The 115,343-nt window shown below is 39.1% G+C and carries 104 protein-coding genes and 1 tRNA gene (2 of these 105 cut by a window edge); 34 read left to right on the forward strand and 71 right to left on the reverse strand.

Annotated elements, in window-relative coordinates:
- The 5 genes from gspE to EHQ52_RS00290 all read right to left on the reverse strand — a co-directional run.
- Nucleotides 1-127, reverse strand: the 5' end (the start) of a protein-coding gene (gspE, locus tag EHQ52_RS00270) for a type II secretion system ATPase GspE (RefSeq protein WP_135613286.1). It extends 1,547 nt beyond the left edge of the window; the window shows 127 of its 1,674 coding nt (coding positions 1-127); its start codon is at nucleotides 125-127; its stop codon lies off the left edge, out of view.
- A 4-nt stretch (nucleotides 128-131) separates the two neighbouring features.
- Nucleotides 132-1,922, reverse strand: coding sequence for a type II secretion system secretin GspD (gspD, locus tag EHQ52_RS00275; protein WP_135613287.1), 1,791 nt, complete (start codon nucleotides 1,920-1,922; stop codon nucleotides 132-134).
- Between the two features lie 7 nt (nucleotides 1,923-1,929).
- Entirely contained in the window at nucleotides 1,930-2,823 is an 894-nt protein-coding gene (locus EHQ52_RS00280; protein ID WP_135613289.1) for a general secretion pathway protein GspC, read from the reverse strand.
- An 86-nt stretch (nucleotides 2,824-2,909) separates the two neighbouring features.
- Nucleotides 2,910-3,923 (reverse strand): M23 family metallopeptidase, encoded by a 1,014-nt coding sequence (locus EHQ52_RS00285; RefSeq protein WP_425269369.1) that lies wholly within the window; start codon nucleotides 3,921-3,923, stop codon nucleotides 2,910-2,912.
- Nucleotides 3,892-4,257 carry a type II secretion system-associated lipoprotein gene (locus EHQ52_RS00290; protein WP_208653426.1) on the reverse strand — a complete coding sequence of 122 codons (366 nt, stop codon included), beginning with the start codon at nucleotides 4,255-4,257 and terminating at the stop codon, nucleotides 3,892-3,894. The genes EHQ52_RS00285 and EHQ52_RS00290 overlap by 32 nt, the downstream gene beginning before the upstream one ends.
- Nucleotides 4,258-4,348: 91 nt before the next feature.
- Here EHQ52_RS00290 and EHQ52_RS00295 point away from each other — a divergent pair, with 91 nt between their 5' ends.
- Nucleotides 4,349-5,884, forward strand: coding sequence for a YifB family Mg chelatase-like AAA ATPase (locus EHQ52_RS00295; RefSeq protein WP_135613291.1), 1,536 nt, complete (start codon nucleotides 4,349-4,351; stop codon nucleotides 5,882-5,884).
- 30 nt (nucleotides 5,885-5,914) lie between these two features.
- On the opposite strand, the gene EHQ52_RS00300 is transcribed toward EHQ52_RS00295, so the two are convergent.
- The 28 genes from EHQ52_RS00300 to rfaE1 all read right to left on the reverse strand — a co-directional run bounded on the left by EHQ52_RS00300 (nucleotide 5,915) and on the right by rfaE1 (nucleotide 29,727).
- A complete protein-coding gene (locus tag EHQ52_RS00300; RefSeq protein ID WP_008590301.1) occupies nucleotides 5,915-6,112 on the reverse strand; it encodes a hypothetical protein in 198 nt (65 codons plus the stop codon).
- Between the two features lie 94 nt (nucleotides 6,113-6,206).
- Complete coding sequence (locus tag EHQ52_RS00305) at nucleotides 6,207-6,566, reverse strand: YraN family protein (RefSeq protein WP_135613292.1); 360 nt, start codon at nucleotides 6,564-6,566, stop codon at nucleotides 6,207-6,209.
- A 72-nt stretch (nucleotides 6,567-6,638) separates the two neighbouring features.
- Nucleotides 6,639-7,823, reverse strand: a complete 1,185-nt coding sequence (locus EHQ52_RS00310) for an HD-GYP domain-containing protein (RefSeq protein ID WP_135613293.1) — start codon at nucleotides 7,821-7,823, stop codon at nucleotides 6,639-6,641.
- Nucleotides 7,820-8,098, reverse strand: a complete 279-nt coding sequence (locus EHQ52_RS00315) for an EscU/YscU/HrcU family type III secretion system export apparatus switch protein (protein WP_208653427.1) — start codon at nucleotides 8,096-8,098, stop codon at nucleotides 7,820-7,822. Before EHQ52_RS00315 ends, EHQ52_RS00310 begins: the two co-directional genes overlap by 4 nt.
- Nucleotides 8,086-8,892 (reverse strand): hypothetical protein, encoded by an 807-nt coding sequence (locus EHQ52_RS00320; RefSeq protein ID WP_135613294.1) that lies wholly within the window; start codon nucleotides 8,890-8,892, stop codon nucleotides 8,086-8,088. Before EHQ52_RS00320 ends, EHQ52_RS00315 begins: the two co-directional genes overlap by 13 nt.
- On the reverse strand, nucleotides 8,861-9,553 hold the full coding sequence (locus EHQ52_RS00325) for a ribonuclease HII (protein ID WP_135613295.1): 693 nt from the start codon (nucleotides 9,551-9,553) through the stop codon (nucleotides 8,861-8,863). The genes EHQ52_RS00320 and EHQ52_RS00325 overlap by 32 nt, the downstream gene beginning before the upstream one ends.
- Nucleotides 9,554-9,638: 85 nt before the next feature.
- Nucleotides 9,639-10,073, reverse strand: coding sequence for a 50S ribosomal protein L19 (gene rplS, locus EHQ52_RS00330; protein ID WP_135613296.1), 435 nt, complete (start codon nucleotides 10,071-10,073; stop codon nucleotides 9,639-9,641).
- A complete protein-coding gene (gene trmD, locus EHQ52_RS00335) occupies nucleotides 10,070-10,738 on the reverse strand; it encodes a tRNA (guanosine(37)-N1)-methyltransferase TrmD (RefSeq protein WP_135613298.1) in 669 nt (222 codons plus the stop codon). The genes rplS and trmD overlap by 4 nt, the downstream gene beginning before the upstream one ends.
- Nucleotides 10,728-11,246 (reverse strand): ribosome maturation factor RimM, encoded by a 519-nt coding sequence (gene rimM, locus EHQ52_RS00340; RefSeq protein ID WP_135613300.1) that lies wholly within the window; start codon nucleotides 11,244-11,246, stop codon nucleotides 10,728-10,730. The genes trmD and rimM overlap by 11 nt, the downstream gene beginning before the upstream one ends.
- Nucleotides 11,239-11,469, reverse strand: a complete 231-nt coding sequence (locus EHQ52_RS00345) for a KH domain-containing protein (RefSeq protein ID WP_086448707.1) — start codon at nucleotides 11,467-11,469, stop codon at nucleotides 11,239-11,241. Before EHQ52_RS00345 ends, rimM begins: the two co-directional genes overlap by 8 nt.
- Entirely contained in the window at nucleotides 11,469-11,735 is a 267-nt protein-coding gene (gene rpsP / locus EHQ52_RS00350) for a 30S ribosomal protein S16 (protein WP_135613302.1), read from the reverse strand. Before rpsP ends, EHQ52_RS00345 begins: the two co-directional genes overlap by 1 nt.
- A gap of 101 nt (nucleotides 11,736-11,836) precedes the next feature.
- On the reverse strand, nucleotides 11,837-12,481 hold the full coding sequence (gene rpe / locus EHQ52_RS00355; protein ID WP_135613304.1) for a ribulose-phosphate 3-epimerase: 645 nt from the start codon (nucleotides 12,479-12,481) through the stop codon (nucleotides 11,837-11,839).
- Nucleotides 12,478-13,482, reverse strand: coding sequence for a PASTA domain-containing protein (locus EHQ52_RS00360; protein ID WP_135613306.1), 1,005 nt, complete (start codon nucleotides 13,480-13,482; stop codon nucleotides 12,478-12,480). The genes rpe and EHQ52_RS00360 overlap by 4 nt, the downstream gene beginning before the upstream one ends.
- Nucleotides 13,479-14,423: a methionyl-tRNA formyltransferase gene (fmt, locus tag EHQ52_RS00365; protein ID WP_135613308.1), complete on the reverse strand. Its 945-nt coding sequence runs from the start codon at nucleotides 14,421-14,423 to the stop codon at nucleotides 13,479-13,481. Before fmt ends, EHQ52_RS00360 begins: the two co-directional genes overlap by 4 nt.
- A complete protein-coding gene (gene priA / locus EHQ52_RS00370; protein ID WP_135613310.1) occupies nucleotides 14,423-16,366 on the reverse strand; it encodes a replication restart helicase PriA in 1,944 nt (647 codons plus the stop codon). The genes fmt and priA overlap by 1 nt, the downstream gene beginning before the upstream one ends.
- Nucleotides 16,363-17,202 (reverse strand): hypothetical protein, encoded by an 840-nt coding sequence (locus EHQ52_RS00375; protein WP_135613311.1) that lies wholly within the window; start codon nucleotides 17,200-17,202, stop codon nucleotides 16,363-16,365. Before EHQ52_RS00375 ends, priA begins: the two co-directional genes overlap by 4 nt.
- A complete protein-coding gene (locus EHQ52_RS00380; RefSeq protein ID WP_135613313.1) occupies nucleotides 17,195-18,538 on the reverse strand; it encodes a sigma-54-dependent transcriptional regulator in 1,344 nt (447 codons plus the stop codon). Before EHQ52_RS00380 ends, EHQ52_RS00375 begins: the two co-directional genes overlap by 8 nt.
- Complete coding sequence (locus EHQ52_RS00385; protein WP_208653445.1) at nucleotides 18,539-20,317, reverse strand: LIC_11548 family sensor histidine kinase; 1,779 nt, start codon at nucleotides 20,315-20,317, stop codon at nucleotides 18,539-18,541.
- A 17-nt stretch (nucleotides 20,318-20,334) separates the two neighbouring features.
- Complete coding sequence (locus tag EHQ52_RS00390; protein WP_208653428.1) at nucleotides 20,335-20,601, reverse strand: HPr family phosphocarrier protein; 267 nt, start codon at nucleotides 20,599-20,601, stop codon at nucleotides 20,335-20,337.
- Nucleotides 20,576-21,538 (reverse strand): HPr(Ser) kinase/phosphatase, encoded by a 963-nt coding sequence (gene hprK, locus EHQ52_RS00395; RefSeq protein ID WP_135613316.1) that lies wholly within the window; start codon nucleotides 21,536-21,538, stop codon nucleotides 20,576-20,578. The genes EHQ52_RS00390 and hprK overlap by 26 nt, the downstream gene beginning before the upstream one ends.
- Before the next feature lie 3 nt (nucleotides 21,539-21,541).
- Nucleotides 21,542-22,978 carry an RNA polymerase factor sigma-54 gene (gene rpoN / locus EHQ52_RS00400; RefSeq protein ID WP_135613317.1) on the reverse strand — a complete coding sequence of 479 codons (1,437 nt, stop codon included), beginning with the start codon at nucleotides 22,976-22,978 and terminating at the stop codon, nucleotides 21,542-21,544.
- Entirely contained in the window at nucleotides 22,975-23,700 is a 726-nt protein-coding gene (gene lptB, locus EHQ52_RS00405; protein WP_100710200.1) for an LPS export ABC transporter ATP-binding protein, read from the reverse strand. Before lptB ends, rpoN begins: the two co-directional genes overlap by 4 nt.
- 9 nt (nucleotides 23,701-23,709) lie before the next feature.
- On the reverse strand, nucleotides 23,710-25,041 hold the full coding sequence (locus EHQ52_RS00410) for an LptA/OstA family protein (RefSeq protein ID WP_135613318.1): 1,332 nt from the start codon (nucleotides 25,039-25,041) through the stop codon (nucleotides 23,710-23,712).
- Nucleotides 25,038-25,634, reverse strand: a complete 597-nt coding sequence (gene lptC / locus EHQ52_RS00415) for an LPS export ABC transporter periplasmic protein LptC (RefSeq protein WP_425269371.1) — start codon at nucleotides 25,632-25,634, stop codon at nucleotides 25,038-25,040. The genes EHQ52_RS00410 and lptC overlap by 4 nt, the downstream gene beginning before the upstream one ends.
- A gap of 42 nt (nucleotides 25,635-25,676) precedes the next feature.
- The gene (gene kdsA, locus EHQ52_RS00420) at nucleotides 25,677-26,528 is read right to left on the reverse strand and encodes a 3-deoxy-8-phosphooctulonate synthase (RefSeq protein WP_135613320.1); all 852 of its coding nucleotides are present in this window, start codon (nucleotides 26,526-26,528) and stop codon (nucleotides 25,677-25,679) included.
- Entirely contained in the window at nucleotides 26,528-28,144 is a 1,617-nt protein-coding gene (locus tag EHQ52_RS00425) for a CTP synthase (RefSeq protein WP_135613321.1), read from the reverse strand. Before EHQ52_RS00425 ends, kdsA begins: the two co-directional genes overlap by 1 nt.
- Nucleotides 28,145-28,225: 81 nt before the next feature.
- Nucleotides 28,226-28,720, reverse strand: a complete 495-nt coding sequence (gene rfaE2 / locus EHQ52_RS00430; RefSeq protein WP_135613322.1) for a D-glycero-beta-D-manno-heptose 1-phosphate adenylyltransferase — start codon at nucleotides 28,718-28,720, stop codon at nucleotides 28,226-28,228.
- Nucleotides 28,717-29,727 carry a D-glycero-beta-D-manno-heptose-7-phosphate kinase gene (gene rfaE1, locus EHQ52_RS00435; RefSeq protein ID WP_167492147.1) on the reverse strand — a complete coding sequence of 337 codons (1,011 nt, stop codon included), beginning with the start codon at nucleotides 29,725-29,727 and terminating at the stop codon, nucleotides 28,717-28,719. Before rfaE1 ends, rfaE2 begins: the two co-directional genes overlap by 4 nt.
- A 62-nt stretch (nucleotides 29,728-29,789) precedes the next feature.
- On the opposite strand from rfaE1, the gene EHQ52_RS00440 reads away from it, so the two are divergent.
- Nucleotides 29,790-30,404: an LON peptidase substrate-binding domain-containing protein gene (locus EHQ52_RS00440; protein WP_135613323.1), complete on the forward strand. Its 615-nt coding sequence runs from the start codon at nucleotides 29,790-29,792 to the stop codon at nucleotides 30,402-30,404.
- A gap of 161 nt (nucleotides 30,405-30,565) precedes the next feature.
- On the opposite strand, the gene EHQ52_RS00445 is transcribed toward EHQ52_RS00440, so the two are convergent.
- Genes EHQ52_RS00445 through EHQ52_RS00455 form a run of 3 tightly spaced genes read right to left on the reverse strand, consistent with a single transcriptional unit; the run spans nucleotide 30,566 to nucleotide 33,638 of the window.
- Complete coding sequence (locus EHQ52_RS00445) at nucleotides 30,566-31,819, reverse strand: C40 family peptidase (RefSeq protein ID WP_135613324.1); 1,254 nt, start codon at nucleotides 31,817-31,819, stop codon at nucleotides 30,566-30,568.
- Nucleotides 31,816-33,108 carry a peptide MFS transporter gene (locus EHQ52_RS00450; RefSeq protein WP_135613325.1) on the reverse strand — a complete coding sequence of 431 codons (1,293 nt, stop codon included), beginning with the start codon at nucleotides 33,106-33,108 and terminating at the stop codon, nucleotides 31,816-31,818. Before EHQ52_RS00450 ends, EHQ52_RS00445 begins: the two co-directional genes overlap by 4 nt.
- Nucleotides 33,081-33,638 (reverse strand): cob(I)yrinic acid a,c-diamide adenosyltransferase, encoded by a 558-nt coding sequence (locus EHQ52_RS00455; protein WP_135613326.1) that lies wholly within the window; start codon nucleotides 33,636-33,638, stop codon nucleotides 33,081-33,083. Before EHQ52_RS00455 ends, EHQ52_RS00450 begins: the two co-directional genes overlap by 28 nt.
- A 310-nt stretch (nucleotides 33,639-33,948) precedes the next feature.
- Here EHQ52_RS00455 and EHQ52_RS00460 point away from each other — a divergent pair, with 310 nt between their 5' ends.
- Nucleotides 33,949-34,800: a flagellin N-terminal helical domain-containing protein gene (locus EHQ52_RS00460; RefSeq protein WP_135613327.1), complete on the forward strand. Its 852-nt coding sequence runs from the start codon at nucleotides 33,949-33,951 to the stop codon at nucleotides 34,798-34,800.
- A gap of 78 nt (nucleotides 34,801-34,878) precedes the next feature.
- Here EHQ52_RS00460 and EHQ52_RS00465 read toward each other — a convergent pair whose 3' ends face one another.
- The 8 genes from EHQ52_RS00465 to EHQ52_RS00500 all read right to left on the reverse strand — a co-directional run bounded on the left by EHQ52_RS00465 (nucleotide 34,879) and on the right by EHQ52_RS00500 (nucleotide 43,456).
- Nucleotides 34,879-35,187, reverse strand: a complete 309-nt coding sequence (locus tag EHQ52_RS00465; RefSeq protein WP_135613328.1) for a hypothetical protein — start codon at nucleotides 35,185-35,187, stop codon at nucleotides 34,879-34,881.
- Nucleotides 35,188-35,304: 117 nt separating this feature from the next.
- Complete coding sequence (bufA2, locus tag EHQ52_RS00470; RefSeq protein ID WP_135613329.1) at nucleotides 35,305-35,568, reverse strand: BufA2 family periplasmic bufferin-type metallophore; 264 nt, start codon at nucleotides 35,566-35,568, stop codon at nucleotides 35,305-35,307.
- A 15-nt stretch (nucleotides 35,569-35,583) separates the two neighbouring features.
- Nucleotides 35,584-38,871, reverse strand: coding sequence for an efflux RND transporter permease subunit (locus EHQ52_RS00475; protein ID WP_135613330.1), 3,288 nt, complete (start codon nucleotides 38,869-38,871; stop codon nucleotides 35,584-35,586).
- A gap of 11 nt (nucleotides 38,872-38,882) precedes the next feature.
- Nucleotides 38,883-39,950 carry a heavy metal-binding domain-containing protein gene (locus tag EHQ52_RS00480; protein WP_135613331.1) on the reverse strand — a complete coding sequence of 356 codons (1,068 nt, stop codon included), beginning with the start codon at nucleotides 39,948-39,950 and terminating at the stop codon, nucleotides 38,883-38,885.
- Entirely contained in the window at nucleotides 39,937-40,386 is a 450-nt protein-coding gene (locus EHQ52_RS00485) for an LIC13259/LIC11441 family protein (RefSeq protein ID WP_135613332.1), read from the reverse strand. The genes EHQ52_RS00480 and EHQ52_RS00485 overlap by 14 nt, the downstream gene beginning before the upstream one ends.
- 10 nt (nucleotides 40,387-40,396) lie before the next feature.
- Nucleotides 40,397-41,767: a TolC family protein gene (locus tag EHQ52_RS00490; protein WP_135613333.1), complete on the reverse strand. Its 1,371-nt coding sequence runs from the start codon at nucleotides 41,765-41,767 to the stop codon at nucleotides 40,397-40,399.
- Between the two features lie 35 nt (nucleotides 41,768-41,802).
- Nucleotides 41,803-42,222 carry a hypothetical protein gene (locus EHQ52_RS00495; protein ID WP_135613334.1) on the reverse strand — a complete coding sequence of 140 codons (420 nt, stop codon included), beginning with the start codon at nucleotides 42,220-42,222 and terminating at the stop codon, nucleotides 41,803-41,805.
- Nucleotides 42,223-42,370: 148 nt separating this feature from the next.
- Entirely contained in the window at nucleotides 42,371-43,456 is a 1,086-nt protein-coding gene (locus EHQ52_RS00500) for a PHP domain-containing protein (protein ID WP_135613335.1), read from the reverse strand.
- 174 nt (nucleotides 43,457-43,630) lie between these two features.
- On the opposite strand from EHQ52_RS00500, the gene EHQ52_RS00505 reads away from it, so the two are divergent.
- Entirely contained in the window at nucleotides 43,631-44,662 is a 1,032-nt protein-coding gene (locus EHQ52_RS00505) for a glycosyltransferase family 2 protein (protein WP_208653429.1), read from the forward strand.
- 191 nt (nucleotides 44,663-44,853) lie between these two features.
- Here EHQ52_RS00505 and EHQ52_RS00510 read toward each other — a convergent pair whose 3' ends face one another.
- A complete protein-coding gene (locus tag EHQ52_RS00510; RefSeq protein ID WP_135613337.1) occupies nucleotides 44,854-46,485 on the reverse strand; it encodes an ArnT family glycosyltransferase in 1,632 nt (543 codons plus the stop codon).
- 395 nt (nucleotides 46,486-46,880) lie between these two features.
- On the reverse strand, nucleotides 46,881-47,729 hold the full coding sequence (locus EHQ52_RS00515; RefSeq protein WP_010515586.1) for a flagellin N-terminal helical domain-containing protein: 849 nt from the start codon (nucleotides 47,727-47,729) through the stop codon (nucleotides 46,881-46,883).
- Between the two features lie 329 nt (nucleotides 47,730-48,058).
- On the opposite strand from EHQ52_RS00515, the gene ispH reads away from it, so the two are divergent.
- From ispH to EHQ52_RS00565, 10 genes are all read left to right on the forward strand, one after another.
- A complete protein-coding gene (gene ispH, locus EHQ52_RS00520) occupies nucleotides 48,059-48,997 on the forward strand; it encodes a 4-hydroxy-3-methylbut-2-enyl diphosphate reductase (protein WP_135613338.1) in 939 nt (312 codons plus the stop codon).
- Between the two features lie 131 nt (nucleotides 48,998-49,128).
- Nucleotides 49,129-51,207, forward strand: coding sequence for a PAS domain-containing sensor histidine kinase (locus EHQ52_RS00525; RefSeq protein WP_135613339.1), 2,079 nt, complete (start codon nucleotides 49,129-49,131; stop codon nucleotides 51,205-51,207).
- A complete protein-coding gene (locus tag EHQ52_RS00530) occupies nucleotides 51,200-52,471 on the forward strand; it encodes an ATP-binding response regulator (protein ID WP_135613340.1) in 1,272 nt (423 codons plus the stop codon). The genes EHQ52_RS00525 and EHQ52_RS00530 overlap by 8 nt, the downstream gene beginning before the upstream one ends.
- Before the next feature lie 19 nt (nucleotides 52,472-52,490).
- Nucleotides 52,491-52,853, forward strand: coding sequence for a response regulator (locus EHQ52_RS00535; RefSeq protein WP_135613341.1), 363 nt, complete (start codon nucleotides 52,491-52,493; stop codon nucleotides 52,851-52,853).
- 11 nt (nucleotides 52,854-52,864) lie between these two features.
- On the forward strand, nucleotides 52,865-53,248 hold the full coding sequence (locus EHQ52_RS00540; RefSeq protein WP_135613342.1) for an STAS domain-containing protein: 384 nt from the start codon (nucleotides 52,865-52,867) through the stop codon (nucleotides 53,246-53,248).
- Nucleotides 53,248-55,359, forward strand: coding sequence for a chemotaxis protein CheA (locus EHQ52_RS00545; protein ID WP_135613343.1), 2,112 nt, complete (start codon nucleotides 53,248-53,250; stop codon nucleotides 55,357-55,359). The genes EHQ52_RS00540 and EHQ52_RS00545 overlap by 1 nt, the downstream gene beginning before the upstream one ends.
- Nucleotides 55,360-55,704: 345 nt before the next feature.
- Nucleotides 55,705-58,290: a methyl-accepting chemotaxis protein gene (locus tag EHQ52_RS00550; protein ID WP_425269372.1), complete on the forward strand. Its 2,586-nt coding sequence runs from the start codon at nucleotides 55,705-55,707 to the stop codon at nucleotides 58,288-58,290.
- A gap of 9 nt (nucleotides 58,291-58,299) precedes the next feature.
- The gene (locus EHQ52_RS00555) at nucleotides 58,300-58,809 is read left to right on the forward strand and encodes a chemotaxis protein CheW (protein ID WP_135613344.1); all 510 of its coding nucleotides are present in this window, start codon (nucleotides 58,300-58,302) and stop codon (nucleotides 58,807-58,809) included.
- A complete protein-coding gene (locus EHQ52_RS00560; RefSeq protein WP_208653430.1) occupies nucleotides 58,806-59,303 on the forward strand; it encodes a chemotaxis protein CheD in 498 nt (165 codons plus the stop codon). The genes EHQ52_RS00555 and EHQ52_RS00560 overlap by 4 nt, the downstream gene beginning before the upstream one ends.
- A 6-nt stretch (nucleotides 59,304-59,309) precedes the next feature.
- Nucleotides 59,310-60,338 carry a protein-glutamate methylesterase/protein-glutamine glutaminase gene (locus tag EHQ52_RS00565; RefSeq protein ID WP_135613346.1) on the forward strand — a complete coding sequence of 343 codons (1,029 nt, stop codon included), beginning with the start codon at nucleotides 59,310-59,312 and terminating at the stop codon, nucleotides 60,336-60,338.
- 30 nt (nucleotides 60,339-60,368) lie between these two features.
- Here the strand turns inward: EHQ52_RS00565 and EHQ52_RS00570 are convergent, their stop codons facing one another.
- From EHQ52_RS00570 to EHQ52_RS00590, 5 genes are all read right to left on the reverse strand, one after another.
- The gene (locus tag EHQ52_RS00570; protein ID WP_135613347.1) at nucleotides 60,369-63,110 is read right to left on the reverse strand and encodes an ATP-binding protein; all 2,742 of its coding nucleotides are present in this window, start codon (nucleotides 63,108-63,110) and stop codon (nucleotides 60,369-60,371) included.
- Between the two features lie 6 nt (nucleotides 63,111-63,116).
- On the reverse strand, nucleotides 63,117-64,769 hold the full coding sequence (locus tag EHQ52_RS00575) for an acyl-CoA carboxylase subunit beta (protein ID WP_135613348.1): 1,653 nt from the start codon (nucleotides 64,767-64,769) through the stop codon (nucleotides 63,117-63,119).
- Between the two features lie 66 nt (nucleotides 64,770-64,835).
- A complete protein-coding gene (locus EHQ52_RS00580) occupies nucleotides 64,836-65,165 on the reverse strand; it encodes an STAS domain-containing protein (protein ID WP_008596558.1) in 330 nt (109 codons plus the stop codon).
- A 14-nt stretch (nucleotides 65,166-65,179) separates the two neighbouring features.
- Entirely contained in the window at nucleotides 65,180-67,861 is a 2,682-nt protein-coding gene (locus tag EHQ52_RS00585) for a SpoIIE family protein phosphatase (protein WP_425269373.1), read from the reverse strand.
- A gap of 97 nt (nucleotides 67,862-67,958) precedes the next feature.
- A complete protein-coding gene (locus tag EHQ52_RS00590; RefSeq protein WP_135613350.1) occupies nucleotides 67,959-68,264 on the reverse strand; it encodes a hypothetical protein in 306 nt (101 codons plus the stop codon).
- A 62-nt stretch (nucleotides 68,265-68,326) separates the two neighbouring features.
- On the opposite strand from EHQ52_RS00590, the gene EHQ52_RS00595 reads away from it, so the two are divergent.
- The 4 genes from EHQ52_RS00595 to EHQ52_RS00610 all read left to right on the forward strand — a co-directional run bounded on the left by EHQ52_RS00595 (nucleotide 68,327) and on the right by EHQ52_RS00610 (nucleotide 73,069).
- A tRNA-Ala gene (locus tag EHQ52_RS00595) sits at nucleotides 68,327-68,399 on the forward strand.
- A 109-nt stretch (nucleotides 68,400-68,508) separates the two neighbouring features.
- Nucleotides 68,509-69,141 (forward strand): hypothetical protein, encoded by a 633-nt coding sequence (locus tag EHQ52_RS00600; protein WP_244244759.1) that lies wholly within the window; start codon nucleotides 68,509-68,511, stop codon nucleotides 69,139-69,141.
- A gap of 3 nt (nucleotides 69,142-69,144) precedes the next feature.
- Nucleotides 69,145-69,675: a peptide deformylase gene (gene def, locus EHQ52_RS00605; RefSeq protein WP_135613352.1), complete on the forward strand. Its 531-nt coding sequence runs from the start codon at nucleotides 69,145-69,147 to the stop codon at nucleotides 69,673-69,675.
- A gap of 37 nt (nucleotides 69,676-69,712) precedes the next feature.
- Nucleotides 69,713-73,069 carry an efflux RND transporter permease subunit gene (locus tag EHQ52_RS00610; RefSeq protein ID WP_135613353.1) on the forward strand — a complete coding sequence of 1,119 codons (3,357 nt, stop codon included), beginning with the start codon at nucleotides 69,713-69,715 and terminating at the stop codon, nucleotides 73,067-73,069.
- A 24-nt stretch (nucleotides 73,070-73,093) separates the two neighbouring features.
- Here EHQ52_RS00610 and EHQ52_RS00615 read toward each other — a convergent pair whose 3' ends face one another.
- The gene (locus tag EHQ52_RS00615; protein WP_135613354.1) at nucleotides 73,094-74,293 is read right to left on the reverse strand and encodes a polysaccharide deacetylase family protein; all 1,200 of its coding nucleotides are present in this window, start codon (nucleotides 74,291-74,293) and stop codon (nucleotides 73,094-73,096) included.
- Nucleotides 74,294-74,306: 13 nt separating this feature from the next.
- Nucleotides 74,307-75,524: a tyrosine--tRNA ligase gene (tyrS, locus tag EHQ52_RS00620; RefSeq protein ID WP_135613355.1), complete on the reverse strand. Its 1,218-nt coding sequence runs from the start codon at nucleotides 75,522-75,524 to the stop codon at nucleotides 74,307-74,309.
- Nucleotides 75,525-75,586: 62 nt separating this feature from the next.
- On the opposite strand from tyrS, the gene EHQ52_RS00625 reads away from it, so the two are divergent.
- Nucleotides 75,587-77,203, forward strand: coding sequence for a glycerol-3-phosphate dehydrogenase/oxidase (locus tag EHQ52_RS00625; RefSeq protein WP_135613356.1), 1,617 nt, complete (start codon nucleotides 75,587-75,589; stop codon nucleotides 77,201-77,203).
- A 101-nt stretch (nucleotides 77,204-77,304) separates the two neighbouring features.
- On the opposite strand, the gene rpoD is transcribed toward EHQ52_RS00625, so the two are convergent.
- The 7 genes from rpoD to EHQ52_RS00660 form a co-directional block, all read right to left on the reverse strand.
- Nucleotides 77,305-79,071 (reverse strand): RNA polymerase sigma factor RpoD, encoded by a 1,767-nt coding sequence (rpoD, locus tag EHQ52_RS00630; RefSeq protein ID WP_086448759.1) that lies wholly within the window; start codon nucleotides 79,069-79,071, stop codon nucleotides 77,305-77,307.
- A 15-nt stretch (nucleotides 79,072-79,086) separates the two neighbouring features.
- Entirely contained in the window at nucleotides 79,087-80,877 is a 1,791-nt protein-coding gene (gene dnaG, locus EHQ52_RS00635; RefSeq protein WP_135613357.1) for a DNA primase, read from the reverse strand.
- Nucleotides 80,878-80,887: 10 nt separating this feature from the next.
- Entirely contained in the window at nucleotides 80,888-81,337 is a 450-nt protein-coding gene (locus EHQ52_RS00640) for a GatB/YqeY domain-containing protein (RefSeq protein ID WP_135613358.1), read from the reverse strand.
- Nucleotides 81,338-81,376: 39 nt separating this feature from the next.
- Nucleotides 81,377-81,586 (reverse strand): 30S ribosomal protein S21, encoded by a 210-nt coding sequence (rpsU, locus tag EHQ52_RS00645; protein ID WP_008591132.1) that lies wholly within the window; start codon nucleotides 81,584-81,586, stop codon nucleotides 81,377-81,379.
- A gap of 201 nt (nucleotides 81,587-81,787) precedes the next feature.
- Nucleotides 81,788-82,252, reverse strand: coding sequence for a hypothetical protein (locus EHQ52_RS00650; protein ID WP_135613359.1), 465 nt, complete (start codon nucleotides 82,250-82,252; stop codon nucleotides 81,788-81,790).
- A gap of 67 nt (nucleotides 82,253-82,319) precedes the next feature.
- Nucleotides 82,320-82,535 (reverse strand): hypothetical protein, encoded by a 216-nt coding sequence (locus tag EHQ52_RS00655; RefSeq protein WP_135613360.1) that lies wholly within the window; start codon nucleotides 82,533-82,535, stop codon nucleotides 82,320-82,322.
- A 232-nt stretch (nucleotides 82,536-82,767) separates the two neighbouring features.
- On the reverse strand, nucleotides 82,768-83,190 hold the full coding sequence (locus tag EHQ52_RS00660) for a hypothetical protein (RefSeq protein ID WP_135613361.1): 423 nt from the start codon (nucleotides 83,188-83,190) through the stop codon (nucleotides 82,768-82,770).
- Between the two features lie 183 nt (nucleotides 83,191-83,373).
- On the opposite strand from EHQ52_RS00660, the gene fbp reads away from it, so the two are divergent.
- Together fbp and EHQ52_RS00670 are read left to right on the forward strand one after the other, a co-directional pair.
- Nucleotides 83,374-84,393, forward strand: a complete 1,020-nt coding sequence (fbp, locus tag EHQ52_RS00665) for a class 1 fructose-bisphosphatase (protein ID WP_135613362.1) — start codon at nucleotides 83,374-83,376, stop codon at nucleotides 84,391-84,393.
- Between the two features lie 320 nt (nucleotides 84,394-84,713).
- The gene (locus EHQ52_RS00670) at nucleotides 84,714-86,366 is read left to right on the forward strand and encodes a thiol-activated cytolysin family protein (protein WP_135613363.1); all 1,653 of its coding nucleotides are present in this window, start codon (nucleotides 84,714-84,716) and stop codon (nucleotides 86,364-86,366) included.
- A gap of 55 nt (nucleotides 86,367-86,421) precedes the next feature.
- On the opposite strand, the gene galE is transcribed toward EHQ52_RS00670, so the two are convergent.
- Nucleotides 86,422-87,393, reverse strand: a complete 972-nt coding sequence (gene galE / locus EHQ52_RS00675) for a UDP-glucose 4-epimerase GalE (protein ID WP_135613364.1) — start codon at nucleotides 87,391-87,393, stop codon at nucleotides 86,422-86,424.
- A gap of 57 nt (nucleotides 87,394-87,450) precedes the next feature.
- Entirely contained in the window at nucleotides 87,451-88,011 is a 561-nt protein-coding gene (locus EHQ52_RS00680) for an ion transporter (protein WP_135613365.1), read from the reverse strand.
- A gap of 129 nt (nucleotides 88,012-88,140) precedes the next feature.
- Here EHQ52_RS00680 and EHQ52_RS00685 point away from each other — a divergent pair, with 129 nt between their 5' ends.
- The 4 genes from EHQ52_RS00685 to EHQ52_RS00700 all read left to right on the forward strand — a co-directional run bounded on the left by EHQ52_RS00685 (nucleotide 88,141) and on the right by EHQ52_RS00700 (nucleotide 92,063).
- Nucleotides 88,141-88,350, forward strand: a complete 210-nt coding sequence (locus tag EHQ52_RS00685; RefSeq protein WP_135613366.1) for a YgaP family membrane protein — start codon at nucleotides 88,141-88,143, stop codon at nucleotides 88,348-88,350.
- A 3-nt stretch (nucleotides 88,351-88,353) separates the two neighbouring features.
- Nucleotides 88,354-90,852 (forward strand): cation-translocating P-type ATPase, encoded by a 2,499-nt coding sequence (locus EHQ52_RS00690; RefSeq protein WP_135613367.1) that lies wholly within the window; start codon nucleotides 88,354-88,356, stop codon nucleotides 90,850-90,852.
- 42 nt (nucleotides 90,853-90,894) lie between these two features.
- A complete protein-coding gene (locus EHQ52_RS00695) occupies nucleotides 90,895-91,680 on the forward strand; it encodes a helix-turn-helix domain-containing protein (protein WP_135613368.1) in 786 nt (261 codons plus the stop codon).
- A 68-nt stretch (nucleotides 91,681-91,748) separates the two neighbouring features.
- The gene (locus tag EHQ52_RS00700) at nucleotides 91,749-92,063 is read left to right on the forward strand and encodes an antibiotic biosynthesis monooxygenase (protein ID WP_135613369.1); all 315 of its coding nucleotides are present in this window, start codon (nucleotides 91,749-91,751) and stop codon (nucleotides 92,061-92,063) included.
- 46 nt (nucleotides 92,064-92,109) lie between these two features.
- Here the strand turns inward: EHQ52_RS00700 and EHQ52_RS00705 are convergent, their stop codons facing one another.
- The 4 genes from EHQ52_RS00705 to mgtE all read right to left on the reverse strand — a co-directional run bounded on the left by EHQ52_RS00705 (nucleotide 92,110) and on the right by mgtE (nucleotide 96,228).
- Nucleotides 92,110-93,066, reverse strand: a complete 957-nt coding sequence (locus EHQ52_RS00705) for a c-type cytochrome (protein WP_135613370.1) — start codon at nucleotides 93,064-93,066, stop codon at nucleotides 92,110-92,112.
- Between the two features lie 39 nt (nucleotides 93,067-93,105).
- Nucleotides 93,106-94,083, reverse strand: a complete 978-nt coding sequence (locus EHQ52_RS00710) for an NAD(P)-dependent alcohol dehydrogenase (RefSeq protein ID WP_135613371.1) — start codon at nucleotides 94,081-94,083, stop codon at nucleotides 93,106-93,108.
- 64 nt (nucleotides 94,084-94,147) lie between these two features.
- Nucleotides 94,148-94,789: an LA_2219 family laminin/E-cadherin/plasminogen-binding protein gene (locus tag EHQ52_RS00715; protein WP_135613372.1), complete on the reverse strand. Its 642-nt coding sequence runs from the start codon at nucleotides 94,787-94,789 to the stop codon at nucleotides 94,148-94,150.
- A gap of 44 nt (nucleotides 94,790-94,833) precedes the next feature.
- Nucleotides 94,834-96,228, reverse strand: a complete 1,395-nt coding sequence (gene mgtE / locus EHQ52_RS00720; RefSeq protein ID WP_135613373.1) for a magnesium transporter — start codon at nucleotides 96,226-96,228, stop codon at nucleotides 94,834-94,836.
- Nucleotides 96,229-96,365: 137 nt separating this feature from the next.
- On the opposite strand from mgtE, the gene EHQ52_RS00725 reads away from it, so the two are divergent.
- Together EHQ52_RS00725 and EHQ52_RS00730 are read left to right on the forward strand one after the other, a co-directional pair.
- Nucleotides 96,366-97,397: an OmpA/MotB family protein gene (locus EHQ52_RS00725; protein WP_135613374.1), complete on the forward strand. Its 1,032-nt coding sequence runs from the start codon at nucleotides 96,366-96,368 to the stop codon at nucleotides 97,395-97,397.
- Between the two features lie 14 nt (nucleotides 97,398-97,411).
- Complete coding sequence (locus tag EHQ52_RS00730; RefSeq protein ID WP_135613375.1) at nucleotides 97,412-98,428, forward strand: cation diffusion facilitator family transporter; 1,017 nt, start codon at nucleotides 97,412-97,414, stop codon at nucleotides 98,426-98,428.
- On the opposite strand, the gene EHQ52_RS00735 is transcribed toward EHQ52_RS00730, so the two are convergent.
- Both EHQ52_RS00735 and uvrA read right to left on the reverse strand, forming a co-directional pair.
- Nucleotides 98,425-99,483, reverse strand: coding sequence for an acyl-CoA dehydrogenase family protein (locus tag EHQ52_RS00735; RefSeq protein WP_135613376.1), 1,059 nt, complete (start codon nucleotides 99,481-99,483; stop codon nucleotides 98,425-98,427). The two genes, EHQ52_RS00730 and EHQ52_RS00735, sit on opposite strands and share 4 nt — an antisense overlap.
- 11 nt (nucleotides 99,484-99,494) lie before the next feature.
- Nucleotides 99,495-102,329 (reverse strand): excinuclease ABC subunit UvrA, encoded by a 2,835-nt coding sequence (gene uvrA, locus EHQ52_RS00740; protein WP_135613377.1) that lies wholly within the window; start codon nucleotides 102,327-102,329, stop codon nucleotides 99,495-99,497.
- Nucleotides 102,330-102,457: 128 nt separating this feature from the next.
- Here uvrA and EHQ52_RS00745 point away from each other — a divergent pair, with 128 nt between their 5' ends.
- On the forward strand, nucleotides 102,458-104,170 hold the full coding sequence (locus EHQ52_RS00745) for a S49 family peptidase (protein WP_135613378.1): 1,713 nt from the start codon (nucleotides 102,458-102,460) through the stop codon (nucleotides 104,168-104,170).
- A 94-nt stretch (nucleotides 104,171-104,264) separates the two neighbouring features.
- Here EHQ52_RS00745 and EHQ52_RS00750 read toward each other — a convergent pair whose 3' ends face one another.
- On the reverse strand, nucleotides 104,265-105,197 hold the full coding sequence (locus tag EHQ52_RS00750; protein ID WP_135613379.1) for an L-threonylcarbamoyladenylate synthase: 933 nt from the start codon (nucleotides 105,195-105,197) through the stop codon (nucleotides 104,265-104,267).
- Nucleotides 105,184-106,770, reverse strand: coding sequence for a glycosyl hydrolase family 18 protein (locus EHQ52_RS00755; RefSeq protein ID WP_135613380.1), 1,587 nt, complete (start codon nucleotides 106,768-106,770; stop codon nucleotides 105,184-105,186). Before EHQ52_RS00755 ends, EHQ52_RS00750 begins: the two co-directional genes overlap by 14 nt.
- A 151-nt stretch (nucleotides 106,771-106,921) precedes the next feature.
- Between EHQ52_RS00755 and EHQ52_RS00760 the strand changes: the two genes are divergently transcribed.
- Complete coding sequence (locus EHQ52_RS00760) at nucleotides 106,922-107,635, forward strand: queuosine precursor transporter (protein ID WP_135613381.1); 714 nt, start codon at nucleotides 106,922-106,924, stop codon at nucleotides 107,633-107,635.
- 140 nt (nucleotides 107,636-107,775) lie between these two features.
- On the opposite strand, the gene EHQ52_RS00765 is transcribed toward EHQ52_RS00760, so the two are convergent.
- A complete protein-coding gene (locus tag EHQ52_RS00765; RefSeq protein ID WP_135613382.1) occupies nucleotides 107,776-108,117 on the reverse strand; it encodes a hypothetical protein in 342 nt (113 codons plus the stop codon).
- Nucleotides 108,118-108,216: 99 nt separating this feature from the next.
- Between EHQ52_RS00765 and EHQ52_RS00770 the strand changes: the two genes are divergently transcribed.
- From EHQ52_RS00770 to EHQ52_RS00790, 5 genes are all read left to right on the forward strand, one after another.
- Nucleotides 108,217-109,734 (forward strand): 2-isopropylmalate synthase, encoded by a 1,518-nt coding sequence (locus EHQ52_RS00770; RefSeq protein WP_135613383.1) that lies wholly within the window; start codon nucleotides 108,217-108,219, stop codon nucleotides 109,732-109,734.
- A 133-nt stretch (nucleotides 109,735-109,867) separates the two neighbouring features.
- On the forward strand, nucleotides 109,868-111,892 hold the full coding sequence (locus EHQ52_RS00775; protein ID WP_135613384.1) for an oxidoreductase: 2,025 nt from the start codon (nucleotides 109,868-109,870) through the stop codon (nucleotides 111,890-111,892).
- Between the two features lie 51 nt (nucleotides 111,893-111,943).
- Nucleotides 111,944-114,352, forward strand: a complete 2,409-nt coding sequence (locus EHQ52_RS00780; RefSeq protein ID WP_135613385.1) for a SpoIIE family protein phosphatase — start codon at nucleotides 111,944-111,946, stop codon at nucleotides 114,350-114,352.
- 130 nt (nucleotides 114,353-114,482) lie between these two features.
- Entirely contained in the window at nucleotides 114,483-114,818 is a 336-nt protein-coding gene (locus EHQ52_RS00785) for an LIC14007 family protein (RefSeq protein WP_100710131.1), read from the forward strand.
- 115 nt (nucleotides 114,819-114,933) lie between these two features.
- A protein-coding gene (locus EHQ52_RS00790) for an FKBP-type peptidyl-prolyl cis-trans isomerase (protein ID WP_100723911.1) crosses the window boundary here: on the forward strand, nucleotides 114,934-115,343 show its 5' portion. Its footprint extends 61 nt past the window's final position; the window shows 410 of its 471 coding nt (coding positions 1-410); the start codon lies at nucleotides 114,934-114,936; its stop codon lies off the right edge, out of view.

Consider the following 115,343-nt stretch of genomic DNA (forward strand, 5'->3'; position numbering starts at 1 on the left):
CGATCCCTTTTTTCTGAAGAATATGTCCTAGGGGTAAATGATTCTTTTTTTGTAGTTTGAGAGAGTCTTCTAGATCCTTGGAGGATATGACCCCGTCTTCTACGAGAATATCACCTAGAGTTTTCACTGTATTATTCTCCGCGTTCCTTGATGGTGGCTTCCTTGTTAAGGACCCTTTCCCTTTCGATTTCGTATCTTTCTTGCTGTAACTTCTTCTTAACAGTCATCTTATCAGCAAGTTCACGATTATCCAAGATATGTGGAGTGATAAATACCATCAAATTGGTCTTTTTTAACTGCTCAGTAGTTCTACGGAAGATCCAACCCAGATAAGGAATATCTCCGAGTAGAGGAATCTTGATCAGACGTTTTTGTTTATCGTTGGAGATCAAACCCCCGATCACAATCGTTTGTCTATTATCAATAGTGATAGTAGTTTTCACTTCCCTTCTGTTGAAGGTCGGGTTTCCTCCCGCAAGTGCGATGGAGGCAATGTTTTTGATCTCTTGTAAAAGATCTAAAGTGATCCGGTTATTCTTATTCACGTGAGGAGTGAATTTTAATTTAATACCAGTCGGACGATACTCATAGTTATCCACTGTTACTGCGTTAGCGCCACCAAGACCAGCGTTACGGCTTTGGGTCCTAACTGGAACGTCCTGTCCTACGTTGATCTCTGCTTCCTGGTTATCCAAGGTGAGAACTTGTGGAGCAGATAATACGTTGAAGTTCTCATTTCCTTGGTTTGCACTCAAGATCCCTAAGATCTGTTGAGCACCAGCTTGAACGAATCCAAGAGAGAATCCAGATAAAGTATTCAAGTTCGGATTGATCCTACCGCTTGAGTTGATGATATTTCCTTCTTTTGCAAGTCCTGAGTTGAACTGGCTATAAGGACCTTGGCCTTGGAATCTCCAATCAATACCAAAATCATTTGTATCAGTAGAAGAAAGTTCCACGATCAATACTTCTAACAAAACTTGCTTTCTTGCAGAATCTAAAACTCTGATGATCTTACGGATCTCATTCCATTCTGCTTCAGTTGCAGTTACGATCACAGAGTTGGATTCTTTATGTGCAACTGCCTTGATCTTTTCTACTTTAGGAGCAGGAGGAGGCGGTGCACCAGGTTGCCCACTTGGAATAGGCTGGTCTCCAACAACTGGATTATCCAATTTGATGAGAGTAGCCGCGATCTTCTCCGCTTCATTAAATTCTAAAGTATAAATATGAACATCACCCGCAGAAGATACTGCTCCAGGTGTGGATTCATCCGGTCTTACATCTAATTCATTTACTAAAGTGAGAAGTTTATTAATGTCTGCAGTAGAACCAGAAAGTACGATTGTATTCGTGTTTCTATAAACGATAATATCTGTATTTGGAGAAGTTAATCTTTTTAAGATAGGCTCTAATTCTTCCGGTTTTACGTTTTCTACCGGAATGATCTGTGTGATAATACGATTATCTAAAGCTTCCGTTTCAGGGATAGGTTCCTTACCTACTCTCACATAAGGAGATCTAGCAAGTGCATCCTTTAGTTTAACGATAGTGATCAGATCTACTTCTTCTACGATCGCGAATCCCATGGATTCCAAAACAGCCTTCATGAATGGAAATGCGTTTTTGATCGGAATCTCTTTTTGGGAGATGATTGTGATCTTCTTACCTTTTAAACTTTCATCCAAAAGAATATTTTTCTTTAGGATCGCGCTCATCCCTTTTAGAAAATCATTAAGTTCTGTATCTCTCCAGTTAGCATAAAAGGTTTTTTCCTTTGTATCTTCTGCAGTTGGGGTCGTACTTCTTTTACTTCCCTTTTTGAAAGCCTGGGAGAGTAACCCTTCGTTCACCGAAAGAAGAAGTAAAAACGCAAATGTTGCGTTTCTCAAATATCTGGATCGTAAATCTGTTTTGCGCATTTAATCTCTAATTCCGGATGATGAATTCATAGGACAGTACCTTGCCCATTCTCTCTATGTCTACGGATACTTTATCGGCCGTTTTCAAGGAATTCCATATTTCCATCATTTTCACCGTATCGTTTAAGGGCATTCCGTTTACCCGTCGCACCACGTCTCCGGTCCTAGCTCCCAAAGAGTAAAAAATATGATCGCTGCCAATACTGTATATTTTGTAACCGGCGATCGTATTATTTTCCAAATAAGGACCGAATTTTCCCTTATAAAGTTCAGCTACGTTCGCTAATTTCCTATTCACGTCCTGTCTGGACAGAATTTTACGAACTGTATCTGCTGCAGGTGGTCCACTAGGAGAATCGGCCTGGGCTCCTAATTTAGCCCTGGCTTCTCCTGGTGTTTGGCCTATCTCCACTTTGAGAGATTGGCCCCCTTTTTCTAAAACAACATGGTTGAGAAGAATGGACTTTACCTTGTATCCGCCGACAGCTTCTCCCATTGCGAATTCTTCCGCGTTTTGTTTCCCTTTTTCTAAAATAGTAACTCTGGCAAAACTCCAGTGACCGCTTAAGGTTCCGGTGACTCTCATTTCTTCACCTTCTCCAGTATCTGGAGGAGCTCCAGGAGTTCCGTCTACACCTGCAGGAGTTTCCCCAGGAGGAGGAGCTAAACTTCCTCTAAATAAAGAACCGGTCACCATCTCCTTGGACATTTCGATCGTGATAGGATTTTCTGAAACAGGTCTTCTGGGTGCTGAAGTGGAGGAACCTGTTTGCACATTCGGGGTCAGAAAAAGTAGAAGTATCCCTCTACAAAGATATGCCAGAGAGAAGGAAAAAAATATCACGACAGGGATCAGAACATAGAATGTATGTTTTCTGAATTCGATAAAAATTGCGTTCATTGCGCCCTTCGGATATTCTCAAGGAATCATTCTAAAAAAGCCGGACCTTAAACTATGGCCTCGGCTTTTTGAAAGATGATCGGTTATTAAAGTTTTGCTACTTTGCCTGGGTCCAGGTTAGTAACAATTTTTAAGGTCTTCCTAAGCGCCACCTCAGGGTTTATCCTTTTTCCGTTATAGAACACCTCGAAATGGAGATGGGAACCTGTGGCGGAGCCTGTACGACCTACGGCACCTATGACCGTGCCAGCTTTCACTTTCGTTCCCTCTTCCACTGTAATTTTAGCGCAATGCGCATACATGGTTCTATAACCGTTTGGATGATCTACGATGACTGAGTTTCCATAACCGCCATTCACTCCGGCAAAACTTACAACACCATCTGCGGAAGCGAGTATTGGTGCTCCTTGAGGGCCAGCCATATCAATACCTGTATGGTAACCACCTCCACCCGTGTGGAATGGATCTTTTCTTTTACCGTATCTGGAAGAAAATCTAGCACCTAAAACTGGAGTGATGAATACTCTTTTGTATTCTATCTTTTGGCGAGAAGCATTCCCTACTTTTACAGGAACACTTAAGCTTTGTCCTACTTTTAGAACTGAACCTTTATTTAAACCATTTGCTTCTGAAATTTTAGCAGCAGTGGTCTTCAAGGATTTAGCGATCCTGAATAAAGTGTCCTTAGGTTTTACGATATAGGATTTTATAATGAAGCCGCTTTGGCTAACGATCTTTGAGGAAACAATTGGATTGATGCTAATAAAAGAAGGAAGTTCCAGATTGGATTTATCCTTATGATAGCTTAGAGAAGAATATTTATCTTCTTCCCACTCTTCCGGGGATTGGGAGAATAATTGTTTGATTTTACGTTCTTCTTTATCTGTGAAGAAAGAAGAATCTTTATTCGCGTAATCGCTGATCGCGTTTTCGTAATTTTTAAGAGGATCGGCCGATAAAGCCGAAGCCACCATGGCGGTTATAATGGGAAGGCAAAGAATCGTCCGTTTCACATATTTAATATCGGCCGCATCAGGATGCCTTCTTGAACCTATGGGGGAACGACGGCTACTTTTTCTTTTTATATTCCGTGAGCTCATTTGCAACGATCTTATCCAAATCCTCTATACTGATGGTCTTTTTCTCTATATCTTCGTTCACCTGATAGGCGATCAGCCTGCCGATAGCATGTTCCCTTTTCTGGTCCGCAGGGAAACATTTTACTTTAATCAGGGAAGGAGTCGATTCGACATAGATTCGGACCAACATTCCCTTCTTATAAGTTTCGGTCATGGAGACTTTTGTGTCTTTTTTAAGGCTGTATATCTTATCTTGGTAGTGTTCGTTGATCTCGAATAACTTCTCTTTTTTAATCAGTCTGGCCCCGCACTGTATGGTAAATAGAGCCAATAAAAAAGCGAGGAATCGCACCATTTCATGCATAACTTACTGAAGGTCCGGATGTGATAAACTAGTTTTTAGAAAAAAAGCGAGAGGCCTGAATTTTTCCGCACCTGTCCTGGTTATGGAGACATTCAAACTGACCAAATTTCTGGGGGCGTCCCTGGAGGGAATACTTCCCTTTCCTGTATCCGTCGAGATCAATATTAAAAGAGGGATCCCAAGATTCCAAATCACAGGACTTCCTAGCACTTCTATCAGGGAATCAGCAGATAGGATCAGGATTGCGATTGAAAACAGTGGATTTGAATATTCTCTGCAGAATATTTTGGTCCATCTTGCTCCTGCTGGCAGAAAAAAAGAAGGGACATACTTAGATCTTCCAATTGCCGCAGGGATTTTATACTTAACGGAACAATTACCTCCTTCTCGAAAATTAGAACGATTTCTTTTCTTAGGGGAATTGGGATTGGATGGTTCCGTAAAACCACTAAAGGGAATTCTTCCTATACTTTCCGGACTTGATAGCACGAACTTTACTGCTGCTGTTGTCCCTTTTGAAAATCGAAAGGAAGCTTCCATACTCGGAAAATTTCCGATCTATGTAATCTCTCACCTAAAAGATTTAGTCTCTTTAGCCAAAGGAGAATTGAGCCCTGAGCCAAAAGGTGAGATAAAGATCAGATCAGAAGTTCTTCCTTTGAAATCTGAGTTTCATAAAAGCCAATTGCCTGCAATACGAGCAGTTCAAATCGCAAGTGCAGGATCTCATCATTGTTTATTATCAGGTCCTCCTGGAGCAGGAAAAACAATGCTTTCTAAATTGGCTTACGGATTTCTTCCAAAGATCCAAGAGAAAGAAGGAATAGAATTATTAGGAATTCGTTCGTTACAGGAGATACTTTCAGACACATATGTAGAAAGACCTTTTAGAAGTCCCCACCATACCTTATCCGACATTTCACTCGTTGGGGGTTCAAGCAGCCTAAAAATGGGAGAAGTTTCCTTGGCCGGAAATGGAATATTATTCTTAGATGAACTTGCAGAATTTCATTCTAGAAATTTACAAGCATTAAGAGAACCAATGGAAGAAGGTAAAATCACACTTTCCAGGATCAAAGGTTCTATCACCTACCCTGCTTCTTTTTTGTTTATAGGAGCTACCAATCCCTGTCCTTGCGGATATTACCAAACCTTAATAAGAGAATGTAACTGCAGCATTGCAAGCATTCGAAATTACCAATCTCCTTTTAACGGGCCTTTCTTAGATAGGATCGAAATATTCTATCATATGGGTTTTTCGAGAAATACGGATGGAGAAAAAATTTCTATAAATCTAAAATCCATCCAAGATTCTATCCAATCCGCAGCAGATATGCAGTATCGAAGATTATTTAAAGAAACAGGAAAACTATACAACGGAAGATTAAGAGGAGAAGAAGTAGAAAGAATGATCCCTCTTTCTAAGGAATGTGAAACATATTTTTGGAAGGCTGCTAATGATCAAAAGTTCAGCATTCGTAAGGTGGCTCATTTTAGAAAGGTAGCGAGAACGATTGCAGATTTGGAAGGTTTGGAGGATGTGCTTTTGAGAAATTTGGAGGAGGCCCTTGTTTTCCTGAATTCCGGATGGTCTCCGGAAAACAGGGCCGTAACCTAATTTGTTCTTTCGACGGTTTTATTTTTGTGGTTACTTTGACAGGAAATGCGAGAGTTCCATAGCGATCTTATCGATTGCGAAATCAATGTAGTTTTCGTCCTCGATCTTCTTCTTATAGTCCTCGAATTTCCGCTTCTTGATTGGAACTCCTCGTTTTCTCAGAATCACTGGGTCTGGCCCGAACGGATCGGACCCGGCCAAGTTGCCGAGAATTTGGATGCTTTTCATAGTTACTTCCTTGTAACGATTTAAGGTCCTCATCCTTGAGAACCCGCAGACAATTCGAAAATCGACTCGTTTTTCAAATCGCTTAACGATTGTTTTAGAATAGATTAAGATAATATTTCAGTTCCCTTTTTTCAGTTATTAAAGCCAGGGAGAAGGAGACAAAATGATCTCTAAAGGAAACGTTTCTGCTCAAATAATACTGAGCTGCCGTCTTCATCCTGCGGATCTTGACTTTCGTGAATATTTCTAAGGGGTGAAGCGGAGAAGTTTTGGCCCAGTACTTCACTTCCGTAAAATAAAGGACGTTTTCTTTCTCACTGATTATGTCGATTTCTCCCTTTTGGATCCGGAAGTTTCTTTCTAAGATCTTATGACCTTGCTCACAAAGAAGCTCTACCGCAATATTTTCTCCTTCTTTTCCTTTTAGAATATTTCGTTTAGATCCAGGTCTCATATAGAAGACCTGTTTCGAAAAAGAAGAATGGGGAGAATATTTCGGACTTAAATTAAGAAATCCGAAAAAATTTTAAGAGTTTACAGTAGCTTCTTGTAGATCGAGAGCCTTGACGATGAATAAATGATTTTCTTTTACCAGATCCACTAGTACCAAGTTTCTCACAAAAGTCCCATATTCGTCTTTTATAATACGAATAGAAGGTCTTAAAGGTTTATCCGCATTTGCAGCGAGAACGATCCCCACTCTTTTATCTGAAAGTTCCACACAAGAACCTACAGGATACAAGGAAACTTGGTTTAAGAAAGTTCTTACTATCTTTAGGTCGAACTTACCCACATCCATACTGATCATGGATTTGATTGCTTCGTGAGGAAGAACTCTTTGTCTATGAGGTCTGTTTGTAATTAATGCAGAAAAATTATCTGCGATTGCGTAAATACGAGCATTCTCTTCGATTGCAGTTGCTGCGATCTTCTGAGGATAACCCTTTCCATCAAAACGTTCATGGTGTTGTAAAGCTACAACCGCCAAACTATTCTTAATTTTGACTCTTTGGGTCAAAACCTGATAGCCTATGATCGTGTGCTTTAGGATAGATTTGTATTCTTCGTCGGTGAGTTGGTCCGTTTTTTCGGAAATGGTTGCAGGAACCTTTGTCATCCCCACATCTGCAACTAAACAGGAGATCGCAAGATCTACCATTTTAGGACGCGAGAAGTCCAAAAGTTTTCCAATGATCAAAGCATAGAATGTAGAAGTAGTGATCTGATTATATAGATAATACCCTGGGTTATTCATTCCAAGGATCAGATAAGAAAGATTATTGTGAGTTCTTACAAAGTCAGAGAGCGCCTCTCCTTGCTCTCTCACCGGGCCAAAATCAAATATCTTATCATCCGCAACTTTTCTATAAACGTCTTGTACGAGTGCGAAAGTATTTTTGTATAGATTGGAAAATTGTACCTTAATACGGTTCAGGTTATCGTAGATCCCCTTCAGAGGAAGTAGGTCCTCATCCACGATTGTAGAGATGATAAAATCCTCTAATTGAGTTTCCAATCTTTCAGGATCCACATCTATAACTAAGATATCTCCGTGGGTTAATACCTCGGTGATACCGAATCTTTTCAAACGTTCCAGATCCGAATCAGTGATTGGAGTATTGGAAGTGATGAACAGATTTTCTTTGTCCAGATATACGGGCTTTGTAAATCTCATACCCGGCTTCAATTCGGACACGTTCAATTTTTTCATTTTTCAAATTCCCTTGTTGCTTCCGCTTTTTGGCTGAGTACGAAAGCAAAAACACCCGCAACCGCTCTGTATAAATTTTCCGGAATTTCTTGTCCTACCGGTATCGGAGAAAGTGCCTCGGCCAAAGGAGCATCCTCCACTATAGGAACTCCGTGTCTCTTAGCCACACCCTTGATCTTTTCACCTAATAGACCTTCTCCCTTAGCTAGGATTTTGGGGCCTTTATTCTCGTCCGGTGTAAACTTTAGGGCGATTCCGAATTTCACGCAGTCCATTCCCTTCTCTGTAAAGAGGGCTTATATTGTATCCTGAGTTCCTGGAATCTAACTCCCGATTCTTCCAAGAACTGCATAAATTTTTTACGATTCCGACCTATATGCAAGTACAATTTAGAACTAGTATAAATAGCAGTTAGAATCAGGTCCGATGCATCTTCTTTTTTCCAGTGGAATCTGTACAGACTCGGACCGTCCTCTTTGGTCTCCATAAAAAGCACAAATATACGACCCGGATCGGTTCCACCCAAATACCCTTCTGCATTTCCACCTTCCCATTCCCACTCGAAATAGGGAGTCTCCGATTTCCATTCGAAATGAGGAAAATAGCTTTTGAGGAAGGCCAAAATACTATCTTCGGAAATGGGGCCTTCTTCTTTATGTAGTACCTTCTCTAAAACTCCTGTGAGTCCTTTTTCCAGGGGAGAAAATATTTTGGATTCGTCCTCTTCTAACGTTAGTTTTCTTTCCTGAATTTTCCATTCAGAGTTATTACCGTTTAAAGTTCGGGATAAAAGCAATTGTTCTCCGGTGAGAAGACTTGTTTTAGTTTCGGCTTCTAATGTTTCTCCTTTCCAGAGAAGTATTGCCTTTCCGTCTTTTGTACCTTCTTTCACCCAGACCCTGAAAAAAGGAGCCTCTTTGGATTCACCATCAAATAATTCAGGATTTTGGAGTTTGGTAGAAGATCCGACTAAGAATGAAATTTGATGAGATTCAGGGACTCTATCCGTTTTTCGGACCTGAGGATTTTGGTTTTTATCAATCGGATTGGGAGGAGGGATCGGAAGCATGGAATTTTTTAGTAAAAGATCTTCTGTGGATTCTTGCTAGTCCCAGATTCCGGATTGCTTCTTCATGTCCCGCGCTTCCGTATCCTTTATGCCCTTCGAATCCATAACCAGGAAACTTAGGAGCAATCGCTTTCATAAAACGATCTCGTTTTACTTTTGCGATAATGGATGCGGCCGCGATACTTGCGATCCTGGAATCCCCTTTTTTATAATAGTAAGACTGGCGTTTTACCTCTTCCGATTCCTTGTATTTGGAAAAATTATAGTTTCCGTCTATTAAGAGCAGAAGTTTTCTTCCGTTACTTTCTATCGGAGCTTGGGAGGCCTTTCTATAACATTTCAGTATACCTTCTAATACTGCTCTGTTGATCCCGTAACGATCTATATAGGTATGGGATAAGAATGCGTGGGCGACTCTGTGGGCAGTTTCCTGTATTTCTTGAAACAAAGATTCACGTTTTGATTCAGATAGTTTTTTGGAATCGTTCAGCCCTTTTAAGATCTGACCCGCATAGATCCTTTCTAAAACTTCTGGTGTGAAGGAAACAAATCCTACAGATAAAGGACCTGCATAAGGACCTCTTCCTGCTTCGTCTATCCCGCAAGGAAGATGATCAGGAAAAAATTTTAATTCTTCCGGTTCAAAATTTGCAAGAGGCATTTGATTTTAAGGGAGAAGGTAAAAGGAGAAGTTAAGAAGGAAGGAATGAAAGTTGCGGCAGATCCGCCGCAACTAAAGAAGGTTCTTATTCTGCGGCAGTAGTTTCCGCAGTCGCAGCAGAAGCTTTTGCTTCTTCTGCAGTTTGGCGTTTTCTATCTTCTGCTACTAAGATTTTTCCGCCTTTCAACTCGCGAATACGAGCAGATTTTCCGGAACGTTCTCTTAAGAAGAATAGTTTAGAACGACGAACCTTACCTTTACGGACTAGTTCAATTTTAGCAATACGAGGAGAATATAGCGGGAATACTCTCTCAACACCTACATCGTAAGAGATCCTACGAACAGTAAAAGATTTTCCGTTTCCGCCGTTAGAGATGGAGATCACAACTCCTTCGTAAACCTGGACCCTTTCCTTACCGGACTCTTGGATTTTATAATGGACCTTTACAGTATCCCCAACATTGAAGTTTAGGGTACGATTTGCTTCTGTAGGAAGTCCGCCTTTTAAAAGTTCTTTCATAAATTCCTCGTAATATCAGGGTCGACTTTCTTTCGATTGGCGTTGCGCCAAGATTCGATCGCCGCGTGGTTTCCGCCCAAGAGAGTTTCAGGAACCTTCCAGCCATTGTACTCGGAAGGTTTCGTATATTGTGGATATTCTAAAACATCCCGTTCGTTATGAGATTCTTCTTCCAGGCTCTCTCGGTCGCCTAAAAAGCCGGGCAAAAGCCTGGACACAGCATCCGTAATACAGAGGCTAGCCAAATCTCCGGCTGAAATTACATAATTTCCAAGGGACAGTTCTATGTCAACAAGATGCTCTGTTACCCTGTGATCCACTCCTTCATAATATCCTGATATAAGAGTGATTGGTTTTTCGAGCTTGGAAAGTTTCTCCGCAACGTTCTGATCGAATGGAATTCCGGATGGAGTTGTAAGAATTACAAGTCCTCTATCTTCTCCCAGTGACTTTAATGCTAGGTCTATAGGCTCTACTTTTAAAAGCATTCCAGGACCTCCACCATAAGGTGTATCGTCTACCTTTAGATGTTTATTATTGGAGAAGTCTCTAAGATGTATTATATTAACGGAGAACACTCCCTTTTGGATGGCCTTCTCCTGTAGTCCTTCTGAAAAGTAAGCCTCTACTTTTGTGGGGAATAAGGTAATAAAATTAAATTTCATTCCAATCCTCAGGACTTATTAAAACGATCTTACCTTCTTCTAAGAGTACTTTTCCTACATGTTTTTTCACATATGGAACTAAAACCTCAGAATCTTCTGTTTGAAAGACTAGAATAGAATGTGCAGGATTTTCTAAAATGTCTACCAATTCCCAACCAAGTTCTTTCCCATCTTCAGAGATAGCTTTTAAGCCTTTTAACTCGAATAGATAATATTCTTCGTTTTTGGATTTTGGAAAATGAGAACGATCGATATACAGTTTGCCACCAGTTAAGGAAGAAGCTTCTTCCGGAGAATTAATACCTTCTAACTGTAAAAGTATCTTTCCCGACTGTATCGAGGATTTAAGGATTTTAATGGGAACAGGTTGTCTAGAAGGAAATTCTAATACGGCCTGGAGGGGAAATTTAAGTTCCGGGACAGAACTATCCTCTGCAACCAATCGGATAAAACCCTTCAGTCCGAAGGGCTTTCCTAAATGTCCAGTTAGGATTCGAGTCTCAGTCAATAATTTCTAAGGAGAAATTTCTTCCGGCTTTGATGGAGGCTGCGGTTAAGATCGCTCTTAAGGACTTGGCGATCCTACCATTTTTGCCGATCACTTTCCCCACATCCTTCGGGGAAACCCGGAGTTCTAGGACGGTTTGTTCGTCGCCCTCGATTTCACGTACTGAAATCTCCTCCGGATGATCTACTAGAGAAGTAACGATATAGCGGATAAGCTCTTCCATTACTTCTTCAGAGATTGTTTGTATTCCGCCCAGATGCCCTCATGTTTAATGAGGTTCAGAACGGTTCCGGTAGGTTGAGCACCTTTAGTGAGCCAGCCTAAAATTTTCTCTTTATCCAGAACGGTTCCACTTTTCACTTCTGCTGGGTGATAGTGTCCAAGGATATCGATAAATTTACCGTCTCTAGGGGAACGGCTATCTGCAGCCACTACCCGGTAGTGAGGGTTGTTTTTGGCTCCGGTTCTTTGTAGTCTGATCTTAACCAAAGTAAAATTCCTTCGAATAAATAAGGATGGCTCACCGTATGGTTCGCCCTAATACGCCATAATTTCCCGGAAAGCGGGGCTGTCAATATTTAATAAAAGACTTACTTTGTTAGGCCTTTTAAACGAATACCATTCTCGCTCGGGTCTCCGGATTTGAATAAACCGGCACCCACCACGCAGATATCCACGCCAGCTTGAGAGAGTTCTTTGATATTTGTATCATTGACTCCTCCATCTACTTCCAGTTCGATCGGGTAATTAGAAATGAGTGACTTGACCTTTCTGATCTTATCCATTCCACCATCTACGAATTTCTGTCCGTAAAATCCTGGTTCCACAGTCATTATGAGTACTAGATCAATATAAGGTAGAAGAGTTTCTAATGCAGAAACCGGAGTACCCGGATTGAGAGAAACTCCCACTTTCGGTCCATTCTTCTTTATTTCCTGAGCTAAACGAATTGGGAAACGAGTAGTCTCCGCATGAAAAGTAATACAATAAGGATTCAGCTCATAGTATTTCGGAACATGATTCTCTGGTTTTTCCACCATTAGGTGAACGTCCAGTGGGATCTGGGTCATTGCTTTGATCTCTTTATTGACCGCTTCTCCGAAGCTGATCTGAGGCACAAAGTTTCCGTCCATCACATCCATATGGACTAGGTCGATTCCTTCTTTTTTAAAATTAGGAACTGTATTTGCAAGTGCTGTAAGTTGGGTGGCTAAAATAGAAGCGGAGATTTTCAAAATTCGTTCTCGTAGTCTTTGGATTTTACTTTCGAACCTTGATCGTCCAAAAGAACCAGCGTCACGTCTCCTGTTCTATAAAAGACTGTCTGGATTTTTTCTCCTTCTTGGTAAGAAGTAGGAGCACTGATTTCGGTTTGTTTGGTTTCGTCGTTTTGGTCTTTTACGATTATAGAATAAGTCCCGTTTTTACGAGCTTCATATACGAAACTTTCGTATCCGCTTTCTACCCTATCTTCCGGCTCGAAATAAAATACCTTAAACTTGTATTCATTTCCCACTTTCTGGACGGATTCAATTTTTCCATTATCAGGACGAAATTTGGTAATAACCACTTCTGCTTTGGAAGAAATTTTTGCTCTTACAAGTGCTCTTTGGGCGAATGCGTAAGAATCACCTGGTTTAAATTCTAATCCTGCTTGTGGCTCCCCTTCTTTTTTCTTGGTAGAAGGTTTAGTAACTAGTAAGAATACTTTTTCGCCGGCGGTGATGTTTTTACCAGCTTCCGGGATTTGATCCACTACAGTATCAGGTTGTTCTCCTTCTTTCACTTCCACATAGGTGATCCCACCCAGAGTTAAAGAAACGTAAGTTTCGCCAGAGAGAACTTTTTCCATGGAGTTTTTAGCAGAGACCAAACTTTGCCCTTTTAGATTAGGCATGTCGATCCGATCTAAACCGATATTGACTGTAAGAGAAACTTTGGAACCAGCTTCCACTTCTCTTCCTGGGCGAATGGATTGATAAATTATAATTCCATCTGTTTTGTCTGGATAACGTTTGGACTCCAATCTGACTTTGAGCTGGAGACGCATTAATTCGTTATGGACTTCGTTGTACGGTTTGCCTACCACATCAGGCATGACTACCATAGTGGAGCTTTTAGTACGAACAAATACAACTAAGAAGGCGGCTATGAAAAAGACTACTAAGCCGAATGCGATGAAAAAAAAGTAACCCCCGATAGGGAGATATTTAGAGCGGAGTTCTTCCTTGGTCACTCGAAACGATCCTCGTCCGAAATTCGGAAACCATTCATGAAATCTGCAACAGTCATTCTGTTTTTATTTTCCGGTTGTACGGAAAGGATCTCTAAGAAATGGCCATCTCCACACTGTAAAATAAGGGCCTTTTTGTCCATTCGTTTCAATTTACCTGGCTGGATTGGCGTTTCAGAAAAATCTACGGGTCTTGTTTTCCATAAAACCATACGTTTCTCTTTAAAACGGCAATACCCGCCTAGATCTGGACTTAAAGCACGAATACGATTATGAATTTCAATGGCAGAAAGTTTTAGATCCAGGACCCTATCTTCTGCCTGAATTTTAGTACAATACGTTGCCTTGGAATGATCTTGAGGAGTTGCCTCAAAAGGAGAAGTTCTCGGGCCTTTTAAAAGTGGAATGAGACTTTGGATCCCTGCTTGGGTTATCTTTTCCATAAGAGATCCAGTATCATCTTCCAGATCTACATCCACTTCCTGGATGCGGATAATATCTCCCTCATCCATCTTTTCTCCCAGGTATTGGATGCTGATCCCAGACTTAGTATAACCTTTCCAAAGAGAAGTTTGGACTGGAGAAGCACCTCTTAGATCAGGAAGAATGGAGCCATGTAGATTGATAGAACCGAATTTAGGATAAGAAAAAATTTCCTTAGGTAGAATAGAGCCATAAGCGAATACAACATAGAGTTCCGCATCAAACTTAGATAAGTTTTGGAGTGCTTCTTCTTTTTCCTTCTTTATGGATTCGTATTGAAAGATAGGAAGATTTGTTGCGAGTGCGATTTCTTTAACAGGACTCGGAACGAGCGTTTTACTTCTTCCTTTGGGACGATCCGGATTTGTGACCACGAATTGTACTTGGATATCAGGCTCTTGTAGTAACGCCTGCAAAAGTTTGGCAGAAGGTTCCGGGGTTCCAAAAAATGCAATTTTCATCAGACAAGATCCAATGGATCAAAATCCAATTCCAGGTAAACGTTTTTAGAAATTTTAAGAGGCCTGATCTCTTTTTTTAGGATCTCTCTCCATTTGTTTTGAACTGTTGTTTTAATGAGTATATGATTTCTGAAGTTTGCATCTATTTTATAAAAAGGACAAGGAGCTGGACCTAAGACAACTGTGTTTGGTTCAGGCAGATGTTTTTTTAATACTTGATGCACTTCTTCAATCGTTTTGAGAGAAAGAATTTCATCCTTGGATCTGGATAAGATACGGATCAATCGAGAGAATGGTGGATAAAAAAGTTCTTCTCTTGTTTTGATCTCTGAATCATAAAATCGAACATAGTCTTGGTCCAATGCCATTCGAATAATCGGATGATCCACAGTATTTGTTTCGATCAAAACTTCTCCTGCTAGATCGGATCGCCCTGCTCTTCCCGCTACTTGAGTTAAAAGAGAAAATACTCTTTCTCCCGCTCTAAAATCGGGAAGTCCTAAACCAATACCTGCGTTTAAAACGCCTACTAGAGTAACTCGAGCAGCATCTAAACCTTTGGAGATCATTTGTGTTCCGGTGAGAATATCTATCTCTCCATCTACGAGTCTTCCGATCACATCTGTAAGAACACTTTTGTCTTGGATAGAATCTTGGTCTAAACGTTCTACTTTTGCACCTGGAAAAGTTTCTAGAAGGAATTCTTCTAACTTTTGGGTACCTGTTCCCATCATGACCAGTTTTTCTCCTAGTTTCGTTTCCAATCTTTGGAGAGAATCCGAGAATCCACAGAGGTGACAGATAACGGTACCTTTTTTATGATAACATAGATGGGATGTGCAATTTGGACAAGGGATATATGTTTTTTCTTTTTCAGAATAGATAAGAGGACTGTATCCTCTTCTATTTAAAAGTAGAATGACCTGTTCTTTTTTATCCAATCTTTGTTTGATCGCAAATGTAAGTTCAGAGCCGAGTAGTCTTGCATCTTTTTTATTTTCCTCTATCCGAACTGTTGGTGGTTTTGCGGTTCCAGGTCTTTTGGTAAGAACTTGCAGACCAATTTTTCCCGTTTTAGCAAGATGATATACTTCTACAGAAGGAGTTGCTGATCCTAAAACTAATACCGCTTTATTCTGCCTGCATCTTTGTAGAGCAACCTGTCTTGCATGGTATCTTGGAGTAGAATGTTCTTTAAAAGATCCATCATGCTCTTCGTCTATGATGACGAGTCCCAAGTTTGAGATAGGTGCGAATACCGCGGATCTTGTTCCAACAGCGATCCTTTTTTTGCCTTGTAGAAGGTCCGTATACGCTTTGAATCTTTCTGATACTTTCAAAGCAGAATGTAATAATGCAATTTGTCCGGGAAAGACTGCTTCTAATTTACGTATAATATGATAGGTCAAACCTATCTCAGGAACTAAAAGTAAAACTCCTTTGTTTGAGTTTTGTAGAATGTCCCGGATCAAATGCAGATATACTTCTGTTTTTCCACTTCCTGTGATCCCGAATAGAAGATGGATAGAATCTTTTCCAAAATCTGATTTGATGTTTTGGTAAGCTTTTTCTTGCTCTTCGTTTAATTTGAATGGTTCGGAGGCAATGACATTCTCGTTCAGTTTTACTTTAGAATGTCTTCTTCCGGAAGGGATCATCTTGTGGATACATTCCCCAAGAGATGCGAGGTATTGCTCTTTTACCCAATAAGCGAGCCCAATCTGTTCTTCATTGATGACTGGAGTTTTATCTATGACCCGATCTACTTGTAGAACTTCGTAGCTAGGTTCATTATGATGTAAGGATAATATGATCCCTTCTTCTTTTCTTCCTCGAAGTTTGGCTTCTACCCTCATTCCGACTTGGGTGCCTGGAGGCACCTCGTAAGTGAATGTATCTTCTAAGATTGGAAGATCAAAGGCTAGTTCTGCGTATTGGATCAAATTTTTTCTTTAATCTCCTGATGAAAGATCCCGAGCTGGGAGAGGATACTTTCTTTGACTTCTATTTCCTTCTTCTTGGCTTCTTGGAATTCTGGAGAATCTGCCTTACTTGATTTTCTTTTTTGTTCTGCTGCTAAGATAGCTTCAGGAGAACGAAGTACTACCATTGGAGTCCCAGGTTGGAACTCTAAAGTTTTTCCCATTTGTTTGAGAGCTTCCTCTTTTCCGAAATATAAAGTGGCTGCAGCGCCTAATAGTATAATTCCTTGGATGCCTTCTTCCTGGATGGTTTCCTGCACTTGGACCTTGCAGTTTTGGGTCCTTCTTTTCCAATCTTCTTCATTTGATCTATCTTGGGAAAATAAACATCCTGGAAATTCTTGGAAATAGAACTCCTTCATTGTGAACCCAAATACTTTCTGGATCATTCTATCGAATAAATCCTCTGCTTCAGTTGTTCGGAAAATTTTTAAAGGAGAAGTTTTTACATAAGATTCTTTTCCAGAGATTGTTTCGCCAGTATAATGAAGTACTAATATTTTCTTTCTGCCTCTGATAATAAAATGGCGTACAGCGCTAAGTCTATCTGAACAAAGTTTGCAGGAGAAGTTTCTGTCCTCTTTTTTAGGAGGGATCCTCATTTGTATCCCAGGAACAGTTGTTTCTTTTTTGGATCCGATAGAAGACCAAGCCCAAGTATCTTTCCATTCTAAGTCCAGATCCCCGGGATCTTTCTCTCCCTGTCTTCGTACGATCGGGAATTCTCCATTTTGGACTAAAAATTTAAAGTCCTGTAGAATTCCTTTTAGTTCCTGAAATATCCCAGGCTTAGTCATGGATGTCCTCCGCCTGTATCCCTAATGATTTCATTTTTCTGTATAAATGAGATCTTTCTATTCCGAGTGCCTTGGAAGTTTTGGAAACATTTCCTTCGTTTGTCTGTAATGTTTTCAGAATATACTGTTTCTCGAATTCTTCTTTTGCTTTTTTGAAATCTCCTTTTTCTACCAGATCGTTTGCTTTTACGAAACCTGTCATGGAGTCCTTCACATCTTGGGCACGGATAATATCGCTTACAGTCATAATACAAAGTCTTTCGATCACATTTTTTAATTCTCTAATATTCCCTGGCCAGAAATGGCTTTCTAAGATAGAAACCGCTTCCTTTTCTATAATTTTAGGAGTAAGATTATTTTCTGCGATTGTTTGTCTTACGTAATGATCTACAAGTAATGGAATATCTGATTTACGATCTCTTAATGGAGGAATTACGATCGGGATTACATTCAATCTATAATAAAGATCTTCTCTAAACTTCCCTTCTTTGATTGCTTCTTCTACCGGGATATTTGTAGCGGCAATAATTCTAACATCTACAGAAACTTGTTCTGTGCTTCCCAGCTTTTCAAATCTTTGTTCCTGTAGAATACGAAGAACTTTTGCCTGAGTAGATAAGGACATATCGCAGATCTCATCTAAGAAGAGAGTGCCTCCGTTGGCGGCTTCAAACTTTCCGATCCTTGTGTCTGTAGCTCCTGTAAATGCACCTTTTACATAACCGAATAGTTCAGATTCTATTAATTCTTCAGGAAGGGCGGCGCAATTCAGCTCTACGAAAGGTTGGTCCTTTCTTTTTGAATTTTTGAATATAGTTTTAGCAACTAATTCCTTTCCTGTTCCGTTTTCCCCATAAATAAACACTCTTGCATTTGTTGCGGCAGCCTGAGCTATCGAGAATTTTACTTTTTGGATTGCGGGAGAATTTCCTAAAATTTCATCCGATTCCAGTTTGATTTCGGGAGATTCCCATTTTTCTGAATACACTAATGCTTCTTCTACCGCCTCTAGAACTTTTGCGATAGATAATGGTTTTTCTAAAAAGTTGAGAGCACCTTTTTTGGTGGCTTGAACTGCAAGTTCTATAGTGCCATGGCCTGAGATCATTACTACCGGGACAGTTGGATAAATTTTTTTGATCTCATCTAAAACAATAAGTCCATCTTCTTTTCCGAGCCAAACATCTAGCAAAACTAAACTTGGCCTTTCTATCTTGAGATGTTTTAAGAAGTTTTTGCCGGATGAAAATTGTTCCGCTTCATAATTCTCATCTTCCAAAATATCTTGGAGTGATTTGCGTATTTCCGGTTCGTCATCTACTATGAATATTCTCATCTAAGCTACCGGAAGTTCTATCCTGAATTTACATCCGCCTAATTCGGAAGAATCTACAGAAATATGGCCGTTATGATCGATCACTGTTTTTTGGACGATTGCAAGTCCTATCCCAGAAACATGTTCGTCCTTGGTAGAATAATAAGGTTCAAAAACCTTGGATCTGTATTCGGAGGAAACGCCGATCCCATTATCTTCTACAAGTAAAACCACTGAACGTCTCATGATCCTTTTTTCGAGCACTGCGGAAATACGAACTTTTCCTTGAGAGAAACCAGAGTCTCCTCTTTGCCTTCTCTTTTCTATAGCTTCCACTGCATTTTTGAAAAGATTGTTCATGATCCCTAAAAACAGTTTTTTGTCCAAAAAGATTTCTGGCAAATTTTTAGTGAAGTTAAGTTCTATTTGGATTCCAGGTGTATGTTCGAAAAGTTTTGCACTTTCTAAAACGACAGGCTCTAAATGTTGGTTGATCAGTCTAGGTGCAGGCATTCTTGCAAACTCAGAGAATTCATTTACCAGATGTTCCAAAATTTTTACCTGACCGACTATGGTTTCGCTTCCCTTTGTTACGATCTCTTGGAATTCTTCCGGAACTTCTGAGTTTAATTTTCTACGTATTCTTTCTGCAGAAAGTTGGATTGGAGTGAGCGGATTTTTGATCTCATGAGCCATTCTCTGGGCTACTTCTTTCCAAGCTGCAATCCTTTGTGTATGCATCAGCTCTTCGTTTTTGGATTTTAGATCTTTTACCATTTGGTTAAAAGATTCTACTAGTGCACCTATCTCTCCTCCTTCTGTGAGCGGAAGATTGATATCAGTATCTCCTAAGGAAACTTTTTGTGTGGCGTTTGCAAGATCTATGATCGGTCTTGAAATCTTTCGAGCAAATACAAGTGAGAAGAAGATAGAAAGTAAAAATGCAAATACAGTCAGCAATGTAATGGTAAGTCGAACCTCATAAGGAAGTTTTTCTTTTGCTAAATCAGCAGTGATATAGTTCTTTCTAGTATTAATGAAAGAATAAGCTCTGGATTCTTCTCCTTGGAAAACACGTTTTCCTAATATGAGAAATTTTGCAGGATTTGAAGATTCGATTTTAAGTAGATAAAATCCCAAATTTTGGCTTAAGGCCAGTTTTTCGGAAATTCCTTCTTCTGTTCCAAGATTGGTAAATTCTTCAGGTGAAATTGCCAATTTTAAAGATCTATTTTCAAGGATTGGAAGATTATTCTCATACCATCCCACATAATAATTTGGATTAGAGATTAGATCTAATTCATTCGCTCGGTTTGTGAGCAGATTCGGATTTGGATTTTGTCTTTGGACTAAATTCCTAAATAATTTAGCTTTTTCTAATAGATTATTTTTTTCAAGATCCAATTCCTTTCGGACAAAATGATCTCCAGCTTCTAAAGCCTGGGCGATGTCTAAGCCGTAAAATCCTTCGAATACTCTTCCTATCACATTAGAAGTGAGTAAAAATACAGGAAAAGAAGGAAGCATTGCGATAAACAAAAAAGAAAGAGAAAGTCTATATCGGATGGAACTTTTGAGCCTTCCAGTTTCTAAATTCCTGCGATTTCTATAAAAATAAGAAATGACTAGGAATAATACAACTAAAGGGACAGTATAGTATACATAGATCAGTATACGATCTACTATATCTATATTTTCAGAATTTCTAAAATGGATTAGTTCAGCGGCGAGTATTGAAAGAGAGATCACTCCGGATAAAATCAGAAGATCTCGGAGATAATATCGATTCTCCTCTTCTATCCGGAATGGAAACCATTTCATATCGCAAAATCGCCTTCCACTAATTTAGCCAAAGCGTCCGATGCTTCTTCTTCCTGAGCGCCTTCTGTTTTGATGGAAAATTCCTGACCGGGTGCTAAAGCTAACATCATGAGTCCCATGATACTTTTGCCGTTCACTTCCACTCCGTCTTTGGAGACCAGAACTTCGCAGGAGTATTTTGCCGCGCAATTCACAAAGACTGAGGCGGGACGAGCATGCATCCCTGCGCCGTTTTCGTTAATTTTGAGGTGGATTTCTTTCAACTTTTCCTTGCTGTAGATAAATGTTTAATTTTTGGCTGAATTCCGCCGCTGCATTCTTTCCTAGTTTTTTTAATCTTTGGTTCATTGCAGCGGTTTCTACGATAATTGGAATATTTCTTCCTGGTCGAACTGGAAGTTTGATCAAAGGAATATTCACTCCTAATACTTCTTCTGTTCTGTTTTCGAGTCCAGTACGATCGAATTCTTTTTCTTCTGTCCATTCTTCCAAATGGATGATGAGTTCTATAAGTTTATGATCTCTTACGGACCCAATCCCGAATATATCTTTTATATTCAGAATTCCTAATCCTCTGATTTCCATATGGTGTCGAAGAAGGTCCGAACATGTCCCAATCAGATAACTTTCTGAAAGTCTTCTGATCTCCACCATATCGTCTGCGACTAGACGGTGTCCTCTTTCTATGAGTTCCAGGGCTGTTTCACTTTTACCCACACCACTTTTACCAGAAAGAAGTATTCCTATTCCAAATACTTCGATTAGAACCCCGTGTCTCATAGTTCTAGGTGCAAGACTTCTGTCCAAAATTTGAGAGATCAAAGTAATGAATTTATGTGTAGAAACATCCGAACCCAAAAGTGGAATATTTAGACGATCGCAATATTCTACAAAGATAGGAGGAGGAACATTTCCATGTGTGAATATAATACAATTCAAATGAAAATGGAAAAAATCTGCTGCGAGTTTTTCCATATCCTCGCCTTCTTTCGAAGTAATATAAGCCCATTCTCCTTTTCCAAAAATTTGGATACGATCATGAGCAAAACTTTCGTAGAAGCCTGTGAGTGAAAGACCAGGTCTATTGATCTCAGAGCTATGGATCCGATTTTGGAGTCCATTCTCGCCTGCGATCATTTTTAAGCCTAATTCAGGATGGTCTTTTAGAATATTAGATACATTGATTCCTGGAACGGACATGAGTTACCTTGCTTCCAGAGATTTTACTTTTTTTCTTTGGTTGGATGGTAAAATTTTTAGGATCTTACGATACTTCGCCACAGTTCTTCTGGCAATCTCTATCCCTTTACTTTCTATTTTTTCCACTATGTCCTGATCGGAGAGAGGGTTTTCGGGATCTTCTTCTTTTACTAGATTACGTATAATATCATGAATGGTCTTAGAAGATTCCATTCCACCTTCTGAACTTTTGGATTTTAATCCAGAGGAGAAGAACCATTTTAATTCTAAAATTCCCCAAGAAGTTTGGACATACTTATTGGAAGTGATACGAGAAACTGTGGATTCGTGAAGATCTAATCTTTCTGCGATATCTTTTAAAGTGAGAGGTTTTAGAAATCGAACACCCTTGCGGAAAAATTCAGTTTGGAGTTCTATAATTGCGGAGACTACTCTATACAAAGTTTGTCTTCTTTGGTTTACGGAACGGATTAGCCATTCTGCTGAGTTTAATTTTGCAGAAATATATTCCTTATCCGAATCTTTAGCCCCCGCTCCTTTTTTGAGCATTCCCTTGTATTCTTTATTTATTTTTAATTTAGGAAGCCATTCATCATTCAGCAATATACTGAACTCACCTTCTATTTCTCGAATAATAACATCTGGAACTATATAATCTGGTTTTTGAGGAGTGTATAATGTTGCGGGGAATGGCTCAAGCTTCTTGATCTCAGCTGCCATTGCTTCGATCGCTTCTACAGGGAGACCCATTTTTTTGGAAATTCCCTTATAATCCAGTTTTTCCAGGTCTTTTAAATAGTTTTGGATAAGGTCATGAAGGTTTTTATCTTCAGGTCTTAGGATCTTTGCTTGGACATATAATGTTTCTTGAATGCTTCCTGCACCAATTCCAAGAGGATCTAATTGATGGATCTGTTCTAAAACTTTCTTAATCGTTTTAGCAGAAACCCCTATTTCAGTAGCAAGTTCTGCTTGGGTTTGAGAAATAAATCCTCTATCGTCCAGCATAGAGATCAAAATTTCTGCGATCTCCATTTCTTTTCCTTTTAAGGAAGAGATCCTAAGTTGCCAAAGTAAATGATCTGAAAGCGATTGTGCGTTAGGAGATGATTCTATGTATTTTTGGTTTCTGTCAGAAGCGTCGGTGCCTCTGTATTGAGGTTTATCTAAACTAAAAGAGTCCTGCCAGCCTTGGTCGGAATTTTTTAGAAAATCATTCTTCTCTTTTCTTTTTAGATCATCTACCGAATAAAGTTCAGGACTTTTGCTTCTTTCTGAACCTGGTTCCTCTTCCAGCATTGGATTTTCAACCAGTTCGGCACTGATCCTATCAGCGAGTTCCAGAGTAGACAAGGGCAAAAGCTCTATCGACTGACGCAAATCCTGCGTCATGACAAGCTTCTGTGTCTGCTTCTGTACTAACTGATGGTTCAGATTCACAGCTTGAAGTCCTCTCCTAGATACATTCTCTTTGCTTCTTTATCGTTTACGAGTTCTTTAGGTGATCCCGCAATTAAGATCCGACCACTATGCATGATATATGCTCTATCCGTGATCTTTAATGTTTCTCGAACATTATGGTCGGTGATTAAGATGCCCAGTCCCTTCTTCTTTAAACTATTTATAACAGTTTGAATATCTTTAACAGCTATAGGGTCAACCCCTGCAAAAGGTTCGTCAAGAAGGATAAAATCTGGATTTGTCACTAGGGCTCTGGCGATTTCACATCTTCTTCTTTCCCCGCCTGAAAGAGTAAAACCTTTTTGGTTAGCGACTCGCATAATTTGTAATTCTAACAGTAGTTCGTCTCTTCTGCGAATGATTTCTGATCTAGGAATGTTCAGAGTTTCTAAGATAGCTTCTAAGTTTTCTGCTACTGTTAATTTTCTAAAGATAGAAGCTTCTTGCGCAAGATAACCTACTCCAAGTTTTGCTCTAGTATGCATTGGAGCTTCTGTTACATCTTGGTCATCTATGAATACATGCCCTGAATCTGGTTTTACGAAACCGACAGACATATAGAAGGAAGTAGTTTTGCCGGCACCGTTCGGACCTAGTAGACCTACTACTTCTCCTTTGCGAACATCGAAACTGACTCCATCTACAACCTTACGCTTATTGTATATTTTGATTAAGTTTTGGCACCGGATCCTTTGTCCCATTCTGTAAGCCTAATTTCCTAAATGGACTCCTTCTGTCAGAATTGATCTTCCTTCTCTTGGATAAAAGACGATTTTTCCTGCTCGAAGGATCTTACCACTTCGATTAATCCTAGGATTTCCTTCTAAAAGTACAGATTCGTCGTTTTCAAAATAAGTGGCGTACTCACCTTGCGCCTCTGTGGACTTGGATTTGATCCAAATATTTCCTCGGATCACTGTTTCTTTTTGATCTAAGAAACGTTCGAATTCTTGAGCAGTGATGGTGCTTGTTACCTGATTAGAATTTTTGTCTAAAAATTCCATTTTACCTTCGTCAGTCAGGTGAAGATAATTTTCATTTCTAAAATAATCGAATACGTTACCCGAAAGAATAAGATTATTCTCTCTATCGTGGACTTTGATATTCTTTCTTGCCTTGATGATACGAGAATCTTTTCCTACTGATTCAATATTCTCAGAAGTGATCTTCATATCCTTTCTCAGAACTGTTGCATTGCCGCTGATCAAAACTGTGCGATCATTTTCTTCATTCGGGCGGCTTTCTATCTTATCCCCTTTTAGGATTGTGAGAACAGTTTGTTTTTTCTCATTTCCTTCCGGATCTTTTTTAGTTTCTTCAGAAGATTGGAATAATACTGTGTTTTCTTCTAAAATTATTCTGCTTTCATTTGTGTAGAAGGATAACTTTTTACCGCTTAGGTATCTATTCTTGGAGATTAAGATGGGATCCGGGTCAGTAGTGATTAGATGTTCTGATTCTTTAAAAACTGCTTCTGCGCAGAAGATAGTAACTTCAGGATGATTTACGATCACTCCACCATGTAGTTTCGTAATTTTAGTGCTTAATTCTCTATCTATTTGTTTTGCAGAAATGACCGTGGTTTTGCCAGTTTTGTCCCTGAAACTAAGCCTAGGCCTTTCTTTGATATAGACCATTTCGGAGTATTTATCATATTCTCCTACTCCCGCTCTCATCACAGTTCCATTTTCCTGGTCTTCTATATGTACTCCGTTCTTTAAAAAAGCCTTATATGCTTCTTTTCCAAAAACCTCGATCCTGTTTGCGCCTAATTTTACTTTTTTATGTTGGATCCAGGCTCCACCTTCTAAGCTGAATATGGTAACTTTGAGTCCTTGGACTTCTCTGTCTTCCTGGGTAAGTGCGTTTGCTCCCCAAAAAGTAGGAAAACTTTCTTTACGTTTTGGATCTACTTCTCCAATTCCTTGGAAAGTTTTGGGATCTAAAGTCTCCGCAGAAAATAAAAGTGGGGGTCTAGAATGAGATCCCAAATGCCCAGGCAGCAAAAATAATAAAAAGAATAATGCTAGGATACGTTTCATTTTTCTTTAGGGGAAGAAGAAAGTGGATTTGCTCCACCTTGGGTAATCGCACTTGGTCTTAAAATTGTGAACTTGTTCAGGTCTTTGTCCGCTCTAAGGCCAACTCCTCTGATATGAGTTCCGTTTGCATCTATCACAACTTCTTCATTCGAGGTTAGTTCTTTAGTTTCGTCATTATAATCCAATGATTTTGCTCTAAGTGTTCTATGTTCTTCCGTTTTTAGAAGAATATTTCCTGTGAGCTTCATTAGTTTTTTGACCTGATTGATCTCTCCCTTTTCACCAGTGAGTCTGGACTTGAACTTTCCATTTTCATATTGGTCAAAATTGATCCCGTACATTACATATCTTTTTTCGTCAGCATAAAGATATGCCTCTTCTGCTTTCAATTTCCATAATATAGTTCCATTTCCATCATACTGGTCTTTTGCAAAATTCCTAAAAGAAACAGTGGAACCCTTTTCTTTTTCTTCTTCTACACGAGTGTATTTAGCATCCGATTTTCCACCGGAATAGAAAAAAAGAACCAGGAATAAAATTGCTATTCCTACTCCTAGGCCCGGACCGTATTTCCTAGCGGTTTCCGGGTCTATTTTGAGTAGAGTGAGTATACGGGAATACAAGGCTCTTATCGATTAGCGGTTTAGGATTTCCTGTTTTACGTAACGATCTAAACCGACCAATTCCTTTAATAAGGATTTAATTTCAGAAAGAGGATATTGAGTAGTAGCATCTGAAAGAGCCTTTGCAGGATCAGGGTGCACTTCCATAAAGATACCTTCTATCCCAAGTGCAACTGCACTTCTTGTCATACTCGGGATATATTCTCTTTGTCCTCCAGTGATATTTCCTGCTGCTCCAGGCAATTGTGCGGAGTGAGTGGCATCGAAAACCACCGGAATATCATAACTATGTAATATAGGAACAGTTCTTCCGTCGAATACAAGATTTCCATAACCGAATGTGGTACCTCTTTCGGTTACCATATACTTTTCGGAACCTGATTCTTGGATTTTTGTTTTGATATGTCTACAGTCAGAAGGAGCTAAAAATTGTCCTTTTTTGACGTTCACCCATTTTCCTGTTTTAGCAGATTCTGCGATTAAATCAGTTTGTCTGCTCAAGAAAGCTGGGATTTGGTACATATCGATCACATCTTTAAGAGGACCAACTTGAGAAGTTTCATGAATATCGGTTAGAACGGGAACATTAAATTTTTTCTTAATATGTTCTAGATGTTTAATTCCTTCAGAAAGTCCAGGACCTCTATAAGAAGAAACTGAAGAACGATTTGCTTTGTCGAAACTACTCTTAAAAACATAAGGGATACCAAGTTCTGTGGTGATCTCTAACATTTCTGCACAGACTTTTTCGAGTAAGTCTCTGTTTTCCATCACACAAGGACCTGCGATTAGGAAGAATGGATTCTTTCCTCCTATCTTTTTGCCGCTTAAAAAATCCCTTTCTTGGGCAGTTTTATCGCTCATTATGCCTTCCTTGCAAATTTGACCGCAGCACGGATGAATCCGGCAAATAATGGATGCGGTTTTGTAGGTTTTCCAGTGAATTCAGGATGGAACTGAACTCCTATAAACCAAGGATGTTCTGGAATTTCTACAATTTCAATCAGGTTTTCATCTGGAGAAATACCTGAAAGGATCATTCCTTTCTCTTCAAATCTTTGTTTGTATTTGTTGGTAAACTCGAATCTATGTCTATGTCTCTCATAGATCAGTTCTTGTTTGTATTCATTGAACGCTAATGTGTTCTTTTTGATCTTACATGGATAAGAACCTAAACGCATTGTTCCGCCCATTTGATCTATGTCCATTTGTTCTTCGATAAGAGAGATGACTGGATCTGGAGAATCTGGTCTGAACTCAGTGGAATTCGCATCTTTCATTCCCAATACGTTTCTTGCGTATTCGATCACTGCACATTGCATTCCTAAACAGATCCCGAAGAATGGAATTCCTTTGGTTCTTGCGTATTGGATTGCTGCGATCTTACCTTCTATTCCTCTATCTCCGAATCCACCTGGAACTAAAACTCCATGTGCTGATTTTAAAACATCCTTCACATTTGTTTTATCCAGTTTTTCAGGATCTACTTTGATAAATTCTACGTTTGCTTCGTTTGCAATTCCACCATGAGATAAACTTTCATAAACGGAACGATATGCATCGTGAAGAGAAATATACTTTCCGACCACCGCGATCTGAACCGTATGTTTTGCGGATTGGAGACTTTTTATGATCTTCTCCCATTCCGTAAAATTAGATTTCCCTAATTCTAATCCTAATGTTTTCAGAACCACTTGATCCAATTTTTCTTCTTTGTACATTTTAGGGATTTCATAAATGGAAGTGCTGATATCGGAAGCGGAGATCACATTCTCTTCTTTTACGTTACAGAAGGAGGAAATTTTTCCCTTCATTTCTTTTGGCATTGGTTGGTTCACACGGCAGATCAAAATATCAGGTTGGATCCCGAGTGCCAAAAGTTCTTTTACAGAGTGTTGGGTAGGTTTTGTTTTTGCTTCACCTGCTACTGTGATGGTAGGAACTAAAGTAACATGGATGAATAAAACTTGAGTAGGTCCGTGTTCATATCTCATCTGACGGATTGCTTCTAAGAATGGAATGGATTCAATGTCACCTACTGTTCCACCAATCTCTACGATCACAAAGTCAGTTGCATTTTCTCTTGCAAGAGTGTAGATCCTATTTCGGATCTCATTGGTGATATGAGGAACGACCTGGACAGTTCTTCCCAGATAATCCCCTTTTCTTTCTCTTTGGATTACAGTATTATAAATTTGTCCTGTAGATATAGAGTTCTTACGAGTGAACTTGGATTTGGTAAATCTTTCGTAATAACCTAGATCCAAATCAGTTTCTGCGCCGTCTTCGGTCACATACACTTCACCATGCTGGTACGGACTCATTGTTCCCGGATCAATATTGATATAAGGGTCCATTTTTTGGAGAGAAACGGAATAACCCCTACTTTCCAAAAGGCATCCAAGGGCTGCAGCGGATACACCCTTTCCAAGGGAGGAACAAACACCTCCGGTCACGAAAATAAATTTAGTTTTGGACAAACCGATCTCCTACCTGCTGAACAGAGTTTTCTTCAGTCTCGGAAAATCCAACTCGGAATTTCGCAGAATTGAGAAGTAAATCTAGGGTTTTTGCCGAATACGTCGGATGAGATCAGTGCTGGAAAATCCAGGAACAAAGGGTAGAATTTGTACTTCTCCGCCTAATTTGCGAACAAGTGGAGTCTCAGGAAGAGCTTCCAGATCATAATCTCCCCCTTTTACGTGAATATGAGGTGCTACCTGGGAAATGAGTTCCAAAGGAGTGTCTTCCGGAAAAACGCTAATATAATCTACGAAGGAAAGGCAGGAAAGAAGAAGTGCTCGATCTTCTTCCGGATTTACAGGACGTTCTGGTCCTTTTAGTCTTTTGACAGAAGAATCAGAATTGATCCCGATCCAAAGAACATCTCCCAAATCTCTTGCCTGGGAAAGATAAGTAAGATGTCCTTTATGAACTAGATCAAATACACCATTCGTGAAAACGATCTTTTGTTTGGCGCGGACCTTCTCCGAAACATTCTTAACTTCGTGAAAAGGAATAATTTTCTCTATACAAGAAGAGAAAGAAGACTTCACTGAAAACTTCCTCTTTTCTCGAGAGCTTCTAAAAGTTCTTCCAAAGAAACAGTTTCGGCACCTAGTTTTCCTACTACCACACCTGCCGCAGCATTGGAAACAATTGCTGCTTCTAATTCTCCTAAACCAGCCGCGAGGAAAGAAGTATACACTGAGATCACAGTGTCCCCGGCTCCTGTCACATCGAATACTTCTTTGGCTACAGTAGGAATATGATACGTTTTGGATTCGGAAGAAATATAAAGGCTCATTCCTTTTTCTCCACGAGTGATCATCATAGAAGGAGAATTTAGATTTTCTGCAATCTTCTTAGCTGCTTCTTCTACCTCTGCATTTGTTTCTAATTTTTTACCAAGAGCCTTTCCGGCTTCATGATGATTGGGAGTCATGACTGTAGCTTTTTCATATTGGAAAAAATGGGATACTTGCGGATCTACAGTTACGATCTTTTTATGTTGTACTGCGATATCGATTGATTTGCGGATAAGACTTGCAGTCAAAGTTCCTTTATCATAATCGGAAAGAACAACTGCATCCGCTTCTTGGATGATCTTAGAAAAACTTTCCAGTAATTGTTTTTCTTCCGAATCGGTTAGAGGAAATGTTTCTTCTCTATCTATGCGGCAAACTTGTTGGTGGCCTGCGATCACTCTTGTTTTTAGGATCGTTGGAACTTTTTCAGAACGTATAATTGTGTTTTTAGAAGAGCTTGTATTTTCTGTAGAAAGAAGATCATCCAGAGTTTTGGCAGCAGGATCGTTTCCTGCTCTACCTAAAACAAAAGATTGAACTCCAAGACGGGAAAGATTTTTTACAACATTCCCTGCACCACCCAAAGTTGTTTTTTCGTTCCGTACCCAGACCACAGGAACAGGAGCTTCCGGAGAAATTCTGTTTACTTCTCCGATCAGATACTCGTCCAGGATGAGATCTCCGATGACTATAATTTTAGTGGTTTTTAATTTAGAAGCGGCTTCCAAATATCGCTTTTTATCTAAGTAGTACAATTTTAAACCGGTCTTACAATTTGATTTGCGTTTTCACTTCAACAGGTTAGGATAAATCCTAGGTGTCAAGAACTACAATTCCGATCTTTCCTCTTCCCGAAGTCATCTTATTTCCAGGCACATTTCTTCCTCTCCATATTTTCGAGCCTAGATATAGGATGATGTTGGATTATTGTTCCGAGTCCGGAGATGAAATGGCGATCGCACCTATCAAAATGGAGCCGGGCAATTTAAAAAGTCCTCAGCCTGAGATCGAAACTATTTTTGGTTGGGGTACAATCGTTCGGAAAGATCCACTTCCTGACGGACGATCCAATATTCTACTCGAAGGGAAAGGTATCGCAAAATTAGAATCTTACGATACTATGGAACCTTTCCGGATTGGAATTATAGAAAAAATAGAGCCTGATTCCAAATATATAGAAGATAAAATCTTCGTAGAGATTTTCGATCGGATCTTATATCTCACCAAACGAATTCTACTTTCAGAAGGTGCCAAAGAAGAATTGATCCTAAGAATGAACGATCTTTGGTCTCATCCATTTCCTGTGGATTTTATTTCTTCTATCCTAAATTTCAATTTTAAGAAGAAGCAGGAAATCCTCGCAAGCACAGACCAAATCCTGAAAGCCCAGTTACTCGTCGGAATTGTGGAAGAGATGAATCTAGGAGAATAGTTCACATAGATTTCACTGAGGACACGGAGTTTTTTCACGCAAAGGCGCAAAGAAAAAAGATATAGTTTTCGAAATCCCGCAATGCCCTTCTGAACTTCGCGGCTTCGCGTGAGCCCTTTCTTCCCCTCAGTGTTCTCTGTGAACTCTGTGCGAAATAAAAACTAATTCACAACTTTCTTAAATACTCGCCTGGACATAACAAAACGATCTATCCACCATTTCATTCTGATCTTATCGATTACGACACCTCGCGTAGAAGAAGCATGAGCAAACTCTTCTCCGCTTAAAACCATTCCTACATGTGTTACTTTAGATTGGTTAGGAGAAGCAGAGAAGAAGATCAAATCTCCAGATCTCATTTCATTATGAGAAACTCCAGTTCCCATTTTGGTTTGGGCACTGGAAGCACGAGACACCATTTTTTCTGGAACGCCTATACGACCGTCAGTCAAAACTCTAAAAGTAAATCCTGAACAATCCGTTCCAGTTTTTGCAGCATTCGCCCATTTATAGGGAGTTCCTACCCATTCTTTTGCAACTTTCTGTAAGATTGGTGCAGATAAAGTTTCCCAACTTTCTTTTGCAGGTTTATCTGGTTCGGTTGGTTCTCCAGGTTCAGGTAAATTTGGAACTAAAGGTGGATCAGGAAGAGGTTCAATTCTTGGCCTGTCTCCAATTACAATCCCGCCAACTTCTTCTAGAGAAGTTTCGACTGCGCGGGCAGAAGCATATTTTTGAGCGGATGTTACCTTCTCTCCTTCATGCAATTTTTTTAAATTAGAAAGAAGAATATAAGAAGCTCCATCCAATTTAGAATCGAGCACAGATTTAAAGGTACTTTCTGTTTTTGCAAATGGGATACTTCTACCTTTTGATGGGAATTGGTTCAGGATTTTAGAAGCCAATCTGTTTTCAGGAAAATCTACAAGTTTACCAGCGATAAGAGTTCTTCCACCTGCGAGTACTGAAAATCCATCCCATTTTTTTTCCATGGCGGCTTCTACAAAACGGTTTCTGACTTCTTCTCTGATACCTGCCTTTTTGGTTTCTTTAAAATATAAACCTATATAGCTGAAATCTTCTTTTGAAATTTCTCTTTTAGAAACTACAGGGATTGCATCTTCTGCTTCTTCAAATGTAAGACCTTCTTTGACTGCAAAGTCCAGATTTACTATGAGCTCTGCTGTTTTTTCTGGGCTTACACCTTCTAAAATTGCCCATGGGATCACATTTTTAGTGATCTTTAACACTTCTTTACTTCCAGCTCTTTGTCCTAATTTTTGGAATACAGAGTTTTTGATTAGAAGTGTTTGGGATTTGTCCCAATCAGATTTAAGCAAGTCCTCGAAAGGATCTGCAAATATAGAAAAGGAGAATAAAAGAAGAAGGCTAGGTACTAAGATCCGAATTTTCATTTTACACCATGCATCCAAGATTCTAGTTTTTTGCGGAAAAGAAATAGACCCATCGCAGTGATTGTAGGTAAAAAGAAGAAGATCAGGAAAAACCCTGACAAGGATTCCCTTCCGCCCATAAATCTAGTTAATTCACCGGCGAGAACATGAGCGAAGAAGTTTGCTAAAAACCAAAATCCCATCATCATGGAAGCGACTTTTACTGGTGCGAGTTTAGTAACTAAAGACAAACCAACTGGAGATAAAAACAATTCTCCGATCGTTAAAAGTAGAATAGAAAGAATGATCCAAATAGAGGAAAATTTTTCAGTAGATCCAAAAGTTACTACGGAGAGAAGAAGGTATCCGAGTCCCAAAACGATCAGTCCTAAACAAAACTTAGTCACCGTGGAAATATGCCTGCCTGATTCTTCGAATTTTTTCCACATCCATGAAACAACGAGTGCTAAACTCACTACAAAAAGCGGATTTAAAGATTGGTAATTCGCAGCAGGAATTTCCAATCTACCAATATTTCTGTCCACATACCGATCAATGATCAGGCTTAAGGAAGAACCAATCTGTTCATAAGAAGCCCAGAAAGTGATTGTAACTGCAGAGAAAACCATAATCGCAAAAATTCTTTCTCTGTTTTGTTTAGGATCCTCTGTTTCCGAATCTGCATCGGATCTGCTTACATTTGCTAAGAATGCATCTGGATTTACTCTTCTTCCTAAAAATCCAAAAATAATAAGACCAATTAACATTCCGACAGCTGCGATCCCGAATCCGTAATGCCAACCTTTATATTCAGCAAGATTTGCGCATGCCCAGGTTCCTAAGATCGCACCTAAGTTGATCCCAAAATAGAATATAGTAAAACCGGAATCTTTGAGCTCAGGTTTACCTTCTAATTCATAAATTCTTCCTACAACAGTGGAGATACAAGGTTTGAAAAAACCATTTCCAGCGATCAAAAGTCCAAGACCCAAATAAAAAGTCCAGAGTCCGTTAAATGCTAAGGAAAGATGACCAAACATCATTAGAATTCCACCTAAAAAGATGGAACGTTTATATCCTAAAAATCTATCAGCGAGTAAACCACCCAAGATAGGTGTCAGATATACGAATCCATTATAAAATCCGTATATTCGTCCAGCCTGAGCGTCTTGCATCAAAAGTTCTTTGGTCAGAAATAGAACAAGAAGTGCTCTCATTCCATAAAAAGAAAATCTCTCCCACATTTCTACGAAGAAGAGAACATATAAACCTCTAGGATGGGTTATTTGCCTTTGGCTCTGGATTTCCATTCTGGTTCCGGGATTTTAGATTCAAAATTTGCGTATCTTGCGGCTACGAATAGGTGATCAGAAAGTCTGTTCAGGAATCTAAGATTTTCTGGAAAAATCTCGTGACCTTCTTCTTTATAATGTACTAGGTCTCTTTCTAATCTTCTGGCTAGGGTTCTAGCAACATGTAAAAAAGAAGAAGAGGACGATCCGCCAGGTAGTATAAAATTTTTCAAAGGAAGAAGTGAATCTTGCCAAAGATCTATTTCCTTTTCCAATTCAGAGATATCTTCTTCAAGGATACAGGAAGAATCATCCTTCTTCTTATATCCTGCAAGCTCCGATCCTAATTCAAAAAGTAAATTTTGGATTCTTTCCAACGGCTCTTTCAATTTGGAATCTTTTGTTAGGAAAGAAATTGCGACTCCGATTGCAGAGTTGAGTTCATCTGCAGTTCCGTACAATTCTACCCTTGGATCTGATTTGGAGACCCTGGTCCCAGAAGCCAAGGATGTGGTTCCGGAATCTCCCTTTTTGGTATAAATTTTCATGATTCGGCCTGAATTTAGGGGACAGAATGCGAAAAACTTCTGAAAATTCCCGCAAGAAAAGCAGTTTTAACGGAAAAAAAGTTGCGAAATTGCTAAAGTCGATGGTAGAATGAGAGTAGATTTTCCCTCTTTTGGATTATCGTCGATTGTGGCTTTAGTCTTTAGGAAAAAATCTAAAAAAATCTCCCCAACATATATAAGGGAGTGAAATTCGCAGTGGATATCCGGGTTGCCCGGGAGGTTCTCCCCTCCTAAAAGCCCGGCCTCATGGTTCGGACGGATCCGAACTCTAGCTACAGGGAGGTTGTTGATGATTATCAATCACAACATCAGCGCTCTTCGTGCGAATAACGTACTGAAGACGACCAATCACGAGCTGGATAAGACTACAGAAAAATTATCTACCGGTATGAGGATCAATCGTGCCGGTGATGATGCATTGGGATTTGCGGTTTCCGAAAGGATGCGCACCCAAATTCGAGGTCTTGCCCAAGCTGAAAGAAACGTAATGGATGGAGTTTCATTCATTCAGGTTACCGAAGGTAACTTGGAGCAAGTGAATAATATTCTCCAAAGATTGAGAGAATTATCCATCCAAACTTCCAACGGGATTTACTCGGATGATGATCGTAAACTCGTTCAACTAGAAGTAGACCAACTCATAGACGAAGTGGACAGGTTAGGTAAATCTGCCGAGTTCAACAAAATTCGCCCATTGAGTGGAGCCTACTCCAAGGATTCTAAAAATCCGATCCAGTTGCATGTTGGACCGAATCAAAACGAGAAGCTGGAAATTTTCGTGGATGCAATGAATGCAGGCGCGCTTCAGTTGGAGAACAACGGGAAAAAGCAGACTTTGTCTACTCCCGCTTCATCTAATGCGATGATCGGTATTCTTGATAATGCGATCCAAAGGGTGAATAAACAAAGATCCGATCTAGGAGCTTATTATAACCGTTTGGAAATTACAGCAGAAGGTCTGCAGGCAAACTATATCAATATGGTTTCCGCAGAAAGCCGAGTAAGGGACGCGGATATGGCTGAACATATCGTGGACTATACTAAGAATCAGATTTTAACCAAAAGTGGGGTCGCAATGCTTGCGCAAGCAAACATGAGACCGGAACAAGTAGTTAAACTTCTGAGTGAAAGATTCGGATAAAAGAAACAGATTTTCTGAAAATTCGAAGAGACCCGTCCAAAAGGACGGGTTTTTTTATTAGTGAATAGTTTTTGAGGTTTAGAATTTATCAGCCTGTGCTTTGTAAGCAGCTGCTTCTTTATCTGCGTGGTCGGCTAATTTTTTATACTTTTCCTTGTCCGCAACATCAGCAGTAGCTTTTCCGCCATGGGACTGACTTGATAAAGATTTGTATTTATCAGCCAATTCCTTATGGTCTTTTGCTTTTTTGTTAAAGTATTCTTTTGCGATCTTTTTCAGATCCGGGGTAGTAGCTTCCGCGATGAGAAGGTTATCCAACTCGGTAAATGCAGAAATATTACCTGCCAGGATCATGGAAAATAGAATGGTTGCTATGGTCTTTTTCATAAGAACTCCTAATATGCGCCCGCTAAGTTTGCGGGCACCGTATCCAATAGTCAATATTAAATTGATAGAATTTATATTAACATTTAATGAAATGCGAATTGATTTATATCGCTAAATCTAAGACTTTTTGAAAGTTCCTTTTTTAGTATCACATTCCTTTTTCGTTAAGGAGATCCAACCCTTCCCTTTGCAGGAGTTTTGGCCAGAGCAGGAATTTGCGTTTGTATGGCAGTCGCTTTTTCCCTTACAGGAATTGACCCCATGACATTCTCCTTTTGCGTTATCTGCGCCAGCTTCTTGTTTTTCGGAATAAACTTCTCCCGATAAAAATAGCCCGGAGAGCGCCGCTCCGATGATCAGTTTTTTAGTAGTATTGTTCATTTTGTTCCCTCTTATTTAAATGGATTTAGTTCTTTTTTTCTTAGTTAAAGGAAGGGCGGGCAGAATATCCCCCAGTTTTCCCTCCTTCCAAAGCATGTATATTGGAGGATATACTAAAAGTTCCAGAATAAAACTGGTCACAAGTCCTCCTACCATGGGGGCAGCGATCCTTTTCATCACGTCTGAACCTGTGCTTGCGGACCACATAATCGGCAGAAGTCCCATCATAGCAGCAAGGACAGTCATGATCTTAGGTCGGATCCTATGCACTGCACCGTGGATGATCGCATCTATCAGATCTTCTCTGGTTCTTAATCTCCCCTTTTTCTTGGCGTCCTCGTAAGAAAGATCCAGATATAAGAGCATAAATACTCCTGTCTCTGCATCTAGTCCCATGAGTGCGATCATTCCTACCCAGACAGCAACTGAGATTTGGTAGTCTAGAATATAAAGAAGTCCAACTGCTCCAATCAATGAGAATGGCACTGCCAAAAGTACAATTAATGTTTTGATATAAGATTTGGTATTGAAGTATAATAATAAAAATATAATGAAGATTGTCAAAGGCAGAATGTACATCATTCTTTCTCTGACTCTTATCATATTCTCATATTGGCCGCTCCAAACTAGGGAATATCCAGGAGGAAGAAGAATGGATTCTGAGACCTTCTTCTTAGCCTTATCTACGAATCCTCCAATATCTGAGGTAGAAGGATCTACATACACATAACCCGCTAAAAATCCATTCTCATCTCGGATCATAGAAGGACCGGTTTTTGCTCCTATACTTGCAATTTCTGAAATAGGAATATGACCGAATTCTTTCGTAGGGACCAAGATAGTTTTGATCTTGTCCAAAGAATCTCGCAATTCGCGAGGATACCGCACATTGACTGAAAATCGTTCTCTACCTTCTATGGTTTGGGTGATTGGTTCTCCTCCGATGGCTGCAACTATGATCTGTTGTGCGGTCTCTACAGATATATTATATCTTGCTAATTTTTCCCTTCTTAGATTTAGATCTAGGAAATAACCACCTGCTGTTCTTTCTGCAAATACACTTCTTATATTTTTATCTGTTTTAAGAAGTGTTTCAATTTTAATTCCTATAGATTCTATTTCTTCCAAAGAAGAACCCAAGATCTTAATTCCGATTGGAGTTCTCATACCTGTGCTCAACATATCGATACGAGTTTTGATCGGCATGGTCCAGGCATTTGTGGCTCCAGGAAATTGCATTTCCTGGTTCATCTTTTCCACTAACTCGTCTTTAGTCAGTCTTTCAGGCACAAAAGGAAGGAATGGATATTGGAAAATCCTTGGAAAATTAGAATAAAATCTGTCCGCCTTTCTCCATTCGTCCTGGGGTTTGAGAAGTATCACTGTTTCCATCATGGAGAATGGTGCTGGATCTGTGGCTGTATCTGATCGTCCCGCTTTTCCAAAAACTCGTTTTACTTCTGGAAAACTTTTGAGTTTTTTATCCATCGAGATCATTAGTTTTTCTGCTTCGGCAACTGAGATCCCAGGCAAGGTGGTAGGCATATATAGAAAAGATTCCTCATATAGTTGAGGCATAAATTCAGAACCTAAACTGAAATACACAGGGATCGTCAAAACTACCAATGTAAATGCAGAAACTATAATCGTTTTTGGTCTATGAAGAACATAACGACAAGCAGGTTCATAAAATCTGAATAGAATTTTACTGACTGGATGTTTCTCTTCGGGATAATATTTCCCAACGAACATGGTAGTTGCTATCTTAGAAAGAAGTGCATTTTTAAAATTGAATGGCTCCATTCTTGTGAATAACATTCTAACTGCAGGATCCAAAGTGATGGCTAAAAATGCAGCCACCGCCATCGCGATATTTTTAGAATATGCTAATGGACGGAATAACCTTCCCTCTTGATCTACAAGTGTGAATATCGGGAAGAAGGCCACAGCGATCACAAGCAAAGAGAAAAATACGGAAGGCCCCACTTCGAGTAATGCTTCTAATCGAACTGAATGATAGTCTCCAATCCTTCCTCCTGCTTCCCATTCTTCTAATTTTTTATAAGCGTTCTCTACTTCTACGATTGCTCCATCTACGAGCACTCCGATAGAGATTGCCATCCCCGCCAAGGACATGATATTTGCATTAATATCCAAAAGATTCATTGGAATGAATGCTATGATCACTGAAATTGGGATCGTAAGAATTGGAATAATGGCAGAAGGAAAATGCCATAAAAAGATGAGTATCACGATCGAAACAATGATCATCTCTTCTATCAATTTGAATTTCAAATTGCTGATCGCATGTTCAATCAGTTCAGATCTATCATAGGTAGTGATTAGTTCTGCACCTTTTGGAAGATTCTTTTTAATCTCTTCCAATTTGGTTTTTACTCTTTCGATTACAGAGAGTGCATTTTCTCCATGCCGCATTACGATTGTGCCTGCGACCACGTCCCCTTCTCCATCTAAATCAGCGATCCCTCTTCGAATATCCGGTCCGAATTGGACAGAAGCGACGTTTTTCAGAAGCACTGGAGTTCCGTTCGCATCCGTGGAAAGGGGTATATTTTCTATATCGGTTAAAGAAGAAAGGTATCCTCTTCCTCTCACCATATATTCTGCACCGGAAATTTCCAGTAGTCTGCCTCCAGTTTCTTGGTTACTTTCTCGAACCTTCTGGATAACAGTTTCAAAATCTACATTATAGGATCTTAATGCATTTGGATGAATTGTGATTTGGTATTGTTTTTTGAATCCACCGATTCCTGCTACTTCAGAGACTCCAGGAACTGAATTTAATAAATATCTTAGATGAAAATCTTGGTATGTTCTCAAATCTACGAGTGAATTATTCCCTGTTTGATCGATCAATGCATATTGGTATACCCATCCAACAGCACTCGCATCTGGGCCCAATTCTGTTTTTACACCTGCTGGAAGAAGAGGTTGAATTCTCGAAAGATATTCTAACACCCTGGATCTGGCCCAATAGATATCTGTTCCATCTTGGAAGATCACATATACATAAGAAAAACCGAAATCTGAAAATCCTCTGACCACCTTGATCTTAGGCGCACCTAAAAGAGAAGTGATGATTGGATAAGTGACCTGGTCTTCCATGATATCTGGACTTCTGTCCCAACGAGAATATACAATCACCTGAGTATCCGAAAGATCTGGGATTGCATCTAGCGGAATAGTTTTCATGGACACATAAGAAGCGACGAGTATTGCTAAAGTGACTATAAGAACTAAAAACTTGTTTTCTGCGGAAAAACGAATAATCGACTGAATCATATTTCGTTTCCTTAATGTGTATGAGAGTCAGAGCCGAATCTGATCTTTGCTTCCGAATCGATCAAAAATGTGGACTCAGTTACTACTCTTTGTTCTTCTTTCAAACCGGACAAAATTTCAATCCAAGGATCTATATTCTTTCCTGTTTGGACAGAAACCGCCTGAAATCTATCTGGAGCAGTTTGCACATAAGCAATCTTTTGTTTTCCAGTATCTAAAATTGCAGATATTGGAACGGATAGAACTTTCGAAAGAGAAACTTCTATTACAGTATCTCCAAACATCTGAGGTTTTAGGAGGTGGCCAGGATCTGAAACCTCGCTTCTTAATCTAAGCGTACGATTATTCTTATCCAAGATCACATCTATACTTTTGATCTTTCCTATAAATTCTTTCTCAGGATAAACATCCGTTTTAAATTTTATGGGAAGTCCTACTTTAGCCGAAGTAAAATCTGATTCATAGATCTGGGAATAGATATGAGCCCTACCTGATTTTCCTCCTAAAATCAATTCGGACGGATCTCTTGCTCCTGAAGTCCAAATTTTAATTTGGTCTGGACTTAAGCCCAATTGCCTGAGTCTTAACTGAAGATTACGAATGATATCTGGTGAAAGAAATTCAGAAGAGCGAACTGCTTCTTTATATTCGCTTAATGCAGAATACAATTCAGGATCATAAGCAACGCTGGAATAAGCACTGATTTTTTTGACCAGGTTTCTTTTACTCACGAGTTCCGTTTTGATCCCAATGGATTGTTGTTTTTCGAAAGAAAGGATTAGCTCCTTGGAGTTTTTTTCGGAAGAAAGATCTTCTTTGGATGTGGATTCCGCAGCCTGCAAAGAATTGCTTGCGCTTGTATGATCCTTATGTTCGGAAGAGTCTTCCTTTTTGACCAAATCCATATTACAGATCGGACAGTTTCCAGGGCGATCCGAAGTATAATGAGGATGCATCGGGCAATAGTAGATATCTTTCTTAGAAGAACAGTTTGCAATAAACGCCAAAACTATCAGAAGGGCTGAAAGTTTTCCGATCCAGCCAATAAATGAAGAAGTAGAAAGGTCATTTGGCTTCATGTATGATCTCTCCGCAGTTTTTCATTTTGGAATCGTATGGATTTTTGATCTCTTTACCGGAAGCTAACCATTTTTTCTTGAGCATTGGGCAATAGAAGACGGAAACTCCTGATTTATCATGATGACCAACAATCGATTCCAACTCTTTGGATAGACGTTCGAATAATTCTCTCTTTTTAGAAAGGTCGGTAGCTTTACCTAACTCTTCTGCGATCGGAAGTGCTTTTTTAAATTTTTCAGTATCTTTCTTGTGATCTGCAGTTTCCTTCAAGAGTTGGACTAATTTTTGAACATCCAGATTTCCAGGAGTTTCCGAGTAGATAGAAGAGTGGATCTTGGCAACTTCTCTCAGAACGAATGTTTCTTTTCCTTCATGAGAAAATAGATTTCCTGTACTTAAGATGAAAATTAAAAATAGATAATGTAATTTCTTCATTGGTTTATCCTCAGTTATGTTTATCATGTTCCGGAGTTTTATTGTTTTTATAGATAAAACTTAGTAATTTTAATGTATTTAAAATAGATTCGTTTTTACGTTCTTTCAGATCTTCTAAACGGATTTTAGTGTTTAAGATCTCAGTTTGAGCGAGAAGTGTATCCTGGACATTTACTTTTCCAGAAGCATATTGGAAGGAACCTGCTCTGGCTGATTTTTCTAATTCAGGGATCAGTCTTTTTTCTACCAAACGAATTTGATTGGAAACACCTTTGATATAGGCCAGGTTTCTATTTAGTTCGGAAAGCATTTGAACTCTTGTTTTTTCAACAGAGTCCTTACCTACTTCCGCAAGATGTTCAGTTTCTCCAGTAATAGAATTCCATTTGAGAGCAGACCAAACTGGGACTCTCATATTCATTCCAAAACTAAAAAGATCTCCTCTATATTCAGTGGTATCCATCACCCCATAATTTAAGGGACCTTGGTCCAATGCGAAAGTCTGGGATCTACGTTTCATATAGGAGAAAAAAACTTCTGTTTGAGGAGCAAGACTATACTTGGTGAGTTTCGCCTGTTCCTTTAAACGTTTTTCTTCTTCTGCTTGGATCTTATATTCTGGAGAATCTTCAATCAACGAGGATTGTGCAAGAATCAGAGCCTCTAATTCTTCATTTTTATTTTCTAAAAAAGAATCCAAATCGATGGAATATAGATCGGAGAAGCTAATTTTATCCGAAATCTGATAATACTCTATTTGTGACTTTAGATCTTTTAATTGAGTATTATATTCTGTTTCTTTTTCAATTGCTTCTGTTTTGGCAACTGTTGCCTTTAAAATTCCTGATAGAGTATTTTCTCCATAAGAATATGAGTTTTCGCTAATAGACTTTTGGGCTCCAAGAATAGTTAATATTCTTTCGTTGATTGCCTTTTTCTTTTCAGAATATTTGTATTTATTCAATCGACTGAAAAAATCTCCTAAAATCCGATTTACTCCCGCTATATAAGCAAAGTTTGATTCTATCTGCATTAGTTTAGAGATCTTTTTTTCTGTACTCAATTTTCCAGGAAATGGAAATTCTTGAGATACGGATAATTCTACCCCTGTCATAGTAGGTGTATCCAATGCTCGATCAGAAGTGGAATACCCTCCACGAGTTGGATAATTTCTGAAAGCCACTCCAATTTTAGGATCTGGCAATATACCAGTCGCGTCAGAATGAGATTTATGAGCCTGAGAAAGTCCAGCTAATGATTTGGATTCAGGATGTTCTTTTACTAATACATCCAATATTTCTTCTAGGCTCTTCTTTTCCGCATATACTGCGGATGAAAATAATGTATAAATTGATATTAAGACAATAAGTCTTGCGTTCATATTTCCTCCTAAAGATTAAAGAGAGAAAATATGGATTAAATTAGGAAAACTTGGAGAGTGCTTAAGCTAAGAGAATGTGAGGACGGAATTGGAATATAAGAATCATCTAGGATGACGTTTTCTAATACGATCTGTGGTGAATTCAGTTCTGAGATAAACAAAAAGATCAGGACTTTATGTAATCCTAATTTTTCCCAATCCAAAAGTTTAGAAAGATCCAAAGAAGCAACGCTATTCTCTTTAGGGCAACATTCGTTTGAAGAGGATTCGTTCTTTTGTTCTGATTTTTCAGATTTATGGCAGGGAGGAACTTTTGAAGCTTCCGTTTGTTTTTCGAGATAGGACATGCTGACTGGACAATTTCCAGTCAGGTTATAAACGGAAACGCAAGCGATTTGCAGAAGAAACCCGATCGCTAATACGGAACCTATTGTCTTTTTAGATGCTGTGCGCATGACCTTTCTCTATCTGACTCTATAATTTCTATAAAAGTCAAGAAAAAAAGAAAGAAGGAACTGGCTGATTGCCTGCATGGGCGAACAAACGCCTTTACACCTACTGATATTCACTGTATTCAAGTGTTGGAGTTCCGACAATGTATATTTACAATTTCTGGAAGAATGGATTACTCAAAATAATTGCTGTCGGATAAATCACTTGGACTCTCACATATAGATCTGTAGGTTTCAATCTATAAGAGCCTTTATTTTGGTAAGAAGTGTGAGATAGAATTTCTGAATTTTGGCCAATGAAATCTACACTGATCGGAGTATCCTCGAAATCAAAATATATTTCATTTTCTGAATTTAGTCCTACAGATCCCAGTTTAGGTTCTTCTAAACTTCTTTCCATTTTGCGAACACAAAGATAATTTCCTTCTTTTAAAGAACGAAGAATTTCTTTTTCGTCTAGACTATCCGTATTTACAAGAAGGTATCTCATTAATGATTCTCCTTCTTGTTTATAAATTTCAGAACTTAAATCTCTCCAGTTAGGGATACCAGAAGTTCGGACTCTTAAATATTCATCTCTCGGAAGATAATGCAAATCATCCGAGGCCATGCAGAAAGATGGATGTTTCTCACTTAATAACTTATCCCAAAATTTAGGAATATCTCCAAAAGGGCTCATCACTTCCAATGCATCATATTCTTTTAATTGAGATAGAAGTTTTAATGGGAAGGAATCATTCAGAAGAGGATGGTTAATTACCACGAATCCGTTTTTGGATTCGATTTTATCAATTACCCATTGCAGGTTTTCTGGATCTGCGTAAAGAGGAAATAGATCATAACTTGCATCTTCTATACCTAAAACACTAAAATGTCTTTTTCTAAGATTAGTTCCCCATTCGTAACCTTTGATCTGGGCAAGTTTGGGAGAATCTGGACTGGTTACCCTTTCATAATCAGTGAAGCCAATAATTTTATAACCATTTGCTGCATAGACAGTCTCAATCTCTTCTGGAGTATTTCGACCAGGGGTAAACCAAGTGCGGTTGGTATGTAAATGAATTCCTGCTTTTTGCAGTTTGAGATTAGTATTTCTTTTATAAGGATTGGAATATTTTTCCCAATCCACCGAGGACCTAAATGTATCCGCTCTGAAAATCGACCAAGTGAGTAGATTTCCGAGTAATAATGTCCCGAGAAAGATAGAAATTAAGAGGATTATCCTACTTCTTTTCATTCTATCACTAGTACAAAACTAAGGCTCTAGCCGAAAACTAGAATTCCATATTCAGAATGTTACAACTTGCATACGATTTCAAAGATGGAATGGTTCGGATTCATGGATCTGTAACAAAGAAGAATCGAATTCTGGATGATTCTTCTCTTATGCTTGGAGGAATTCTATTTTAGAATGAAATCCTTTCCTCTTGTATTAGTTCTTCCTGCATATAACGAAGAGCTTACTATTGAAAAAACAGTCCTGGAATTTTATAAAGAGATCCCGAACGCATATTTTGTAATTGTAGATAATAATTCAAAGGATCGAACCTCTGAGATTTCCAAGAATGTTTTAGCGGAGCATTCTATTTCGGGTGAAGTGATCTTTGAGCCTAGACAGGGAAAGGCAAATGCGGTTAGAGCAGCCTTCACAAAGATTGATGCAGAAATTTATATCATGTGTGATGCGGATCTGACCTACCCCGCTTCTAAGATCCATTCTATGATCCAAACTTTACGTGAAAAAGATTTGGATATGCTAGTGGGAGACCGTCTGAGTGAGGGAGATTACGGAAGAGAGAATAAAAGAAGATTTCATTCTACTGGGAACAAACTTGTTCTTACATTGATTAACTTTTTATTCGGAACCAAACTCAAAGATCCAATGAGTGGCTATAGAGTATTCTCTCGTAGGTTCGTAAAAAATTATCCGATTTTATCTTCCGGTTTTGAGATAGAGATAGAGATGACCTTACATGCCTTGGACAAAAGGTTTAGATTAGAAGAGATATCGGTTCCTTATAAAGACAGACCAGCTGGAAGTTTTTCTAAATTGAATACCATCAAAGATGGGTATAAGGTAGTGAAGAACATATTATGGATCTTTAAAGATTATAAACCGATGCATTTTTTCGGATTCTTTTCTGTGATTTCAGGAATTTTATCCTTAGTTGCAGGTACTCCTCCAGTTATAGATTATATAGAATATAGGTATGTGTATCATGTTCCTTTGGCTGTGCTTGCTACAGGACTGATGTTGTTTTCCTGGATCCAAATTGCGATCGGACTCGTTTTACATACTGTCTCAAAAATCCAACGGACTAATTTTGAATTAAGACTGATCCGATTTGAGATGGAAGCTCCAATTATTAGCCAAATGAAAATACCAATTGCCCTACAACGATCCTCAGAAAGCGAGAAGACGATTGTGAGCGGAGCGACTTAATACTTTGTAGGAGTTCCTACAGTCGGAATCGGGGGCGCCCCCGCCCTGAATCTTGGGTGGTGGGGAGTGGCTCGTGGGAGCCGCCTTCCCTATATCACAGAATCCCCTTTCTCACAAGTCAAATCCCGCACCCAAAAATTTGGAACGTGGATTCCTCATTCCACCACTTACTTCCACACAATCTCTCGCAGCTACTTCGGAGAAGAATCCAAAAGCAAAATCCCGCTTTCAGCTGAAACTTCCTGAAAATTTCTATGAGGATAAGTTAATACCAATTCCAGCACGCTGTTTCGATTACAGATAATGGAAAGTTTCTCCTTGGAATCCAAGAGAAATGTTTCGTCTTTAAATTTGTAACTTCCAATCATATGGATTTTCTTTTCCCTATAAAACATAGGATAGAAGGAAAGATATTTATAATATACTATTTGATTTCCCGACTTCTCCGCTTTGTCATAAAGTCTAAGATTCCCATCTTGCAAAAAGGAAATGATCTTAGGAGTGATCGTAGATGATAGAACTCCCACAAAGATCAGCATGGAAATCCAGGTAGAAGCCAGAAAAAGATCTTTTCCTTCTTCATTTCCTTTCTTGAATAATTGTAATCCTATAAATCCAATTAGAATTCCTAAAAGTAAAACCAAACCGGAAGAAGAATCCCAGAAATCAAAGGATGGTAATAATTCCTTCCCGACTCCCATTGATGAACTGGAATATTCTGAGATTTGCGGTAGAAGTAAGAAGATCAAACCTACAACAAATCCTATTCCTAAAAAGGAAAATGTGAACGCAGCCGATTTCAAAATTTCAGGTCTTTCTAAGATCATATATGCTGCGAAAAAAGATAAAGGAAAATAGATAGAAGAAGAATAATGAGGCAGTTTGGTTTGCACGATCGAGAAGATAAGTAAAACAACTCCTAGCCAAACTATAAAATACTTGGAGATCCTGGAAATTTTAGGATCAGTAAATATTTTCCAATTCTTCGCGCTTGGAAACAAAAGCGCAGTCCAAGGGAAAAATCCAATAAACATTACAATAAAATGATAAAACCAAGGTCCAGTATGAGATTCTAAAGACTTGGTTAGAAGCTTCTTCTGGAAATCAAAGAATTGAACTAAGAATCCATTTCCGTACAATATAAAATTTGCGAGATAATAAAAACTTAATACCACAACCGCTGCTATCCCAAACAACATAAAATCGGAGATCCGGATCCTAAAATTTCTATCTAAGAGTCTGTTTGCTCCAAATATAAAAAGTGGGATAGCGAGACCTAATGGCCCCTTTGTCAAAACCGCAATTCCACCAAAAAATGCCGCAGACAAGATCCAGATCGCCCTAGAACGAAAATCCTCCTTCTCCTTTGTTTCATAAAGATATAAAGAAAGAACAGACGCTAAAATGAATGTATTAAATAGATGATCTATATAAGCGGTTCTTGCAAGTAGAAGAGGCAAAAGAGAAGCAGAATATAAAAATGCCCAAACATATCCAAACTTTTTAGAATGTAAGAGTGTTCCGAATCTGACTAAGATCAAAAAGGAAAAAATCCCGCTGAATACAGAAGGAAGCCTGGTGGAAAATTCGGAAACCCCTAAGACTTTATAAAATAGATTCGCAAACCAAAAGAAGAATGGAGGTTTTTCGCTAAATGCCTGCCCATTTACTTGGATCCTAAAATATTCTCCGGTTTCAAGCATTGATTTAGAAGCTGCACCATAAATATTCTCGTCCCAATCGATTAAAGCGAAACTTCCCAGTCCAAAGATTAATAATGAAAGATAAACCAAAAGTGTAATCGGTAAATGTAGTTTTCGCATCGATGCAGAAGTTTCCTTTTAGAGAAGAATCATACTTCTCCCCTTCCAAAAAAGCAGGAGCAGCAGCTTTCGCATTCTAAAACTTATCTCTAAGATTCGAATTCGATTACAAATCGGATAAAATTTTACAGAAGGTATAAAACTTGCGGTATTCAGATGTGGATTCAAGTGCAGCGTCGATTTATGCTTGGAACGAAACTTGCGGGTCATTTCTTCTAAAACTAAGAAGATAAAAAAAAGCCTAACTTTCGCTTACGAGAAGTTAGGCTTCAGAGTCGTACGGCGATTTATAATAAATATAAATCCGTGGTCCCGTCGAAAGAACCAACATTAGCTTAAAGCCAGCTCCCCTGCCGGAATACTACCTAAGTCAAACCGGCAGGTTAGCTATTGAATTACTTCAATAGCTGGAGCACGGTTTGAGGTTTCATGTTCGCCTGAGCGAGCATCGCAGTAGCAGCTTGAGTCAGAATTTGATATCTGGTAAAGCTGGTCATTTGCTCAGCCATATCAGTATCACGAATTCTTGATTCAGCCGCTTGGATGTTCTCATAAGCGTTCATGAGTCCCTTAGCAGCATGTTCCAGACGGTTGTAATAAGCTCCCAAGTCTGCTCTTTGTTTAGAAATTAATCTAAGAGCATCGTCAGCAAGACCAATTACGGAGTTCGCTTTTCCCGCCGTAGAAAGAGAGATGAAAGTCAGAACGGTCGGGTTTCTTAATCCCAAAGCCGCAGTGTTCATCGTTTCGATATACACTCTTTCTCTTTGGTGCATGTTAGCACCCATATGGAACCACATACTTGCAGTCGGGTTCAAACGAGCGAAAGCTCCAGTAAGGAGTTTCATTTTGTTGAACTCGGCTTGAGAAGCAATCCTGTCGATCTCGTCGACCAACTGAGATACTTCTACTTGTATTTGTTGACGGTCTTCTTCGGTATAAATACCGTTCGCAGCTTGCACAGCAAGCACGCGGATCCTTTGAACAACTTCATGGGTTTCTTGCAGATACCCTTCCGCTGTTTGGATCAAAGACATACCGTCTTCAGTGTTTTGTTCCGCCCTGCGCAAACCTCCGACCTGTGTCCTCATTTTTTCAGACACGGCCAAACCGGATGCATCATCACCTGCACGGTTGATTCTCATACCGGAAGACAACTTTTCGATGTCTTTGTTCATGCTTTCGCTATTGAACTTCAAAGTTCTGTGAGCGAAGATGGCACTGATATTGTGGTTAATAATCATTCGGTTCCTCCTTGAATCCGAATCTCTCCGAAGAGAGAATTTGATTTTCCTAGAGGTCTTCCTTGACCTCTTCCCCTTGAAAATCGGGAAGATCCTGAAATTGGAAGAGATACTTTTTTCTCCCAAAAACAGATAAAAGATCCCTTCCTTCTGAATATGTATATGTCACTTGGAAAGGGTTCGGGCGCCTTTTTGCGTAAACACGCAAAAAACGAGCTGCTTTGGGTTCGGGCTTCGCCCTCATCCCGACTTCGTCGGGACTGACGCCCTTCGCATCTCTGGCGCGAAAATGCTTGCCTCTTTCAGGAGGCGCCAGAGTCTGAAAGCAGATGCTTGAAAAAATTTATCTAGCGAATCCCCGCGGTTTCTGTGCCGGAGTCAAATACGCAATTTCCTATGTGGAACAGGTCCAATCCAATTCTGAAGAACAGATCTATGTCCGCAAAGAGATCGTCCATAACCGTAGAGTCGTGGAAGATATGAAAAAAAGAGGCATCAAGTTCATTAACGAACTGGGCGAAGCACCAGACGGTTCTACAGTTGTTTTCTCCGCTCATGGAGTTTCTCCCGAGGTGGTAGAAGAAGCAAAACGTAGGGGAATGAAAATTGGTGATGCAACCTGCCCTCTGGTAACTCGAGTTCACAGAAAAGCACGTAGATATAAAGACTCTCACCAAATTATCTATATTGGCCACCAAGGACATGACGAAGCAATCGGAACCATGGGAGAAGCCCAGATGTTCCTCGTAGAATCACCTGAAGATGTCCAAAAACTGCTGGGAAGAATCGATATAGACAAACCGATCACCTATCTTATGCAGACAACCTTGTCGGTTGCTGACACTAAGCTAGTGGTGGAGAAGATCGCTGAATTATTCCCAAGCGTAGAACATCCAGCCAAGGATGATATTTGTTACGCAACTACAGAAAGACAGGAAGCGGTCTCTTCCATGATGGAAGAAATAGATGCGATGATGGTGATTGGAGCGGACAATAGTTCTAATTCACTTAGGCTTCTACAATTGGCCCAAAAGTCCAAACCATCCTCATTCAAAGTCAGTTCTCTAGAAGAATTAAATAAAGATTATATAGCGAATTCTGAGATCAAGATCCTAGGAATAACTGCAGGAGCTTCTACTCCACAGATATTGGTGGACGAGATCATTTCTAAACTGATGCAATTTTACCCGAAAGCAACATTGGATCTTTTTCCAGGTTCAAGGGAAGACTCTATGAGCTTCAAATTGCCTGCGAATCTGCTGTTGTAGTCACTTCGACATCCGGTTATGTCTCAGATCTGACAGATTTGAGTAATTTGCATAAGAATAAGTCATTTTTGTGGAATTTTCCTCTAAAATGGTTGAATTAAGTTTATTTTCACGTAAATTTTCTGGCCTATATGGTCGGGGAAGATCTGCAGTTCGACACAGAAATCGGACTTTTTCAAATTATCGTTTCCCAAACTTCGGACGCAATTCTCGTTACAGACGCTGTTCTAAATGAGAACGGACCTTCTATTGTTTTCGTTAATCCTGCATTTTGTGAGCTGACCGGATATAGAGCCGAGGAGTTGATCGGAGGCTCTCCCAAAGTTTTGTTCGGTAAAGAAACCGACAGAAGAATATTACAAAACCTTAAAAATTGCCTATTGAGAGGAGACTCTTACTCTTCCTCTACAATTAACTATAAAAAAGACGGAACAAAATATCATTCAGAATGGAAAGTCTCTCCGGTCAAAGACCAAGATGGAAATATTACGAATTTATTATCTATCCAAAGAGATGTAAGTGAAAAGATCCTAAGAGAAGAACTAACCGCAAAAAGACTCAGATCTGAAATGGGCCTTACTGCTGCTTCTCAGATCTTATTAAATACAACTCATGAAAGTTTTACAATAGAAAGAGCGATAGAACATTTTTTGGCTTTGGTAGAAGCTGAAAGGATCTATCTATATAAAAAAACCGCAAACCCTGATGTATTAGCATTACAAGCAGAGATCAAGAGTCCTTATTCAAGTGCTACTCTCGCAGAGACACATCCCGAAATTTCACTCTCTTCTAAGTTTGCCAGATGGAAACCTTACCTACTTCGAAATGATATAATTGAATTTCATGCCTCAGATCTTTTGGATTCTGAGAAGTCATTTTACCAAGGCAGAAGAACAGATACATTTTTTCTATTTCCAATCCGAATGTCAGGAGATTGGTTTGGATTTTTAGGAATGGAATTTTTTGAACGTGAATCCAGTCCAGAGGAGCAGTTCACTTTCCGCACTTTCGTTGATCTAATCGGATTTTATTTAGAAAGAATGTCCATTTTGGAAGAACTAAAGATCCACAAAGAAAACCTAGAAGAAACTGTAGTTAAAAGGACAAAGGAACTTTCTGTCCAAAAGGAAAAGGCAGAAGCTGCAAGCACTGCTAAAAGTGATTTCCTCGCCAATATGAGCCATGAACTTCGCACTCCTTTGAATGCGATCATTGGACTTTCTAAATTAATCAAGATAGAAGACGAAACTTCTAACGATAAAAGATATTTAGACCTGATCCATAAATCAGGCTTACATTTATTAGGTCTAATTAATGATATATTAGAACTTTCTAAACTGAATGCTGGAAAATCTTCCTTCTATTTTTCAGAAATGGATTTAAGAAAGGAATTGGAACAGGTAGTAGAATTTTTAGAACCAGAGCTTATCAGAAAACATATCCATCTTGTTTGGGATGATCCTGAAGAACTTATATCTATGATCTGGGGAGATCCAAAACGAATTCGACAGATCTTCTTGAATCTGGTTGGAAACGCAGTTAAATTCACTGCTGAGCAAGGGTCCATCTATCTTTCTGCCAAAAGAGATGGAAAAAATTGGATTATCGAGATCACAGACACTGGCATTGGTATCCCGGAAGCCGAACAGAAAAAGATTTTCGATGCATTCTATCAGGTCAGAAATTCCAGATCCAGAGACACAGAAGGAACAGGGCTTGGACTATCTATCGTTCAAAAATTAGTAGAGGCACATGGGGGAAATATCCGTGTAAAAAGCCAACAAGGGATTGGAACTACTTTTTATTTAAATCTTCCTATACTAGAACAAACTCCCAAACAATTCAAACCTAGAAAAAACTTTGCAGGAGCTTATCCTGATAAACTAAAAAATTTCTGTTTTATACAATTAGAATTATCCAACCAAAAAAACGCAGATCTTCTCACTCATTTTTTTAAAAAACAAAATCAACCTCTATTATTCAAAGAACTAAGAAAGGATAGAAAAATCGTTTTATTCCAAGATTCTAATTCTCTTTTGAAAGATAGAATATCAGAAATTTGGAAAACAGTCCTGATCCTTCCAGAAGAAACTCAAGATTTCGAGAAGATATATTCCAGGGAGAATTTTGACTTCGTTCTTTCTCAACCAATCTCCTTGGATGAACTGAAATTAGTATTAGAAGAATTGGCGGATCAAATCAATGACTAACTCTACAAGTTCTGTAATCAAAAATAAACAGGAGAGAAAGAGTGTAGTCCGAGATCCTATACTTATAGTCGAGGATAAATTAGAAAATACTCTAATGCTCGAAGCACTTTGTGATGAGTTCGGGATCCAGTACCAATCCGCTTCCAATGGAGAAGAGGCATTGGAGATGGCCAAAGCCAATAAATATTCTTTCTATATTGTAGATCTTATGATGCCTGTGATGGATGGTCCTACTTTCATTCAGAGATTGAAGGAATTCCAACCAGACGCAACTGTTCTAGTTCAAACTGCACTAGATTCCACTGACACTGTGATCGAAGTAATGAAACTAGGCGTATTCGATTATATAATTAAACCAATTCTTCCTGACCAATTTCATAAGGCTCTAAACAAGGCAGTCGATTATCGTTTTTTAAAGGCAAGTGAAACTGCTATTTTAGAAGCAGAAAGTTTAAAATTAAGAAACCAATTAGAATGGCTAACCTATAAGGAAACCAGAAGGAAAGCAGGAGATGAATCCTGGGAAAAATCTTCCATACATTCCTTACAAACTTCTCTATCTCAAGGATCAGGCATCGGAGCGATCATCAGTCTTTTGGACATGATAAAGATCGAAATGAAGGAAGATGGTGATAATTATTTAATTAATAAAAGTATGATGAACCTGGTAATTGAGAACCAGGAAATCACTAAAAACCTATTAAAAGGTCTTACCCAGCTATTAGAGATTATCAATCGGAATCTGGAAAAGAAAAAAGTCAAAGCGTCAGAAATCGTAGAGAAGATCAAACATTCCAGTGAGTTTATTCTACCATATCTGGAAAAGAAGGGACTCAGACTTGCTCTACCTATTTTGAAAAAGGAAGTAGAATTAGATATAGAACCGGATCTATTCCTTCTCGCTTTGGAAGAGGTGATCTTAAACGCATACAAGTACTGCGCACCTAAAACTTCCTTAGAAATATTCACTAGTATTAATCAGGGCTATTTCTGCGTTGTGGTAAAAAACATTGTAGATGAAAAACCTTACGGAGGTGTGGATGAGAAACATGAAAATCTTGTTCTTCAACCATTCTTCCGTATCCACCCTCCTGTAGAAAGTGTCTCCCATTTAGAAAGATTTGGTCTTGGTCTAGGGCTCACAGCTGTGGACCAGATACTCAGAAAACATAACGGTCTATTCTTTATTCATAATGCAAAGGATCACACTGGCGAACAGGTCAGGCTTTGTGTGATGAGCGAATTATTATTACCCATTCAGTGAGAATGAAAAGAAGGAGAATATGAAAAAAATCTTAATCGTGGATGATTCAGCCGTATTTCGAAAGATACTTACCCTTCATCTTTCCCAGGCTTCTTTTTCCGTAATCGAGGCAGAAGACGGACTGCAAGGTTTGGAAAAATTGAAAGAAGGCAAAGTGGATTTGGTAGTAAGCGATATGAATATGCCTAACATGAATGGTATATCTTTCGTCAAGGCAATCAAAGAAGATTCGAACCATAAATTTGTTCCAATCATCATGCTTACTACTGAATCCCAAGATGAGTTGAAGAGCGAAGGTTTAAAAGCAGGTGCGAAAGCATGGCTGACTAAACCTTTTTCTCCGGAAGAACTTTTAAAAACGATTCAGGTTTTACTCGTTTAATCGGCAATTTTATGTCTTTGGAAATTAAAGTATCTGAACTCGGGCAAAAGAATTCCAGACCGATCTTTCATTTAGATCTCTCTGGAGAAGCTTCTATTTATTATGCTTCTGATTGGAAGTCAAAGCTTCAATCTCTTTTGGACAAGAATCCGATCCGAATAGAGATTGATACATCCTCTTTGGAAAAGGTGGATTCCAGTTTCGTTCAATCCTTAATTTTACTTAAAAAAGATTCACTCTATAAATCCTGGGATCTTGCTATCTTAAATCATCCAAATTGTTTATTAGAATTTTACGATCTATATGGTCTGATCGGATTTTTCCAAGACCGTATCCGAATTTCTAAAAAAGATTCATCTGCCTTTAAATTTTCATATGGATTGGAGAAGGTGTAATGGATCTTTCTGAGATTAAAGAAGCATTCATACAAGAATCTCTGGAATTATTATCCGGAGCAGAATCACATCTGTTACGTATGGAAAAGGGAGAATTTGACGAAGAAGCAATTCATTCTATGTTCCGTTCTGTTCACACAGTGAAAGGAACTGCAGGAATGTTTGGCTATGAATCCATAGAAGAATGTTCTCATGAGTTGGAAACCCTACTCGATCTGGCGAGATCCGGAAAAACAGAATTAGATCCTGCTAAAATAGACTTTTTATTAAGAGCGATCGACCATTTAAAACGAATTGTAGAAGATCCAATCCCAGGCAAAGAGTTAAACACCGAATTACAAACTGAACAGTTAAAAATCATAAAAGAAGCCCAAGGATTTACAGGCAAAATTTCTGAGAAAAAGGAAATTAAAAATTCTGCGAGTGATCCTGGCCTAAGCAAAGATAAGACTGAAAAACAAGGGACTGTTAATTCTGATTGGCAGATCACATTCTTTCCAGGAGAAAATATTTTTAAGGATGGAATGGATCCATTCTCCTTTTTAAAATACCTGAGAACAATCGGAGAGATCCAATACTTATACGTTTATAAAACTAAAATCCCTGATTGGAATAGTTGGGATTCAGAAAATTGTTATTTAGGCTATGAGGTTCGGCTCAAGTCAGCCTCTGAAAGGAAGGATCTTGAATCTGTTTTTTCTTTCGTAAAAGATTCTTCCTTTTTAAGAATTACTCCTCCTAATTCTCCAGAGGAAGTTTTCCATAAAATCGCGAGCGAGATACCTTGTGAAAAGGAAGAATATTTCAAGGCATTAGAACTACAGGGTCTTCTATTTCAGATCCCCGTTACAGTACATTCTTCAGAAAGTATTAAAGAACAAAGTTCTTCTAAAAAGGCTGAAAGTGAGAAAACACAAACCACTCAGATCGTTCCCAAACTTATACGTATAGACTCAGCTAAAGTAGACCAATTAGTGAATCTTGTAGGAGAGTTGATCATCTCAGAAGCTAGCCTCGGTCGTTTACTTATAGATAAAGAAGATTCTGACTTAAACGAATCCGCAGAATTATTGTCCAGACTCGTAGGAGAAATACGCGAAACGGCAATGGCACTTAGAATGGTGCCTATCGGGGAACTTTTCGAGAAATACAGAAGAACTGTGAGAGATATTTCCTTGGAACTTGGAAAGGAAGTGGATCTAGAAATTTTAGGTGGAGAAACAGAATTAGATCGTTCAGTCATTGAAAAGATAAACGATCCTATCGTTCATATATTACGAAATGCTTTAGATCATGGAATAGAACCCAGCCAAGAAAGGACAAATCTTGGAAAACCACAAAGGGGTAAATTAAAGATCCAGGCTTCTCATTCTACAGGAAGTATCTCAATCGAGATCTCTGATGATGGAAAAGGGATTAATCACGAACGGATTAGACAAAAGGCGATTGAAAAAGGCCTTATTGATCCTGCGCAAGTATTAAACGAACAAGAAATATTTAATCTAATTTTCCAACCTGGATTTTCCACAGCTGAATCTGTTACTAGCCTTTCAGGTCGAGGTGTTGGAATGGATGTCGTACTCCGTAATATTGAATCCTTAAGAGGATCAGTGAATGTACAATCAGAATTCGGAAAAGGTTGTGTATTCTCAATTAGACTTCCTCTTACACTTGCGATCATAGATGGATTCTTAGTTAGATCCTGTGATTCTTATTTCGTAGTACCTATGGATTGGGTGAGAGAAACAATGGAGTCGGGACTCCAACTTCTACCAGAAGAGATTTCAGGTTCTATCAATTTAAGAGGAGAAGTCCTTCCAATTCTACATCTAGGAAGATTTTTGGGTCTTCCTGATCCTGATGAAGGAAGAAAGAACGTACTCGTTTTAGAACATGACGGTAGAAACTTCGGGATCCTTGTAAACGATCTACTAGGTGAGATCCAATCGGTAATTAAACCTTTGAATGAAATATTCAAAGGGATCCAATGTATTAGCGGAACTTCAGTTTTAGGAACTGGTAAGATAGCGTTCATTCTGGACGTGCCTGGCCTTCATTCACTATTAAAAATCCAAAGAACTAATTTGAGAGATAGAACATTCGCTCGTTAAGCGAATTTTAATAATAAAGGAAATAATTAATTTATAGTATAGGTAAATCATATGAGACAGGGTAAATTAAAATTAAGCGTACTTGTTTGGTCTTTGTTGTTAGGAATCATTCTTACATTTGGATCAGCCGGTTGGAGTTATTTGTATGATCATGGATTTGGAACTGGATCCACTGATAAAATTTCGGTCTCTCCCGAAACGATACATTCAGAGCTAAAAGATTACGAATCAGGTTTGTATTCTTTATTTCTTCCAGGGCAAAGTAAAGAATCCCTTTCTTCTAAACTAGAAAATCTAAAAACGATCCAAACTAAGATCTCATCCGATCTAAAAGTATCTTCTTCGATGCCAAAGGATCCCGAAGACCTACAAAAATTCCTCAAGGATTTGGATTCTCTCGAAGAAAGTATCCTTGCTGCCAAAGGGATTTTGGGGATCCAAGCAAAGGACACTCGAGAAAATTTCCTAAATCAAATTTCAGAAAATTCAGTACCTAAATTAGAAAAGTTAAAATCCGATTGGGATAAATCCAAATCTTCATATTCTGTTCCTGTCCAGAAAGAAGGCCCGGCATATTATCATTTCCTGTTCGCAATTTTCGGGACCCTTCTCTTGCCAGCTTTGGTGATTTATCTAAAACCTTTCTCTTCAGGAAGTATTACTACGAGCACAGGTAATTTTGATTCGGAAGAATTCATTCGGATCAAAACTGCTTTAGACAATGTAACTACAAATATCATGATGGCGGACCAGAACTTGAAGGTCACTTACATGAACAAGTCTATCCGAAAGATGTTTGGAAATGCAGAAGAAGATATTAAAAAGCAGCTTAGCCAATTCAGAGTGGAATCTTTGATGGGTTCGATTATTGATAGTTATCATAAAAACCCTGCACATCAAAGAGGTATCTTAAAGGAACTGAACCAAACATTCCGTTCCAATATTGAGATTGGCGGCAGAAGTTTTGATCTAATTGCAAATCCAATTCTTACAGAATCAGGAGACAGACTAGGGGCTGTGGTAGAATGGGCAGATGTTACTGAACAGAAGAAAATGTTGGAGGTCCGACGACAAGAGAACGAAGAACTAACTCGTATCAAAGTTGCTTTAGACAATACTAGCACCAACATCATGATCGCTGATACTCATTTGAATATCAAATATATGAACAAAGCGATAGTAAAGATGTTCGAGATAGGTGAATCAGATATTAGAAAACAACTTACCAATTTCCATTTAAACAAATTATTAGGTTCTAATATAGACTCTTATCATAAAAACCCTGCTCACCAAAGAGGAATACTCGGGTCCTTTACAGATACTTTCAAATCTAGTATTGAGATCGGAGGAAGAACATTCGATCTGATCGCAAACCCAATTCTCACAGATAATGGAGACAGATTAGGAGCGGTTGTAGAATGGTCCGATGTAACTGAGCAGAAAAAAGTCGCAGCGGCTCGTAAATTGGAAAATGACGAGTTAACTCGCATTAAAGTAGCATTGGACAATGCTTCTACAAACGTGATGATCGCTGATAATGATTTTAATATCAAGTATATGAATAAGGCAGTATACAAGATGTTCCAAAACAGTGAAGGAGATATCAGAAAACAGTTAGCTTCTTTCAATTTGCAAAGTTTACTTGGAACAAATATTGATACTTTCCACAAGAACCCTGCTCACCAGAGAAATCTTGTGGGTAATTTGAGTACGACATATGAATCTACCATTGTAATTGGAGGAAGAACATTTACACTGATTGCAAATCCAATCTTAAGCACTGAAGGCCAAAGATTAGGGGCAGTAGTAGAATGGTCCGATATCACAGGAGAACTTGCTGTCCAAAAAGAGATCGAAGAGATAGTAGGCGCTGCAGCAAAAGGAGATTTTAGAACTAGAGTCCGATTAGAAGGAAAAGATGGTTTCTTTAGAAGTTTAGGAGAAGGTATCAATTCATTCTTACAAGTAAGTGAAACCGGACTGACCGAAGTAGTAGATGCTCTGGAAAGATTAGCAAATGGAGATCTAACTTCTAAAATCGAGAACGAATACTTCGGAACATTCGGTAAATTGAAGGAGTATGGAAATACTACAGTAGATAAATTGAACGAGATCATGGGTGATATCGTGATGAAAGCAGGAAGCCTTGTTGGTTCTGCTGGGGAAGTTTCTTCTACAGCGAATTCACTTAGCCAAGGTGCATCTGAACAAGCTGCTTCTGTAGAACAGACTACTTCTTCCTTGGAAGAAATGACTGCTTCTATTGACCAAAATGCGAGCAATTCAAAACAAACTGAACAAATCGCAAGCCAATCTTCTAAAGACGCAGAAGATGGAGGTAAGTCTGTAACTGAAACTGTAACTGCGATGAAACAGATAGCCGAAAAAATCTCGATCATTGAGGATATTGCTTACCAAACAAATTTACTCGCTCTAAACGCGGCCATTGAAGCAGCAAGAGCAGGAGAACATGGAAGAGGATTCGCAGTAGTAGCTTCTGAAGTCAGAAAATTAGCAGAAAGAAGCCAGAAGTCTGCTAATGAGATCTCAAGTCTTGCTGTGTCGTCCGTAGCAATTGCTGAAAAAGCAGGAAAACTAATCAGTGAGATTGTTCCGAATATTAGAAAAACTGCAGATTTGGTACAAGAGATCACAGCTTCTAGTGAGGAACAGGCTTCCGGTGTAATAGAGATCAATAAGGCAATGGGACAACTGGATCAGGTTTCCCAGCAAAATGCTTCCGCTTCTGAAGAGTTAGCAGCGATCGCAGAAGAGATGAATAGCCAAGCGGAATCTTTGAGAGAATCCGTATTATTCTTTAGATTAAGTAAAGAATCTCAGGGAAGAGAAAGTTCAGGCAATGGGTCCAAAAGTTTAGCTGCTGTGAGAACTGTAAGCGTTCCTGATAAACCTAAGTTTGAAAAATACTGAGGTGTAGTCGTGAGCACTTTCGAAGACAACCAGTATTTGACCTTCAAGATCGGAGAGGAAACTTTCGGAATTGGGCTTTTGAATGTAAAAGAGATCTTAGAATACACTCATGTGACCACTGTTCCAATGATGCCCTCGTTTATTCCGGGGGTAATCAATCTAAGAGGAAATGTAGTCCCAGTTTTGGATGTATGTGATAAGTTTTTCAGAAAAAAACATTCTCCTGATAAAAGAACATGTATCGTGATCGTGGAAGTTCCTGAATCAGTAAACGGAGCAAGGATGGATATAGGTCTGATCGTAGAAGCTGTATACGAAGTTTTGAGTATACCTTCTTCCGAAATTGAACCCCCTCCTACATTCGGTTCCAGGATACGCGTGGATTTTTTAGCGGGTATGGCGAGACAAGCAAGTGGATTCATTCTATTACTCAACCTTCTTCGCTTATTAACTGTAGAAGAATTGACTGCACTCGAGGAAACCAAAGAAGAAGCGGCGAGCGTAGTCTCCGCGAGTTGAAAATGGAACCCGAGATTGTTAAAGATATTTTTCTCCAGCCAGGAGGTTTTTATTGGGGAGAAAATGGAACAAGGATCAGAACACTCTTGGGCTCCTGTGTTGCATTATGTTTTTGGCATCCTTATTCTAAGGTGGGAGGAATGGCTCATATCATGCTCCCTAAAAGACCTTCACATGTTCCGGAACCTCATCCAAAATACGCAGATGATGCTTTGGAAAGTTTCTTAAAACAATTTCAGAAACTGGGAGAAAGACCGGGCAGATTTGTATGCAAAATTTTCGGAGGAGCTTCTATGTTTTCTCCTGAAGAAGACAAAATGGAAGAAGTAAAAAAGATCGTAGAAATAGGTGAAAAAAATGTGGAGTCAGTTCTGGACTTGGTTCGTAAAGCAAATATAGATCTAACTGCTTCCAATACAGGCGGAAAATCTCACCGAAAAATATATTTCTCTCTTTGGGACGGAGAAGTCTATATGGAAAATCCTCAAAATTAACAAAACATGATATACGTATATATTATAGATGATTCCGCTGTAGTCCGATCCGTACTCAAACAAGTTTTAGAAATGAATTCTGACATAAAGGTAATTGGATCTTCTCCCGATCCCGTGTTTGCATTGGAGAAACTCGGAAAATCCGAAAGATGGCCTGATGTGATCGTTTTGGATATTGAAATGCCTAGAATGGATGGGATCAGTTTTTTAAAAAAGATCATGCATACACACCCTACTCCGGTTTTAATCTGCTCTTCTCTTGCAGAAGAATCTTCTGAAACAGCTTGGGTTGCTTTAAAAGAAGGTGCAGTAGGAATTGTAACCAAACCTAAAATCGGGCTAAAAGACTTTTTAGAAGATTCAGCTATTTATTTGGGAGAATGTATTCGTTCTGCTTCCATTTCTAAATTGAAACATCAAATTTCGGCTCCTTCTCCCAAAACGAACGGACTTGATTTTACAAAAATTGCAACTACTGATAGGATCATTGCGATTGGAACATCCACAGGTGGAACAATAGCGTTAGAGGATATTCTTACTTCTCTTCCCGCAAATAGCCCAGGTATAGTGATCGTGCAACATATGCCTGAAAAATTCACAGAAGCATTTGCAAATCGTTTAGATAAGATCTGCAAAATTACTGTAAGAGAAGCAAAAGACGGAGATCGTATCCAAGAAGGGATCGCACTTATTGCCCCAGGGAATAAACATATGGAAGTTGTAGGAAGTGGAGCTCAATTTATTGTAAGGATCACAGACGGACCGCTCGTAAATCGTCATAGACCTTCTGTGGATGTATTATTCAAATCAGTTGCAAAACATGTAGGACGTAACGCAAAAGCATTTTTACTTACAGGTATGGGAGCAGATGGTGCCGCAGGACTTTTAGAAATCAGGCAAGCAGGCGGAAGAACAATTGCACAGGATGAGGCAAGTTCTGTTGTATTTGGAATGCCAAGAGAAGCGATAGAAAGAGGAGCTGCGGAAAAAATACTTTCCTTAGGAGATGTTCCTTCCGAGATTCTCGCCGGTTGATCAGGGCGAGAATCTTAGAGGTTTTAAACTTTATAGAAGTGAAAAAGTTACCTTGTTCTTTCTATCTTGGATCTCTTCCGGAGTTTCGATCTTAACGACCTCGTCCGGAACGATCTTAAAGATAGTTTGTCCTTTTTGGATGATCTTTCCATCGCTATCATTTAGAACTACAGTTTTGATAGTTCCAGAGAATGGAGCAGTGATCTTATTGAACATTTTCATTACTTCTACGATAAACAAAGGCTGGCCTGCTTTGAAATGCTCACCTTCTTGTACCATTGCAGGAAGATCAGGAGCCTCTTTAGAGTAGAACATTCCGCCCATTGGAGAAACGATCTCGTCTGAACTTGCCTTAGGAGCAGGTGCCAAAAATTTAATAAATGCGTCTCTTGTATCCGACTTCTTAAATTCTTCAGGGATTACCGGCTCTAGGTTCTCATCCACTCCCAATTTATAGAAACCTGATTTATTTCCAAGATTTGGAATGATTTTAAGCAATTCTAATCCGATTTGAAATCCTTTATGAGAAGAGATTGCATTTGCCCAAACAGCAGCATCTACACCTGCAGGAGCTTTTCCTGCAAATACAGAATCCCAGTCAGCAGAATCAGCTTTTTTGCCGGTTAGTTTTTCCAGTTCTTTATAAAATGCTAATGCAGATTGTAAAACTTGTTGGTCATGATCCCAGATCTGTTCAGAAGGAGATTGGTGTAATTCACCTTCCATATGCAGATAATAGTAAAGGTCGGAAAGAATATGGATTGGATTTCGGGCCCAAACCACCTGATCCTTTTCGATCTTCCAGGAAACATTTTCATGATAACCTAAGAAACCAGCTAAAACATGAGCGTCTGCGAGTAGTTCGCCAAGAGGTCTTGTTATCAGAGTAAGTTTACGGGAAAGAACCTTCTTTCCTTCTGCTGGAGCATTAGAAAGAATTTTTGTCCAAGCGACTTCCAGATCGATATCCTTGCCTAGGCTTTCTAAAGCACCCACTGCAGCAAGATAAGAGATCATAAATGCTGTAGAAGGTTTGAATAAAGGATCCTTTCCTAAGATCCAATGGATCAAACCATAATGAACAAGTAAATTAGTCTGTAAATCCTGGCCTCTAAGCTCAGTCTTTCTGAGAATATTTCCAAGTTTACGAAGGTTATCTTCTCTACTGGTTCCGTAAGTGATCAAAAGTGCGATGTTTGAATCGTAAGCACCAGCTACTTTATAATGTACGAATAGACCGGTATCAGGATTTCTAACTGAAATTCCTTGGTCATCTCTGATCTCTTCTGGTAGAGGTTTGGACCAATTTAAGATAACACCACCTGCGTGAGGTTGGATCGCCTTATTGGTAGCGTTGATACGAACTTCTGCACCGGAAATATTTCTAACGACTCGTTCTGGTTTAGGCAGTCTTTTTCCATGAAGAGCAAGAAGTGCCATAGCCTCGATCAAGCTGTCTACGATAAAGAATTCGGATTTGTTATCAGGATTTGTGAATTTCAAAGAGTAAACCATTTCAGTCACTCTATGTTCTACCTGGATCCTGGTGTTCATCTCCATGAAGAAGTGGTTGGTCCCTTCTACAATCAACTCGAAGGTGGAAACACTATTTAAAGCGACTGCTTCTCCGAATCTTTCGGATTGCTCTTCCATTTCTTTGAGGACTTGAAGGTCTGCCTTCATGATCTCTGCTTTTTTAGGAGATGTTTTTTCAAGAACAGCGATCTCGTTTTGTAAAAGTTCCTGAGTAAGAGAGATCTCAAGGAGTTTCTGTTCGTGCATTTGAACGGAACAGTCCCTTCCACCTAAAGCCAAACACCATTCTCCGTTACCGATCAACTGGATCTCATTATGTCTGGTTTTTTCGATATTTAATTCTATCAAAAAGTTTCTGTTAGAACCTGGAGCGGTTACTTTAGATTCTGATAATATTTCTTGTACTGCAGTTTTTACTTCTTCCGGTTTGGAAACTACCCTTTGGCCTTTTCCACCACCACCGCCCACGTATTTAAAACGAATACGATTACTTGGGTATTTTTTCCAGATCTCTGCAGTTTCAATTTCTGCCTGAGCTTGCAATTCAGGAATAGTTACGAGTTCTACGATTTTTTCGTAACCAGCATATAATAAGCTTTCCGCATTTTCCTCTATAGAAATAGAAGAATTATAAGTGTAGTTTAATCCTTTTTCTTTTGCAAGAGCAACTAATGCTTTTTCGTCTTTTGCTTTTTTGAGAAGACAAGTTGCAGAGATTGTATCTACACCAGGAGTTACGGAAACATTCAGTTTACGTGCGAGCTTTTTTGCTTCGTCTTTAGAACCTGCTTGGTGAGCCACATGAGAAGAAGGTCCCATGAAGGTAATTCCGCTCTCTTCGATTGCCTCGATGAATTCAGAATCTTCTGCCATAAATCCGTAACCGGCAAAGATATGAGTGTATCCGTTATCTTTTGCGATTTGGATGATCTGTTTGATCCTTGCAGCTTTTTCTTCTGCACCTGCTCCCATATAATCAGGAACTCTGTGAATATTAGAAGGGAATCTAAAATCTCTAAGTTCCGGAGCGAGTGCCATCGGATAAACAACTGAATCTTTTTCTGAAAGTAAGATACCGTATTCTCTGATCCCAATCTGATCGAAAATTTCCATAGCCTCTTTTCGAACTGGGCCTCGGCAAACGATCAAACATTTGATAGTTTCTAAGGAAAAAGAATGGATCCAAGGAGTAGTAGATTCGCGAAATGTAATGCGCCGATTTTGGTAGTCGATCATCTGTGTTTACTCGAATTCCCTTTGAGGTCCGGACATTGGTCCAGGTTTGTAGTGTCGGATTAAATAATCTAAATTTTTGAATAAGATGTTTCTAGTAGTTCCCGGAAGAACGATCCTGGAAACAGAACCCAATGATAATGCTTCTTTAGGGTTCATTAGGTCCTTCTCATATTTCTGAGATAGAACTTGAAGTTTTTTGTCTCTAGTCGCAGCTGCATCTTTTTCAGATGCACCATTCTTTAGATTTTCCTTATATTCTTTTTGGATAGCAGTGATCTCGTCTTTGTAAACGTAATCCTTACCTGCAGGTCCCATTACCGCAATCCTTGCAGTTGGAAGTGCAAATACCATATCCGCACCCGTATGGTAAGAGTTGAAACTTGCGTAAGCTCCACCAAATGCGTTTCTGATGATAAGAGTTAATCTTGGAGTGCGGATATCGATGATCGAATCCAGAAGTTTTCTTCCTTCTAAAACGATACCGTTTTGTTCCTGCTCTTTTCCTGGTAAGAAACCGGTAGTATCTTCTAAGAATACTAAAGGAATATTATATACGTTACAGAAACGGATAAATCTTGTACCTTTTCTTGCGGCACCAATATCAATCTGACCGGAAGAAACTGCAGAGTTATTCGCTACAAAGCCAACCACATGCCCGCCCAATCTACCGAATGCGGTGACTAGGTTTCTGGATCTTTGAGGTTGGATCTCGAAATACTGACCATGATCACAAATATTCTGGATATATAATGTGATATCAAATGGAGTATTCATCCCAGTAGGAGAATTGAATGTCTTTTTGAATAAGATCTCTTCTTCGTAGATAAATCTATCAGTAGGATCTGAAGTTGGATGGAAAGGTGCTGCACTTGAACTATTATCAGGAAGATAAGATAGAAGTCTGAGTGCTGTTCTTAAAGCTCCTAACTCATCATTAGTTACTAAGTCAACAACACCGCTTTGTCCGTGGACTTTTGGTCCTCCCAGATCGTCCGCGCTGATGTCCTCGCCTAAAACTGATTTAACAACTCCGGGTCCCGTCAAACCGAAGAATGTATTCTCCGGTTGGATCATGAAGGAACCTTGTCTCGGAAGATAAGCTCCACCACCCGCGTTAAATCCAAACATTAACATTAAGCTTGGAACTACACCGCTGATCTTTCTAAGTGCGGTGAATGCTTCGGAGTATCCGTCCAGACCACCAACCCCTGCAGGAACATATGCACCTGCAGAATCGTTCATACCGATCAGAGGAATACCATGTTCCCCTGCCATATAGATCAATCTTGCAAGTTTGTTTCCGTTAGTAGCATCCATGGACCCCGCTCTAAGAGTGAAGTCATGTCCGTAGATTGCTACGTCCCTTCCGTTAATATTTAAAATACCTGTGATTAAGGAAGCCCCATCTAAATTTTTTCCCCAGTTTTGGTAGAGAATATTAGGCTCTGAATTGGTAAGGACTTTGATCCTTTCCCAAACAGTCATTCTTCCTTTAGAATGTTGTACTAGGATCCTATCCGTTCCTCCACCTTGTAGAGGTTTCTCCAATAACTCTTTGCCCATTGCATTGGCATCGTCGTAAATACTGGAAACGGGTTGGGATTCCGATGGATCAGAAGATTGAAACGGATTATTTATAGAGTACGCTTGTTCCGACATACGGTACACAGTTTTTAGAGAAAGGCCAGGGAGGAAAGCTAAAAACCGCGGTTTAAGTAAAAGGATTTATTGGAGGCTAGAATCTACGGTATCATAGATCTTAAAAAGGGAATCCATATCTATGATCTCGAAAACCTTACGAACTGCTGGGCGTAAAGCTGCAAGTTTGAGTTGGATCTCTCTTTCCTTACAAACTCTTAGGGAACCAACGATGACTCTTAAACCTGCGGAAGAAACGAACTCCACGTTGGACATATCTAAGACGATATTGGGCTCTGTAGCTTTTCGGATATGATCCATGAACGCCTGTTCGACCCTATGGGTATTATGAACGTCCATATTCCCTATAAGATGGATCACTCTAGAGTTCCCTTTTATTTCTACCGTCAGTTCCATTTTGCCCTCGTAGTTCAGCGAAAAAATTTCTGGAGGGTGAGTATGTTTCTTCCCTCTTCCATTTTATAATCTACCACGTCCATTAATGTCTCAATTAGATACACACCGAATCCGCCTTTTCTTTTTCCGGTGAGATTTTCCTCTATGGACGGGTCTTTCACATTCGTCCTGTCGAAACCTTTTCCGGAATCAGTCAGCACGATCGTGATAGAATCTTCAGTGAACCGAATTTTACAATCGAATTTCGGATTTCTGAGCAGAGTATCTTTATAACCGTGCATTACAATATTTGTAGCTGCCTCGTCCCCCGCCAAAAGAATATCATCTCTTAAAAAATCGGGCAGATTTCTGACCTTGATCGCATCGTATATAAACTCTCGGAAGATTGGAATTTGACCGGTACTCGCGTCGAAAGTCCTGAAAAATTGGAAATCATTATTGTACTTCAATAAAAGCACAGTGAAATCGTCGAAAGGTTCTTTTCCAGAGGAGAAAGAACGAATGGTTGCGTATAATTCTTCTACAATTTTTTGTGCAGGAAGATGTCTTCTGGACTTGATCTCTTCGATCATTCTTTCCAGACCGAATTCATTTCCTTGGGCGTCTTTTTCTTCTACCGCGCCGTCAGTATAGAGAACAAAAATATCTCCCGGCTTTACTGTAAAATTTCCGCCCTTGTATTTTGCAGTTGGGATCACACCTAGAGGAGGCCCCTGGCCTTTTAATAATTCGTAAGAGCCATCTTCTTTGATCCAAACCTGGTCATTATGGCCAGCGGACGCATATTCAATTGTGAACAAAGAAGGATTATAATGAATGAAGAATGCAGTTACAAACATTCCAAAATGAGAATCTTCGAAAATTAACTCATTCCCTTGTTTTAAAATTTCTTCGGGGCTTAGATCATGATTTCTAGCAAGAGTTCGAATGATAGAAGAGCTCATCGCCATAAATAGAGCCGCAGGCAGACTTTTTCCGGAAACATCCGCGATCAAAAATGAGTATTGACCATCGCTGTACTGGTAATAATCATAAAAATCTCCGGACACATCCTTAGCCGGAACAGAAAGAATTCCCAGATCAAAATTAGAATGAAACACTTTTTCGGAAGGAAGAATATTCTGTTGGATCTTCCGAGTAATTTCCATCTCCTGTTGGATCGCTTTTTTCTCCAACATCTCGTTCCTTAAACGGAAAGCTTCGAATCCTTTTGTAAACTGTGAAGCCATTGTCTGCAATAATCTGAAATCAGAATCCTGATAAGAAAGTTTATCCTTTCTATCGGCAACAGTCAAGGCACCGTAAGGTTCTCCGCTAGATAAGAATAATGGAACGATAATATAAGAACCTTTTAAATATCTTCTGTCCAACATATGAGGGAATGGTTGGTCCAAAATATCCCTTTTTAATACAGGAAGACCTTCCTTGATGCTGGACAAAACTTGGGTTCCTATAATTTCTTCTTCTAAAACTCTATCTATCTTTTCTGATTTTCCGTCGTAGTATGCACAGTTGATAAAATTCTCTTTAGAGAGACTGTATAAGAAAATACCTGCAACACTTGCATCTAATTCTCTGATGATAAGTCGGATGGATTTTCGCACTAAGCCTAGTCTATTTGTAGAAAGACTTACCGCCTGTGACAGATCAAATAAGGACTCTAACTCGGAGACTTTTTTGCGAAGATCTTTGTTCGCATTCTCTAAGTTCTGAAGAAGTCCAGTCTTCTGGATTGCTAATGCAGAAGTTCCCGAAAAGCTTAAGAAAAGTTCTAGATCCTCTCCAGTAAACTTTTCTCTGTCCACGGTGTTGATCGCTTCAATTACGCCGATTACTTCGTCGTTTGCAACGAGAGGGGCAGCCATAATATTTCGAGTAGTAAATTGAGAAGCCTTGTCCACTTCCTTATAAACACGATCATCATTTTGTGCATCATTGATGATCATTGGCTTCCGTTCTCTAACTACGAGCCCAGCCACACCTTTTCCAACAGGAACTTGCATTTTAGTGACCGCTTCACTTTTTTCACCAAGAACTGTGTGGAAATAGAGATATTCTTTGGATTCATCTAAAAGGAGAACACTACATGCCTCTGTTCTAAATACAGTTTTGGAGGAAAGCATGATCGCTTCTAAAAGTTGAGAAAGATCTAAAGAGGAATTAATTAATCCGGAAACACGAATTACTTCTGTAAGTAAGAAGTCGAAACGTTCTGATTGTCTTTTTGCCTGTGCTGCTTCTAATACTAATTGAGTGGTTGCGAGTAAAGAAAGAGTGACTAAGGAGGCATCTCCGGATACATGAGATTCTTTTAATAATCTTCCTACTGTTTTACATGTAGTACGAAGAAGTTCAAAATCAGTTTTAGAAAAGCGATCCGCGGTTGTTTTACCTTGTAAAACTAAAACGGCGTAACTTGCACGATTCGCCTTGAGACTTGAATCCAGATCATCTACTTTTAATCGAACCACTAAAAGCGGATAACTGCTTGGTGATTTGGCCCAAGGAGGAGTTTTACCTCTTTCTAAAAGTAGATCTTTTCCGGATTGTGAGAATGCCCAATGTGCAGCTTCGATGAGTTCTCTTTCGTTACGACCGGAGATTTGTCGTATATTCGAAGACTCTGTTGTAGAAAATATTCCACCTAAGTCAGCATGAGTGAGTGCGATCGCCTCTCTCAAAAAACTATCAAAGATAGAGGAGACCCCTAAACCTTCTTCTAGAAAGAAGGAACCGTCACTTCGACTTCTGAGTAGGGTCTCCTGTTTTTTTATCTGGGTCAAGGTCTAAAAATTAAGATTGGAATTTAAGGGATTCTTCCCTTAGTCTTCTATTAGCGTGTTCAAGTTCTTTGATACGATTCATTGCAGAAATTAATTCGTCTCTAGATAAGTTAGTCACTACTGAAGTTGCATCGAAAGCTTCTTTAACATCTTTTAATTCTTGTCCGGAATACTGAATGATAGTTTCGTACATACGAATGATCTCATCCGCGTTTTCCAACTCTTGCTCGTTCAATCTCAAAACTTTTTCATAACCTTTGATAATATCGTTTTGGATTTTTATTTTTTTCTGTAGTTCCTCGACGGAATCGCTCATCCGATTGCTCCTAAAATAATATATATTGACAGTGCGCCCAAGGAGACCATTTTGGAATCAGAGGGGATGTAGCTCAGTTGGGAGAGCATTTGAATGGCATTCAAAAGGTCGGGGGTTCGATTCCCCTCGTCTCCACACACCAGCGCCGAACCTAATAGATAGTTTCCTTTCCTAATCACTGTCAAGACTAATGCGAGAGAATCATTGGACTTTTACCAGCCGGGGAAATCCCAAAAAAGACGAAGTGCTTTGGCTTCGGGACCCCTTACATTCTTTTGACAGGTCCTTTAGCCCGGAACTTCCTTCAGAATATTATCTTACTGTGGCAGAAGGTCCTGAGAAATTTTCCGGATTTTCGAATGAAGACATTTTGGATTTTCTTCTGAAAAGAAAGAAGAAACAAATTCTAATTGCAGAAGGATTTTCCGCGAGATTGATATGGCCACTTCTCACCCAACCTAACGATAAAATACTTTCTGCATTTCTGATTTTCCCAAACCCTCTGCCAGTATCAGGATACTCCACTTCCATTTTAGAAAAAACGGATTGGTTTCTTAGGAATTTAACCCAGATCCCTAAGTTCTTTTTGGATCCATTCGGTTTAGAAAAGCTTTGGAACGGATTGGAAAAGGAAGATCTATATTCCCAAAAGGCAAAATGTCCGATTGGTATCCTTCTTCCTAGAACTGTCGGCCCATTGGAAACCCAGGCAGAAATATTACAGAACATTTCTGTAGGAACTTCTGTGTTTAGATGGGAAGCTCAAAATCCAAGATTTTCAGAACCGACCACTGGAATGCTGTCTAAAATCCTAGAACCATTCTTAAAATCTGGTGGGCAAAAACCGGTGAAGGATAGCTCTAGGACAAGGTTCTGAAAAATGTCAGTACGTAAAATTCTCAAAATTGGCGATCCACTTCTAAGAAAGAGCAGCGAAACTGTTCATCCAGACGAACTGGGAACCAAAGAATTCAAAAAAATGATCCGCGACATGTTTGATACAATGAGACATGCGGACGGTGTGGGTCTTGCTGCTCCTCAGATCGGTATCATGAAAAAGATCGTGGTAGTAGGTTCAGATCCTGAGGATGATAGTCCATCTAGAGTTCCGGAAAGGATACTTATCAATCCAGAGATCAAACCGATTACTGATTCAGTAGATGGAAATTGGGAAGGATGCCTCTCCGTTCCGGGTATGAGGGGGTACGTAGAAAGACCCAATAAGATCCAAATGAAATGGATGGATGAAAAAGGAAATTCTCACGAAGAAACAATCGAGGGATATTCTGCAATCGTATACCAACATGAATGCGACCACCTAAACGGGGTTTTGTACGTAGATAGATTAAAGAGTACAAAAATGTTCGGATTCAATGACTCCATGGAACTAAACGGTCCTATCCTGGACTAAAAAACTTCTCCCCTAAACAATCTAAGCGGAAGCCTATATGAAAAGTATCATCGAATATTTCCTCTCGAAAAGTATCTTCGTAAACCTACTTACAGCCATTATCATTATCTGGGGAGGCTGCAAAGCGGTTGAAATGAATCGCGAAGCTTTCCCAAATATTAATTTTGATATTGTATCCGTTTCTACTATATACCTAGGCGCTTCTCCCCAAGAAGTGGAGAAGTTAGTCACTAATCCTTTAGAAAAAGCGATTAAAGAAGTGGATGGGATCAAAGAATATAGATCCGCTTCTATCGAAGGAAGATCCGGTATCGTGATCACTTTGGATCCTGATACAAAGGATACTCAAAAAGTAGTAGATGATATCAAATCCGCCATAGACCGAGTGGAAGATCTTCCGGAAGAAGCAGAGGATCCAATCGTAACAGAGATTACAACTGCAAGAACTCCAGTAATTGAAGTTTCCATTACTTTAAAGGATGATGATGGATCGGTTGAGGCGGAAAAGAGATTACGCGCTCAAGCAAAGATCGTTGAACAAGCACTTTTAGACATTTCAGGAGTTGCAAAGGTCTCTCGCAGAGGCTGGAGAGAAACTGAAATGCAAGTAGATATTCTTCCGAATAGTTTGTTTGGTTTTTATCTCACCGGCCAAGATGTAATAGGCGCATTAAGAAATCGTAACGTAAACGTTCCAGGCGGAAATGTCACCGGTCTTGATAAGGAGATCATTCTTAGAACGATCGGAGAATTTGATACTCCTGAAGAAATTTCTAAGGTGCATGTCAGAGGAAATGAGATCGGGAATGCGATCCGTATCCAGGATGTCGCCAGAGTCACCGAAGGTTTAAGAGAAGCGGATTATATCGAGAATGTAAACGGTACTAAAACCGTAGCGCTTACTGTTCTAAAACGTCAAAGTGCAGACGCTATTAAGATCGTAGACAATGTAAAATCCACCGTTGAAAAATTTCGCAAGAGTTCTCCAGAATTCCAATATGCATTCGTAAACGATCTTTCTAAGTATATTCGACGTAGGTTAAACGTTTTAATCTCAAATGCTGCATTCGGGATGATCTTAGTTACTGGATCTCTCTTCTTCTTTTTAGGATGGAGAGTGGCACTTATGACTGCTCTCGGGATCCCTGTTTCCTTCGGTGCTACATTTATTCTCATGAACCAATTTGGTATGACCTTAAATCTGATCTCCATGTTTGGACTCGTCTTGGTCGTAGGTATCCTTGTAGATGATGCGATTATTATATGTGAGAACGTATATCGATATATAGAAGAAGGACTTCCTCCTTATGAGGCTACATTAAAGGGAACCTTAGAAGTGGTTTCTCCTGTGACTGCTACTGTTACTACAACAATTGCTGCATTTGCCCCTCTTCTATTCATGCCAGGTATTTTTGGTAAGTTCGTATTCAGTATTCCACTTGTGGTGATCATTGCACTTTGCGCTTCTCTTGCGGAAGCATTCTTCATTCTTCCAAATCACTTATATGATATCAATAAAGGTGGAGTAAAAGCCGGAGAGATCAAAGAAGAATCGGGATGGTTTGCTAAATTTAGGAACACTAAATATGTTCCTGCGCTTCGATTCGCTTTAAACAATCCTTGGAAGATGACTGGAGGTATCGTTGCCTTATTGATCGCAAGTTTTATCATCCAATTTTTATTCTCTAAGTTTAAGTTATTCCCTGGTTCTGTAGACCAGTTCTACGTAAAGGTAACTGCTAAAACCGGAGCAAGTTTGAATGAAACCTATCGTTATCTAGAGGTAATAGAAAAAGAGCTCGCGAAAGTGCCTCCGGAAGATATGGAGAATTATGCGACTCGTGTGGGAATCATCCAAGCAAATCCGAATGATCCTTTTACTAAAAGGGGAAAACATTACGGAATGGCAATGGCTTATTTAACTGCGGAAGAGAACCGTAAAAAATGCCATAAAACAGATGATATCATCCAAAAACTTAGAAGAAGAACTCTCTGGCTGCTCAATGAAACTTCTCGCAAGATAGAAGAAGAGAAGATCCAAAAAGAAGCAGAAGAAACCAAAAATCCTTGTGATATTCCTGAACCTGTTGTCATCCCAGAAGAATTCGAATCTCTTAGAGGAAAACTTATTGCTTTAGAATATGAAAAAGTTTCCGGGGGACCTCCTGTAGGTAAACCTGTTGCGATCGAGATCAGAGGAGATAATTATGATACTCTTCTCAAAATTGCATCTGAATACAAAGCGGTACTTGGAAAAGTAAAGGGAGTCACGGATATCGCAGACGACTTCAATGAAGGTAAGGACGAAGTTCGAATTAGAGTTAGCGAATCGCTAGCTTCTACCGCAGGAGTTTCCGTATTTAGGGTTGCTCAAGCAATTAATACAGCATTCCAAGGAACCGTTGCGACAAAGATCAAAAGAACAGACGAAGAAGTAGAAGTAAAAGTCCGCTTTCCTGAATCTTACAGAAAATCTGTAGATAGTTTGAACCATGTTTATGTTTCGAATTCTATCGGCAAAATGATCCCAGTATCTCGTTTGGTTACTGTGCAAAAACTTCCAGGTGTTTCTAATATCAATCACTTGGATGGAAAACGTTTAGTTACTGTCACTGCGAACTTAGCGGGAGGAAAACAAGCAAATTCGAGGGAGGCCAATGCTTCCGCTAAAGTATTGGCAGAGAAAGAAAAGATCATAGATAAATATCCTGGTTATATCGTTCGTTTTGGCGGGGAAAATAAGGATACGGAAGAATCAATGGGTTCCCTAGGTGGAAAATTCGGATTGGCTCTTCTAATCATGTATATCATCATCGCTTCTCAATTTGGATCTTTGATGCAGCCTCTTGTGATCGGAAGTGCTATCCCCTTCTCCTTTATTGGAGTGATCTTGGCATTCGTGACTCATGGAGAATCTTTCGGATTCTTAGCTATGCTTGGAATTGTTGGTCTTGCGGGAGTTGTAGTAAACGACTCAATCGTACTCGTAGACTTTGCAAACACTCTGCGCAAAGAAAATCCGAATAAGAATATTAAGGAAATCTTAATAGATACAGGAAACTTAAGACTTAGAGCTGTGACCTTAACTACTGTGACTACAGTTTTGGGACTTTTACCAACTGCATACGGTATCGGTGGTTACGACCCATTCTTAGTTCCAATGGCACTAGCTTTTGGTTGGGGACTTGCATTTGCAAGTATCATCACTCTCATCATGGTGCCTGTATTCTATCTTCATCTTTACAATTTCCAGAGCTGGTTTTACGGAAGGGTGGAAAATGTTTTCGGTAAAAAGCAGGTTGTAAGACCAAGCGCTGTATATTTCCCAAGCCCAGAATTTTCAAGCGATCCTGAACCGATTTCAACGATTAATAAGGGCAGAAAGAAGAAGTAAGATAATCAAAACGAAAAGCGGGCATCAATCCTGCTTTTCGTTTAATACTTCAGGAACGGTTGTGAATTTATAACCTTTGTTTAACATCGCCTGAATAAAATCAGGAAGAATATAGATCAGTTTTTCGGATTGTCTAGGCGAACCTAAATGCATCAAGATAATTGCACCATTCATTCCATTTTTGTCAGCAGCTTCCCAACGATATAAAAAATCCAACATCTCTTCTTTAGTTTTATAATGTGGATTTTGTACTAGCTTTGTTTTTCCTGTAGAAGGATCTTTTTTGGTGATGTACTTCTTATATACGAAGTCAGGTACATCCAAAGAACCTACAGTATTATTGCTCCAGAAAATATGATTTTCATAACCTTGTGTAGCATATACATCCAAAATGATCGGGTCCACTGCGCCATATGGCAATCTATAATACTTGGTAAGAGTAAGCCCTGTAATCGTCTTAAATTTATCCTCTACTGATGTTAATTCTTCCAAAAGAACATTAAAATCTGGGATCTCGTCAGCCACATAACTTAGTAGTGCTCTTTTTCTGAGAGAGGATTCTTTCAAACTTCTAGGTAAATTAAAATGGCTCCATGTATGATTCCCGAAAACTACTCTTCCATCTAATGCTGCTAATTTTTTGAGATAAACCAAATTGGTTTTGGAAAATAACGATCCGCCTTTTTTAGCAGGATTTTCATTGGAAACGAATAAGGTCACCTTGATCGGGAACCTCATCATAAATTCATAAAGTATTTGCAGATCTTCTCCGGTTCCTAAATCGAATGTAAGAGATATTTCCTTAAAATTCGGATTTCCTCTGCTTATGTTTTTGCCTGTACCGGGTTTAGGAATGATCGTTTGCAGGGAGTTTAAGTTTTTATTCACTTCTTCAGTTAGGTCTCCATCAGGAACGTCATCTAAGATGGAAGATTTGAAACGAAGTACTTCTTCTTCTCTTTGCTGTTCTTCTAATCTTAAACTTGTGATATCTTCTGAAAGAACGGAGATGACTTCATTCTGCTTTTGGACAGTGTTTTGGAGGGAATCCAACCTTCTTGCTAAAGCAAAAACAGTGGTAATGCTCAAGATCAGGAAGAAGAATACGGAGGAACCGATCCGGATCTGACGAAATTTTTTTTCCAGGACTTCGGATTCGACTTCGTTGTCCTGGATTTCCTTGATCGTCTTAGAAAGTACTGTAGATTCTTCTTCGCTGAGCATGTTCTGATTTCGGTCAACTGACCAGACGGATGAATTTTCCTTTTTTGCCTTGGCGAATCAAGTATTCTGCGTTTTTAGTTACAGTAAATTTTTCATCCGAAAGTTTCTCTTCGTCGACATAAATCCCCCCAGACTTGACAAGCCTTCTCGCCTCGGAGGTAGAAGGAACAAATCCCAGTTTGGCGAGAACCCAGATCAGCTGAGGAGTTTCGGATTCTTGGAAAAATTCGGGACCTAATTTTGTTTCCGGAATATTCTCAGGAATGGCTCTTGCTTTTGGATTATGGACCTTATTCCATTCTCCAATTGCTTCTGAGTTTGCGTCCGAAGAGGAAAACTGATCCATTATTAATTTTGCAAGTTCGGTTTTGACTTCTTTAGGATGTAATTCCCCTGACTCGATACCTTTTTTACGCTCAGAAACAGATTCCATAGGAAGATCGGTAAGTAATTCGAAATAATTCCACATCAGTTCGTCGGAGATGGACATTAGTTTTCCGAACATGTCGATTGGCTCTTCTGTAATCCCCACGTAATTTCCGAGGGACTTGGACATTTTTTTGACCCCATCCAAACCAACCAAAAGAGGAAGAGTGATCACACATTGTGCCTCTTTTCCGTATTCTCTCTGTAATTCTCTGCCCACTAGAAGATTGAATTTTTGGTCCGTTCCACCAAGTTCCACATCCGCTTCCATTTCTACGGAGTCGTAACCTTGCACAAGTGGATAGAGGAACTCAATCAGAGAGATGGATTGTCCGCTTTTGTATCTTTTGCTGAAATCGTCTCTTTCTAAAATTTGGGCCACGCTGTATTTAGAAGTGAGCACCAAAACATCTTCAAAATTCATCCCGGAACACCAACGGGAATTATATACAATCTTGGTCTTCTCCTTATCCAAAACCTTAAAAACTTGGCTTTGGTAGGTTTCTGAATTTTTGAGAACTTCTTCTTTAGAGAGTCTTTTTCTGGTTTCAGATTTGCCCGTAGGATCTCCGATCATCGCGGTAAAATCTCCTAGAAGGAAATTCACTTCATGACCCAGATCCTGGAAATGTCTCAATTTTCTGAGTAAAACGAAATGCCCCAAGTGAAGGTCTGGAGCTGTCGGGTCGAAACCGGCTTTGATTTTTAAGGACTTTTTTTTGGTAAGTTTGGAGGTAAGTTCCTCTTCGCTGATCAGGTCGACTGTCCCGCGTCGTATCAATTCGATTTGTTTTTTAGGTTCCATTTGGCTCTTTTATTGCAATTTCACCCACCGAAATCAGCCTGTAAAGCAGGAAGACCTTGTACATGCAAAAACACGATCGCAAAAGCCGGTTTGAAAAATTAAAAGAAGAACAATTCGACCTCTTGATTTTGGGGGGTGGAGCCACAGGAGCCGGGGCTGCCCTGGACGCGAGCCTACGCGGACTCAAAGTTGCACTTTTAGAAAAATCAGATTTTGCTTCTGGAACTTCTTCTCGTTCCACAAAACTCATCCACGGAGGGGTTCGCTACCTCGCCCAATTCCATTTCAAACTGATTCACGAGGCGCTCACAGAAAGACAAAGACTTCTGGACAATGCGCCTCACCTGGTCAAACCGCTTCCATTCATTCTTCCCACATACAAATTGTACGAAAAACCATATTACAGTATCGGAATGACGATGTATGATATCCTAGCTTGGAAAGGAAATCTGCCTTCCCATAAAAGAGTTTCCAAGGAAGAAGTTGAAAAAGATTTTCCTGCTCTCCAAACTAAGGGACTGACTGGCGGGATCTTATATTACGATTCTCAATTCAACGATGCAAGATTGAATGTGAACCTGGCTCGTGCTGCCTCCAAAGAAGGTGCTCTAGTACTGAACCAAACTGAACTTCTATCTTTCCAGAAGAAGGACGGCAAAATTACAGGTGGAAAAGTAAAGGATCTCTTAAGTGGCGAAACCTATAATGTAAAAGCAAAAGTTGTAGTGAACGCGACTGGGCCTTGGGTGGACGATATTCGTTTAAAAGATGATCCAAGAACTTACCGTGTACTCTCTCCAAGCCAAGGAATTCATTTAGTTTTCAAAAAAGAAACCATTCCTTGTAATACAGCACTCATCATTCCTAAAACAAAAGATGGACGAGTAGTATTTATCATTCCTTGGGAAGATCATGTGATCTTAGGAACCACAGACACTCCTATCCACGAAGTAAGCCAAGATCCACTTCCATTAGAATCAGAAGTGGAGTTCCTACTACAAACAGGTTCAGAATATTTAGCGAAACCGCTTCAAAGAAAAGAAATCATCTCCGTATTCTCAGGGATCAGACCTCTTATCTCACCAGAAGGAAACCAAGACACAAAAAGTATCTCCAGAGAAGAAGTGATCTTAGTTTCTTCCTCCGGGCTAATTACTATGGGAGGAGGAAAATGGTCTACTTATAGAAAAATGTCGGAAGACCTGATCGATAGAGTTTCGAAAGAAGGTGGATTCGAAGAATTCGGCCCGAGCAGAACTGCAAAATATGCATTCCCAGGAAAAGTTGGATATTCAGAAAACTTATACAAAGAAATCCAGAAAATGTATAAGGTAAGCGAAGCTTCTGCAAAACGTCTCCAAAACTTTTATGGCGGAGAAGTTTTCATCATCCTTGGCAAAAAGCCAACTCCTCTCTTAAAGGGAATAGAATATTTCCAAGAAGAAGTGGAATGGTTTGCAAAAGAAGAATTCGCACTCACTGTCACTGATGTTCTTTCCAGAAGATTCAGGATACAATTCTTAGATCTAAAACTTTCAGCAAAACTAGCAACACCAGTTTCAAAAATCTTAGCTAAACAACTTGGCTGGAAGGAAACGATTCGAAAGGAAAAAGAATCAGAGGCATTAGAACTAATAGAATCTCTGAGATCTACCTACAACGGAAAAGCTAATAAATAAAGTCTCTCGCAAAGGCGCAAAGATAAGAAGATATTGTTTCGAAATTTCTGAAATAACCTTCTGAACTTTGCGGCTTCGCGTGCAAAACTCTCTCTCGTCTCTTAATCGATATAATCTCTCAATTTTTTAGAACGAGATGGGTGACGTAGTCTTCGAAGTGCTTTTGCTTCGATCTGACGGATCCTTTCTCGAGTCACTTTGAACTGATAACCAACCTCTTCTAAGGTTTGAGGATAACCATCATCCAGACCGAAACGCATACGAATTACTTTCTGTTCCCTTGCAGGAAGAGTGTGAAGCACCTGTCTGATCTGTTCTGCAAGAATGCTAGAAGCTGCAGAGTTTACTGGAGATTCCACATCCTTGTCTTCGATAAAATCACCAAGTTCAGAATCTTCTTCAGATCCAACTGGGATCTCGAGAGAGATTGGTTCTCTTGCAACGTTTTTAACCGCTTTTACTTTTTGAACAGGCCAGCCTAAACGTTCTGCAATTTCTTCATTGGAAGGATCACGCCCAAATTCTTGAACAAACAAACGAGTCTCACGGATCACCTTATTCACTTGTTCGATCATGTGAACTGGAACACGGATCGTTCTTGCTTGGTCTGAAATCGCACGGGTGATTGCCTGGCGGATCCACCAAGTAGCATAAGTGGAGAATTTATATCCTTTCTTATACTCGAATTTGTCTACAGCCTTGATTAGACCAATATTTCCTTCTTGGATCAAATCGAAAAAATGCATTCCTCGGTTCGCATAACGTTTCGCGATGGAAACCACAAGTCTTAAGTTTGCTTTTACAAGTTCCTTTTTGGCTTGAGCGATCTCTCTCTCTCCTTTGATGATCTTTTCGCCCCAATCCTTGATCTCTTGGACAGAAGAACCAGCTTCCTGTTCCATACGGCGAAGTTTACGCTCATTATTACGAATATCTTTGATGACCTCGCGAACCTCGTCTATAGAGACTCCCATCATCTTTTCGATATCTTCTAACTTTTCATTCTTTTCGATGAAACGGTTGAACGCTTTGATATCCTTAACGTCATAACCGTATTGAGCTTTGATCTTTAAGAAATGACGATCGATCTCCTTGATCCTGAAGACCATGGATTTGATTTTTTGGGAAATTTTTTGGATCTCTTTTTGAGAAACTCCTAGTTCCCTTACTGCGGTATCAATGATACCTTTAGAAATATCAATTTTCTCTTTGAACTCTTTGAACTTTTTAGAGTTCTCAGAATATTTGCGGATCCTGGATTGAGCTTCTTGTAAAACTTTTTCTTGTTCTTGGATGACAGAGATGTTTTTGAAGAAAAGTTCTTCTAACTTCTTTGCCTCTTCCGCGTTCATCGCGTACATCTTGTCTACTCTAACAAGATCATACACCTTAGTCTTTTTACTACGGATCTTAGGAAGAAGTTTGATGAAGTTCGCTCTAAGGATAGAAGAACCTAAGATGGTTTCTTCTATGATTTTCTCGCCCTTCTCTATTTTTTTAGCGAGGAATACTTCCGTTTCTCCGGAGATCAAATTTACCTTTCCGATCTCTTTTAAGTAAAGACGGATTGGGTCTTCTGAACCGCCTGCAGAAGAAGCTGTTTCTTTCTTTTTGCGTGCAGGTTTTACCGGAAGAGCCGGATCATCTTTAGGCAGGATAGAAGTAGCCGGCTCCAAAGATTTTCTAGTATATTCTTCTACGATCTCTATTCCCATCTCATGAAGAAGAGTGAATACATCATCGATCTTCTCTGAGTTTAAGATCTTATCCGGAAGTATCTCATTGATCTCGTCGTAGGAAATTTCGCTATTTGCTTTTCCTATCGCGATGATCTTCTGCACTTCCGGCATGCTTTGTAGATTTTCCATTCTGCGGTCCCCTATCTATCTTACGCCCGAGTTTTCATTACGGATAAATTCCAATAATTTTGATTTCTCGGTCTTATAATATGCCAGTTTAGTAAAATGTTCGGGATCATCCATTGGTGAACCCGAATCCAACTCTTCCATTCTCTTATCGATCACGAAAAGTTTCTGTTGATTTAATAATCCTTTAAATACCTTCACAGAATCTTCAGGACTCATATCCGCTTCTGAGATCAGAAAAGGAGCTATGGATTCCTTAAATTCGTTTGGGATCTCTGAAGAAATAACGGAAGCAGGAGAAACTTCTTCCTCGCTTGCGTATCTCGTATATATAAAGTCCCATAAAAACGCACTTTTAGAGTCCAAGAATTCCAACCCGGATAATTCTTCGGAAAAACGGAATAAATGATTAGCCTTCACGAGTAAGGCAATGATCTCTCTTTCGCATTTTTCCGCAGGATTCGGGCCTGATACACGTTTGGCGGATTTATCCTTATTATTATCGGACCCTGGAGAGGCAAACTTGGCTCCTCCACCCTTATAATCTCGTAAAACTGCATCCATACTGATCCCAAGCCTTCTTGCTCCGAGACCTAGAAAAAACTCCTTGTCGGAGTCCCGATTGAACCCTTTCAGGAATTGGTATAAATTATCCAATGCCCTTCTTTTCTTTTCAGGAAGAGCTCGAGAATCCGCCTTATCCAAAAGTTCTTCCACAACAAAGGAAGAAGCTGGGATTTGGTTCTCCAAAAGTTTATGCAATTCTTGGCGGTTCAATTCTTTAGAAAGATCGAAAGGATCCTTTCCTTCCGGCAATAATATAACAAAACAATCTAAGCCTTCTTTCAGGCAAAGTTCCGCTGCGTGAAGTGCGCCCTTTCTACCCGCGGAGTCCCCGTCCAAAACCAAAAGGAATTTGTCGGAGAACTTCTTCATGGTCCGGATATGATTTTCAGTTACTGCGGTTCCCATACATGCAACTGTATTTTCCAAGCCCTTATCTACGAGACCGATCACATCCAAATATCCCTCCACTAAAATTGAGGTTCTGGATTTCTGGATGGATTCTTTTGCCTGGTGAAGATGATAAAATGTTCTTCCTTTATCAAAAATGGAAGAAGCTGGACTGTTCACATATTTAGACTCTTTTCCTGGGCCTAAAATTCTTCCTGAAAATGCGATTACTCTGCCAGAAAGATCGAAAACAGGGAACATGATCCGATCTCTGAAAAAATCATAAGGTTCTTTTCCCTTTTCGGATTCACGGATAAGGCCCACTTCTAGAGCGGCCTTGATTTCTTCTTTAGTGTTAAAAACTTTTCCGGTTAAATGATTAAATCCGCCCGGAGCATAACCAAGTTGGAAAGATTTTTGGATCTCATCTCCAAGATCTCTTGAATTCAAATATTCTCTTGCAGCAAGACCCTGTGGTCCTCGCAGATTTTCTTGGAAGAAAATTAGAGCCTTCTTATTTACTTTGTATAGAAGTTCAGTTCTTTCTACTTCTTCTTTTGCTTTTTCTTGGATTGGAATTCCTGAATACTCAGAAAGAATTTCTTTCGCTCTTTGGAAATCCACTCTTTCGTAACTCATTACGAATTGGAATAGATCTCCAGATGCTTTACATCCAAAACAATGATAGAATTGTTTATCTACTGAAACATTAAAAGAAGGAGATTTCTCTTGGTGGAATGGACATAGGCCCACCATATTTCTCCCTCTTTTTTGTAAGGGTACAAATCGACTAATGAAACTTTCGATGGGAACTTCCCTACGAATACGGTCGATAAATTCCCTTTGGAACTGCAAGGTAACCCGCTTAGGAAAGTTTAGATTTTACGATCGCAGAAACCTTTGATCCGTCTATGTTCGCGCCCTTAAACTCAGCCATAACTTTTCCCATAACCTTTCCTATGTCTTTGGGTCCGGAAGCTCCGAGTTCTATGACGAATTTTTCTACAGCGGCGATGATTTGATCTTCAGGCACATCAGGTGGAAGATATGATTTTAAAACTTCGGCTTCACCCTTTTCTTTATCCGCGAGATCATTACGATTTGCTTTTTCGTACATCTGGATTGCATCAGTACGTTTCACGTAGCTTCGTTTGATCAATACGATGACTTGCTCATCGTTCAATTCCTGGGCTCCGTTTTTCGTAAGCTCGTATTGGATATCAGCCTTGAGTAGGCGTAAGGTGGAGAGAAGAGGCTCCTGTTTTGCTTTCATGGCCTCTTTCAGGTCGGTATTAATTTTTAATTGCAGGGACATGCCCGTTCCCCTATTCTCTTAGGAACCTAAGACCGGGGATTAACCGCGGTCTTTACGGGAGAAGAGACGTTTTTTCTTTTCTAACTTGCGTTTTGCGGATTCTAAAGCCTTTTTCTTTTTGATGCTAGGCTTTTCGTAGAATTCACGTCTTTTGATCTCGCTCATGATTCCGGCGTTAGCGCAATCTCTCTTAAAACGTTTGAGAGCGGATTCGATGGACTCGCCTTCCTTTACAATGATTCCTACCATTCGGTGGATTTCTCCTGTTTGGATTGTTTTAGGACCGGATAAACAATATCGCAAAAAAACGATACCGACCATTGCAAATAGCAAAGGTCCGGAGTCTGGGGACAAAGTACCCCGTATTTACTAATTTCTGTTGACTGGGTTGGAAGTCAAGGTCATTTGGCCAATTTTCTGGCCCGAAACTTAGAAAACCCCAAAATGACCTTATATGGTCAAAATGGAGGTCCAGTTATACCCGTATAAACCGAGTATGACCCCAATCCCAACCCCGTAAATCAAATGTCCGAATACGTGAGCCGCCGCAACACTGATCCCTGCTTCTCTAAACTGTTCTAAGGGGTGATTTCTGGCTACTAGTACTACTAAAAGGAATCCTACCAAATATCCATGGAAGAATCCAACTGCCCCTCCAGTTACAATAGAAGCGATCAATATATGGGGAGCCAGACTGATCAGGATTGCATATGGAAATGCAAATATAATCCCAATGACAATATGAGTGATTATCCCAGGGACTAAGGCTTTACTCATATCCTTTGTGAAAAAACTTCCTACGGCTCGGATCATATCTGCATTTACAGATCCTGCGTAATGAATGGACCACATGGAAAGGGACATACAAATGGTTCCGACAAAACCGGCCACGAAGATCAATCCTATTGCTTCCATAATTCCTCCGCTCGCGGGAGAAAATTGTAGTCTAGAAAATTAAGTCGGACAAGAACTAAAGATTGGTTTAAGCAGCAAAAAAATCTGCTTTTTGGATGGTAGAAATTTCTATTTCCGCTTCTATTCCGAAATCGCCGTTTTTGATCACTACGTCACCGTTCATTTTTCTATTTTTATCTAGCTCTATCACGGTTCCGTCTTTTAGGGTGAGAATGATATCTATACCTCGATAGCTGATATAACGTTCCAAGGTGGCTTTAAATTGTTTTGCCTTGTCTTTCATCTTCTCCCCCAATACGTTTTAATTTACGGTACAACTGTTCATTTTCACGAGAGGGTTTTTTAGTAGAGATCTAATTTATTTTCGCACGGAGCTCGCAGAGAATGCGGATAAAAAAAGGAAGAAGATACACAAACAAGTAGTACTTCCTCTGCGTCTTAGCGGCTCTGCGTGAGAAAAAAATTAATAGAATTGGCACGCAGAGGCGCCGAGCCGCAGAGAGTTATTAATGTAATTAGAAATGTGCTTTGAGCAGTTTATCATAGACTGGTTGGAAGGAATCCAGAGGTTCTGTGATCTCTAAAAAGCGGATCTCGTAATCAATAATCAGATGATTCACTTGAAATATCACTTCGTCGAATCTGCTTTTAACAATATCCAATCTACAATCAGGGCAAAAAGTTAAGAAGGATCTGGAATTCAAAACGTAAAGTTTATCGTACGGACGAAGATGGGCCTGGATAACTGATTTTAATTCTTCTACAATTTCGCCTGATTTTTGTTCTCCAAGTAGTTTGAAATACTGGGAAAGATCCTGGAAATAAAAATGGGTCAGTACCATTTCAGTGCTGAGTGAATTTTTAACATCACGTAAGAACTGGTTCGTAAATTCTTCGAACACATCCGGGATAGGCTCTTTCTGATTCGTTGTTTCCATCTCTTATTGAAATATCGACATAGAAAGGTGGCAAAAGTCTAACTTTTTCGAAAGAAGGAAACCTGCTCATTATATAAAACGTTACAAAATGTGGCCTGAAAGTTCCGAGAAATCAGACTTGTCAACCTGCCCAGGAGCGATTTTATATCCGGTATAGCCTAAAAGCTAAAAGGAGAACAAGTCGTGAGCGCCCACCCTACACAATTAATGAGTCTTTCCCAATATTTGATCGAGGAACAACTCAAACTTCCGCAAGCTACCGGGGATTTTACGGCACTCATGAGCCATCTCGTATACGCCGCAAAAGTTGTTTCTAGAGAAGTTAGAAAAGCTGGTCTTTTAGAAAATATCTTAGGTGCAACAGACCAAACGAATGTCCAGGGCGAAACAGTCATGAAACTGGATGAATACGCGGATAAAATTTTCACTCATACACTTACCCGCTGCGGACACTTATGTGTAATGGGAAGCGAGGAACAAGAAGATGTTATTACAATCCCAACAGGTTATAAGATCGGAAAATATACGATCGCTATAGATCCTTTGGACGGTTCTTCGAATATTGATGCAAACGTTTCTATCGGTACTATTTTTTCAGTTCATTTAAGAACTTCTCCGCAAGGAACTCCTGGAACTAAGGAAGATCTTTTGCAAAAAGGATCTAAACAAAGAGCTGCAGGATATATCGTTTACGGATCTTCTACAATGCTTGTTCTATGCGTTGGAAAGGGAGTCTCTGGTTTTACATTAGATCCATCTTGCGGAGAATTTATTCTTTCTCACCCAGAAATGAAAATGCCTGAGTCTGGCGGGATCTATTCTATCAACGAAGGTAATTATGATTATTGGTCGGATGAGGTGAAAAACTATATCCGAAACATCAAGTCAATCGAAGGCGGACGTAAACCTCAATCTCTTCGTTATATTGGTTCCCTTGTTGCGGATTTCCATAGAAACCTATTAAAAGGTGGGATCTTCTTATATCCAAACGATACTAAATCTTCTAAATATCCAAAAGGAAAACTCAGACTTTTATATGAAGTTGCACCAATGGCTCTCATTGCGGAACAAGCAGGTGGAATGGCAGTTACTGTAGAAGGTAAAAGAATTTTGGATCTTGAACCAGAAGAGCTACATGAAAGAACTACATTTGTAGTTGGTTCCAAAAAAGAAGTGGAGCATTTCTTAACCTTTATAAAATAATAATATACCTTCGCGGATCTTCTTTATCTGCTTCGCAGGCAGAAGGTCCGCTATCAATAAGCCTTCTGCTCTTCTTGCTCCCCTTCTCTTTCAAACTTCCTCTCAAAATCACTCCAAAAATAAGCGCTTAATTTTTACTTATATTTTTTACCTTCTCTTACTTTACATAAAGAAGACTTACATCTCATTTTGCATTCTTCTTATATATTATGTTTTAATAATAAACAAAAATATCATGAAATTATTTTAGCGCTTGCTACAATAATTTGGGCAGATAAATCTGTGGGTGTTCGAAGTAGAAACAAGGTATTTTGAAAGAAATGAAGATAGTGAAAAATTGGATCAAACCTTCCGTAGCTGTGGTTTTAACTGCAGGATACTTAATGAGTTGTTCCCCAAATAAATCCAACTTAAGCGGGTTATTGGGTCTTTTAGGAGGCTCAGACTCATCTAAACATGTAGAAGAAACAGGCCCTGGAGCAGTTAAAATTGCGGATGCTGGTTCCTTATACACAGAACCGTCCTACGGACAGGCCCTCTCTTCTTCCAGTAAGGAAGCAATTACTCCTTTTCCAGCAGGTATCCCAGTCCCGGACTCTAAGACCGGTCATTATGCATGTACCACTACAAAGTGGGGAGCTTCCGAAGTAAGAAGTCTTGTGGACAGAGCGATCCTGAACCAAGGCTCAGAGGTTCTTTATCCTGGTGCAGTATTACAAGGTAAGTTTTTGGAAGCAGGAGGTTATACTCCAGTTACTATTCCAAGATCAGGCGGTAAAATTTTCCTAACCGGTTTGAAACTTTCTCCTAATGCGATCTACTCCAAGGAATTACCTCAGGTTAGCGCATCTAATATCCAACAAGGGATCCAAGATATTCTATCAACAGATGTTGTAGGAACCGCGGCAGACGCTTCTTTTAGCGTAGAGCAAGTTTATAACGAAAATCATCTCTTATTCAATCTTGGATTGGATGCTCGTTTTTCTGATGTTGGTCTGAAGGTTAGCCTAGGGATAGACAATCTTGGCAAAAAGAATTACATCCTAATGAAGTTCACCCAGAAATTCTACGACGTAAACTTCGAAGATCCTACTCTTTCTACTTCTGTATTTAGAGATGGAGCTAATTTCCAAGATCCAGAAGGACAAATTTCTGCGAATAATCCTCCATTATATGTTTCTAAAGTATCTTATGGAAGAGCAGTTTATTTCCTTTTGGAATCTGAATACACAGCTCTCCAAGTTAAAACAGCATTAGAAGTTGCTTGGGATCCAGGAATTCTTTCTGCGGTTTCTCCAGTTCCTCCAATAGGCGGAGAAGTATCCGTTACTCATGAGCAGGTTTTGGACAGAACTAGAATTGCTTATTTCGTGAGAGGTGGAAATGCAGGTTTGGCTTTAGCTCCAATCAGCGCTGCGGACTCTGCTACACCTGGAAGTATGTACCAAGCTATTCGTAATTTTTTAGCAAATCCGGAAGCAGCAAACTATTCTGCTGCAAATCCTGGAGTTCCTATCGCTTATACATTGAACTATCTGAAAGACAGATCTGTGGCTAAAATGAGTTACACTACAGTGTATGACCAAAGAGATTGTGAAGCAACTTATTCAGAAAATCCTCAAGTATTCACTGCGAAACTTGGAAAAGTGGATGATAAGGTCCGTTTCCTAATGGATGGACAAGAGTTCTTTTCTACAAATCCAGAAGCAGATGTTTATACAGGACCTGAGATCAATTTGAATAATGCAATGAGTGTTGGTTCAGAGCATGAATTCACAGTGGAATTGTATAACTCGAATTGTTTCGGAACTGCTTTGGATATAGATCTAAAGCTGAATGGAACTGTATTAAGGACACGTAGCCTAAACAGAAGTATAAGCACCTGCGGAAAGCAGTTAACTTATAAATACAAACTGAATAAGATTACTGGTGCTTGGTCCATTATAGAAGAGAACGAAACAGCAGAAATGTAATCACTATTGCCGATCTTTCGGGCTTCTTCTCTAACCGGGGAAGGAGCCTTTTCTTTTAATGAGAATGGTTTTTGTGAAATTCCCAGGCACTATTTACTATATCTTCTATCTTTGCAAATTTAGGATCCCAACCTAATACCTTTTTGGCTTTTGTATTATCTGCGATCAATTTTGCAGGATCCCCTTCTCTTCTGGGACCAATCTTGTAAGGGATCTGGACACCTGAGACCTTCTCCACTGTTTTGATAATTTCCAAAATGGAAAATCCTTGTCCTGTTCCCAAATTGAAGAAGTCCGAGCTCCCACCTTTTTTCAGATACTCTAATCCTAGATGATGAGCCTGAGCCAAATCCATTACATGAATATAATCTCGAACTGCAGTACCGTCTTGGGTAGCGTAATCATTTCCGTTCACAGTAAGTGAATCTCTTTTTCCCAATGCTTTTTCAATCACGATAGGAAGAAGATGTGTCTCCGGATCATGCTCTTCCCCTATATCTAGATCGGAACCGGAAGCATTAAAATAACGAAGTGCCACAAATTTTAAATCGTATGCATGTGAATAGTCCGCTAAAATTTTTTCGATCATTAGTTTGGATTGCCCATAAGGATTGATTGGATCTTGGAGAGTGGTTTCTAAGATTGGAACTTCTGTAACAGCACCATACGTAGCACAGGTAGAAGAAAAGATGAAATATTTAACTCCATGATTTCTCATAGCTTCTAAAAGTTGGAGAGTTCCCATCACATTATTAATATAATATTTTTGAGGATCAGTAACTGATTCTCCCACGTATGCTAATGCAGCAAAATGGATAACTGCCTCGAATTCGTGTTCAGAAAATACACGATCCAGGTCCGCCTTATTTAATAGATCTCCTTTGAAAAACTTTCCCCACTTGACTGCTTTCTCATGGCCATTGGAAAGATTGTCGAATACTACAGTTTCTACACCTAATTTATGGAGATATTTATTCATATGGGAGCCTATATATCCGGCTCCACCGGTGATCAGAATTTTTTTCATAAAGCTTTTACATGTATTTCAGAAGGATCGAAATTGTAAAAGGGAATTTGGGGCTTATTAAGTATCATCTTCCTTCTTATAAGAAGAGCTAGTTAAGGATTCTTTCAGACTGATAAAATCAGAGAGAATAAAGATGATTGTAATAAAAGACAGAATAGCTTCAAAAATTACCAAGATCTCTGCTTCAGTACTTTCCGGAACAATTTTAATAATCCCAATATTCGTGAAGATCATTAGGCTAAAATATACAAATTTAAAAAATAAAGAAGAATAACCCAAGTCCCTTGGAATCCCGGAAAATGAACTCAAATCTGTTTTATAAATACATAGATAATCAAATCCAAAAGATAAAACAATTACACTAATATTGAATGCAATAAACACCAGAAATTCGTAATACTTCAGATCTAATCCTGAAAATTCAGAGATCCTTCTAAATCCTTTTATAAAGAAATAACAGGATTTGAAACATGCCAATATTAATATAAGATATTTTATCTCCAAGCCAGCAAATTCGATTTCATCCAAAAAGATCAGAAGTATTCCTAAAGAAAGAATGAATATATATTCTATAGATGTTTTAAATATAGTCGTGATGATATAACGATCGATTTTCATGATAATTCCAAATTTAGATTCCTATGATATTTATCATTACGTTAGAACAGGTCAACATCCGTCCAATTATTGACAAAGACTAAAATAGAAGAATATTTTTTAAAGAGATATAGTCAATAGGTGTTCAATATGAAATTTATAAATTCAAATTTTTGGGACAGAGCATTCAGAGTTGTATTAGGAACTTCCTTAATTATTTGGGCATTTTATATAGAAGATCTATATAAAATTGGAATTTTCGCGGTCGGCTTTGTGATACTCGCAACTGGAATCGTTGGTTGGTGTCCAATTTATACATTATTTGGTTTGAATACTCGGACCCATTCTAAAAAATCTTAATATTTGGAAGGTTTAAGTTTTCAGCAAGCATCCGAACTTCTTCAAAAGTTCGGACCAAATGAATCTAAGCTAAAAAAGACGTCTTTTTGGAAGACCAGTCTTTCTATACTTTCCGAGCCGATGCTTTCACTGCTATTGGCTTGCGGATTTATCTATGCGTTACTAGGAGATTTAGAGGAAGCAATCACACTTTCTATCGCAGTAATTGCAGTGATTTCTCTCACTATCTATCAAAAGAACAAATCTGAAAAAGCTTTAGAATCTCTCAGAAAACTTTCCCCTTTGAGAGCAAAAGTAATCCGATCAGGAAAGAAAATAGAGATAGATTCCGCGTTCATCGTGCCAGGTGATCTTGTATTTTTATCAGAAGGAGACAGAGTTCCTGCGGATGGTTATCTGGTAGATGGATTAAATCTTCACTCGGACGAATCTTTATTAACCGGAGAATCCGTCCCGGTTTTAAAAGAAGAAGTGGAACTAAACAACCCGGGACCATATTCCGAATCCCAAAAAGTATATTCCGGAACAAAGATAGTTTCAGGAGAAGGTATTTTCAAAGTACTGTTCACCGGAGACTCCACTTCCATCGGTTCCATCGGAAAAGAAATGGGAGAAATTTCGGAATCGGAAAGCCCTCTCCAAAGGGAAGCCAAAAGATTCACAACATTCTTCTTTTTAGGAGCTTTAGTAATTTCTGTTTTTCTAATCTATGGACTTGGGATACGAAATGGAAATTGGATGCAAGCGGTTTTGGCAGCGCTTACATTCTTAATGGCAGTATTACCAGAAGAAATACCAGTTGTGCTTAGTATTTTCTTTTCCTTAGGAGCTTGGAGAATTTCTAAAAGTGGAGTTTTGACAAGAAATCTAAACTCTATTGAGTCGCTTGGAGCGGCAACAGTATTATGCGTGGATAAAACTGGGACCTTAACCGAAAACCAAATGAAAGTTAAAGGTTTGGTTTCTTCTTTTGAAAATAGTTTATTCGAATTTCAAACTCCTGAGGTTGAAGAAGAATTCCATCTATTACTGGAGTTCTCAATTCTTGCTTCTAAAAAAGATCCTTTTGATCCCATGGAAAAAGCAATCAGAGAATTAGGGATCAATCTTTTATACGATACGGAACATCTTCATGCTGACTGGACATTAGAAAAAGAATATCCACTTTCTCCCAAGCTACTTGCGCTTAGTTACGCTTGGAATTCAGAAGAACCTGGAACATTTGTGGTCGGGACCAAAGGCGCTCCAGAAGCGATATTTGATCTTTGCCATTTTTCAGAAGAAAGAAGCACCCATTGGGAGAAGATCACTGAAACCTATTCTTTACAAGGATATAGAGCAATTGGAGTCGCAAGGTCAAAAATCACTAATTCTTCTCTGCCTGATAACCAACATGATCTTACATTCGAATTTTTAGGTTTGGTCTTATTAGAAGATCCGATTCGAGACACGGTCCCTTCTTCCGTTTCCGAATGTATCCAAGCAGGGATCAGGGTCATTATTATCACAGGAGATCATGCAGGAACTGCAAAAGCAGTAGCTTCTAAAATAGGATTAGGGATCCAGACAGAAAGTATAACAGGAGACGAGTTAGAAAAACTTAATGAAGAAGAGTTAAATTCTAAATTAGATTCAGTAGGCATTTTTTCCAGGATCAAACCAGCACAAAAATTAAAGATAGTCACTGCCTTTCAGAAAAAAGGAGAGATAGTCGCAATGACTGGAGATGGAGTGAATGATGCTCTTGCTCTACAAGCAGCCCATATCGGGATCTCTATGGGAAAAAGAGGAACAGACGTTGCAAGAGAGGCTTCGGATCTTGTACTACTTGATGATAATTTTTCCTCCATAGTGAAGTCTGTATTTTTAGGAAGAAGGATCTATGAAAATATACAAAAGAGTATTTCTTATATTCTATCGGTCCATATTCCGATCATAGGAATGTCTCTGCTTCCGGCATTTACAGGTGATCCAATATTCTTCTTTCCTGCACATATTCTACTTTTGGAACTAATTATAGATCCAACATGTTCTATCGTTTTTGAATCACTCGATTTAGAAAAAGGAGATCGTTATTCCAGCCCAAGAAAGAAGAATTCGAACTTACTAACCTTCTCAAAATTTTTTCTCTCCTTGTCTCAAGGAGCTATCGCACTAATCATGCTGCTGACTTTATATTTTTGGATGAAAGAAGAAGGTATTAACGAGAATCAAATCAGATCTTTTGGTTTTATTTTTCTCGTTGTATCTAATTTTAGTTTGATGCTTACAAACTTAACTCATAAAGGAGGGTTTGTTTCCATACTCAAATCATTACATTACAGTGTGTTCTGGATTTTCTTCTTAGCTGCTTCTGCACTGATCACAAGTTTCCAATTCGAATTTAGTCTCAGGTTATTCGGATTTCAGAGAATTCCGATAGAGTGGGTATTTTTCTCGATTGGATTAGGACTTATTTCAGGTCTTGTTTGGGAAGTGAGAAAGATACGTTTTTTTGCTTGAGAGTTTTACAAGAATAAACATTCTATATGTAAGAATCATCTCATGGATATTGAGGCATTTTTACCTAGTAAAAATTTACGACCTTATATTCGCCAATTCCTGATCATAGGTAGTGAATATGGGATGCAGAATAAAATTCTACCAGGATCTTCCTTAGTGCTTTCATTCAGGATCAGCGGAAAGATTACTCATAAGGAAAATAAGGAAGAAGTTCAGGAAAGTATTCTTCCAATGTCCGGAATCACAGGACTAAGACGAATTCCCAGGCTAATCGAATATTCCGAAAATGCGTCTACCCTACTAGTCATATTTAAAGAAGGAGGAGCTGCCAGTTTTATCAAAGAGCCAGTCCATAATCTATTCGAAATGAATCTTTCTTTGGATCATATAATTTCGCCCAAAAAAGTCTCGGAAACAGAGGAGAAACTTTTTCAGACAAAAACAAATCCAGAAAAGATATCAATAATAGAAAAATTCCTAATTAAGGAATGGATAGAGAACAAACAGGACAATTTAATTATCGATTCAATTCGAAAAATCAGAAAGTTTAAAGGAAATCTAAAAATCACAGACTTACTGAAAGGAATGCCAATCAGCAGAGATTCTTACGAAAAACGATTTAGAGAAATAATAGGAACTAGTCCTAAACAATTTGCTAACCTAGTGAGAATGAGAAATATTATAGATTCCTATTCTTCCAAGATCAATTTAACAGAAATTGCTCAAAATGCCGGTTACTTTGACCAGGCTCATTTTATAAAAGACTTCAAAACGTTTACAGGAGAAACCCCAAAACAGTTTTTTAAACTTTCCACCCCCTATTGGTAAAATCCTGAATTTTTACAATTTTCGCCCGCCTAAATCTGGTATTCTGTTCCTAAAAGGAGAACAATAATATGCAGAAAGTTCTAATAGATACATTCATCGTCCCTAAAATAGCAGAGAATGAATTTTTCAATCGAGTTAAAGTGAATCGCAACTTGATAAAAGGACTTCCAGGTTTCGTGCAAGACTACACCTATATTAGGGAAAAAAGCAAAGACGACTTTCAATTCGTAACTGTAGCAATCTGGGAAAATGAAGAAGCAATTAATAACGCTAAAAAGGAAGTGCAAATATCATATCAAAGAGAAGGTTTTGATATGCCAGGAATGCTGCAAAGACTTGGGATCTCGATTGAAAGAGGTATTTTTGAAATATCTCAAAGGTAACGATCAATTTAAGAAGGGAGAATTTCTCCCTTCTTCTTAACGACACTTAGTTGGTAATTTTATTTTTAATAGAAGGAACAGTTTGCAAATAAGCAAACATAGCGGCAAGATCTCCCTCTGTCATTCCTGCATACATTGTCCAAGGCATAATCGTTTGGAAGTCTCCCTCTTTCACTGAATGAGGTTTGTATTTAGAGAGTTCCATACTCTTAAATCTTTTCACAAACTGAGCCTCTGTCCAATTCCCCAATCCTGTTTCTTTATCTGGAGTAAGATTTGCAGAAGTGATTTTGGTTCCATTTCCTAGAGGAAATTCGAATCCTCCGGCTAGTTCCATACCTTCAATCGGTTTTCCTTTATCCTGTTTTGTATGACATTCTGTGCAAGCAGCCGCAACAAACAGATATTTTCCATAAGAAACCTTATCAGCTTTATCTGGAAGTTTTCCAAATTTTGCAGGACTAGGAATTGTTCTTAAGATCAAGTTAAATGGGAAATCAGGGTTTGAACTAGGATTTTTCTTTTCTATGGGTTCTAAACTTCTTAAGTAAGAAATAATAGAAATTAGATCTTCTTTGTCCATCTGTCCGTAAGCTGGGTGAGGCATAACTGGAAATAATGCGTTTCCTTCTTTATTGATCCCACTGGAAATTGCTCTTAAAATTTCTCCGTCTGTCCATTTACCTAATGCACTTGGAGTAATATTCGGAGCCACAAAAGAGCCAGGGAATCCTAGTTTTTGATCAAAAACTTCTCCACCTTCTCCTAATGTTTTAGGAAGTAATGGACCAGAAAATTTTGACCATTCACGGATAGAATGGCAATCCATACATGCAGATACGTGGTTTGCGAGATACTTTCCTCTTTGTATACGTTCTGCACTATTTCCTGCGGAAATTTCGAGAGCAGGTTCGGCATTAGGAAATTTAAAATACAAAAATCCGATGCCGGATACAGGCAATAGGATGATTAATGCTCCAATAAACTTCAGTATTTTTTTCATTCACAGTTCCTTTATATTTTTCTAATCAATCAGCAAAGATCATGGCTTTACTGTAATAATTACTTTGGCACTTGCGTGGCCTTCTTCAACGTACTGGATTGCTTGTGGAACTTCTTCCAATTTATATCGTCTATCAATTACGGATTTGATTTTTCCTGATTTTAATAAATCTGATAAAAACAGAAGATCCTTTTGATTTGGTTCAGAAGATGCTGCGACAATCTTTTGGCTGCCCGCTCGGGAAATGAAAGGTCCTAAAAGTAAAGCTTGGAATAACTGGGCTGTGCCTCCTCCAGCCATTACATATCGACCTTTTGGATATAAGGAACTCTTGTATTCTGAAAGAGTACGATATCCATTTACACCAACGATCAGATCGTATTTTTTTCCATTTTTAGTAAAGTCTTCTTTGGTATAGTCGATCACTTGATCGGCTCCAAGAGATATCGATTGGTTAATTTTAGAAGTGCTACAAACAGCGGTCACATCGGCTCCGAAATATTTTGCGAGTTGTATCGCAAATGTTCCTACGCCTCCCGATGATCCATTTATCAGAACTTTTTGTCCTGCTTCTATCTTACCAAAATCTCTCAAAGAATGTAAAGCGGTCATTCCGGCCAAAGGTAAAGCAGCAGCATCTTCGAAAGATACATTAGATGGTTTTAAAACAAACTCATTTTCTTTACCACATTTGTATTCCGCAAATGCTCCAAAGCCGCTTGCAAAAACATCTCCGAACACTTCATCGCCTGGACGGAATTTTGTAACATTCGGTCCAATAGATTCTACAATTCCAGCAACATCTGCACCTAAGATTGAAATCTTTTTTGGCTTAAAAAGACCTGCGTAAAATCGGACCAGAAATGGATCTGCTTTCATCATGCGCCAATCAGCGGCATTCACAGAAGAGGCTCTTACTTTTACAAGGATCTCATTATCCTTAGGAACAGGTTTTTGAATATCTTTATATTGAAGTACATCAGAAGATCCGTACTTCTCGTATACGATTGCTTTCATTAGTAAACCATTGGTTCTAAAAATTTAGAACCAATGGTCAAGAAATAAAGGAGCGAAAAAGAAATTACCTCTTCTTCACTTCGCCCTTAAGTTCTTCTTTCACTGTATCTCTAGTCGTATTGGATTTGTTTTCCAATTTGATAGTATAGTGAATTTGGTATTTAGTAACCACAGGCTTTTCTTCTGAATGTTCCATAGACCAGCGGGTTACGTCATTCTGTATAATTTTAGCCAAATTATTGATTCGAGGAACTCTAGTATTAAAACGAATCGTTTCAACAGCACCGGTGTTTCCGTTTAGGATCACTAAAATGATCCCATCGTCGTTAAAATTAATTCTATTATATTTTAATAATTCTTCGCTGATGAGTGCGTCTCCACCCTTATCTACTTTTCTTCGAATGAACTTGGAACCTCTGATCTGGCGAACTTGGTAGGATTCACTTGTAATATGGACCCTGAAATATTCGGAAGTATCTTTGGACTGGCTTTGGAAGGAAATAGGATCAGTAGTGGTGATCTTTACTTCTCTACCTTCTTCGTCTACGATGACCTCGCTATCTCCTGCGGGATTTGGAAGGATCTCACCTTTCGGAGTTTCAGGAGTGTGGGAAGGTCCGCCTGAGCTAATACAAGAAATAAATGATAAACAATATAGAACTGCAAAACATGCTAAAAAAGTTCGGAAAACCGAAACGCGAAACATTGGCCTCTCCTATCCAAGGAAATTATATATGCGAAGTATTCCAACTATACCAAATATTGCAAGAACAGTGTGGCAAGCCCCAAGAAACAGAAGAAGCCAAACACGTCTGTGGTAGTTGTTACAAATATGGAAGACGCAATTGCAGGATCAATCCCAACTACTTTTAGTAACATAGGGATACATGCCCCGACGATGGCTGCTACAATTAGGTTCGCAAGCATCGCAAAGAAGATAACAATCGCAAGTGCAAGTTTTCCCGTATAAAAAAATACTACGAGACCTGTAATCGCCCCGATCGTGAGCCCATTGATCAGCCCGATTATACTTTCCTTTCTAAAACCTACAGTCCAATTTGATTGGCTCAGATCTCCAGTGGCAATATTTCTTACTACCACTGTGATGGATTGGGTTCCTGCATTTCCCCCCATCCCAGCTACGATTGGCATAAGACTCGCGAGTAATACAAAAGACTGGATCGTATCTTGGAAAAGAGCAACTGTAGAAGCAGCTACTACTGCTGTTCCTAGATTGATCACAAGCCATGTCAATCTTCTGCGAATAGAGTCCCAGATAGAAGTATTCAATCTTTCCTCTTCTGAAACTCCCCCCATCCTTAAGATGTCCTCTGAAGCTTCTTCCTGAACGATATCCAAGATATCGTCTACCGTGATCCTGCCGATGATCCGGTCCAGATCATCTACTACCGCGGCTGAAACTAAGTCATATTTTCTAAAAATTCGGGCTACTTCTTCCTGGTCCGTATCATAATGAATGGAGAATACTTCTTCTTTTACGAGTCTACTCGCCTTTTGGTTAAGAGGTGCAAGGAATAGATCTTTTAGTTTGATAAATCCTTTTAGATGATTCTCTGAGTCAGTTACATAGAGAAGATAAATATCGTCCGTCTCTTTAGCGACCCTTCTCAATTTGATGATCGCTTTTCTGACAGTGTCAGTCTCGTACGCAGAGGCGAACTCAGTCGTCATCAAACGACCCGCAGTGTATTCTCTAAAATTTAGCTGTTTTCTGATCTGAGAAGAATCTTCTCTATCCAAGGAATTTAGAATTTCCTCGGCTTTTGCCTTAGGGATCTCGGAGATCAGATTTGTAACGTCGTCTGGTTCCAGATTTTCGACGATAGGAGAAATCTCCTTCATATTCAGACGGGAGATCAATTCCGCCTGCAAATCCTCATCAAACTCGACTAAAATCTCAGACTGCTGTTCAGAATCGCAAAGTTTAAATACGTAGAATGCTTCGTCAATATCCAGCTTTTCCAGAACCTCGGCAATATCCGCCGGGTGATTGGAAGAAGTGAAACTGAGCAGGAACTTATTATCCTTATTTTCTACCTTTTCGAGGAAGGAATCCATCCAATCTGCAGATTGCGGATTCGCCTTCAGGGAAGAAGTTTCCTTAGTGCTATTTGTTTCGTCCATTTGGCGTCCCTCCCCCTATGACAGAATCCTGATGGAATTTATCGGTTCAATGAATTTACTGATTTTTGGTACAAGAGTTTTTCATTTGACTGGGGGCTCTCAGCCTTAGAATAGAACCTAGTTCCCATTATCAGACTATGAAACCTTTTTTTTTCCGACTTACTCCCGTTCTTCTAATCCTATTTTCTTTGCCGATATTTTCGGACGCATTTTATTTCCCTTGGGAATACAATAAACTCTATAATGAGAATGCAACTCTTAGAATTGAGTTAGATTCTCTCAGACTTCGTTACAGAAACGAGACCGAAAACGCTAAAAAAGAAAAACTCAGCCTGGATGCCAGGATCCAGAACCTAGAAGAACAGCTCGCAGGCGAAAAATCCTTCCGAGAAAAGGACAGGGAACTTGCAGCGGAGCTGATTCGTGCACTAGAAAATCAGATCGCACTTCTAAAAACCAAAAGTGGAAATAAAGAAAAAGAGCTGATCGAAGAAAATGAGAGACAGTCCAAAAAATACCAGGATCTGATCTCTGAATTAAAGTCAGAACTTGAAAAAGAAAGACTAAACTGCATCCGTAAAATGGACGAGCTCAAAAGAGAATATGAGTCCAAAATTGCAGGTCTGGAAGCAAGGATCAAAGAGTTAGAAGATAATCTATCTAAACTCAAAAATTTGAACGATGATCAAAAAAGAGAATTAAATCGTTTAGCAGAACAAGCAAATGAACTGGAATCTAAACTTTCAGGTGAGATCGCGAAAGGTCAGATCCGAGTAAAACGTTTTCATAATAGACTAGTCATCAATATAGATGATCAGATATCTTTCGATTCTGGCTCTGCAGAATTGAAAAAACAGATCTTTCCGGCACTTGATAAGATCAAAGAGATTTTGGTCAAATATCCTGGCAACCTCATCATTGTAGAAGGTCATACGGATAATATCCCAATACGTACTAAAAAATTTAACGATAACTGGCAATTATCTACAGAGAGAGCTCTTTCAGTAGTTCGTTTTTTATTGGAGAGCAAAAATCTGGATGCGAGGAACTTCTCCGTGGCAGGTTACGGGGAACACCAACCTATCGTTTCTAATGAAACCCCTGAAAATCGTTCTTTGAATAGACGTGTGGATATCGTTTTAGAACCACAAAGTGGTAAGGGTCACTAAGGCTTCTTTCAACTTTGGAAAAAGATCCTCACTCATCTTCTAATTTAGAACCTTTTGCTAGACAGGCTATTCTTCGTCCCAAAAGGAAGGATACATTACGCAGTTTACTTTTTGCATTCTTTCTTTCTATCGGGATCTTTTCCTGGGAGATATTCGGATCTACACAAAGTAAAAGTCTCGCACTTCTTGCAGATGCAGGACATGTGATCTCAGATTCATTTGCGTTTTTACTAAGTATATTTGCAGTTTTAGTATCAGATAAAAAACCAAATGCAAAAATGAACTTTGGATTTTTCAGGGTAGAAGTTTTTGCAGCATTTTTAAATTCCATTCTGATCTCAGGGATTTCAATCTTTATCATATACGAAGCAGTCCAAAGATTCCGGCATCAGGAAGAAATTGTTACTGAATCCATGTTAGTTTTCAGTTTGGGAACGATCGGACTAAATCTAATCTCTGTTTGGCTTTTAAAAAGGATTTCTGCGGACAATATTAATCTTAGAACTGCTTACCTTCATGTTTTGAATGATCTATTCGGAACAATTGCAGTTTTGATAGGAGCAATTCTAATACGTCTTTTTGCTTGGACCTGGATTGATCCATTACTCAGTTTAATTCTTTCTGTTTTTATATTAAGAGCAGCTGCTGTGATATTGAAGGAAAGCCTTTTGATCCTTCTAGAATCCTCTCCCACTTTTGATGAATGGGATCATTTAAAAAAAGATCTATTACAGATCAAAGGAGTGGATTCCCTTCTTTCTGCACATACTTGGACTCTAACAAAAGGGATACACGCATGTGCATTTAGAGTCCAGATCACTAAAGAATCTGATCCTAAAAAGATATTAAAAGAAGCTTATAGGCTTTTAAGAGGAGAATGGAAATTCGAGCAAATCTATCTGCAATTAGAAGATCCTTCTACCACACATGTAATTGATGGGATTATCGCCAAAACTCTACACGATATTGATTCTGAAGAATGGGGACACCATCACCATACTCACGATCATCCTGCACATCACCATCATTAAAGATTTCCGAATTTTCTCCAGCTTTTGGATTGTTTCAGTCTGTTTTTGATATAAACAGGACTTCTGGCAGGATGGATTGTGCAGAATAATCCTAGATCAGGATATTCTTTTTTATAGTCGAAGTTCGGAATAGATTCTAAGATAGATATACATTCATCCAGAATTGCTTCGTATCCATAAGGATGATCTTCTTCTATTTTGTAATTTGGATCCTTGTCTTTTTTATCAGAGATATCTAAACATTTCCCGTAGAGAAGTCCGCTTAAGTCCCAGAGTTTTCCTAAAACAGAAAATCTTTCTCTGGATTCAGTTCCTTGGCTTAGGTCAGATACAATTTTACGGATAGCTCCGCAGAATAAAACAGCGGCTGATAACATTTCGGAAAGATGGATATCTGCACCTAATTTTGTATAATCTTCTATAAAGTGATAATGAGAAGGTAATTTAAAATTTTCACCAGTAATCTTACAATGAGTGGCTTCTCTGGCAACATCCAGATATACTTCTTCGATCTTTAAACCTGGGAAATCTCTCGGGATAAAAAATACTCCAAAACGATTTTGCTCTTCTTCTTTGGCTACGACCAAGTAACCTTCTGCATCTGCTCCGTTGGTTACAAATCCTTTATGGAAATTTATTTCGATTTCACCACTTGGAAGGACTTTTGCAGTCGATTTTAAATTGGTAAGTTTTCCCATCCAACCAGGCTCACTCACTCCCAGTCCCAAAATCCCAAGACCACTTACTAATCTGTCTTGTAGTTCTAATGCTAATTTTTTGGATTCTGAGTTATTAGAAGCACCTTCTTCAGAACCAATCACTAATTTCAGGATCTTTCCGGCCACATTTGTTTGGGCCATCAATCCTACTCCCACACCTATACCATGGGGGAAGGAAGGAATTAATATTAACTTTTCATGAAATGATCTGAACCCGCCATCTTTTAGAGCGTTCAGTAATCCTGCCTTTGCGATATCTGGCAAAGAGGATTTGTAAACGGATCTGAATTCTCCCGGAGGAAAGGAAGAAAGTTTTTCTCTTAATTCTTTCATCATCTTCGGAAAATTTAACCCGCCTTCTTCCCTGGATTTCCTAAAACTTTTTTCAGATATTGACCTGTGAAAGATTCTTTGACCTTTGCAATCTCTGTAGGAGTTCCTTCGGCGATAATTTTTCCGCCTCCTTCTCCTCCTTCCGGCCCTAAATCTATGATCCAATCCGCTTGTTTGATCACATCCAGGTTATGTTCGATCACTATCATTGAATTTCCGCGGTCTACAAGTGTATGTAAAACAGTCATCAAATGACGAACATCTTCAAAATGAAGTCCGGTAGTCGGCTCATCCAAGATGTATAAAGTTTTTCCTGTAGGCCTTTTGGATAATTCAGTAGCGAGTTTGATCCTTTGTGCTTCTCCACCTGAGAATGTTGTAGCGGGCTGCCCTAATTTAATATAGCCGAGACCTACTTCACCCAAGGTTTCCAGTTTTCTTTTTAATGCAGGAATATTCTCGAAGAATGGAACAGAATCCTCTACAGTCATCTCCAAGATTTCATAAATATTTTTGCCTTTATAACGAACTTCTAATGTTTCTTGGTTATAACGTTTTCCCTTACAAACATCGCAAGTCACATATACATCCGGAAGGAAGTGCATCTCAATTTTAAGGATACCATCTCCCTCGCAGGTTTCACATCTACCACCGCTTACGTTAAAGCTGAATCTTCCGGGAGAATAACCTCTGAGTTTGGATTCTTCTAATTGGGCGAACATATCACGGACCACTGTGAAAAGTCCGGTGTATGTCGCAGGGTTGGATCTAGGAGTTCTACCGATAGGAGATTGGTCTATATTAATGATTTTATCTATTTCTTCTAGACCAGTGATCTTCTCATGTTTTCCCCAGACGGTTCTCATCTTCATTACTTTATGAGCTGCGGCATTGTATAAGATATCATTGATCAATGTAGACTTGCCGGAACCGGAAACGCCTGTCACCACGATCAGTTTTCCAAGTGGGATCTCTACACTTACATTTTTAAGATTATTCTCTTTTGCGTTTACGATCTTAAGCTTTTTTCCATTTCCTGGTCGTACAGTTTTAGGAACTGGAATAAATTCTTTGCCGGATAAAAACTTACCAGTAAGTGAATTTTTATTTTTAGAAACTTCTTCAGGAGTTCCAGAACATACAATTGTTCCACCATGCACACCAGCACCAGGCCCCATATCGATGAGCCAGTCAGCTTCTTCCATGGTTTCTTGGTCATGTTCTACTACTAAAACTGTGTTCCCAAGATCTCGCAAATCCTTAAGAGTATTTACTAATTTAGTATTATCTCTTTGGTGAAGCCCGATAGAAGGTTCATCTAAAATATATAATACACCTTGGAGTCTAGATCCGATCTGAGTAGCAAGTCTGATCCTTTGAGCTTCTCCACCGGAAAGTGTTCCGGCAGCACGTTCTAAACTTAAATAACCAACACCAACATCATTCAAGAAAGTGAGCCTTTGTTGGATTTCCTTCAAGATAGGCCTTGCGATTATTTCTTCGCTTCCTTTAGGCTTCATTGATTTTACGAAGTCCAGGCCCTTCTCCACACTAAAAGCTGAGAATTTGTCTATGGTCAGACCGTTTACTTCTACATGAAGACTGACTGGTTTCAGACGTTTTCCTTCGCAGGCAGGACAATGATGGTTGGTCATATATCCTTCTAACTGCTGGCGTCTTGCTTCTGAGCCTTCTTTATATCTTCTTTTTAAGTTAGGGATTACACCTTCGAATTCTCTACTGAACTCATAGTGGGATTTTTCATTTCTGAAATCGTAATCTATTTTGAGATTTTTATCTCCGTAAAGAATCGTATCTCTGACTTTTTTAGGAAGGTCCTTCCAAGGAATATTATAATCGAATTTTAATTTTTTAGCTAAAGAGTGAACTGTTGTTAAAAACCAATAACTATTACTCTTTGCTCCTGCCCATGCTTCTATACAACCTTCGACTAGAGAAAGTTCCGAATCTGTGATTAAAAGATCTTCGTCGAATTCTAAAAGGCTTCCGAGTCCGTCGCAGGTCTCGCAGGCTCCGAATGGAGAGTTAAATGAAAATAATCTAGGAGAAAGTTCAGGTAAAGATTCTTCCGGGTGATTCGGGCAGGAAAGTTTTTGGGAGAATGTATGGTCCTTCTTCCCATCATCCATTAAAAGAATTCCCTCTGATTGTTTGAGTGCAGTCTCGACCGAGTCAGTCAAACGAGAACGGATCCCGTCTTTGATCACAAGACGATCTACAACGATCTCAATCGTTGCCTTAAAACTTTTTTTAAGAACGATCTCTTCGTCTAAAGTTTTGATCTCACCGTTCAAACGAATTCTATTAAATCCGTCTTTTCTGATCTTCTCCAGAACATCTTTATGCTCTCCCTTCTTCCCAGAAACAATAGGAGCTAAAATTTGGATCTTAGTTCCTTCCGGAAAATTTAGAATTCTTTCTGTGATTTGGTCAATGGAGAGAGATTGGATTGGAGTTCCACAAATTGGACAATGAGGTTTTCCTACTCTTGCATAAAGAAGACGGAGATAATCATAAATCTCTGTCACAGTTCCTACGGTGGATCTAGGGTTACGATGTGTGGTCTTCTGCTCTATAGAAATTGCAGGAGAAAGTCCTTCGATCAGATCCAGATCAGGTTTTTCCATTTGACCTAAAAATTGTCGAGCGTATGCGGAGAGACTTTCTACATATCTTCTCTGTCCTTCTGCATAGATTGTATCGAAAGCAAGAGAAGATTTACCGGAACCGGAAAGTCCAGTAATCACCACGAGTTTATCCCGTGGAATATCCACATTGATGTTTTTAAGATTATGCTCCCGAGCTCCTCGGATGCGGATATGATCCAAACGAATAACCCTCTCTTAGGTTTCAGATAATTTCTGGAAAGCCAGGCTGAAAAGCGGTTTTCCTTCCGTAATTTTACGTTTTCCGGAATAAATGTCCGTTTTACTTTGGTCGCCAAAAGGAATTTTCAATGTTTAGAATTCTGTTCTCTATTGTCTTTTTACCGATCCGGATTTTGTTCCAAGGATTTCGGATATTATCCTGGATCATCCGCAAGGGAGATCATTTCTATTTAGAAATTCCTTCTTCATTCTCCTTTGATAGAAAATCTTTTTTCGTCAAACTATTGGTTCCTAAAGAAGAAGCTCCCTTCTTGGTGGATTTTTTATTGGGATTGAAGGCTTTAACTAAAGTCCCAGGTTTGAAAAAAGTTTCTTTCCATATTTCTAATCCTGAATACGGATTTGGAGAAGTTTGGAATATTTGCGAAACAATCCAGACATTGAACGAAAAAGGAATTGAGACTTCCGGTTTTTGTTTAGGAGGAGGAACTAAAGCATTATTATTACTTTCTCAATGCAAGTATAGATATACTTCTTCTGCGGCTGAATTTTTCCCGATACTCCCTTCTGCTGAACCTTATTTTTTTGGAGGAGCCGCTAAAAAGTTCGGTATAGGTGTAGAAGCTTATGCAAGTGGCGCATTCAAATCATTCGGAGAAACTTTCCAAAGAACATCTTTTTCCGCTCCTGCTCGTAAAAATTTAGAAGCATTATTAACAGATTATAAAGAACTACTTTTTTCAGGATTTAAGAAGTCCTCGAATTTGGATCTGAAAGTTTTAGAAGAACCAATCATCAATTCTGAAAAATTAAAGAAAATCGGATTTATCACTGAGTTTGTAGAAGAAGACGAATTCGAAGAAAACTATCTATTCGAAAATTATAAAAAAGAGAAAGAAACAGATAAACCTAAATTTAAAAAATTAAGCGCTAAAGGTTTCAGACTATATCATAAAAAATCTAATTTTACTATTATCTCTAAATCCGTTCCGATCGTTGCAGTTCTACCAGTCCAAGGGAATATTCTTCCCGATTTAGGAAGAGAAGAAGATTTTAGATCCAGACAAGTTTCTTTCAGGTACTACCAAGAAATTTTCAAAGATCTAAAAGAAGATCCAAAGGTAGCGGCGGTCATTTTAGAAATGAACTCTCCTGGAGGAAGCGCACTTGTATCTGAGCTTCTTTATAGAGAGATCAAAAAACTCGCAGAGAAAAAACCTGTAATCACATACGTATTGAATGTAGCTGCTTCCGGTGGTTATTATTTAGCTTGTGGTACCCAAAAAATCCATGGAACTCCCTATTCAATCGTTGGTTCCATTGGTGCAGTCATGATGAGATTCGAATTGAAGAAATTGTACGATAAATTTGGAGTCCAAAAAGAAAGGATCGGATTTTATCCTCATAGAGATATTCTATCAGAATACGGAAAACTTTCTCCTAAGTCGGAACAATTCCTAAGAAAAGAAGTTTTGAGATCCAGGGATTTATTCTATAGCCGAGTAATAGAATCTAGAAAGACCAGTTTCCAAGAATTAGAAAAACATTATGGAGAAGGCCGTATCTTCTCCGGAGAAACTTTCCGCAAATCAGGATTTTTAGATTCCTGCGGTTCATTTTTAGATATATTGCAAGATCTAAAAACAGAGCTCAAATCCAAGAAGATAGATGTGCGTTATCTTCCTGGAACCTATAGCTGGAAAGACTTAGTCCAGGATCTAAAACCTGGAATGCAACTCTCTAGGTTTTCCTTCTTTTCTAAGTTACATGCGGAGAAGAAGCGGAATCCAATGGAAGTTTTACACTTCTCAGAAATCGCAGGTGAACTATCGAAAATATAGCTGCATTTGGCGCGCAGAGACCGCGAAGGACACAGAGTTTAAAAGTTTTTGATATTCCCTCCGTGAACTCTGCGATCTCGGTGCGAACCCTACTCTATTCTTGGGCTTTTAAAATACGATTTAGAAGAGCTTCTTTGCCGGAGGCGTTTGCAGGTGGAAAACAATAAATTTTAGAAATTCCTAAACGATCACAATCTCTAAAGAATGAGTATAAATTTTTCATATACTCTGAGTTATTACGAAGGTCTAAAGCGAATTTCCAACCTCTGGTAAGACTTATGCCAATCGCAGCCGATTCTCTGTCTGGAGTTTGGCTTTCTGCAAAGATCACCTTTGCTTTAGGAGCATAATGTTTATATTTCACTCCAGGACTCGATGGAGTATCGCCTTCTTTTAACTCAGTATAATCTTCTAGATCAGGAACATATTTTTGTAACTCTTCCCATCCAAAATATCCAGGACGGAGAAGTTTAGGTGGAGAAATTGAAAAATCCACAACGGTAGATTCTAAACCAATTTCAGGATCTGGACCTTTTAAGATGAGATCCACGAGTCCATCAAACTCAGAGATTGCATCATCCAATCTTGTGATAGAAGGCTGTCCTGAAAGATTTGCAGAAGGAGCAGAAACTGGTCCTCCAAAATAAGAAAGCATTTCTAAAGTTTTGGGATGAGAAGGAACTCTTACTGCAATCGTAGTCAGTCCAGTAGAAAAAACAGACTTATCCTTCTTCTTTAAGACCAAACTCAAGGCTCCAGGCATAAATTGCCTGATCAATATCCTAGCGCTTTCAGGAACTTCTCCAATATCAGGAATGAGAGCAGGATTCCCCAAATGAACAATGAGAGGATTATCCGCAGGGCGGTTTTTGATTTTATAAATTTCTAAACAAGAGGAAAGATTTCTGGAATCCGCACCAATACCATAAACAGTCTCGGTAGGAAATAAAACGATCCCTCCCTCTTTCAGCACTTTTGCTGCGAGAGAAGGATCTTCTGTGATGATTGTAATTTTATTTTTTGACAAGATCCTGAGTATTCTTGGCTTCTTCCTGACCTTCTTCCGGAGGAGCTTGTTTTACATCCGGAGTTGGAGTTACAGGCTCTTTCGCTTTTGGAACTGGTGGAAGTTTATTCGTTACAAGCAATTCTAGGTAATCATTGATCCCTGGATCGTTATCCTTTAATAATTGCCAGAAAGAGAATCCACCAATATCATAAGATCTTAATAAAGTCATTTTTTCTTCGAAAGCTTTTCTGTTCATGAAGAATGCAACACGGTCACAACCTTCTGACTTATACCAGATACTAGGATCTTCGTAAGTTTTACCTTGGTGAACCCAACTGAACTTGGAAAGATTTGTCCAAGAATCAGAGTTCTTATTATCTGCTAAAACTTGTGTGATATTCGTAGGCTGTTTGGTCACACCAAGTTGTTGGCGTTTTAATGCGTCTGACCAATATACTGCCTTGATCTTTGCATTACAATTTAGAGCCCAATCATATCCGTAAGTCGGGATTGCCATATATAATTTTTTAGCAGGAACTCTTTCTTTTGCGTAAGTGATAATATTTCTGATCCAAACGTTTGGAGCCTGAGGTCCAGGTCCTGGGTTTCTATACTTACGAGGATGAAGTTCGTAAGCCATCACCTTTACACGGTCTGCATGTTTTGCTAAGAAAGCGTAATCGTGGGTCATTGGACCTCTCCAATTCTCAGCAAAATCCATATTAATTTTTTCTTTTAGACCCTTACATGCTTTTAGACCGGATTTTTTAGCCGCAGTTTTAGGGTGAACAGCTACAGAAAGAAGTTTTCCACGTTTGTGGATCTCTTTGGAGAGAATAACGATGAACTCTTCAAACTTCTCTTTTTTCTCGCAGCTCATTCCTTCGTAATCAATATCAATACCATCGAAATTGTAAGTATCTACTTCATATAGAATGTTCTGGATATGTTTGTCTCTGATATCATTACGTCCGTTCAGACCAATGTTTTCAGAAATTTTCTCATTCTTATTTTCCCAACGGAAGATAGTAGGAATGATCTTAACTTTTGGATTTAAAGATTTAAGTTCTGCAACACGAGCGTGTTTTTGAGCAGATCCCCAAAGAGAATAAAGATCTCCGTTATTTGTCTCTCTTCCTTTGAATCCATAGATAAATGGATGGATCTCATTATAAAGATGAACAGTATGTTTCATCGCTTCATAGTCTGAGAACCAGGTAGAAGCTCTAAAAGCAGGATCATCTTCGATTTCAGACTCAGAAGAACTTACTGTGCCTGAAGTCCCATCAGATTCGGAAGAAGGACTGTTGGAATTCCACCATTTCTTCCAAGATTCCCATGCTCCTTCTGTAGGAGCCAGGTCTGATTTGAGAGTAGTATTTTGGAATGCTACCTGCTCTGTTCCTGTTTGGACAGAAGCAGTTTTAGGATCTGCCTTTAAGGCTTGGAGTCCTAGATAAAAAGAAATTCCGGAAAGTAAAACCCAAGTCAGGCTCACTAGGCTTGTTTGCCATAGAGGCTGCTTTTTAGGTTGGTAAGGGACTGGGCGGATCAAGTCCTCTGGGGTGTAAGGTTCATCGTTTGGATTCATTTGAGCTCTATATATTTATCGAATCGCGGAGGCCAAAAGTAAAGCACCGACTGTCTTCCAGTGATTTATAGGTAGTCTACCTGTCAAACGTTTGTGGGATTCTGTCTGTTCTTTGATTGACAGAGACTTAATTCGCAAGATTTTTCCTCAGATGCAATTTCACCGGCCTTTCAAACTATTTTTCGTTTTAGGTTCTATCTTCATAACCTTCCTTTTGATGGCAGAGGTGACTGGCTCTAAATGGTTCCAAGTTACGATAGGAAGTAACGCGCTGACCATGACCTTGGGTGTGATCCCTTTCCCGATCACATTTATCGTAACGGACCTTTTGAATGAGTATTATGGAAGAAGAGGTGTTCGATACCTAACCCTAGTTGGAATGGTTATGATCGTTTTGGCATTCTTTCTTCTTCAATTGGACATGGCTATTCCCGCAGCAGGAAATTCTCCCGTGGATGACCATTCCTTTCAGGTGGTATTCTTTAATACAGGACAAGTAATCACTGGTTCTATCGTAGCCTACCTGATCGGGCAGCTTGTGGACATCCAAGTCTTTCATTTGATCCGCAAAAAGACCAAAAACAAACTCCTTTGGTTGAGAGCTACAGGTTCTACAATCTTCTCCCAGCTTTTGGATTCTTATGTCGTTATCTTTGTGGCTTACTGGGGAACTTACGAATTCCAAACTCTCAATTCTATCTCTTATACAAACTTCTTCTATAAGATCTTTATTGCGATCGGGATCACTCCTTTGATCTATCTAGCTCATTACTGGATTGAAAAGTATTTAGGAGAAGATGCCCACAAAATGGCAGAGGCGGCTCTCAAAGAAGGAAAAGAAGAAGTTCAGCCATATCCAGGTTAATGGTTCACACAGAGATCACGGAGCACACAAAGATTTCGAGAATAATATTAAATATCTTCTTCCCTTTGCGGCTTCGCGTGAAAATAACAATAAGGAAGATATTTTGGGATTACGCAAAGGCGCTAAGACCGCTAAGGATACTAATACCAATATAGCCAAATCCGGTTTTTCCAAGTGTCTAGATAAGAAGAATACTTTTCGGTCCCGGATTCCTTCTCGAAACCGGCGCTCAAAAGTTGCGTTTCGAAAGATTCGACCTTGGCCCTTTCGATCTTCCAAACCAAAGTTCCTGGAGTTACAGGGCATTCTTCTGTTTCTTTGCTAAAGATAACTCTTTGATTATCGGAAAATAGAAGTTCCGCATGACCGGGACTCGCGACCTGGACTTCTCCACCGAAAAGATCTGAGTAAAGTTTGGCAGACTTAGAACAATCTTCTGATTTTAAACTGGCTCCATAGAAACTGAGAGAGTCTTTCTGCATAATCTAAGTCTAACCTCCGAAAGCTTTAAACCCGGTATTTATTAGGTTTACGGCCCGATTCAGACTATAATTTTGGAGTTAGGGAAGTTTTCCAAGCATATGAACTCAAATTTGGATTTTGTTCGGATTTTCGATACCACTCTCCGCGACGGAGAACAATGCCCGGGTGCTGCAATGAGCGAGAATGAGAAGATAGAGATCGCACTCCAACTCGCTAAAATGAATGTGGATGTGATCGAAGCAGGTTTCCCGGTTTCTTCTCCAGTCCAATTCCAAGCAGTCCAAAGAATTTCCAGAGAGATAGAAGGCCCAATTATCGCGGCACTCGCAAGAGCAGTTCGTCCAGACTTAGAAGCTGCAGCAAAAGCAATCATCCCCGCTAAAAAAAGAAGAATTCATACTTTTATCGCATCTTCCCCCATTCATATGAAATTCAAACTAGGCAAAGATCCTGCTGAAGTTTTGAAAATGGCTGTGGAAGCTGTCAAGATCTGCAGAGACCATGTAGACGATGTGGAATTTTCTCCAGAAGATGCAACTCGTTCAGAGCCAGAGTTCCTAAGAGAACTTTGTGAAGCAGTGATCGAAGCTGGTGCTACCACAATCAATATCCCGGACACTGTAGGATATACAACACCGTACGAGTATGGAGAATTATTCAAATTTTTGATCCAAAATGTGAAAGGAAGTGAGAAAGCAATCTTCTCCGCGCATTGCCATAATGATCTAGGACTTGCAACTTCCAATAGCCTTGCTGCAATTTTAAACGGAGCAAGACAGATTGAATGTACTGTAAACGGTATCGGAGAAAGAGCTGGCAATACCGCAATGGAAGAAGTGGTAATGGCGCTTCGTACACGTAAGGACAAATTCGGATTACAAACCAGGATCCAAACGGAAGAAATTGCAAAGGCTTCTTATCTAGTAAAAACAATCACTGGAATGGTGGTACAACCTAATAAAGCGGTTGTAGGTGCAAACGCATTTGCTCATGAATCAGGAATCCACCAAGACGGTGTTTTGAAAAATAGAGAAACCTATGAGATCATGACTCCAGAAAGTGTTGGGATCCAATCCAACAGAATGGTACTCGGAAGACATAGCGGAAGAGCTGGTTTCAAAGATCGGATCGTTCGTTTAGGATTCAGCCCTCACGCAGAAGAATTAGAAGCCGCATACCAAAGATTTTTAGAGATCGCAGATCGTAAAAAAGAAATTTTCGATGAGGATATTCGCGCACTATTTGCAGATGAATCCAGAAAATCTTCCAAAGATAAATTTGTATTAGAAAGTTTTCATGTAACTACAGGAACTAAGAGCACACCTACTGCAAGTATCCGACTTTCTATCGAGGGAAATCTAAAAGAAGAATCCGCAACTGGTGACGGTCCAGTAGATTCTATCTTCAAAGCAATCCAGAAAGCAACTATCTCCGACGTAGAACTCATTAAGCTCGTAATCTCTCCGGTAACAGAAGGACAAGACGCTTTGGCAGAAGCTTCCGTTACTTTAGAAAAACATGGAGAAAGAGTCGTAGGAAAAGCAAGCTCCACTGATATTATTGAGGCTTGTTCTCAAGCATATATCTCTGCATTAAATCGTTTTTCTATGAATTGAAATTTTTGCCGAATCATGTTCGGTATCTATTTTCAAATTTCCTAGAAAAACCGTTGCCTTTTCCAAATTCCGGTAAAATCCTTTCTCAGTAGAACGACTGTTCTACTCAAATAAAAAGAAAGGTGAACTGCGAATGTCTTCTTTAGATATTTCCCCAATCTTTCGCCCGATAGAGATCGGAGCCGAAACTATTCCTAATCGTATTATCATGGGATCCATGCACTTGGGTTTGGAAGGAATGCCCAAAACTGCAGATAGAATGGCTGCATTCTATGGCAAAAGATTCGAAGGTGGAGTTGGGCTCATTACCACCGGAGGAATTTCGGTGAATGCAGAAGGAAAAGGTTCCAATATATTTTTCGATTTCCAAAAGGAAGAAGACTGCCAAGAACTTGAAAAAGTCGCATCCGTTCTCAAGCCGATGGGAATTTTCTGCGCACAATTATTCCATGCAGGAAGATATGCCTACCACAGAGAACTTGTAGGACCTTCTGCGCTACGCGCACCTATCAATCGATTCATACCAAAAGAACTTTCTACAGAAGATGCTTGGAGAACCATTCGTGATTTTGGATCTTCCGCATTACGTGCTAAACAAGTGGGTTTTAGAGCAGTAGAAGTTATGGCCTCAGAAGGATATTTGGTAAACCAATTCTTCTCCGAAGTAACAAACAAAAGATCCGATGAATTCGGTGGTTCTCCTGAAAACCGCAGAAGATTTGCAATCGAGACGATGAAAGAAGTCCGCAAACAAGTAGGGCCAGGATTTCCTGTTATCGTAAGAATGTCAGGGATTGATTTGATCCCAGGCAACCCAACCTTCGAAGAAGTAATTTCTCTTGCTAAAGAATTAAAAGAAGCAGGAGCAGATGCATTGAATATCGGGATCGGTTGGCATGAATCTAGAATTCCTACTATTTCTCAATTAGTCCCAAGAGGAGCTTGGGCAAAGATCGCAGGTAAAATAAAAACATCCGTTCCAGGAATTCCAATCATTGCTTCTAATAGGATCAATATGCCGGAAACAATCATCCAAGTATTGAATGCTGGAGAAGCGGACATCGTGAGTATGGCAAGACCATTCTTAGCAGACGCAGAAATCGTAAATAAGATCAAAGAAAACCAAACTGAAAGAGTCAATACATGTGTGGCATGTAACCAGGCCTGTTTGGATCATACTTTCAAAGAAGAAATGGTTTCTTGTTTGGTAAACCCTTCTGCAAATAGAGAGCTGGACTGGAAATCTCTTCCTCAGGCAAAAAGACAAAGAGTTGTAGTAGTTGGTTCCGGTCCTGGAGGAATGGAATCTGCAAGAGTTGCCGCTTTACGTGGCCACGAAGTAATTCTTTTAGAAGCTTCTGGAAAATTAGGAGGCCAATTAAATTTGGCTGCAGCTATTCCAGGTAAATTCGAATTTTTTGAAACGATCCGCTATTTCAAAAACGAACTTCCTCGTTTAAAAGTAGATATTCGTCTGAATACAAAAGCAGATCTGAAACTATTGGATGATCTGAAACCGGATGCAGTGATATTTGCAACTGGAGTTCTTCCTAGAAACCTGAACCTTCCTGGTTTAGAAAAAAAGCCGCATGCAAGTTATGTTGAGTTCCTAAATGGGACATTCAAGGCAGGTTCCAAAGTTGCTATCATCGGCGGCGGAGGGATCGGCGTGGACGTGGCTCATAAGCTTACCGAAGAGAAGGACCCGGATATTCCTACCTATTTCGAAAAGTATAATGTGAACTCTTATACACAAGCTGTGATCCAACCAGAAACCGCTCACAGAAAAGTTTCCATTCTCAGAAGAAATGGAAAAGTAGGAGCAGGTCTTGGTGCTACAACCTCTTGGGCACTTCTACAAGAATTACAATCCAAGGGTGTAGATTTCCTTTCTTCTCTTACCTATAAAGAAGTAACTGATAAAGGTCTTGTAATAGAAACCAAAAAGGAAGGAGCAAAAGTTTTAGAATGTGATTCTATCATTCTTTGCGCCGGACAAACAAGTGATGCTTCTTTATATGAAACATTCAGCAAAGAAAGAAGTAATATTCCTTCTTATCTGATAGGTGGAGCAAAGGACGCTTCTGGCATAGATGCTAAACGTGCTATGTTAGAAGGTTATTTAGCAGCGTCCAAGATAGGAACAGAACAAAACTAAAAAAGTACAATCGGTTAGATAGATTTCATACCCGCTTTCTCGGAGGCAGGTATGAAATCAAAATTAGGGATCTGCATATTTTCCGTTCTACTCAGTATTGGAACGAATACATTTTTTCATTCTCTGGAATATGGAGAATGGATTTATTCAAAATTATTTTTACAGCCAAAACAAAACGATCCATGTAAATCTTCACTCTTCTTGGAAAATGGTTGGGAAGTTTCGGAACTATCCGGGAAGAAGATCGGGACCTTTTTTTTACCAAGAAATTTTTCAGATTTAGCTCATCCTACTCTTCTAATTTCTAAATCTATTTCCTTTTCAGAACTTCCTAATTGCGAACTTTCTCTTCTTCTTGGAAAAACTTCAGAAGGAACAAAAGTATTTTGGAATGGAATACTTCTTTCCGAAAGATCAGAATCGAATGGACGATTTGATCTTAGCTATGATAAGAAGAAGATTTACAATTCACTTCCCATCCTAACAGAAAACAAGATTGAAATTTTAGTCTCTGAATATTTCGAAAATGAAATCGGGATTTCAGAAGGGATTGTCACACTTGGAAATTCGAAAGATATTCTACAAAAACATTATAAATTTCAGATTTATTATTTAATTCTAATTTCTACATTTCTATTACTCGGGATCTATTTGATTTTCCTAACAATACAAGAGAGAAAGATAGAATCTCATTTTCATTTTGGAATATTTTTGATCTTATTCTTTCTGTTTTCCCTTTTTAGCTCTGAATGGAAATATGAATTAGATTGGAATTTTTTACTCTGTAAAAAAGCAGAGTATATTTCTCTAAGCTTTCTATTTCCATTTTTCACTTTTTTCTTTTCTAAGTTTTGTAGGGATAAATATCATCCTTTTGAATTTCCTCTATTTTTATGGGCAGGATTTGTATCCTTCTTATTTGTTTATTCTTCCAGTCCATTAGAATTAGATAAACTAAATCGAACTCTTCTGCAACCTTCTTGGATTGTATATCTTTGGATCCTAATTATATGCCTTAAGTCCAGATTATCTGAAGAAGATTGTGCCGGGTTCTGGGGATCGATATGTTTTTTAGTATTTTCGATTCTTTTAGATATCGCATCGGCCCGGGCATGGATCATATTTCCAAGATGTTCAGAATATTCTATCCTGGGATTTATATTATTCTGCTCTTTCAGGATTTCAGGTAGATTTGTAGAAATGAAAAATCTGCTAAAATACTGGAATGAAAAACTCCAAGAAGAAGTATCTATAAAAACAAAAGAATTGAGAGAATGTTTAGCAAATGTCCGCAGCTTAAAGGAAAAGCAGGATGGAGATTATTTCTTAATCAGTGTCTTACAATCCTCTTTTCAAAATAAGATTAGAACTTTTGGTGATTTTAAAATTGAAACCTTGGTTTCTCAATTTAAGACATTCGAATTCAAATCTAAGCCAGGAGAGATTGGAGGAGACCTGGTTTGTATGGAAGAAATCCGGATCGGAACCAGAAAATTCCTGGCAATTCTGAACGCAGACGCAATGGGAAAATCTCTGCAAGGAGCCACAGGCGCATTACTCGCCTCCTCCATGTTTAAGTCTCATATCGATTCATCTACATCCGGATTTTATACTCCTGAAACCTGGATTGTTTCCTTATATAGAAAGATCCATGGACTATTCCAGAGTTTTGATGGAAACCTATTTGCTACTGGGATATTGGCGATTTTAGATCCTGAAAATTCTTCTGTCTTCTTCTTGAATTCTCAACATCCACCTTCTATTCTTCTTAGAAATAATATCTCGGGATATATAGAAAATGAAACTTCTTACAAGATGGGAATTCCAATCTTAAAAGAAATTCCCAAAGTATATTGTATTTCTTTAAAGGAAAATGATTCACTCATTTTTGGTTCGGATGGAAGAGAAGATCTGAGATTAAGAACAAAAAATAGAGAGGTAGATTCTCTTTCTGATACATTCTTATCGGAAGTTTCGAATACGAATGCAGATCTTATTCTTCTCAAAAATAAAATGGAAGAATATGGGGATTATATAGATGATCTAAGTTTGGTAAGAATTTTTAGAAATGAAAATTCTCAAAAAAGATCCAGAGATATCTGGAGAGAAACTTCTAAAACAAAAAGTCTTCAAAAAGGAATTCTACTTTGGAAGAAAGGTGATAAAAAAATTGCATGCTCCTTCTTCTCCAAACTAAGCAATGAAGATCCGACAGACAAAGATCTGGCTTATATCACTGCTTGGGCTTATTGGAAATGTGGAGAATTAGAAAAGGCTAAAACATATTCCGAAAAACTGTTGTATAGAGATCCTAAAAACCATCAGAATCTTGTACTATTAGCAAAAATTTATTTTCAATTAGGGATTAAGGATGTTATACTTCTAGGCTTACTGGAGGGTACCGGATTGGACGTGCAAAGATTGTTCCGTCCAACAGATAATTTTAGAAAGGTTTCCTAAAACATTCTCTAAACTAAGGTCCGTTTTGTGACGCAGAAATGCCAAAACTATTCTTTCCCGTTGACTTTTTGCGGGTATGTTTCTTAATGGAAACCACATTTTCCTCTGGTTTCTAGAGGAGTTATCCATAATGAAAGTATACTCAGCAGACAGAGTGCCGAACTCAGCAGATTATAATTTATACGTAACCGAAGGGAGCGCCAAGACCAGGCTTAGTTTATTCGAGCCTGATCTCCCTGGGTATTTCGAATTAGCTGAAAATGATAAAATTCTAAAGTCTTTGGCATATACAGTTCTTCTAAACTATACCCAAGACAGAGAATTCGCTCTTAGGAATACAAATCGTTTCCTGAATTTTTTAAGTGATATTGTTCACAGAGATTCTTGGTTCTTCCTGGCCAATCGAGTTGAACAGTTCATTAAAGATGTAGAGAATTTCGGAGTCGAAATTTCCTACGACTTTTGACTTAGCCTCAAAAATCTGATTGTCCTAGGATCTTCCAAGAATATACTAACTTAAATCACGTGCCGGAACTTCCCTCCCTAACCCGTCAAAGGGCCTTTCCCGGTTGGAGCAATAAATGAACCCAAGAGTAGTGACTTTTCACTATAAATTAACAGATAAAGAAGGAAACGAAATCGATTCTTCTCAAGGAAGCCATCCCCTTTCTTATCTGGAAGGAACCGGACAGATTATTGCCGGTCTTGAAGATGAAATCAAAGGTATGAATGCAGGAGATAAAAAAGTAATCTCCGTTAATGCTGACAAGGCTTATGGCCAAAAAAATCCAGAATTAGTTTTTGATGTGCCTAAAAGCCAATTCCCAGAAGGGGAAGAATTGAGTGTAGGAATGATGTTCCAAACTGACGAGCCGGATACTGTTTATACGATTACTGATATCAAGGGAGAATCTGTGATCGTGGACGGAAACCATCCTCTAGCTGGGGTGGATCTGATTTTCGATGTTCAGATCGTAAATATCAGAACAGC

The organism is Leptospira koniambonensis, from assembly GCF_004769555.1.
GTDB classification, from domain to species: Bacteria; Spirochaetota; Leptospiria; order Leptospirales; family Leptospiraceae; genus Leptospira_B; species Leptospira_B koniambonensis.

Coding starts and splice junctions, on each gene's coding strand:
- EHQ52_RS00575 (WP_135613348.1), bottom strand. CDS start 64,769: ATGTCGGAACAAGCGTACTCTATAAATAATCCGTTTCAATCTTCTGAT.
- EHQ52_RS00500 (WP_135613335.1), bottom strand. CDS start 43,456: ATGAAAAGAAGTAGGATAATCCTCTTAATTTCTATCTTTCTCGGGACA.
- EHQ52_RS00345 (WP_086448707.1), bottom strand. CDS start 11,469: ATGGAAGAGCTTATCCGCTATATCGTTACTTCTCTAGTAGATCATCCG.
- EHQ52_RS00770 (WP_135613383.1), top strand. CDS start 108,217: ATGAACTCAAATTTGGATTTTGTTCGGATTTTCGATACCACTCTCCGC.
- EHQ52_RS00410 (WP_135613318.1), bottom strand. CDS start 25,041: ATGAAACGTATCCTAGCATTATTCTTTTTATTATTTTTGCTGCCTGGG.
- EHQ52_RS00545 (WP_135613343.1), top strand. CDS start 53,248: ATGGATCTTTCTGAGATTAAAGAAGCATTCATACAAGAATCTCTGGAA.
- EHQ52_RS00785 (WP_100710131.1), top strand. CDS start 114,483: ATGAAAGTATACTCAGCAGACAGAGTGCCGAACTCAGCAGATTATAAT.
- EHQ52_RS00625 (WP_135613356.1), top strand. CDS start 75,587: ATGCAAAAACACGATCGCAAAAGCCGGTTTGAAAAATTAAAAGAAGAA.
- EHQ52_RS00765 (WP_135613382.1), bottom strand. CDS start 108,117: ATGCAGAAAGACTCTCTCAGTTTCTATGGAGCCAGTTTAAAATCAGAA.
- EHQ52_RS00325 (WP_135613295.1), bottom strand. CDS start 9,553: ATGCCTCTTGCAAATTTTGAACCGGAAGAATTAAAATTTTTTCCTGAT.
- ispH (WP_135613338.1), top strand. CDS start 48,059: ATGCTTGAAAAAATTTATCTAGCGAATCCCCGCGGTTTCTGTGCCGGA.
- EHQ52_RS00540 (WP_135613342.1), top strand. CDS start 52,865: ATGTCTTTGGAAATTAAAGTATCTGAACTCGGGCAAAAGAATTCCAGA.
- EHQ52_RS00735 (WP_135613376.1), bottom strand. CDS start 99,483: ATGATGAAAGAATTAAGAGAAAAACTTTCTTCCTTTCCTCCGGGAGAA.
- EHQ52_RS00280 (WP_135613289.1), bottom strand. CDS start 2,823: ATGAACGCAATTTTTATCGAATTCAGAAAACATACATTCTATGTTCTG.
- EHQ52_RS00610 (WP_135613353.1), top strand. CDS start 69,713: ATGAAAAGTATCATCGAATATTTCCTCTCGAAAAGTATCTTCGTAAAC.
- EHQ52_RS00615 (WP_135613354.1), bottom strand. CDS start 74,293: ATGCTCAGCGAAGAAGAATCTACAGTACTTTCTAAGACGATCAAGGAA.
- EHQ52_RS00700 (WP_135613369.1), top strand. CDS start 91,749: ATGCAGAAAGTTCTAATAGATACATTCATCGTCCCTAAAATAGCAGAG.
- EHQ52_RS00705 (WP_135613370.1), bottom strand. CDS start 93,066: ATGAAAAAAATACTGAAGTTTATTGGAGCATTAATCATCCTATTGCCT.
- EHQ52_RS00570 (WP_135613347.1), bottom strand. CDS start 63,110: ATGATCGACTACCAAAATCGGCGCATTACATTTCGCGAATCTACTACT.
- EHQ52_RS00640 (WP_135613358.1), bottom strand. CDS start 81,337: ATGTCCCTGCAATTAAAAATTAATACCGACCTGAAAGAGGCCATGAAA.
- EHQ52_RS00580 (WP_008596558.1), bottom strand. CDS start 65,165: ATGGAACTGACGGTAGAAATAAAAGGGAACTCTAGAGTGATCCATCTT.
- EHQ52_RS00455 (WP_135613326.1), bottom strand. CDS start 33,638: ATGAAAATTTATACCAAAAAGGGAGATTCCGGAACCACATCCTTGGCT.
- EHQ52_RS00670 (WP_135613363.1), top strand. CDS start 84,714: ATGAAGATAGTGAAAAATTGGATCAAACCTTCCGTAGCTGTGGTTTTA.
- EHQ52_RS00310 (WP_135613293.1), bottom strand. CDS start 7,823: ATGAAAAAATTGAACGTGTCCGAATTGAAGCCGGGTATGAGATTTACA.
- EHQ52_RS00760 (WP_135613381.1), top strand. CDS start 106,922: ATGCAATTTCACCGGCCTTTCAAACTATTTTTCGTTTTAGGTTCTATC.
- def (WP_135613352.1), top strand. CDS start 69,145: ATGTCAGTACGTAAAATTCTCAAAATTGGCGATCCACTTCTAAGAAAG.
- EHQ52_RS00755 (WP_135613380.1), bottom strand. CDS start 106,770: ATGAATCCAAACGATGAACCTTACACCCCAGAGGACTTGATCCGCCCA.
- EHQ52_RS00685 (WP_135613366.1), top strand. CDS start 88,141: ATGAAATTTATAAATTCAAATTTTTGGGACAGAGCATTCAGAGTTGTA.
- EHQ52_RS00550 (WP_425269372.1), top strand. CDS start 55,705: ATGCCAAAGGATCCCGAAGACCTACAAAAATTCCTCAAGGATTTGGAT.
- EHQ52_RS00725 (WP_135613374.1), top strand. CDS start 96,366: ATGAAACCTTTTTTTTTCCGACTTACTCCCGTTCTTCTAATCCTATTT.
- EHQ52_RS00495 (WP_135613334.1), bottom strand. CDS start 42,222: ATGCGCACAGCATCTAAAAAGACAATAGGTTCCGTATTAGCGATCGGG.
- EHQ52_RS00660 (WP_135613361.1), bottom strand. CDS start 83,190: ATGGAAACAACGAATCAGAAAGAGCCTATCCCGGATGTGTTCGAAGAA.
- EHQ52_RS00290 (WP_208653426.1), bottom strand. CDS start 4,257: ATGGTGCGATTCCTCGCTTTTTTATTGGCTCTATTTACCATACAGTGC.
- EHQ52_RS00315 (WP_208653427.1), bottom strand. CDS start 8,098: ATGGACTGCGTGAAATTCGGAATCGCCCTAAAGTTTACACCGGACGAG.
- EHQ52_RS00565 (WP_135613346.1), top strand. CDS start 59,310: ATGATATACGTATATATTATAGATGATTCCGCTGTAGTCCGATCCGTA.
- EHQ52_RS00715 (WP_135613372.1), bottom strand. CDS start 94,789: ATGTTTCGCGTTTCGGTTTTCCGAACTTTTTTAGCATGTTTTGCAGTT.
- EHQ52_RS00375 (WP_135613311.1), bottom strand. CDS start 17,202: ATGACTAAGCCTGGGATATTTCAGGAACTAAAAGGAATTCTACAGGAC.
- EHQ52_RS00445 (WP_135613324.1), bottom strand. CDS start 31,819: ATGAAAATTCGGATCTTAGTACCTAGCCTTCTTCTTTTATTCTCCTTT.
- trmD (WP_135613298.1), bottom strand. CDS start 10,738: ATGAAATTTAATTTTATTACCTTATTCCCCACAAAAGTAGAGGCTTAC.
- fmt (WP_135613308.1), bottom strand. CDS start 14,423: ATGAAAATTGCATTTTTTGGAACCCCGGAACCTTCTGCCAAACTTTTG.
- EHQ52_RS00300 (WP_008590301.1), bottom strand. CDS start 6,112: ATGAAAAGCATCCAAATTCTCGGCAACTTGGCCGGGTCCGATCCGTTC.
- EHQ52_RS00525 (WP_135613339.1), top strand. CDS start 49,129: ATGGTCGGGGAAGATCTGCAGTTCGACACAGAAATCGGACTTTTTCAA.
- EHQ52_RS00515 (WP_010515586.1), bottom strand. CDS start 47,729: ATGATTATTAACCACAATATCAGTGCCATCTTCGCTCACAGAACTTTG.
- rpsU (WP_008591132.1), bottom strand. CDS start 81,586: ATGGTAGGAATCATTGTAAAGGAAGGCGAGTCCATCGAATCCGCTCTC.
- EHQ52_RS00510 (WP_135613337.1), bottom strand. CDS start 46,485: ATGCGAAAACTACATTTACCGATTACACTTTTGGTTTATCTTTCATTA.
- EHQ52_RS00450 (WP_135613325.1), bottom strand. CDS start 33,108: ATGGAAATCCAGAGCCAAAGGCAAATAACCCATCCTAGAGGTTTATAT.
- rplS (WP_135613296.1), bottom strand. CDS start 10,073: ATGAAAGAACTTTTAAAAGGCGGACTTCCTACAGAAGCAAATCGTACC.
- EHQ52_RS00655 (WP_135613360.1), bottom strand. CDS start 82,535: ATGAAAGACAAGGCAAAACAATTTAAAGCCACCTTGGAACGTTATATC.
- mgtE (WP_135613373.1), bottom strand. CDS start 96,228: ATGGACGAAACAAATAGCACTAAGGAAACTTCTTCCCTGAAGGCGAAT.
- lptB (WP_100710200.1), bottom strand. CDS start 23,700: ATGGGACAAAGGATCCGGTGCCAAAACTTAATCAAAATATACAATAAG.
- EHQ52_RS00745 (WP_135613378.1), top strand. CDS start 102,458: ATGTTTAGAATTCTGTTCTCTATTGTCTTTTTACCGATCCGGATTTTG.
- EHQ52_RS00530 (WP_135613340.1), top strand. CDS start 51,200: ATGACTAACTCTACAAGTTCTGTAATCAAAAATAAACAGGAGAGAAAG.
- tyrS (WP_135613355.1), bottom strand. CDS start 75,524: ATGGAACCTAAAAAACAAATCGAATTGATACGACGCGGGACAGTCGAC.
- EHQ52_RS00380 (WP_135613313.1), bottom strand. CDS start 18,538: ATGAGAATATTCATAGTAGATGACGAACCGGAAATACGCAAATCACTC.
- bufA2 (WP_135613329.1), bottom strand. CDS start 35,568: ATGAACAATACTACTAAAAAACTGATCATCGGAGCGGCGCTCTCCGGG.
- EHQ52_RS00465 (WP_135613328.1), bottom strand. CDS start 35,187: ATGAAAAAGACCATAGCAACCATTCTATTTTCCATGATCCTGGCAGGT.
- galE (WP_135613364.1), bottom strand. CDS start 87,393: ATGAAAAAAATTCTGATCACCGGTGGAGCCGGATATATAGGCTCCCAT.
- EHQ52_RS00535 (WP_135613341.1), top strand. CDS start 52,491: ATGAAAAAAATCTTAATCGTGGATGATTCAGCCGTATTTCGAAAGATA.
- hprK (WP_135613316.1), bottom strand. CDS start 21,538: ATGTCCGTTCCAGGAATCAATGTATCTAATATTCTAAAAGACCATCCT.
- EHQ52_RS00480 (WP_135613331.1), bottom strand. CDS start 39,950: ATGAAGCCAAATGACCTTTCTACTTCTTCATTTATTGGCTGGATCGGA.
- kdsA (WP_135613320.1), bottom strand. CDS start 26,528: ATGAGCGATAAAACTGCCCAAGAAAGGGATTTTTTAAGCGGCAAAAAG.
- EHQ52_RS00780 (WP_135613385.1), top strand. CDS start 111,944: ATGAAATCAAAATTAGGGATCTGCATATTTTCCGTTCTACTCAGTATT.
- EHQ52_RS00485 (WP_135613332.1), bottom strand. CDS start 40,386: ATGAAGAAATTACATTATCTATTTTTAATTTTCATCTTAAGTACAGGA.
- gspD (WP_135613287.1), bottom strand. CDS start 1,922: ATGCGCAAAACAGATTTACGATCCAGATATTTGAGAAACGCAACATTT.
- EHQ52_RS00710 (WP_135613371.1), bottom strand. CDS start 94,083: ATGAAAGCAATCGTATACGAGAAGTACGGATCTTCTGATGTACTTCAA.
- EHQ52_RS00320 (WP_135613294.1), bottom strand. CDS start 8,892: ATGCTTCCGATCCCTCCTCCCAATCCGATTGATAAAAACCAAAATCCT.
- EHQ52_RS00490 (WP_135613333.1), bottom strand. CDS start 41,767: ATGAACGCAAGACTTATTGTCTTAATATCAATTTATACATTATTTTCA.
- EHQ52_RS00505 (WP_208653429.1), top strand. CDS start 43,631: ATGAAATCCTTTCCTCTTGTATTAGTTCTTCCTGCATATAACGAAGAG.
- EHQ52_RS00475 (WP_135613330.1), bottom strand. CDS start 38,871: ATGATTCAGTCGATTATTCGTTTTTCCGCAGAAAACAAGTTTTTAGTT.
- EHQ52_RS00650 (WP_135613359.1), bottom strand. CDS start 82,252: ATGGAAGCAATAGGATTGATCTTCGTGGCCGGTTTTGTCGGAACCATT.
- EHQ52_RS00775 (WP_135613384.1), top strand. CDS start 109,868: ATGTCTTCTTTAGATATTTCCCCAATCTTTCGCCCGATAGAGATCGGA.
- EHQ52_RS00590 (WP_135613350.1), bottom strand. CDS start 68,264: ATGAGCGATTCCGTCGAGGAACTACAGAAAAAAATAAAAATCCAAAAC.
- rpoD (WP_086448759.1), bottom strand. CDS start 79,071: ATGGAAAATCTACAAAGCATGCCGGAAGTGCAGAAGATCATCGCGATA.
- EHQ52_RS00460 (WP_135613327.1), top strand. CDS start 33,949: ATGATTATCAATCACAACATCAGCGCTCTTCGTGCGAATAACGTACTG.
- EHQ52_RS00305 (WP_135613292.1), bottom strand. CDS start 6,566: ATGAGACCTGGATCTAAACGAAATATTCTAAAAGGAAAAGAAGGAGAA.
- EHQ52_RS00695 (WP_135613368.1), top strand. CDS start 90,895: ATGGATATTGAGGCATTTTTACCTAGTAAAAATTTACGACCTTATATT.
- EHQ52_RS00285 (WP_425269369.1), bottom strand. CDS start 3,923: ATGAGCTCACGGAATATAAAAAGAAAAAGTAGCCGTCGTTCCCCCATA.
- EHQ52_RS00680 (WP_135613365.1), bottom strand. CDS start 88,011: ATGAAAATCGATCGTTATATCATCACGACTATATTTAAAACATCTATA.
- EHQ52_RS00295 (WP_135613291.1), top strand. CDS start 4,349: ATGGAGACATTCAAACTGACCAAATTTCTGGGGGCGTCCCTGGAGGGA.